The 113850-nt window shown below is 63.0% G+C and carries 107 protein-coding genes and 1 tRNA gene (2 of these 108 running past the window's edge); 58 read left to right on the forward strand and 50 right to left on the reverse strand.

Features of this window, described 5'->3' with window-relative positions; translation table 11 throughout:
• A protein-coding gene (locus V3587_RS04525; RefSeq protein WP_003940096.1) for a TetR/AcrR family transcriptional regulator crosses the window boundary here: on the forward strand, positions 1-123 show its 3' portion. Its footprint begins 525 nt before the window's first position; only the last 123 of its 648 coding nucleotides appear in the window; its start codon lies beyond the left edge, outside the window; it ends in the stop codon at positions 121-123.
• Between the two features lie 4 nt (positions 124-127).
• Here V3587_RS04525 and V3587_RS04530 read toward each other — a convergent pair whose 3' ends face one another.
• Positions 128-850 carry a MerR family transcriptional regulator gene (locus V3587_RS04530; protein WP_283376166.1) on the reverse strand — a complete coding sequence of 241 codons (723 nt, stop codon included), beginning with the start codon at positions 848-850 and terminating at the stop codon, positions 128-130.
• Between the two features lie 108 nt (positions 851-958).
• Between V3587_RS04530 and V3587_RS04535 the strand changes: the two genes are divergently transcribed.
• Positions 959-2182: an erythromycin esterase family protein gene (locus tag V3587_RS04535; protein WP_283376167.1), complete on the forward strand. Its 1224-nt coding sequence runs from the start codon at positions 959-961 to the stop codon at positions 2180-2182.
• A 5-nt stretch (positions 2183-2187) separates the two neighbouring features.
• Here V3587_RS04535 and V3587_RS04540 read toward each other — a convergent pair whose 3' ends face one another.
• Positions 2188-3297, reverse strand: coding sequence for a serine hydrolase domain-containing protein (locus V3587_RS04540; protein WP_283376168.1), 1110 nt, complete (start codon positions 3295-3297; stop codon positions 2188-2190).
• A 250-nt stretch (positions 3298-3547) separates the two neighbouring features.
• Here V3587_RS04540 and V3587_RS04545 point away from each other — a divergent pair, with 250 nt between their 5' ends.
• The 4 genes from V3587_RS04545 to V3587_RS04560 all read left to right on the forward strand — a co-directional run bounded on the left by V3587_RS04545 (position 3548) and on the right by V3587_RS04560 (position 7436).
• Positions 3548-4081, forward strand: a complete 534-nt coding sequence (locus V3587_RS04545) for an NlpC/P60 family protein (RefSeq protein WP_020970417.1) — start codon at positions 3548-3550, stop codon at positions 4079-4081.
• Positions 4082-4146: 65 nt separating this feature from the next.
• Complete coding sequence (locus V3587_RS04550) at positions 4147-4833, forward strand: response regulator transcription factor (RefSeq protein WP_003940586.1); 687 nt, start codon at positions 4147-4149, stop codon at positions 4831-4833.
• On the forward strand, positions 4830-5825 hold the full coding sequence (locus tag V3587_RS04555; RefSeq protein ID WP_007727705.1) for a HAMP domain-containing sensor histidine kinase: 996 nt from the start codon (positions 4830-4832) through the stop codon (positions 5823-5825). The genes V3587_RS04550 and V3587_RS04555 overlap by 4 nt, the downstream gene beginning before the upstream one ends.
• 108 nt (positions 5826-5933) lie before the next feature.
• Positions 5934-7436: a DUF4153 domain-containing protein gene (locus V3587_RS04560; protein ID WP_306665674.1), complete on the forward strand. Its 1503-nt coding sequence runs from the start codon at positions 5934-5936 to the stop codon at positions 7434-7436.
• Positions 7437-7509: 73 nt separating this feature from the next.
• Here V3587_RS04560 and V3587_RS04565 read toward each other — a convergent pair whose 3' ends face one another.
• On the reverse strand, positions 7510-9846 hold the full coding sequence (locus tag V3587_RS04565; RefSeq protein ID WP_283376169.1) for an arylsulfatase: 2337 nt from the start codon (positions 9844-9846) through the stop codon (positions 7510-7512).
• Positions 9847-10051: 205 nt separating this feature from the next.
• On the opposite strand from V3587_RS04565, the gene V3587_RS04570 reads away from it, so the two are divergent.
• Positions 10052-10720 carry a TetR family transcriptional regulator gene (locus V3587_RS04570; RefSeq protein WP_030534932.1) on the forward strand — a complete coding sequence of 223 codons (669 nt, stop codon included), beginning with the start codon at positions 10052-10054 and terminating at the stop codon, positions 10718-10720.
• A gap of 35 nt (positions 10721-10755) precedes the next feature.
• Entirely contained in the window at positions 10756-11673 is a 918-nt protein-coding gene (locus tag V3587_RS04575; RefSeq protein ID WP_064444230.1) for a TauD/TfdA dioxygenase family protein, read from the forward strand.
• A gap of 1 nt (position 11674) precedes the next feature.
• Here the strand turns inward: V3587_RS04575 and V3587_RS04580 are convergent, their stop codons facing one another.
• Both V3587_RS04580 and V3587_RS04585 read right to left on the reverse strand, forming a co-directional pair.
• The gene (locus V3587_RS04580; RefSeq protein WP_161120155.1) at positions 11675-12637 is read right to left on the reverse strand and encodes a formylglycine-generating enzyme family protein; all 963 of its coding nucleotides are present in this window, start codon (positions 12635-12637) and stop codon (positions 11675-11677) included.
• A gap of 49 nt (positions 12638-12686) precedes the next feature.
• Positions 12687-12762, reverse strand: a tRNA-Arg gene (locus V3587_RS04585).
• A gap of 242 nt (positions 12763-13004) precedes the next feature.
• Here V3587_RS04585 and V3587_RS04590 point away from each other — a divergent pair.
• On the forward strand, positions 13005-14384 hold the full coding sequence (locus V3587_RS04590; RefSeq protein WP_217017718.1) for an LLM class flavin-dependent oxidoreductase: 1380 nt from the start codon (positions 13005-13007) through the stop codon (positions 14382-14384).
• Between the two features lie 9 nt (positions 14385-14393).
• Here the strand turns inward: V3587_RS04590 and V3587_RS04595 are convergent, their stop codons facing one another.
• From V3587_RS04595 to V3587_RS04615, 5 genes are all read right to left on the reverse strand, one after another.
• A complete protein-coding gene (locus V3587_RS04595; protein ID WP_003940366.1) occupies positions 14394-15392 on the reverse strand; it encodes a winged helix-turn-helix transcriptional regulator in 999 nt (332 codons plus the stop codon).
• Between the two features lie 81 nt (positions 15393-15473).
• On the reverse strand, positions 15474-16340 hold the full coding sequence (locus V3587_RS04600) for an acyl-CoA thioesterase (RefSeq protein WP_058037859.1): 867 nt from the start codon (positions 16338-16340) through the stop codon (positions 15474-15476).
• The gene (locus V3587_RS04605; RefSeq protein ID WP_042451087.1) at positions 16337-17161 is read right to left on the reverse strand and encodes a DUF1295 domain-containing protein; all 825 of its coding nucleotides are present in this window, start codon (positions 17159-17161) and stop codon (positions 16337-16339) included. Before V3587_RS04605 ends, V3587_RS04600 begins: the two co-directional genes overlap by 4 nt.
• Complete coding sequence (locus V3587_RS04610) at positions 17158-18081, reverse strand: SDR family NAD(P)-dependent oxidoreductase (RefSeq protein ID WP_058037860.1); 924 nt, start codon at positions 18079-18081, stop codon at positions 17158-17160. The genes V3587_RS04605 and V3587_RS04610 overlap by 4 nt, the downstream gene beginning before the upstream one ends.
• Positions 18078-19289: an acetyl-CoA C-acyltransferase gene (locus V3587_RS04615; protein WP_030534917.1), complete on the reverse strand. Its 1212-nt coding sequence runs from the start codon at positions 19287-19289 to the stop codon at positions 18078-18080. Before V3587_RS04615 ends, V3587_RS04610 begins: the two co-directional genes overlap by 4 nt.
• A gap of 123 nt (positions 19290-19412) precedes the next feature.
• On the opposite strand from V3587_RS04615, the gene V3587_RS04620 reads away from it, so the two are divergent.
• The 3 genes from V3587_RS04620 to V3587_RS04630 are packed head-to-tail and all read left to right on the forward strand — an operon-like array spanning position 19413 to position 22939.
• Complete coding sequence (locus V3587_RS04620; RefSeq protein WP_283376170.1) at positions 19413-20645, forward strand: acetyl-CoA acetyltransferase; 1233 nt, start codon at positions 19413-19415, stop codon at positions 20643-20645.
• A gap of 48 nt (positions 20646-20693) precedes the next feature.
• Positions 20694-22211 (forward strand): carotenoid oxygenase family protein, encoded by a 1518-nt coding sequence (locus V3587_RS04625; protein WP_214925572.1) that lies wholly within the window; start codon positions 20694-20696, stop codon positions 22209-22211.
• Positions 22212-22216: 5 nt separating this feature from the next.
• The gene (locus V3587_RS04630) at positions 22217-22939 is read left to right on the forward strand and encodes a hypothetical protein (RefSeq protein WP_249342790.1); all 723 of its coding nucleotides are present in this window, start codon (positions 22217-22219) and stop codon (positions 22937-22939) included.
• 74 nt (positions 22940-23013) lie between these two features.
• On the opposite strand, the gene V3587_RS04635 is transcribed toward V3587_RS04630, so the two are convergent.
• The 4 genes from V3587_RS04635 to V3587_RS04650 are packed head-to-tail and all read right to left on the reverse strand — an operon-like array spanning position 23014 to position 27060.
• On the reverse strand, positions 23014-24657 hold the full coding sequence (locus tag V3587_RS04635) for a long-chain-fatty-acid--CoA ligase (protein ID WP_082920612.1): 1644 nt from the start codon (positions 24655-24657) through the stop codon (positions 23014-23016).
• Positions 24654-25709 carry an NAD(P)H-dependent amine dehydrogenase family protein gene (locus tag V3587_RS04640; RefSeq protein ID WP_214925567.1) on the reverse strand — a complete coding sequence of 352 codons (1056 nt, stop codon included), beginning with the start codon at positions 25707-25709 and terminating at the stop codon, positions 24654-24656. The genes V3587_RS04635 and V3587_RS04640 overlap by 4 nt, the downstream gene beginning before the upstream one ends.
• Entirely contained in the window at positions 25706-26476 is a 771-nt protein-coding gene (locus tag V3587_RS04645) for an SDR family oxidoreductase (protein WP_283376171.1), read from the reverse strand. Before V3587_RS04645 ends, V3587_RS04640 begins: the two co-directional genes overlap by 4 nt.
• Complete coding sequence (locus V3587_RS04650) at positions 26473-27060, reverse strand: nuclear transport factor 2 family protein (protein ID WP_042921371.1); 588 nt, start codon at positions 27058-27060, stop codon at positions 26473-26475. The genes V3587_RS04645 and V3587_RS04650 overlap by 4 nt, the downstream gene beginning before the upstream one ends.
• 114 nt (positions 27061-27174) lie before the next feature.
• On the opposite strand from V3587_RS04650, the gene V3587_RS04655 reads away from it, so the two are divergent.
• The 9 genes from V3587_RS04655 to V3587_RS04695 all read left to right on the forward strand — a co-directional run bounded on the left by V3587_RS04655 (position 27175) and on the right by V3587_RS04695 (position 35999).
• Positions 27175-27978, forward strand: coding sequence for an ABC transporter ATP-binding protein (locus tag V3587_RS04655; RefSeq protein ID WP_021345217.1), 804 nt, complete (start codon positions 27175-27177; stop codon positions 27976-27978).
• Positions 27975-28688 carry an ABC transporter ATP-binding protein gene (locus tag V3587_RS04660; protein ID WP_003939931.1) on the forward strand — a complete coding sequence of 238 codons (714 nt, stop codon included), beginning with the start codon at positions 27975-27977 and terminating at the stop codon, positions 28686-28688. Before V3587_RS04655 ends, V3587_RS04660 begins: the two co-directional genes overlap by 4 nt.
• A gap of 3 nt (positions 28689-28691) precedes the next feature.
• Positions 28692-29588, forward strand: a complete 897-nt coding sequence (locus V3587_RS04665; RefSeq protein ID WP_003940241.1) for a branched-chain amino acid ABC transporter permease — start codon at positions 28692-28694, stop codon at positions 29586-29588.
• Positions 29585-30673 (forward strand): branched-chain amino acid ABC transporter permease, encoded by a 1089-nt coding sequence (locus V3587_RS04670; protein ID WP_021345215.1) that lies wholly within the window; start codon positions 29585-29587, stop codon positions 30671-30673. Before V3587_RS04665 ends, V3587_RS04670 begins: the two co-directional genes overlap by 4 nt.
• Positions 30674-30731: 58 nt before the next feature.
• Positions 30732-32015, forward strand: coding sequence for an ABC transporter substrate-binding protein (locus V3587_RS04675; RefSeq protein ID WP_003939841.1), 1284 nt, complete (start codon positions 30732-30734; stop codon positions 32013-32015).
• Positions 32016-32028: 13 nt separating this feature from the next.
• Positions 32029-33750 (forward strand): class I adenylate-forming enzyme family protein, encoded by a 1722-nt coding sequence (locus tag V3587_RS04680; RefSeq protein WP_030534908.1) that lies wholly within the window; start codon positions 32029-32031, stop codon positions 33748-33750.
• On the forward strand, positions 33747-34148 hold the full coding sequence (locus V3587_RS04685) for a nuclear transport factor 2 family protein (RefSeq protein ID WP_021345212.1): 402 nt from the start codon (positions 33747-33749) through the stop codon (positions 34146-34148). The genes V3587_RS04680 and V3587_RS04685 overlap by 4 nt, the downstream gene beginning before the upstream one ends.
• Positions 34129-35133, forward strand: coding sequence for an LLM class F420-dependent oxidoreductase (locus tag V3587_RS04690; RefSeq protein ID WP_228232790.1), 1005 nt, complete (start codon positions 34129-34131; stop codon positions 35131-35133). Before V3587_RS04685 ends, V3587_RS04690 begins: the two co-directional genes overlap by 20 nt.
• 65 nt (positions 35134-35198) lie before the next feature.
• Positions 35199-35999 (forward strand): crotonase/enoyl-CoA hydratase family protein, encoded by an 801-nt coding sequence (locus V3587_RS04695; protein WP_283376172.1) that lies wholly within the window; start codon positions 35199-35201, stop codon positions 35997-35999.
• A 46-nt stretch (positions 36000-36045) separates the two neighbouring features.
• Here the strand turns inward: V3587_RS04695 and V3587_RS04700 are convergent, their stop codons facing one another.
• Both V3587_RS04700 and V3587_RS04705 read right to left on the reverse strand, forming a co-directional pair.
• Positions 36046-37347, reverse strand: coding sequence for an MFS transporter (locus V3587_RS04700; RefSeq protein WP_007727683.1), 1302 nt, complete (start codon positions 37345-37347; stop codon positions 36046-36048).
• A gap of 267 nt (positions 37348-37614) precedes the next feature.
• Positions 37615-38802: an ROK family transcriptional regulator gene (locus V3587_RS04705; RefSeq protein WP_003946405.1), complete on the reverse strand. Its 1188-nt coding sequence runs from the start codon at positions 38800-38802 to the stop codon at positions 37615-37617.
• Between the two features lie 194 nt (positions 38803-38996).
• On the opposite strand from V3587_RS04705, the gene V3587_RS04710 reads away from it, so the two are divergent.
• From V3587_RS04710 to xylB, 3 genes are all read left to right on the forward strand, one after another.
• A complete protein-coding gene (locus tag V3587_RS04710) occupies positions 38997-39227 on the forward strand; it encodes a DUF3263 domain-containing protein (RefSeq protein WP_030534904.1) in 231 nt (76 codons plus the stop codon).
• 69 nt (positions 39228-39296) lie between these two features.
• Entirely contained in the window at positions 39297-39614 is a 318-nt protein-coding gene (locus tag V3587_RS04715) for a WhiB family transcriptional regulator (protein WP_003946343.1), read from the forward strand.
• 24 nt (positions 39615-39638) lie between these two features.
• Positions 39639-41036, forward strand: a complete 1398-nt coding sequence (gene xylB, locus V3587_RS04720; RefSeq protein WP_047272588.1) for a xylulokinase — start codon at positions 39639-39641, stop codon at positions 41034-41036.
• A gap of 7 nt (positions 41037-41043) precedes the next feature.
• Here the strand turns inward: xylB and V3587_RS04725 are convergent, their stop codons facing one another.
• Positions 41044-41760, reverse strand: coding sequence for an HAD family hydrolase (locus V3587_RS04725; RefSeq protein WP_007727677.1), 717 nt, complete (start codon positions 41758-41760; stop codon positions 41044-41046).
• 142 nt (positions 41761-41902) lie between these two features.
• Here V3587_RS04725 and cycA point away from each other — a divergent pair, with 142 nt between their 5' ends.
• The 7 genes from cycA (at position 41903) to V3587_RS04760 (ending at position 50110) form a co-directional block, all read left to right on the forward strand.
• Complete coding sequence (gene cycA, locus V3587_RS04730) at positions 41903-43366, forward strand: D-serine/D-alanine/glycine transporter (RefSeq protein WP_003946351.1); 1464 nt, start codon at positions 41903-41905, stop codon at positions 43364-43366.
• 122 nt (positions 43367-43488) lie between these two features.
• Entirely contained in the window at positions 43489-44259 is a 771-nt protein-coding gene (locus V3587_RS04735) for a M23 family metallopeptidase (RefSeq protein WP_003946431.1), read from the forward strand.
• A gap of 126 nt (positions 44260-44385) precedes the next feature.
• Entirely contained in the window at positions 44386-45891 is a 1506-nt protein-coding gene (locus tag V3587_RS04740) for a glutamate-cysteine ligase family protein (RefSeq protein WP_050654664.1), read from the forward strand.
• Between the two features lie 141 nt (positions 45892-46032).
• Entirely contained in the window at positions 46033-46926 is an 894-nt protein-coding gene (locus tag V3587_RS04745) for a universal stress protein (RefSeq protein ID WP_007727672.1), read from the forward strand.
• Positions 46927-47102: 176 nt separating this feature from the next.
• Entirely contained in the window at positions 47103-48143 is a 1041-nt protein-coding gene (locus V3587_RS04750) for an LLM class F420-dependent oxidoreductase (RefSeq protein WP_007727670.1), read from the forward strand.
• Between the two features lie 358 nt (positions 48144-48501).
• Positions 48502-49395, forward strand: a complete 894-nt coding sequence (locus V3587_RS04755) for a universal stress protein (protein ID WP_003946389.1) — start codon at positions 48502-48504, stop codon at positions 49393-49395.
• 76 nt (positions 49396-49471) lie between these two features.
• On the forward strand, positions 49472-50110 hold the full coding sequence (locus tag V3587_RS04760; protein WP_003946380.1) for a response regulator: 639 nt from the start codon (positions 49472-49474) through the stop codon (positions 50108-50110).
• Positions 50111-50113: 3 nt separating this feature from the next.
• Here V3587_RS04760 and V3587_RS04765 read toward each other — a convergent pair whose 3' ends face one another.
• The 5 genes from V3587_RS04765 to V3587_RS04785 form a co-directional block, all read right to left on the reverse strand.
• On the reverse strand, positions 50114-51805 hold the full coding sequence (locus V3587_RS04765) for a sensor histidine kinase (RefSeq protein WP_042921348.1): 1692 nt from the start codon (positions 51803-51805) through the stop codon (positions 50114-50116).
• 27 nt (positions 51806-51832) lie between these two features.
• The gene (locus V3587_RS04770) at positions 51833-52528 is read right to left on the reverse strand and encodes a hypothetical protein (RefSeq protein WP_065351258.1); all 696 of its coding nucleotides are present in this window, start codon (positions 52526-52528) and stop codon (positions 51833-51835) included.
• A 19-nt stretch (positions 52529-52547) separates the two neighbouring features.
• Positions 52548-52880: a cupin domain-containing protein gene (locus V3587_RS04775; RefSeq protein WP_003946336.1), complete on the reverse strand. Its 333-nt coding sequence runs from the start codon at positions 52878-52880 to the stop codon at positions 52548-52550.
• A gap of 84 nt (positions 52881-52964) precedes the next feature.
• Positions 52965-53456 carry a dihydrofolate reductase gene (locus tag V3587_RS04780; protein WP_065351257.1) on the reverse strand — a complete coding sequence of 164 codons (492 nt, stop codon included), beginning with the start codon at positions 53454-53456 and terminating at the stop codon, positions 52965-52967.
• A gap of 2 nt (positions 53457-53458) precedes the next feature.
• Positions 53459-54259: a thymidylate synthase gene (locus V3587_RS04785; RefSeq protein ID WP_003946427.1), complete on the reverse strand. Its 801-nt coding sequence runs from the start codon at positions 54257-54259 to the stop codon at positions 53459-53461.
• A gap of 33 nt (positions 54260-54292) precedes the next feature.
• Here V3587_RS04785 and cobF point away from each other — a divergent pair, with 33 nt between their 5' ends.
• The 4 genes from cobF to V3587_RS04805 all read left to right on the forward strand — a co-directional run bounded on the left by cobF (position 54293) and on the right by V3587_RS04805 (position 58402).
• The gene (gene cobF / locus V3587_RS04790) at positions 54293-55033 is read left to right on the forward strand and encodes a precorrin-6A synthase (deacetylating) (protein ID WP_042921340.1); all 741 of its coding nucleotides are present in this window, start codon (positions 54293-54295) and stop codon (positions 55031-55033) included.
• Positions 55034-55109: 76 nt separating this feature from the next.
• Complete coding sequence (locus tag V3587_RS04795) at positions 55110-56276, forward strand: GGDEF domain-containing protein (protein WP_223304416.1); 1167 nt, start codon at positions 55110-55112, stop codon at positions 56274-56276.
• Positions 56277-56319: 43 nt separating this feature from the next.
• Complete coding sequence (locus V3587_RS04800; RefSeq protein WP_283376173.1) at positions 56320-57495, forward strand: GGDEF domain-containing protein; 1176 nt, start codon at positions 56320-56322, stop codon at positions 57493-57495.
• 40 nt (positions 57496-57535) lie between these two features.
• Positions 57536-58402 carry an Fpg/Nei family DNA glycosylase gene (locus V3587_RS04805; RefSeq protein ID WP_007727653.1) on the forward strand — a complete coding sequence of 289 codons (867 nt, stop codon included), beginning with the start codon at positions 57536-57538 and terminating at the stop codon, positions 58400-58402.
• Here the strand turns inward: V3587_RS04805 and V3587_RS04810 are convergent.
• On the reverse strand, positions 58395-59270 hold the full coding sequence (locus V3587_RS04810; RefSeq protein ID WP_007727651.1) for a LysR family transcriptional regulator: 876 nt from the start codon (positions 59268-59270) through the stop codon (positions 58395-58397). The genes V3587_RS04805 and V3587_RS04810 overlap by 8 nt on opposite strands.
• A 72-nt stretch (positions 59271-59342) precedes the next feature.
• On the opposite strand from V3587_RS04810, the gene V3587_RS04815 reads away from it, so the two are divergent.
• The gene (locus V3587_RS04815; protein ID WP_042921334.1) at positions 59343-60575 is read left to right on the forward strand and encodes an MFS transporter; all 1233 of its coding nucleotides are present in this window, start codon (positions 59343-59345) and stop codon (positions 60573-60575) included.
• Between the two features lie 30 nt (positions 60576-60605).
• Here V3587_RS04815 and V3587_RS04820 read toward each other — a convergent pair whose 3' ends face one another.
• The 6 genes from V3587_RS04820 to V3587_RS04845 form a co-directional block, all read right to left on the reverse strand.
• Positions 60606-61385 carry a DUF427 domain-containing protein gene (locus tag V3587_RS04820; RefSeq protein ID WP_050655572.1) on the reverse strand — a complete coding sequence of 260 codons (780 nt, stop codon included), beginning with the start codon at positions 61383-61385 and terminating at the stop codon, positions 60606-60608.
• 57 nt (positions 61386-61442) lie between these two features.
• Positions 61443-61919 carry a nitroreductase/quinone reductase family protein gene (locus V3587_RS04825; RefSeq protein WP_003946395.1) on the reverse strand — a complete coding sequence of 159 codons (477 nt, stop codon included), beginning with the start codon at positions 61917-61919 and terminating at the stop codon, positions 61443-61445.
• Positions 61920-62118: 199 nt separating this feature from the next.
• Positions 62119-63912 (reverse strand): DEAD/DEAH box helicase family protein, encoded by a 1794-nt coding sequence (locus V3587_RS04830; protein ID WP_283376174.1) that lies wholly within the window; start codon positions 63910-63912, stop codon positions 62119-62121.
• A complete protein-coding gene (locus V3587_RS04835; protein ID WP_283376175.1) occupies positions 63912-64772 on the reverse strand; it encodes an SDR family oxidoreductase in 861 nt (286 codons plus the stop codon). The genes V3587_RS04830 and V3587_RS04835 overlap by 1 nt, the downstream gene beginning before the upstream one ends.
• A 59-nt stretch (positions 64773-64831) precedes the next feature.
• A complete protein-coding gene (locus V3587_RS04840; protein WP_007727643.1) occupies positions 64832-65734 on the reverse strand; it encodes a dihydrodipicolinate synthase family protein in 903 nt (300 codons plus the stop codon).
• Positions 65735-65767: 33 nt separating this feature from the next.
• On the reverse strand, positions 65768-66553 hold the full coding sequence (locus V3587_RS04845) for an aldolase (RefSeq protein WP_007727641.1): 786 nt from the start codon (positions 66551-66553) through the stop codon (positions 65768-65770).
• Positions 66554-66719: 166 nt separating this feature from the next.
• Between V3587_RS04845 and V3587_RS04850 the strand changes: the two genes are divergently transcribed.
• On the forward strand, positions 66720-67310 hold the full coding sequence (locus tag V3587_RS04850) for a helix-turn-helix domain-containing protein (RefSeq protein WP_003946400.1): 591 nt from the start codon (positions 66720-66722) through the stop codon (positions 67308-67310).
• Entirely contained in the window at positions 67307-67732 is a 426-nt protein-coding gene (locus V3587_RS04855; RefSeq protein ID WP_003946354.1) for a hypothetical protein, read from the forward strand. The genes V3587_RS04850 and V3587_RS04855 overlap by 4 nt, the downstream gene beginning before the upstream one ends.
• A 7-nt stretch (positions 67733-67739) precedes the next feature.
• On the opposite strand, the gene V3587_RS04860 is transcribed toward V3587_RS04855, so the two are convergent.
• Genes V3587_RS04860 through V3587_RS04870 form a run of 3 tightly spaced genes read right to left on the reverse strand, consistent with a single transcriptional unit; the run spans position 67740 to position 72177 of the window.
• Positions 67740-69212 (reverse strand): carboxylesterase/lipase family protein, encoded by a 1473-nt coding sequence (locus V3587_RS04860; protein WP_099698252.1) that lies wholly within the window; start codon positions 69210-69212, stop codon positions 67740-67742.
• Positions 69209-70738, reverse strand: a complete 1530-nt coding sequence (locus V3587_RS04865) for a carboxylesterase/lipase family protein (RefSeq protein WP_003946388.1) — start codon at positions 70736-70738, stop codon at positions 69209-69211. Before V3587_RS04865 ends, V3587_RS04860 begins: the two co-directional genes overlap by 4 nt.
• Before the next feature lie 29 nt (positions 70739-70767).
• Positions 70768-72177, reverse strand: a complete 1410-nt coding sequence (locus tag V3587_RS04870) for a dihydrolipoyl dehydrogenase family protein (RefSeq protein WP_099698260.1) — start codon at positions 72175-72177, stop codon at positions 70768-70770.
• Between the two features lie 82 nt (positions 72178-72259).
• Between V3587_RS04870 and V3587_RS04875 the strand changes: the two genes are divergently transcribed.
• Together V3587_RS04875 and V3587_RS04880 are read left to right on the forward strand one after the other, a co-directional pair.
• Positions 72260-73012, forward strand: coding sequence for an SDR family oxidoreductase (locus V3587_RS04875; protein ID WP_208690366.1), 753 nt, complete (start codon positions 72260-72262; stop codon positions 73010-73012).
• A complete protein-coding gene (locus V3587_RS04880; protein WP_003946361.1) occupies positions 73012-74334 on the forward strand; it encodes an NAD(P)/FAD-dependent oxidoreductase in 1323 nt (440 codons plus the stop codon). The genes V3587_RS04875 and V3587_RS04880 overlap by 1 nt, the downstream gene beginning before the upstream one ends.
• Positions 74335-74337: 3 nt before the next feature.
• On the opposite strand, the gene V3587_RS04885 is transcribed toward V3587_RS04880, so the two are convergent.
• Complete coding sequence (locus V3587_RS04885; protein WP_019744765.1) at positions 74338-74841, reverse strand: COG4315 family predicted lipoprotein; 504 nt, start codon at positions 74839-74841, stop codon at positions 74338-74340.
• 125 nt (positions 74842-74966) lie between these two features.
• On the opposite strand from V3587_RS04885, the gene V3587_RS04890 reads away from it, so the two are divergent.
• Genes V3587_RS04890 through V3587_RS04900 form a run of 3 tightly spaced genes read left to right on the forward strand, consistent with a single transcriptional unit; the run spans position 74967 to position 77074 of the window.
• On the forward strand, positions 74967-75443 hold the full coding sequence (locus V3587_RS04890) for a MarR family winged helix-turn-helix transcriptional regulator (RefSeq protein ID WP_042449048.1): 477 nt from the start codon (positions 74967-74969) through the stop codon (positions 75441-75443).
• Between the two features lie 37 nt (positions 75444-75480).
• Positions 75481-76296 (forward strand): ABC transporter ATP-binding protein, encoded by an 816-nt coding sequence (locus V3587_RS04895; protein ID WP_411742218.1) that lies wholly within the window; start codon positions 75481-75483, stop codon positions 76294-76296.
• Entirely contained in the window at positions 76256-77074 is an 819-nt protein-coding gene (locus tag V3587_RS04900) for an ABC transporter permease (protein ID WP_007727621.1), read from the forward strand. Before V3587_RS04895 ends, V3587_RS04900 begins: the two co-directional genes overlap by 41 nt.
• Positions 77075-77100: 26 nt before the next feature.
• On the opposite strand, the gene V3587_RS04905 is transcribed toward V3587_RS04900, so the two are convergent.
• Positions 77101-77544: a helix-turn-helix domain-containing protein gene (locus V3587_RS04905; protein WP_003946341.1), complete on the reverse strand. Its 444-nt coding sequence runs from the start codon at positions 77542-77544 to the stop codon at positions 77101-77103.
• Positions 77545-78095: 551 nt separating this feature from the next.
• The gene (locus V3587_RS04910) at positions 78096-78254 is read right to left on the reverse strand and encodes a hypothetical protein (protein WP_155277906.1); all 159 of its coding nucleotides are present in this window, start codon (positions 78252-78254) and stop codon (positions 78096-78098) included.
• 210 nt (positions 78255-78464) lie between these two features.
• Between V3587_RS04910 and V3587_RS04915 the strand changes: the two genes are divergently transcribed.
• Positions 78465-79277: an FAD:protein FMN transferase gene (locus tag V3587_RS04915; RefSeq protein ID WP_007727618.1), complete on the forward strand. Its 813-nt coding sequence runs from the start codon at positions 78465-78467 to the stop codon at positions 79275-79277.
• A 1-nt stretch (position 79278) separates the two neighbouring features.
• Here the strand turns inward: V3587_RS04915 and pgi are convergent, their stop codons facing one another.
• On the reverse strand, positions 79279-80934 hold the full coding sequence (gene pgi / locus V3587_RS04920; RefSeq protein WP_118603670.1) for a glucose-6-phosphate isomerase: 1656 nt from the start codon (positions 80932-80934) through the stop codon (positions 79279-79281).
• Positions 80935-81026: 92 nt separating this feature from the next.
• On the opposite strand from pgi, the gene V3587_RS04925 reads away from it, so the two are divergent.
• Positions 81027-82481 carry an NAD-dependent succinate-semialdehyde dehydrogenase gene (locus V3587_RS04925; RefSeq protein ID WP_007727613.1) on the forward strand — a complete coding sequence of 485 codons (1455 nt, stop codon included), beginning with the start codon at positions 81027-81029 and terminating at the stop codon, positions 82479-82481.
• 74 nt (positions 82482-82555) lie between these two features.
• On the opposite strand, the gene V3587_RS04930 is transcribed toward V3587_RS04925, so the two are convergent.
• Positions 82556-82882 carry a chorismate mutase gene (locus V3587_RS04930; protein ID WP_003946362.1) on the reverse strand — a complete coding sequence of 109 codons (327 nt, stop codon included), beginning with the start codon at positions 82880-82882 and terminating at the stop codon, positions 82556-82558.
• A gap of 316 nt (positions 82883-83198) precedes the next feature.
• On the opposite strand from V3587_RS04930, the gene pcrA reads away from it, so the two are divergent.
• On the forward strand, positions 83199-85691 hold the full coding sequence (gene pcrA / locus V3587_RS04935) for a DNA helicase PcrA (RefSeq protein ID WP_283376177.1): 2493 nt from the start codon (positions 83199-83201) through the stop codon (positions 85689-85691).
• 78 nt (positions 85692-85769) lie between these two features.
• Here the strand turns inward: pcrA and V3587_RS04940 are convergent, their stop codons facing one another.
• Positions 85770-86792 carry a M23 family metallopeptidase gene (locus V3587_RS04940; protein WP_064111766.1) on the reverse strand — a complete coding sequence of 341 codons (1023 nt, stop codon included), beginning with the start codon at positions 86790-86792 and terminating at the stop codon, positions 85770-85772.
• Positions 86793-87024: 232 nt separating this feature from the next.
• Between V3587_RS04940 and V3587_RS04945 the strand changes: the two genes are divergently transcribed.
• The 3 genes from V3587_RS04945 (at position 87025) to sucD (ending at position 91133) form a co-directional block, all read left to right on the forward strand.
• Complete coding sequence (locus V3587_RS04945; protein ID WP_283376178.1) at positions 87025-88866, forward strand: hypothetical protein; 1842 nt, start codon at positions 87025-87027, stop codon at positions 88864-88866.
• A gap of 179 nt (positions 88867-89045) precedes the next feature.
• On the forward strand, positions 89046-90215 hold the full coding sequence (sucC, locus tag V3587_RS04950; RefSeq protein ID WP_003946426.1) for an ADP-forming succinate--CoA ligase subunit beta: 1170 nt from the start codon (positions 89046-89048) through the stop codon (positions 90213-90215).
• A 15-nt stretch (positions 90216-90230) separates the two neighbouring features.
• The gene (gene sucD / locus V3587_RS04955) at positions 90231-91133 is read left to right on the forward strand and encodes a succinate--CoA ligase subunit alpha (protein WP_003946432.1); all 903 of its coding nucleotides are present in this window, start codon (positions 90231-90233) and stop codon (positions 91131-91133) included.
• Between the two features lie 42 nt (positions 91134-91175).
• On the opposite strand, the gene V3587_RS04960 is transcribed toward sucD, so the two are convergent.
• Positions 91176-91811 carry an IMPACT family protein gene (locus V3587_RS04960; RefSeq protein WP_058037877.1) on the reverse strand — a complete coding sequence of 212 codons (636 nt, stop codon included), beginning with the start codon at positions 91809-91811 and terminating at the stop codon, positions 91176-91178.
• A gap of 86 nt (positions 91812-91897) precedes the next feature.
• Here V3587_RS04960 and V3587_RS04965 point away from each other — a divergent pair, with 86 nt between their 5' ends.
• The 4 genes from V3587_RS04965 to purH all read left to right on the forward strand — a co-directional run bounded on the left by V3587_RS04965 (position 91898) and on the right by purH (position 96873).
• Positions 91898-92941: a DUF5336 domain-containing protein gene (locus V3587_RS04965; RefSeq protein WP_064074026.1), complete on the forward strand. Its 1044-nt coding sequence runs from the start codon at positions 91898-91900 to the stop codon at positions 92939-92941.
• Between the two features lie 121 nt (positions 92942-93062).
• Entirely contained in the window at positions 93063-94595 is a 1533-nt protein-coding gene (locus tag V3587_RS04970) for a cell division protein PerM (protein WP_064074027.1), read from the forward strand.
• 6 nt (positions 94596-94601) lie between these two features.
• The gene (gene purN / locus V3587_RS04975) at positions 94602-95321 is read left to right on the forward strand and encodes a phosphoribosylglycinamide formyltransferase (RefSeq protein WP_030534875.1); all 720 of its coding nucleotides are present in this window, start codon (positions 94602-94604) and stop codon (positions 95319-95321) included.
• Positions 95314-96873, forward strand: coding sequence for a bifunctional phosphoribosylaminoimidazolecarboxamide formyltransferase/IMP cyclohydrolase (purH, locus tag V3587_RS04980; RefSeq protein ID WP_003946407.1), 1560 nt, complete (start codon positions 95314-95316; stop codon positions 96871-96873). Before purN ends, purH begins: the two co-directional genes overlap by 8 nt.
• A 76-nt stretch (positions 96874-96949) precedes the next feature.
• On the opposite strand, the gene V3587_RS04985 is transcribed toward purH, so the two are convergent.
• From V3587_RS04985 to V3587_RS04995, 3 genes are all read right to left on the reverse strand, one after another.
• A complete protein-coding gene (locus V3587_RS04985; RefSeq protein ID WP_003946391.1) occupies positions 96950-97171 on the reverse strand; it encodes a hypothetical protein in 222 nt (73 codons plus the stop codon).
• A 450-nt stretch (positions 97172-97621) separates the two neighbouring features.
• A complete protein-coding gene (locus tag V3587_RS04990) occupies positions 97622-98590 on the reverse strand; it encodes an alpha/beta hydrolase family protein (RefSeq protein ID WP_003946348.1) in 969 nt (322 codons plus the stop codon).
• A 27-nt stretch (positions 98591-98617) separates the two neighbouring features.
• Positions 98618-99190, reverse strand: coding sequence for a DUF4126 domain-containing protein (locus V3587_RS04995; protein ID WP_007727593.1), 573 nt, complete (start codon positions 99188-99190; stop codon positions 98618-98620).
• Between the two features lie 85 nt (positions 99191-99275).
• On the opposite strand from V3587_RS04995, the gene V3587_RS05000 reads away from it, so the two are divergent.
• From V3587_RS05000 to V3587_RS05010, 3 genes are read left to right on the forward strand one after another with little or no spacing between them, the layout of a single operon-like run.
• Entirely contained in the window at positions 99276-99692 is a 417-nt protein-coding gene (locus V3587_RS05000; RefSeq protein WP_064111779.1) for a VOC family protein, read from the forward strand.
• A gap of 54 nt (positions 99693-99746) precedes the next feature.
• A complete protein-coding gene (locus V3587_RS05005) occupies positions 99747-101123 on the forward strand; it encodes an ATP-binding protein (RefSeq protein WP_102999408.1) in 1377 nt (458 codons plus the stop codon).
• A gap of 9 nt (positions 101124-101132) precedes the next feature.
• Complete coding sequence (locus V3587_RS05010; RefSeq protein ID WP_204855495.1) at positions 101133-103070, forward strand: VWA domain-containing protein; 1938 nt, start codon at positions 101133-101135, stop codon at positions 103068-103070.
• A gap of 9 nt (positions 103071-103079) precedes the next feature.
• On the opposite strand, the gene V3587_RS05015 is transcribed toward V3587_RS05010, so the two are convergent.
• Together V3587_RS05015 and V3587_RS05020 are read right to left on the reverse strand one after the other, a co-directional pair.
• Positions 103080-104105 carry an agmatine deiminase family protein gene (locus tag V3587_RS05015; protein WP_047272567.1) on the reverse strand — a complete coding sequence of 342 codons (1026 nt, stop codon included), beginning with the start codon at positions 104103-104105 and terminating at the stop codon, positions 103080-103082.
• Complete coding sequence (locus V3587_RS05020) at positions 104102-105049, reverse strand: nitrilase-related carbon-nitrogen hydrolase (protein WP_283376179.1); 948 nt, start codon at positions 105047-105049, stop codon at positions 104102-104104. Before V3587_RS05020 ends, V3587_RS05015 begins: the two co-directional genes overlap by 4 nt.
• Positions 105050-105198: 149 nt before the next feature.
• On the opposite strand from V3587_RS05020, the gene V3587_RS05025 reads away from it, so the two are divergent.
• The gene (locus tag V3587_RS05025) at positions 105199-105816 is read left to right on the forward strand and encodes a TetR/AcrR family transcriptional regulator C-terminal domain-containing protein (RefSeq protein WP_064111788.1); all 618 of its coding nucleotides are present in this window, start codon (positions 105199-105201) and stop codon (positions 105814-105816) included.
• Here V3587_RS05025 and V3587_RS05030 read toward each other — a convergent pair.
• The 3 genes from V3587_RS05030 to V3587_RS05040 all read right to left on the reverse strand — a co-directional run bounded on the left by V3587_RS05030 (position 105813) and on the right by V3587_RS05040 (position 109756).
• Positions 105813-107339: an APC family permease gene (locus V3587_RS05030; RefSeq protein ID WP_007727566.1), complete on the reverse strand. Its 1527-nt coding sequence runs from the start codon at positions 107337-107339 to the stop codon at positions 105813-105815. The genes V3587_RS05025 and V3587_RS05030 overlap by 4 nt on opposite strands.
• Positions 107336-108235 carry a universal stress protein gene (locus tag V3587_RS05035; RefSeq protein ID WP_007727555.1) on the reverse strand — a complete coding sequence of 300 codons (900 nt, stop codon included), beginning with the start codon at positions 108233-108235 and terminating at the stop codon, positions 107336-107338. The genes V3587_RS05030 and V3587_RS05035 overlap by 4 nt, the downstream gene beginning before the upstream one ends.
• 90 nt (positions 108236-108325) lie before the next feature.
• Complete coding sequence (locus V3587_RS05040; protein ID WP_003946421.1) at positions 108326-109756, reverse strand: gamma-aminobutyraldehyde dehydrogenase; 1431 nt, start codon at positions 109754-109756, stop codon at positions 108326-108328.
• Between the two features lie 169 nt (positions 109757-109925).
• On the opposite strand from V3587_RS05040, the gene V3587_RS05045 reads away from it, so the two are divergent.
• Entirely contained in the window at positions 109926-111443 is a 1518-nt protein-coding gene (locus V3587_RS05045; protein ID WP_054188811.1) for a PucR family transcriptional regulator, read from the forward strand.
• Positions 111444-111479: 36 nt separating this feature from the next.
• On the opposite strand, the gene V3587_RS05050 is transcribed toward V3587_RS05045, so the two are convergent.
• The 3 genes from V3587_RS05050 to V3587_RS05060 all read right to left on the reverse strand — a co-directional run.
• On the reverse strand, positions 111480-112841 hold the full coding sequence (locus V3587_RS05050; protein ID WP_283376180.1) for a flavin monoamine oxidase family protein: 1362 nt from the start codon (positions 112839-112841) through the stop codon (positions 111480-111482).
• Positions 112842-112995: 154 nt separating this feature from the next.
• Positions 112996-113460, reverse strand: coding sequence for a hypothetical protein (locus tag V3587_RS05055; protein ID WP_007727550.1), 465 nt, complete (start codon positions 113458-113460; stop codon positions 112996-112998).
• Between the two features lie 19 nt (positions 113461-113479).
• Positions 113480-113850, reverse strand: partial view of an AEC family transporter gene (locus V3587_RS05060; protein ID WP_007727548.1) — the end only. Its footprint extends 568 nt past the window's final position; the window shows 371 of its 939 coding nt (coding positions 569-939); the start codon falls outside the window, past its right edge; it ends in the stop codon at positions 113480-113482.

Raw genomic sequence — 113850 nt, forward strand, 5'->3', positions numbered from 1 at the left:
GTATCGATCTGGACTTCGCTGCACGGACAGGTGATGTTGCGGGCCGATCTCCCGGAATTCCCGTGGCCGTCGACCGACACCGTCGGTGAGATGGTGAGGAGCCTTGCGCGGCTTGTGAACTGACGCCTCAACCGTTTGCTGATCGGCAACCAGGCGAGGTCTGATCCAGCATCGTGAGATAGGCATCGAGCTGAGCTGCGCCGGCGAGAAGGTTGCGACTGCGTGTGGCCAGCCGGTCTTGCCAGGATTCGAGGAACGCTGACAATGCGTCTGCTCCGCCGGCCTCGCGCAGCGAATCGAGAAACTGGGCGACTTGCGACAGTCGGTAGCCGCCGCGCCGCAGCTGCCGCGCGATCTCGGCGTCGCGCACACACTCCGAACCGTATTCGCGATAACCCGTTGCCTGTTCGCGCTCGGGGCGCAGGATGCCGTGCTCTTCCCATGTGCGCAGTGTCGCCGGGTGAACGCCGAGACGGCGCGCCAGCTCACCCACCGTCAGCGCTGGACCGTGGACCAGTGCCGGTGCCATGGTGGACAGAGTCCCCAGCGCTGTGGCTACCTCGGTGCGAGTTCCTCGCTCGGCGAGCAGTGTCACGTGTGCACTGTCGATCAGGCGATAGGCGGACTCGGTGTCGCCCTGGTTGGTCGCACGCATGATTTCCGTGGCCCGCTGGTGGCCGTGACCGCCGCGCAATGCGAGGAAAGTTCGCAGGGCCTGCGCGTGCACTGGGGTGTATCGCCGGTAGTCGTAGGTGCTGCGCTCGGTCGGAGGGAGGATGCCGGCATCGTCGTAGTTGCGGATCGCCTGTGCGGACAACCCGTGTTCACGGGCAAGGTCGATGGGCCGCACTGATCACCTCCGATTGAGGCTTTTCACGGTATACCCCAGGTAATTGCCAGTGAAAGTTTCACTCGAATCTTCAACGATACTGTCGAAGGCAGTCCACCTTCGAAAGGGATGATCATGTCCACTGCCCCAGCGCTGAGTGAGTTCGGCCGCCAACTCGAAGACGCGGCAAGTCTTGGTCGTGCGGTCGACGAACTGCTCGCCACGCTAACCGAGGTGCCGACTCTGCTCGCCCTCGGCGAGCCGACCCACGGAGTCAAGGTATTTCCGTTGCTGCGAAACGAACTTCTCGGCCAACTGGTCGAACGAGGATATCGGTCGATCGTGCTCGAAACAGATGTCTTTGCGGCTTTGCTCGTGAACGACTACGTGAACGGGGGAGAGGCGGACATCGAGAAGGTGCTCGCCACAGGCTTCAGCCACGGATTCGGTGCGGTACCGGGTAACCGCGAACTCGTCGAGTGGCTACGGGAGTACAACCACGGCCGCGCTCCGGCCGACCGAGTTCGCTTCTACGGCTTCGACGCTCCGGTGGAGTACTCCGGTGCACCGAGCCCACGTGGCGCGCTGTCTGCAGCAGGTGACTTCCTGCCCGCTGCGATGCGGCCGCACTCGTTCGACGGCATCGACCTTCTGCTCGGGCAGGACACCGACTGGACCAACCCGGCGGCGATGTTCGAACCGGCTGCGTCCGTCGGCAACTCCGATCAGGCTCGTGCCCTGCGCATCATTGCGGACGACCTCGCCAGCGTCCTGCGGCGCGCCGCACCTGTGCTGCGGCCCGCCGACCCGGGCGGATACGACCTGGCCCTCGCACACGCACGCACCGCTGTAGGTCTTCTGCGCTACCACGCCGCGATGGCGAGTTCCGCTCCTGATCGCATCGGCACTCTGCTCAGTCTCCGTGCCGAGATGATGGCCGAGAACCTGCTGGCCGTCGTCGCCCAGGAGCAGCGACGCGGGCCGATCCTGCTCTTCGCACACAATGCCCATCTCCTGCGAGTGCCGTCCGACATGCCCGTCAACGGCGACGTGGTCAGCTGGGGGAGCGCCGGCTCACTTGTCGGACTTGTCCTCGGGGAGCGCTACGTATTCGTGGCAACCGACGCCAACCCCGACAGTGATCCGGGCACTCTGCAGGGAGCGTTGGCCGATGCGACCAGTCGGCGTGCCCTGTTTCCGACCCCCGCGCTTCGCGCAGCACTTGACCTGTCCGTCACCGCGGGAGAGGCGATCCTGCCAGGGCATCTGCCGCTGAAACCTTCGGAGTTGGACGGCGCCGACGCGGTCATCTTCGTCGCGGACACTGATGGAAAACGTCATCAATACTGGTAACAGCGTCAGGGGCAGAGTGCGTGCGAGAGTATCGCGACGGTGTCCGGCTGGTCCTTCGGCGTCGACGTCAGCGTCACAGTGAACGCGCGGTCCGGCGTCGCGCCGGACAGTGTGTAGTACCCGTAGATCCCGCCACTGTGGCCGGTATAGGTGACGCCGCAGGGAAGTTCGGTGGCGCCGACGCCCATCCCGTACCCGAGTCCCTCGGCTTCGGTGGCGGCGACCTGAGGGGTGGTCATCTCGGCAAGCTGCTCGGCCGGCACCACCTGCCCGTCGAGTAGTGCACGCCAGAAGGTGTTCAGGTCTGTGCCCGTCGAGACCATCGCTCCGGCAGACCAGGGGATCGACGGTTCCGTGCGGGAAACGTCGGTCAGGCCACCGTCGAGATCCTGATAGCCCGTCAGGTGATCGCCCCTGATGTCGAGCTCACCGGCCGGCGGGAGGTACGTGTCTTCCAAGTCCAGCGGATCGAGTATCCGAGACCGGAGTTCATCGGCGTAGCTGCGGCCGCTCACGGATTCGACGAGCATTCCGAGAACGATGTAGTTGGTGTTGGTGTAGACGAACGACGTTCCGGGGACGAATTGCGCCGGTTTGCCGAGGGCGATGGCGACCGCGGCGGACGGCGTCAGCGTTCGGTTCTCGTTAGCTGCAATCCATTCGTCGGCGCCGGGTTCTCCGGCGAACTCGGGAAGGCCGCTGCGATGTTGCAGCAGTTGCCGCACGGTGATCGCGCTACCGTCGATGCCACTGCCGTCCATGTCACTGCTTTGCAGTAGGCCCGGGAGATACTGCTCGATCGGTGCGTCGAGGTCGACCTTGCCCTCGGCGACCAACTGCAGAACGAGCGAAGCTGTGAATGTCTTTGTCACACTTCCGATCCGGACGCGATCATTCTTGCCGATCGAATCGCCGTTGGTCCGGTTGGGCACGCCGCTGGTCATGACAGCCGTCGTGGTGCCGTCGTCGAGTGTTGCGATCGACCCGACGACACCCGACCTGGTGAGTCCGTCGAGATCCGATTGAATCTCCACTGCGCGCTGGAGCGTCGAGCAACCGACGAGTGCCGTGGTGGCTCCGATGATGACCGCGGCGACGAGCAGGTATGGGCGCATGAGTCGAATCTATGGACCTTGTCGTGCCGCGGGATCCAGGAAATCCCCCATCATTCCCTGATCTTCTGCCAGCCCGGGACGTAAGGCCCGTTTGTTCAAAACCGACAAATCGGATCAATCATTCCTGTCCGAACACCACGTCCACGCCGTTAACATCCGAACGAAGTGTTTGTTTTCACGTGTCTTACCAGTTCACGGCTATCGAGGTGCGCTGCCGCGCGCCGAAACGACTCCCACGAAGGACGGATGCATGAAGAAGTCGACACTCCGAACGGGAACGGTCGCGGCTTTGCTGACCGGAAGTGTCCTGTTGCTCTCCGCTGCCCCTGCCTCAGCCGACCCGGGAAGCCTCGGTAGCGGTGGCAGTAGCGGGAGTTCCGGAAGCTTGGGAAGCACGGGCAGCATCAGCAGCGGATCAGCCGCCCTTCCGATTCCGAGTCCGGCAGGGCTGATCGCGCTGGCAGCGGCGAGCACTCAGACCGGAAAGCCCTACCAGTGGGGCGGCGTCGGGCCGAACTCGTGGGACTGCTCCGGGCTGGTGCAATGGGCGTTTCGGCAGGCCGGCGTGAATCTGCCACGGACCAGCCAACAGCAGGCCAACGTCGGACAGCCGGTTCCCCGGTGGGCCCTCGCCCCCGGCGACGTCATCACCTTCTACCCCGGTGCGACGCACGTCGGCATCTACGCTGGGTTCGGAATGGTGTTCAACGCCTACGGAGTTGGTGTTCCGACCGGACTGACGCCCCTGGCGGATCTGCCGATCAACAACATCCGCAGGTTCTAGAACCTGCACAGAATCTTCACAAGTCCTCCCAGGTTCATCCACGAGGGCCGAATACAGTCAGTTCCATGAGTCAGCGAAGAGTGCTCGTGGTCGACGACGAGGTCAGCATCTGCGAGTCCATCGCGGCGAGGCTGCGTGCCGAGGGCTACGACGTCGAGCTGGCGTTCGACGGTCCCAGCGCGGTGGCCCGCTGCGAGCAGATGGATGCCGACCTGGTGGTACTCGACGTGATGATGCCGGGATTCGACGGACTCGAAGTCTGCCGCCGCATCCAGGCCGTGCGCCCGGTGCCTGTGCTGATGCTGACCGCTCGCGCCGATGAAACGGACATGCTGATCGGTCTCGGCGTCGGGGCCGACGACTATCTGAGCAAGCCGTTCAGCATGCGTGTGCTCGTCGCCCGGGTGCAGGCTCTGCTTCGGCGTGCGGATCGCGCGGAGCACGCTGCTCGCCCGGTGGCCGACCTCCTCGAGTTCGGTGACGTCGTGATCGACCTGACCGAACGTCGAGTGCGCCGTGATGCGCAAGAAGTTCACCTGACTCGCACCGAATTCGATCTCATCGCCTATCTGGCGGAGCGGCCGCGAGCCGCGATCCCGCGGGAGTCGCTGCTCGAGGAGATCTGGGGCTGGGGTGAGGGAGCGGGCAGTCGGACCGTCGACAGCCACGTCAAGGCGCTGCGACGCAAGCTCGGACCTTCCGTGATCCGGACCGTTCACGGGGTCGGGTACGCCTGGGACGTGCCGCGATGAGCGTCGTCGACCGTCTTTTTGCACGGTGGCCGCGGCCGCTGGACCCGATGCGGTCCTTCAAGGTGAAGGTCGGCCTCCTGGTTGTCGCAGCACTGGTGTTCGCCGCGGGTGGTTTCTGGCTGACGTCGCAACAACCGTTTCGTTTTGCTCTACTGACGGCGTTGGTTGTCGCTCTCGGCGTTACGCAGGTGCTCGCACACGGGATGACGTCACCGCTTCGCGAGATGACGGCCGCGGCGAAGGCGATGGCGCGCGGCGACTATTCGCGGCGAGTACGAGCGACTTCCAGAGACGAAGTAGGCGAACTCGCCCATGCGTTCAATCGGATGGCCGAGGACCTCGGGGCCGACGACCGGTACCGCCGCGAGTTGATCGGCAACGTCTCCCATGAACTGCGCACGCCCATCACCGCTTTGCAAGCCATGCTCGAGAACGTCGTCGACGGTGTCGAAGAACCGGATCCGGCGATGATGAAATCGGCGCTGCGGCAAACGGAACGACTGGGCGCGCTGGTAGCCGACCTTCTCGATCTCTCGAAACTCGAGGGTGGCGCAATGCCGTTGAAACGCCGCCGTTTCGAGGTCGAGCCGTTCTTACGCGAGCTGTCGAGTGTGAGTGCGGGCGACATCGAGATAGACGTCAAGCCTCCACAATTGTCCGTGGTCGCCGATCCGGATCGCCTCCACCAGGTGGTGACCAACCTGGTGGACAATGCGGTTCAGCACGGGAACGTCGACACCAAAGTTGTCATCCGAGTACGTACCGGCAGCGCGGGGGAGTTGGTGCTCGACGTCCACGACGACGGCCCCGGCATCGAACCACAGGCCCGTGAGCGAGTGTTCGACCGCTTCATCCGCGGCGGCTCGACCGACGGAGGCACCGGACTCGGCCTCGCGATCGCGAAGTGGGCGGTCGAATTACATGACGGCAGGATTGCCGTCGTCGATGCCCCGTCGGGTTGTTGCATTCGAGTAGTGCTGCCGCAGAACTGAATCAAAGTCCCTGACGAGATCGAGAGATCTCGCGATGGCGCATGTCTTCATCGGCATTCGTCTGTACTTCCGACCCTGAAAAATTGAACCAGACACATAGGAGATCACATGAGCGCTCCGATAGTAATTCCACCGAAACCGCCGATGCCGGCCGTAAAACCCAAGCGTTCCAGCCGGTTCTGGCGTCCCGATCGCACTTCGATGGCCACCCGCTCGATGCTCCTCGGCGCGGCCGCAGTAGGGGTGCTTGCGGCCCTGATCCTCGACCCAGGGTTCGCGAGTATCGCGTACTTGATCGTGGGTGCCGGTGTGGTGATCGTCTTCGGGATTCTGACGCCGCCGCGGATGACCGTGACGCAGTGGGTCGCCGCCATCGGGATGCTCGCACTGCTGGGTGTTGCCGCCGTTCGCGGTGCGGAGTGGTTGGTGTTCCTCTGCGTCGTGGTTGCATGGGTTCTGTTCACGTGGACTCTGATCGGCGGGCGGACGTGGACCGGGATACTTCTGGGAACGCTTGCTCCCTGGCGGGCACCGCACCGGACGGTCAACTTCGTTCGTCGTCGGAAGCTCGCTACCCGCTCTGCTCCGCGGGTGCCGGCGGCGCGAGTTGTCGTCGTGGGCGCAGTGTCGATTCTTCTCCTGTTGATTTTCGGATCTTTGTTCGTGAGTGCGGATCCGGAGTTCGCGAAGATCTTCGGCGGCTTCGCTCCGGCCATCTCGGTGTCGAACCCGGGGGCACGGATCTTTGCCGGCGTCGTGATGGCGTTCGGCACGCTGGTTGCGGTGTATCTGCGCCGCAGAACGCCGACGGTGGACGCGTTTGCACCTGCGCCGGCGACGCCGTTGCCGATGTGGGAGTGGGCGGTCCCGCTCGGAGTACTCAACGTGCTGTTCCTCGGTTTTGTCGCAGTACAGACGAAGACGCTGTTCGGGGGAGACGAGCACGTACAGGTGACCGATGGACTGACCTATGCGGACTATGCGCGTGAGGGTTTCTGGCAGCTCATGGCGGTTACCGTGCTGACGCTGCTCGTCATCGCCGTCGCAGTGCGGTACATCGACCGCCGCGACGCTGGATCGAGGCGTCTTGCCCGCGGACTGCTGGGTGCCCTGTGTGTCTTCAGCCTGGTGATCGTGGCGTCCGCTGTGCACCGGATGTGGTTGTACGAGAATCAGTACGGTTTCACGGTGCTCCGGGTCAGCGTCTTCGCGACAGAGCTGCTTCTTGGCTTCGTGTTCGTGTTGTTGCTCGTCGCAGGTATTCGGATGTCCGGGAAGTGGCTGCCCACAGCTGTTCTCGCCACTTCGGCCGTCGCGCTGCTGGCCTTCGCGGTGTTCAACCCCGACGCGTACATCGCGCAAAAGAACGTGGAACGGTTCGAGGGCGGCAAGAGCATCGATGTTTCCTACTTACACGGACTCTCCGTCGACGCGGTACCTGCCTTGGATCGTCTACCGGAACCGCAGCGTTCATGTGCCTTGAGCAGATATCGATTCGGAGTGCCGGGCACCACTGCGCCCTGGGAGTTCAACGCAGCGCGTGAGAAGGCCCGCGACATCCTGGAAGGTCGCCCGGTGGGGCCGTGCCTGCAGATGTACACGGTCGGATAGACGCAGGGCGATTGTGCAGCCGCGCGGCAGATGGCCTGCGCGGCTGCACAATCGGCGAGCGTCGCCTGGTCGATCAGTGCACGGCGAGTGAGATTTTCTCCCGTTCCTCTGCGGACACCACCTCTCGGGTGGATCGTAAGTCGACGGTCACGCTGTGGAGTTTGCCGCCGTAGCGGAACGTGCCCTTGTCCGCGAACTCTTCCGCGACCGGGCTTCCCCGGTTGATGCCGACGTCGAGCTGTTCGTTCATGCTGAAGATCGCCCGAGTGGTCTTCTCGATCCGGCCTTCGGAGACCACCTCGTCGTCGACGCTCAGGGTTGCGGTTCCACCCTTGCCGATTCCGCCGCCGTCGTACTCGAAGTGGACGGACACCTCGCGTGCATTGGGTGCCAGCGGGTTGCGCCCACGCACGAAGGTCCGACCACCGCCGCTGAAGTTGTAGCAGTAGACGGGGACGGAATCGAGTATGTACAAAGCGAATCCGCCGAACCGGCCACCGAGGCTGACCAGCATGCCGTCGGCGACGCTACCCAGACTCGCGGTCAGCGTGTATGAGCGGTTGAAGAACGTCGGCGCGGCTTTCTCGACCAGACCGTTCATGTGTGGGTACAGAGTGAGGGTCTTGCGGCCCATCATCGGATGCGGGGGTCGTGATTCCGCGGTGGCGTGGCGACCGACCGTTCTGTCGTCCAGCGGCAGCACCTGATATTTGGCCGCCTCGACGAGGAACTTTTCCTTGAGCCGGGCCAGGATCTCGGGATGCTCGTCTGCGAGATCGCGGGCCTGCGACCAGTCGACCGAGGTGTCGTACAGCTCCCAACGGTCCTCGCTCATCGGTGTGAGCTCGAGGCCGTGAGTGGCCATCAGCCAGGGTGCGCGGTGGGCCGTGACTGCGGTCCAACCGTGATCGTAGATTCCGCGGTTGCCGAAGATCTCGAAATACTGTGTGGTGTGGCGCTCTTCGGCGTCGGGCTCGGCGAAGGTGTAGTTCATCGCCACGCCTTCCATCGGTTTCTGGGTCACCCCGTCGACGCTGGACGGTGCCGGAATACCGGCAGCTTCCAGGATCGTCGGCGTGATGTCGACGCAGTGATGCCATTGCTCCCTGATGCCTGGCTTGTCGATCCCCTTGGGCCAGTGGGCGATCAGGCCGTTCCGGGTACCGCCGTAATGGGACGCAACCTGCTTGGCCCACTGGTACGGGGTGTCGAGAGCCAGAGCCCACGACGCCGGATAGTGCGGGTAGCTGGTTTCGGTCCCCAATTCGTCGTAGCGCGCCAGTACGTCGGATGTCGCACTCTTGTAACCGTTGAGGCCGGCGAGGTAGTTGAACGAGCCCTCCATTCCGCCTTCCGCGGAAGCGCCGTTGTCACCCATCATGTAGAGCACCAGAGTGTTGTCGAGTACACCCATGTCCTGCAACCGGTCGACGAGCCTGCCTACCTCGTCGTCGGTGTGCTCGAGAAATGCCGCGTACAACTCCATCAGACGGGCCGAGACCTTCTTCTGGTCGTCGTCGAGTTCGTCCCAGTGTGGGAGCCCCGGAGCCCACGGGGCCAATTCGGTGTCAGGAGCGACGACGCCCAGTTCCTTCTGCTTTTGGAGGGTGATCTGGCGTTGGCGATCCCACCCGTGATCGAATTCGCCGACGTACTTGTCCAGGTAGCGGTCCGGGACCTGGAGTGGAGCGTGGCACGCGCCGAAGGGGAGGTAGCAGAACCACGGCTTGTCGGGGTCCATCGTGTTGACGCCCTCGACCCATTCGATCGCGTGGTCGACGAGATCTTCGGACAGGTGGTAACCCTCCTGTGGTGTCTTGGGTAAGTCGACCATCGTGAAGCCCTCGTAGAGAACCGGGGTGAACTGGTCGGACTCGGCACCGAGGAAACCGTAGAACTTGTCGAAACCCTCACGGACTGGCCAACGATCGAACGGCCCGGCAGCGGTGGTCTCCCACGTCGGGGTCTGGTGCATCTTGCCGAAAGCACCTGTCGCATAGCCGTTTCCCTGTAGGACGCGTGCGACCGTGGCGGCAGAGGCGGGGCGGGTCCCGTTGTATCCCGGTGCCGCGTTGGCCATTTCGGAGATGACACCCATACCGACACTGTGGTGGTTGCGCCCGGTCAGTGTGGCGGCACGCGTCGGCGAGCACAGAGCCGTGGTGTGGAATCGGCTGTATTTCACGCCGGTTTCGGCCAAACGCTCGGCGGTGGGGGTGCGGCACGGGCCACCGAACGCGGAGGGTGCGCCGAATCCGACGTCGTCGATCATGATCAGCAGCACGTTCGGGGCCCCGGCCGGCGGGCGAAGCGGTTCCGGGCGGGTGTACGGGGGATTCTGATCGGGGTAGTACACGGCGGCCGCGACGTTCGGCGTCTCGGGAATGATCGGAATGGAATGGCGATTCACCAGCAGGCTCCTTGGCGTGTGCAAAACCGGGCGGATTAAGCAGTCGTCTTAATCTGGAGCGTATCGATCGGAATTCAGTTGGCGGCGTATGTCTCGTTGACTGGGACAACTACCCCCGTGAGTGGTTAAGGAGTCCCTGCACTCCCTAACCGCGCACAGGGGATGGGGCTTGCGGAATTAAGACAGTGACTTATATGGTCGGTGTATGCCCGCCTCGTTGGATGCCAAGAACGCCATGATCGCCGTCGCCGAGCGGATGTTCGCCGAGCAAGGTATTCACGAAGTGTCCATGCGGGACGTGGCGACTGCGGCCGGGCAGCGCAACAACTCTGCAGTTCAGTATCACTTCGGTGGGCGAGACGGTCTGGTGCTGGCCGTATTCCGGCATCGGATGGATCAGATCAACGCAGCGCGACTGACGTATCTCGACGACATCGACGCCAGTGGGCGGACCGACTTGGTCCGTGCTTTGGTCGAAGCCTTTCTGTACCCGCTGGCAGATTTTCTGGCGACGGTCGACGGTTCCAACTATGCGAGGTTCATTGCCCGAATCTCACCGTCGGTGGATACGCAGAGTGCTGAGTTCCGCGAGGTCAGCGAGGGGATCAACGAAGTTGTCGTCAGGTTGACGCGGGCGTTGCCGCATCTATCTCGCCGCGTCGCGGTCGAACGGATCGATCTGACGTTCAACATGAGCGTCTCCGCTCTGGCAATCTTCGAGCAGCGCCGCGAAGACGAAAACCCGGTTGTGCAGGCAGATTTCGATACGACAGTGGATCATCTGGTCGATCTCGCGGTAGGAGCACTGACCGCGCCCCAAAGCGCACACAAACGCACACGAGCAAAGCGGGTGCACGCGTCGACTGACGTGTGACCCCGCGACACGACACGACAGGACGGAGTCATTCGATGGCTACCCTTACATCCTCACGAACAGTCCAAATCGGCAATCACACAATCGAATTCGGACCACGCGGAATGAGGCGAAACCCGGAAGGCGTTGAATCGAGGCCGTACGAGCGGTTCACTCTGACACCCGTCACACCATTCATCGGTGCCGAGATCAGCGATATCGACTTGCGTGACCCGTCGGAGGAACAGATCGAGGACGTGCGTCGGGCCCTCCTCGAATGGAAGGTCGTGTTCTTCCGTGACCAGCCGATTTCGAGCGTGAATCATCGTGACTTCGCTGCCCATTGGGGCGAACTCGAGGTCCATCCACTTCTCCCGCAGGGAGAGGTTCCGGCAGTCGTCAGATTCGAACGCGGAGAGGACAGTCCAGGAACCGAGAACATCTGGCACGTCGACGTCACCTGGACGAAGACGCCGCCGCTCGGTTCAGTACTTCGGGCGATCGACGTACCGCCTGCCGGTGGTGACACGCTCTGGGCTGATATGGGTAACGCCTTCGACTGCCTCCCCGACGAGATCAAGGAATTGATCGACGGCAAGGACGCCATCCACGATTTCGTGCCGTCCTTCGGACGCGGCATGAGCCCGGAGAAGTTGGAACAGATGAAGGAGCAGTACCCGCCGGTTCTGCACCCGATGGTGCGTAAGCATCCGGAGACCGGGCGGAAGACGCTGTTCGTCAACAGCCTTTTCACCACCCACATTCCGGATATGGATTCTGTCGAAGGCAACGATCTGCTCAATTTGCTGTTCGCGCAGGTCAAGGTCCCGGACTTTCAGTGCCGCTTCAAGTGGGCGCCGAATTCCATTGCCTTCTGGGACAACCGGGCTACCCAGCACTACGCAGCGAGTGATTACTTCCCTCATCGCCGCGTCATGGAGCGGGTGGCAATCCTCGGAGACGTGCCCTTCTGATTTACGTCTGCGGAATGCGGATGATGCACCGGAAGCCGACGTGGCAGGTCGAGGACTCCTCGGATTCGCCCTGCCGCGCGGCAGGGCGGTAGCGCAGGCAGTAGTTCGGTGCACACAGATGTGAGCCGCCCTTGATCACCCGTCGTGCGTAGGGTTCGCCCGCCAACGCCTCCGTGGCGAACTCCGCTCGGGGATTACGAGGAATGCAGCACGACGAGGCCGGCGCGACGTTCTTGGAACTGTGGGCGTGGTCGGACGTGTAGTGATCGGCCGTCCATTCCCACACGTTCCCGGCCATGTCGAACAGTCCGTAGCCGTTGGGCCGGAACTTTCCGACCGGAGCGGTGCGCTCGTAACCGTCCTCGAGCAGGTTCTCCCAGGGGAACTGGCCCTGCCATACGTTGCCACCGGGCCGCCCGCCCGGAGAGTCGTGATCGCCCCACACGTAGGCCTGGCGATCGAGTCCGCCGCGGGCGGCAAACTCCCACTCGGCCTCGGTCGGGAGTTCCTTGCCGGCCCACGCGGCGTAGGCCTGGGCGTCGAAGTACGACACGTGGGTGACGGGGTGCCGTTCACGTCCCCCGACGTTGCTGTGGGCGCCCTCGGGATGGCGCCAGTCGGCGCCGGGAGTGAACGACCACCACTGGGTGTAGTCGTCAAGTGAAACCGGGCCGGGTGGCGAAGTGAAGACCAACGATCCCGGGACGAGGAGGGCTGGATCGGCGTCGGGATAGTCGGCGGCATCCGGGGCGATTTCAGCAGTGGTGACGTGGCCGGTTGCCTTCACGAAGCGTCGGAACTCGGCGACCGTCACCGCCGTCGTGTCCATCCAGAATCCGTCGACGGTGACCTGGTGAACTGGGCGTTCTTCCGGATAGAAATCTTCGGAGCCCATCCAGTACGTCCCACCCGGGATCAAAGACATGTTCTTCGGGGGAGTAGCCGTGGAGTGAGGCGTCGTCATGAATTCAAGAATGGCACGTTGGTCGCGCCGATGTGGGGAGAGTCCCACCTGGTGCCCTCGGCAGGATTCGAACCTGCGACCCTTCCTTTAGGAGAGGAATGCTCTATCCCCTGAGCTACGAGGGCGGGGAGCGTACCGACAAGCGCTGAAAACCCTGTGCTGCCGGGGTTTTCGCTTCCCGATACTGCTGTTGCGTCCGCTCGACCTGTCGGCACGAAGCCTCGGGCGTCACAGCTGCGCTAGTCAGTGTAGCGGCCCGCCGACGAGGTCGCGAAGTCGACGGTATCGCCGGGTGCAAGCAGGAGCCGAACCGATCGCACTGATCGCAATGGTGTTCACCGCGGAGCAGGCACGGCATCGTGCGGGAATGCCCCGCAGAATCCGATTCAACGCCTTTGCCATGAACTGCGTCGCCCACCAATCACCAGGTCTGTGGCGCCACCCGGAGGACCAGTCGTCCAGGTACACGGATCTGAGGTACTGGACGGAATTGGCGAAGCTCCTCGAGCGTGGACGATTCGACGGGCTGTTCCTGGCCGACGTGTTGGGAACGTACGACGTGTACGGCGGCAATCACGACGCAGCGCTGCGGCAGGGCGCGCAGGTACCGGTCTCGGACCCGCTACTGCTGGCGTCGGCGATGGCTGCCGTGACCGAGCACTTGGGCTTCGGGATCACCGCAGGTACAGCTTTCGAGCATCCCTACCCGTTCGCTCGGCGCTTGAGCACCCTCGACCACCTGACGAACGGGCGAATCGGGTGGAACGTGGTCACCGGATACCTCCCCTCGGCCGCACGGAACATGGGCGAGGACGACCAACTCCAGCACGACGATCGCTACGACCACGCGGACGAGTACCTCGAAGTTCTCTACAAGTTGTGGGAAACGTCGTGGGAAGACGACGCGGTGGTGCGTGACAGAACCACCGGGGTCTACACAGACCCCGCCAAGGTTCATCCGATCGAGCACGAAGGCAAGCACTTCACCGTTCCGGGCATCCACATCTCCGAACCTTCTCCGCAGCGGACGCCGGTCATCTTCCAGGCCGGCGCGTCGCCTCGCGGGGTTCGGTTCGCCGCCGAGAATGCCGAAGCAATTTTTGTCGGTGCACCGACAAAGGCGATTCTCAAAGACACCGTTGCCCGAATCCGAAACGAACTGACGAAGGTCGGGCGAGATCCGTACTCGGCCCGCATCTACACACTGTTGACGATCATCACCGACCGAACCCCTGAGTTGGCCCAGGCGAAGCTCGAGGACTACCGCAGCTACGCGAGTAGTGAAGGCGCGCTCGTTTTCACCTCGGGGTGGATGGGAATCGACCTCTCCGGATACCGAGCGGACGAACCGATCGGGAACGTCGAGAGCAATGCCATTCAATCCGCGGTCGCATCGTTTCGCCAGGCCGACGAGAAAGGTGGCGAATGGACGGTGGGGGACATCGCGGAGTGGGCGGGCATCGGCGGGCTCGGCCCGATCGTTGTCGGTTCCGGCGCGGAGGTCGCCGACGAATTGCAGGAGTGGGTGTCCGAGACCGACGTCGACGGTTTCAATCTCGCGTACGCGGTGACTCCCGGAACCTTCGAAGACATTGTGGAGCATGTGATTCCGGAGCTGACCAAACGAGGTGCCTACCAGAGCGACTACGACGAGGGAACGCTGCGCAACAAACTGTTCGGGCGAGGGGACAGGCTGCCGCTCGAACACCGAGGCCGGAGCTTCGACCGGATCCGCACTGCCGGCTGAGCGGGGACCTCAGGACCAGCCGGACCCGGGTACGTGAACCGAGGTGGTGAGGTCGACGGCCTCGATGTCCGAAGACCTCAACTCTTCACCGCACACACTGCAACCCAAGCGTGCTTCGAACCGTTTACCGCAGGCCTTGTGATGGAGAACGATGTCCGGGCCGTCCGCGGATCTGAACCAACGCTGACCCCAGGAGATCATGCACATCACCACGGGGAAATACGCCGTGCCCTTGGCGGTGAGTCGATACTCCGACCACTGTGGGCGATCCGGAAGCGGACGCGTTTCCATCACACCGATCTCGGTGAGGTGCTTCAAGCGATCCGCGACTATCGCCGGTGGTGCACCGGTGATCTCGGCGAACTCTCCGTAGCGGCGAGCGCCTCGGAAAGCTGCACCGATGATCGCCGCTGACCAGCGATTGCCGACAAGTTCCATCGTGTGAGCCAGAATTTCCGGACGGCGTTCGGACTTGGTGGAGCGTCGTCGCGATGTTGCTTCCGGGACACTGCGTGAGAAGTCCCCACTCGGACCCATTTGGGAGTCCAGGGATCGTACGTCCACGTCCTCGCCGCACTCCTTGCAGCGCAGGATCGGGGTGAAGTCGTTTCCGCAGGTGCTGTGCCGCAGTGGTGGAAGCGGCTGGGTTTCGTTGGGCGCCCACTGCTTCTCCCACGACCACATGGTGATGAGGACGGGCCAGATCGACTGCCCTTTGCGGGTGACCGAGTATTCGTGTCTGGGCGGGTTCTGCTGATACTCACGACGCTCGAGCATTCCGCCGGCCGTCAGGACCGCCAACCGTGAGGACAATACGGAGTTGGAGATTCCCCCGAGGGCGAGCCAGTCGTTGTATCGCCGCGACCCCAACAGGGCGAATCGCAGAATCCAGAGGTTCCACTCGTCCCCCAACAACCCGAGCGTGACGGCCAGTGCGTTCGGGCCGCCGGCAGGCAACTCGGTGACGCCCGCCGACGCGGTGGGTGTCGAAGATCCGGCTGCATTCACTCGTACCACCCCGAAATCATAGGCCGCGCACCCTGCGGCACCGCGAGACCGTACCGAATGGTCTGCAGAAAGAGTCGGGAATCACTCGGTGCGGGCAATGAGTAACGCTTCCTGAGTGATCTGGCAGATCTGGAGTCCGGATCGATCGAAGACCGCCGCATTCACTACTGCTCTGCCGGTGTGAGCTGTGGGGGTCGAGTGCTCGAAGAGCAGCCACTCGTCCGCCCGCACAGGGCGTTGAAACCACATCGTGTGATCGAGGGACACACCAGTCCAGTCCGTGTCGAGCGAGTGCTCCTGCCCGATGTCGTAGCCGTGCGGAGTCAGCGCGGTTGCCATCAGCATCAGATCACTGGCATAGGCGAGAGCAGCCACGTGAATCAGTGGATCGTCGCTCAGCCGCTGAGCCGAACGCATCCAGATGTTGCGCGGAGGCGCCGCCGAATGCGTCGTGGGGGACTGCGAATCGATGGGGGACACACGAATCTCGATGGCGGAGAACTCCTCCCACACCTCTCCCAACCCACCGTCTGCCTCGGCCAACTCCTGCAACGTCACGCACTCAGCGGGCGGGAGTGCGGCGGGTACTGCGCGACTGTGAGTGATGCCCTCGTCGATCGAGGAGGCAGAGACCGTCGAACGGCAGACGAGTCGTCCGTCCTGGTGGACGTCGACGCCTCTGGTGGACAGGCGTTTTCCGTCCCGAAGGCGATCTACCGAGAACTCGGTCGCGCGATTCGTCGACCCCGGGCGAAGGAAGTGGGTGTGGACGGAACTGATCGCTTTGCCGTCGGTAACCGTGTGCCCGGCTGCGAGAATCGACTGGGCTACCAGTTGGCCGCCGAACAGCTGAGGCAGCCGAACACCGTCGTTCGACCCTTGCCACCGGTCCGGGCCGGTCGATTCCAGATCGAAGACGTCGGCGAGACCACTCGTGGGGGCGCTCACGACGCGTGGTTTCGTGCCGGACGGGGTGGACGAGGTAAGAATCCGCTGGTCCGGGCGACGTAGTCGTCGTAGGCCTGCCCCTTGCTCTTGCGCATGCCGCGTTCGAGAAGGGCCTTACCGCTGTAGCTCACCAGCAGTTTGATCATGACGATCGGAGAGACGATCGTGATCAGCGCCAATGGATCACCAAGCGCGAGGATGAACAGTCCGACCCAGACGCATGCATCACCGAAGTAGTTGGGATGGCGGGTCCAGGCCCAGAGCCCACGGTCCATCACCTTCCCGGCATTGGCCGGATCAGCTTTGAAGCGGGAAAGTTGGTAGTCTCCAACCGATTCGAAGACGAAGCCGACGGTCCAGACCGCGATGCCGATCGCGCCGAGGACTCCGAGGGCGCGAAACTCGTACATCGCGAACTGGACGGGCAGCGACACCACGAGAATGAGAACGCCCTGGAGGCCGTAGATTTTGCGAATCAGGAACGGAACCAGCGGTCCCTGTTGATGTTTGAGCAGGGCAGTATAGCGCTTGTCCTGCCCGTGCCCACGGTTTCGGAAGCCGATGTACAGGCCGAGTCGCATTCCCCACACCACGGTCAGAGCCAGCACGACGAGGCGACGCAGATCGTTGCCGTCCGACCCGATGGACGTCAGGTACGAGACGACGGCGACGACGGCGAAGCCAGGCCCCCAGCAGATGTCGATGATCGAGTGATTGTTCATCCGGATGGCGACGGCCATCACGACTGCGATGAAGACGAGGACGGCGAGTGCGCTCACACCGAAGTTCAGTGCAAGGTCGCCCAGTGGGATGTCGGTCATGCGCGCGCTTTCTGATTGTGGTGGTCGAGCAGTTCGGAAGCGAAGTCCGCGAAGGCTTCCTGTGCGCTCGGATAGGTGTGAGGAGCGCCGAGTCGGCTGGTCACGAGTAGCGCGTCGAGCGCTTTGGCATCGAGTTCTGTGGTGGTGGGCAAGAATTCGGTCGAGCCCTCGACGGCGTCGGCCGAACGCACCCCGTTGCCTGCCGTGACGATCACCTGCCCGTTGGTCGTGGACTCGGGATCGACGAGGGCGGTGACCACCGGGGCTACCAGGTCGGCCCCCATGATGTCGATGAATCGTGGATCCATTCCGGATTCGGTCATCTGCGTAGTGGCATAGGGCAGTACGACATTGGTGAACACATTGCGACTCGCACCTTCGCCGGCTGCGGTGCGTCCCAATGCGATGACGGCACCCTTGCTGGCGGCGTAGGCGGACACGGTGGGTTCTCCGTGCAGTCCTGCGGTCGAGGCAATCATCACGATGCGCCCGAATCCGGCTTCGCGCATCACTCGGGAGGCTTCGGCGGCGACCAGTGCGGTTCCGACGACGTTTGTCGTGATGACGGTGCTGAGGTTCTCGGCGGTGGTGCGATGAAGCATCTGTGGACCGCTGACCGCGGCGCTGGTGATGCAGAAGTCGAGTCGTCCGAACCGAGTGAGAGCGTCGTCCACCAACTTTCGGCCGACCTCGGGGTCGGTGACGTCGTCGTGGTTGGCGACGGCCTGTCCACCGGTTTCGAGGATTTCGTCGACAACCTGATCTGCAGGCCCTCGGCCGCTCCCGTCGAGTGTGCGATTCCGATTGTTGACGATCACCGTGACCCCTCGGCTCGCGAGATGCAGTGCGACGGCACGGCCGAGGCCCTTACCCCCTCCCGTGACGACGGCAACGCGGCCGGAGAGTGAACTGACGGTCATGAGGCGATCCGTTCGACGAGCACCGCGACTCCGACACCGGCGGCGCCGCTGACCGCGGCCACACCGTAGCGTCCGTCGCTCCGTACCAGTTCGTCGACACATGCGCCGACGAGAATTGCTCCGGTGGCGCCGAATGCATGGCCCATCGCCATCGTGCCTCCGTTGGGGTTCATGCGGTCCGGCCCGGCGTCAAGATCGCGGCGGAACCGTAGGCATAGTGCGGAGAACGCCTCTGCGAACTCGAACACGTCGATGTCCTGTGGACGAAGCCCGGCTCGCGCGATGACTGCCTCCACGGCGCTCTGGCCCGCAGTGAGCATGAGGACCGGATTCACCGAAGTCGAGGCGGATCCGATGATCCGTGCGCGAGGGGTCAAGCCGGCTCTCGCCGCGGCTTTCTCGGATCCGAGGAGTAGGAGCGCTGCGCCGTCGGCCATGGCGGGAGAGGATCCGACGGTGTGCAGGTGTTCGATCTTGCCGACCTCAGGGTAGGCGGCGAGCGCGAGTGCATCCTGACCGGCGGCGCCGAGCCCTTCGAAGGCCGGAGGCAGCGCGGCGAGTCCCTCTGCCGTCGTCTCTGCCCTGACCAGTTCGTCGTGCGCGATTCCGGCTTCACCATTTCTGCCGGGGACAGGCACAACGGACCGCTCGAATGCGCCGTTGCGCCAGGCCTCGGCAGCCTTGTGCTGGGTTTCGACGCCGTACGCATCCAACTCGTCGCGGGAGTACCCCTCGATCGTGGCATTCAAGTCGGCGGCAACACCCATATGGATGGAACCGATCTGCGCGATAGTTGCCGGATCGGTCCACAGCGGTCCTCGATCACTGAACATCGGAGTCCGGGAGACGCTTTCGACGCCACCGGCCACGACGAGGGACACGTCGTCGCCGCGAATGCGGGCCGCGCTCTGGCCGACTGCGTCGACGCCGGATGCGCAGAATCGGTTGAGGGTTGCGCCGGGGACGGAGTCGCCCCAACCGGCAAGGAGTGCGGCAGTTCTCGCGATGTTCGCGCCCTGCTCGTCCACCTGCGATGCGCAACCGAGAACGACGTCGTCGATCTGTTCTGCGGCGAGGTTCGTTCGACCCTGCAAAGCCTTGGCCAGGTGGACGACAAGATCGACTGGGCTGTGTTCGTGGAGGGCGCCTCGCGCCGATGCTCGACCGCGCGGCGTTCGCACGTAGTCGAGGACAAAAGCATCAGTCATTTTCAACCCTTCAATTAGTAGAGTTACTCTGCTAGTTGTAGTACGGTTGCGGTGAAATTACAACCGCCGTTGCGCGGGTATCTCGGTGACGTCACCGAGGCCGGATCGGCAAGGGGAGAGGTCATGACTGTTTCGAACATTTGGATTCTCGGCGGGTACCAATCCGACTTCGCACGGAACTTCACCCGTGAGGAACTCGATTTCGCGAACCTTGCCGAAGAGGTGGTGAACCACACCCTGGACGCGGCGAAGGTTCCTGCCACCGACATAGAGGTGATCCACGTCGGTAATGCCTTCGGGCAATTGTTTGCCGGCCAAGGTCAGCTGGGCGCGATGCCCGCCACCGTGCATCCAGACCTGTGGGGTGTGCCCTCGTCTCGGCACGAGGCGGCGTGCGCATCGGGCAGTATCGCTGTACTTGCAGCGATGGCAGACCTGCGCGCCGGCAACTACGACGTGGCTCTGGTGATGGGTATCGAACTGGAGAAGACGGTTCCGGGTGATGACGCGGCTGGCCATCTGGGCGCTGCAGCCTGGGTCGGACACGAAGGTCAGGAAGCAAAATTCATGTGGCCGTACATGTTCGACCGTGTGTCGAAGGAGTACGGGCGGCGTTACGGGATCGACGAATCTCACCTTCGCGCGATCTCGCAGATCAACTTCGCAAACGCGAAGAACAACCCCAACGCGCAGACACGCGGTTGGGTGGTGCCCGATCTACTCGGAAATGCGGGTGGTGACGACACCACCAATCCCGTTGTGGAAGGTGGTGTTCGACGATTCGATTGCAGTCAGGTGACCGACGGTGGCGCCGGGGTTGTGCTGGTGACGGACAAGTACCTCCGAGAGCATCCTGATGCCGCGGCGACTCCGCTGGCCCAGATCGCGGGCTGGGGTCACCGGACAGTTGGTTTAGGTCTCGAGCAGAAGCTGGCCCGCGACGCCGATAATCCCTACGTGATGCCACACGTTCGGGATGCGGTGATGGGTGCCTTCTCCCGGGCCGGAGTCGACCTGGCCGGGATAGACGGGATCGAAACACATGATTGTTTCACGGCGAGTGAGTATCTCGCGATCGACCACATCGGTCTGACCGCGCCCGGCGAGTCGTGGAAAGCCATCGAGAGTGGTGACATCGCCATGGGCGGCAAGCTACCGATCAACCCCAGCGGCGGTCTGATCGGCGGTGGTCATCCGGTGGGTGCCAGTGGTGTTCGAATGCTTCTCGACGCGGCCCATCAGGTGACGGGAACGGCCGGCGGTTTCCAAGTCGAGGGTGCGAGCCGCTTTGCGACGCTCAACTTCGGTGGAAGTACGGCCACCACCGTCAGTTTTGTCGTCGACGCAGTTTCCTGAAAGTGCAGCCCAACCCAGCCTTTCCCCATCAGTCGAAAAGAGAATTCCATGGACGTCGAAATCGTAGGCAAGTTGTTGTCCACCCTTCCCGCCGATGACGATCACCCGTATCGCACCGGCCCGTGGCAACCCCAGACCACCGAGTTCAAAGCGGACAACCTCGAAGTCGTATTCGGTGAGGTTCCGAAAGACCTCGACGGTGTCTACCTGCGTAACACCGAGAATCCGCTCCATCCCTCGATGAAGGCGTATCACCCCTTCGACGGTGACGGCATGATTCACATCGTGGGCTTTCGCGACGGAGAGTCGTTCTACCGCAACCGATTCGTACGTACCGACGGCTTGGCGGCCGAGCAGGATGCCGGCGCTGCGTTGTGGGCCGGGCTTGCCGAGTCTCCCAAACTCAGTCGCCCCGAGGGCGGCAAGGGTGCGCGCACCCGGATGAAGGACGCGTCCAGCACCGACGTCGTCGTTCACCGGGGGACTGCTCTCACCAGCTTCTACCAGTGCGGAGATCTGTATCGTCTCGATCCGATGTCGGCGGAGACACTCGGAAAGGAAAGCTGGAACGGCAAGTTCCCCTTCGAATGGGGTGTGTCCGCGCATCCGAAGGTGGACGACAAGACCGGAGAAATGCTGTTCTTCAACTACAGCAAGGAAGCGCCGTACATGCACTACGGCGTCGTGGACTCGGCCAACGAGTTGGTCCACTACGTCGACGTCCCACTTCCCGGTCCGCGCTTGCCCCACGACATGGCCTTCACGGAGAACTACGCGATCCTCAACGACTGCCCCTTGTTCTGGGATCCGGTTCTGCTGGAGAAGGGCGCGCACGTCGCGAAATTCCATCCCGATATCCCGCTGCGTCTCGGAGTCATCCCACGCCGCGGAAATACCTCTGACATCAAGTGGTTCGAGGCCGATCCGACCTACGTCCTGCACTTCGTGAACGCCTACGAAGAGGGCGACGAGATTGTTCTGGACGGTTTCTACCAGGGTGATCCGGAGCCGTCGGACAACGGTATGGGCAATCAGTGGGAACGCGCCTTCCGTTTCCTCGCTCTCGATCGTATGCAGACCCGGCTTCACCGCTGGCGTTTGAACCTGGTCACCGGAGCCACGCGTGAAGAGCAACTCAGTGACTCGATCACCGAATTCGGCATGATGAACGGGAATTTCGCGGGTGAGAAGTACCGATACGCCTATGCGGCTTCTGGTAAGCCGTCGTGGTTCCTGTTCGACGGCTTGGTCAAACACGACCTGCTGACGGGGAACGAGGAACGATTCTCCTTCGGTGACGGCGTGTATGGAAGCGAGACCTCGATGGCACCACGCGTGGGTGGTACCGCCGAAGACGACGGCTATCTCATCACGTTGACCACTGACATGAACGAGGACGCGTCCTTCTGCTTGATCTTCGACGCTGCCCGCGTCGGAGACGGACCATTGTGCAAACTTCGCCTTCCCGAACGGATTTCGAGTGGCACCCACTCGACGTGGGCGCCGGGTGCCGAGCTCCGACGCTGGCAGAGTGCCGACACCGCCGCCGAAGCGGTCGGACTGTGACGGGCATGCACGACGCGGGCACGTGGGAGACCCTGCGGCAGGTGGTGATCGGTGCACGAGACCTGGACAAGACCGGTCAACAACTACGTGAAGCGTTGAATCTGGCACCAGGATTCACAGATCCACTGCTCGAAGACATCGGTTTGGCCGACGAGACCTTGGCCGTCGGGCCGCAGGCATTTCTCGAGATCGTCGCACCGCTCGACGAGACGGTCTCGCTGGCGAGATGGATCCGCAAGGGCGGAGGGGAGGGCGGCTATGCACTCTCGATCCAGGTTTCGAACATCGAGCCCTATCTGGAACGTGCAGCTGCGGCCGATGTTCGGACGGTGGCAGATCTCGAGGCCTACGGTCACCGGATCGTCCAACTTCATCCCGGTGATCTCGGACTGCTCGTAGAACTCGACGAGATTCCCGACGCCGACGAGTGGTTCTGGGATGAGACGGAGAATGAGGTTTCCCTCGATCCCTGGGTCGACGACATCCTCGGCGTCGACGTGTCCTCGCCCGATCCGGCGAGGACGGCGACGCTGTGGGCCGAAGTGTTCGGAAAGAAACCGGTCTCGGCGCAACCACTCTCGATCAGGCTGGGATCACGCGTCGTGTCGTTCGTTCCGGGGGAGCGGTCGATGCTCACTGCAATCGATCTGGCGGCGTCGAGCGGCGCGTCTGCCGTCGAGCCCGGGCTGAGTGTCGGCGGCGTGGAATTCCGGATTCACCCACGCTGAGCGTGCTTCACATCGAATGACAGAAATCGGGGCCGATCGCTCGAAGCGACCGGCCCCGAATTCGTGTCATGGACTCAAGCGAAGTCCTGTCGCAAACGAGTCTTGAGCAGCTTCCCGCTAGCGTTGCGTGGCAGCTCCTCGATGAACCGAACCGCACTGGGGCACTTGAAGTGAGCCAGTCGTTCGCGTGACCACTCGATGATCTCCGCTTCGGTTGCATCCGAATCAGCAGCTCGAACGACCACGGCAAGGGGAGTCTCACCCCACCGATCGGAGTGAACGCCGACTACCGCGACCTCGCGGATGCCGGGGTGGCCGGAGAGAACACTCTCCACCTCGGCCGGATAGACGTTCTCACCGCCGGAGACGATCATGTCCTTGAGGCGGTCGTGGAGGTAGAGATAGCCGTCCTCGTCGAACGATCCGCCGTCTCCGGTGCGAAGCCAGTCGCCGTCCAACATGGTGGCCGCAGTGGCTGCTTCGTTACGCCAGTAACGCTTCATGACGTGAGCGCCGCCGATGACGACCTCTCCGCGGGTACCGACCGGGACGTCTTCGAGCGTCACGGGATCGACTATGCGGATGGGCACTCCGAACATCGGCTGCCCGACGGACTTCAACCGATGCGCGGTCGACTCGTCGGTCGCCCGATGATCTTCCGGGGTCAGCATGGTGACGCCGCCGGTCGACTCGGTGAGACCGTATGCCTGCAGGAAACTACACCCGAAGACCTCGGTCGCGTCTTGCAACAGGGGCAGTGGCATCGGCGCGGCTCCGTAGACCAGGAACTGCAGGGCACTCCAATCTGCCTCGCGCACAGCCGGAAGGGAGGTCAGGACGCTGATCACCGCGGGAACGGCGACCGCATGCGTGACTTTGTACTCCTGCATCAGCGCGACGAGTTCGAGAGGTCCGGCGATGGTCTCGAGCAGTAGAGCGCCACCGCCGAGCGTCGTGACCAGGGCGAGACCCAGTCCGGCCACATGGAAGAACGGAACCGGGCACATAGCCACGGAGTCGGTGTCGAGATCGAGCAGGTGATACATGGTGGCGAGGGCACGGCCGAGGTTGGCGCCGGTGAGTTCGATTCCCTTGGGGTGACCGGTGGTTCCCGACGAGTAGAAGATCAGCGCTGTGTCGTCGGGGCGGCGCGACGACCCCGGATCGTCGTCGCCGACACCGGAAAGCCAGTCGTTCCACGAGATCGAGTTTCCGGAACCGTCCACCGTGACGACGGTCCGGACGCTACCGACCGCCGCGGCGACGTCGGAGAGGCCCTCATCGCCTGCTCCGAGTACGACGACGGTCGGCTCGCTGTTGCTCAGGATGTAGTCGACCTCGCCCGGTGCCAGCCGATTGTTGACGGCCGTCAGGATCGAGCCCATCTTCGAAGATCCGTACAGGACGGAGAGGAAAGACGGTGCATTGGCCCCGATGTACGCCACCCGGTCGCCGGGTCGAACACCATCGCGCAGAAGTGCATTCGCGACACGATTTGTTTCGATGTCGAGTTCGCGGAAACTGGTACGCCCGTCATCGGAGATGACGGCGGTGCTCTCCGGACTGGCAATCGCCCGGCTGCGTAGCAAGTCTTCCAGATTCTGCACGGGGCGACCGTCGGGCAGGAGCGCGTTCACGGAAGGTTCACGGACGGCAGGTTCACGGGTGGCAGGTTCACGGGTGGCAGTCGAACCTACGTCCGTCGGCTGAGTTGTCATGCTGAATGCTCCAATCTGAAGGGGGCAAAGACAGGGGGTTCGAAAATGCCGGCGGGAGCAGCGAGTACATGCTCGACGGCGCGTAGTGCCGGGCCTGCAGTGATGAACTGACCGGCTGTCGTGCGACTGTTCGGATCTTGTGGTTCGACCAGGTTGACGGTCATCACGATCTCGGGTTTGCCGAAGAGGTGGACTTCCCATTGGTCCCGTCCCGCGTATTCGTCGCGATCAGGTTCCATGGTCCAGATGATGGCGAGGGTGAGGAACTGCTTTCCGTCGACCATTGCGTGCCAGCGCCATTCGGTGGTTCCGACGGTTCCCGCGGCGATGCGTCCGGCGGCGACGTCGAGATCCTTACGTGCCGGAACGACCCTGTGATCGGACACGACCTCGTCGTAGGTGACGCCCAGGCGCTCGCACATGAACGCGATGGTCTCGAGGTACAGCGACGCGTACAGCGAGGGCAACGGCCCGGTGCCGTCCAGGTCCTTCGGGGGCGAACCCATTCCCATGACGGTGAACGCGAAGTCGGGGTCAGGCATGCCGCGAGCGTCGAGCACCTCGTCGATCGTAATTCGGTCGAGTTCGATCGATGTTCCCGTCAGCGCCAACGCCAATCGCTCGCCGATGACACCTGGGCTCACGCCGACCCCGTAGAGCGTCGAATCGCCTTCCTTGCATGCTTGGGCGAACATGTGCTCGCGTTCGGTGCCGTGTGCGCGGGGGAAGTGCTGCCCGGCCGTCGTGATCACGTTGATCCCGGCGCGAAGCAGACGGCACAGATCGTCGTCGTGGCGTTCGTACGGAATCTGCAACCGCGGACTGTGGATGAGAACCTGTGGGCGCGAGCGGATGATCTCGTCCACGTCGCGTGTAGCGATCACCCCCGTCGGTGCTCGTCTGGCGATGTCACCGGCGTCTCGACCCGCCTTGGCGTCGCTGTACACGTAGAGGCCGACCAACTCGAGGTCGGGACGATCGATGATTCCGCGTAGCGCTGTCTTGCCGATGGCACCGGTCGCCCACTGGGCAACACGAATCGGATCGCTCATGATCGGGTGGTCAGTTCGCCGGCGAAGAGGAGCTTGCCCAGTCCGCGTTCGTACCGAATCGGGTCGCGGGCCAGGCGCGCACGCGCGTCGATTGCCATGAAATCGGTGTCGCACGTCCACTCGCCGCGTTGCATGGCGGCGAGTCCGGTTGCCGCGATGTCGAGAGGGTTTTCCTTGTGGCCCTGCACATGTGACGCCATGCGGGTGTCGACGCTGCCGACGATCAACGACGTGACGGTGATGCCGTGCGGTTCGAGTTCGGCGCGAGCGATGCCGCCGAGCGACAGAGCAGCCGCCTTGGCCGGTGAATAGCCACCCATGAAGGCGGTCGGAGCGATTGCGGCCACCGACAGGACGTTGACTATCGATCCTCCGCCGCGGGCGGCGAGTACCGGCGAGAAGGCGCGGATCATCGTCAGAGGCCCGAAGTAGTTGACCTCCATCTCGGCTCGCGCAGCCGCTTGGTCGTAGGCCTCGATCAACCGATTCCCGGTGAACAGTCCGGCATTGTTGACGACCACTGTGGTGTCACCGCACTCCCTGGCCGCTGCATCGACGAGTCCTGGATCGGTCACGTCGAGTTCGACGATGTGTGCTCCGGTGGATCGCAGCTCGGCGGGCGCCTCGTCGGGATTTCTCACCCCTGCATAAATTTTGGCGGCACCCATCGACTTCGCCTGTTGGACGAAGGCCAAGCCGAGCCCTCGATTGGCGCCGGTGACGAGGACAGTCGCGCCCTCTATCGGCGTTCCGCGAAACCTTGTCATGAGTGCTCCTGTGTCTGCCGGGTGTAGATGAGGTCGTCGGGAAATTTCTTGCTCTTCTTCAAGGACGTTTCAGGCGCGAGCATCCCGAAGATCCAGCCTTCGGCTGTGGCCATGTCGTGGTTCCAGTCCCACCGCAGGGCGCGGTGGCGGATTCCCCACCTGCCGTCCTCGTAGCCGAAGCGGTCGATCAGGCGCGCCGAGGTGAGTGTGTCGGCTATGCCGTCCGAGTGCTTGATTCGTGCGAAGGCAAGCACGTAGGACTCGACGTGTGCTGTGTCCCCGTCGAGTTCGATCAGGACGTTGGTCATTGCGTGGGTGGTCAGTGACCGTGGGTGAGTGATGGCCCCGGCGATGTGGTCGATGTAGTCGTCGGCGGTGCCGGTGAAGACACCCCCGTGGTCTTCGGTTGCGCCGGGTAGATAACACCGCCTGGCGTCCTCGACGTCGCCGCGATCGGCAGCTCGGAGGAAACGAGCCAGAACCTCGTAGATTTCCTGCTTGGCGACGAGAGCGTCGACCGGGCTGTAGTCCCTGACGTCTGGGCCCCCGCCGCTGTCGACTGCGTGAATGTTGTTGGACCTCACGATGATGTCCCTTCTCGGCTCCGGATCGGGGGCCGCACGTTGACGGAGTGCCTCTGTTTACTGTAGTAATCTCTATCACACTGTTAATTGAAGTGTCACGAGGAGGTGAAACCAATGCTTGGAAACACACCACCCGCACAACCCGCGAATGACCCGGTCGTACTCACGCTCTCCGATGTATCGATCGAATTCGGCGGAGTCACGGCTCTCGACGACGTCGGCTTCGACGTCCACGCCGGCCAGATCTGCGGACTCATCGGGCCGAACGGCGCTGGTAAGACCACGCTGTTCAACTGCATCACAAGGATTTACGAACCGAGTCGCGGTGTCATCACCTGGCAAGGAACCGACCTCTTGGGATTGCGGCCCTATGCATTGGCATCTGCAGGGATCGCTCGGACCTTCCAGAATCTCGCACTGTTCAGCGGCATGAGCGTCTTCGACAACACCATGGTCGGCGGATCGTCTCGGGGCCGCTTCGGACTGGCGAGCGGGGTTCTCGGCTGGCCTCCAGCGCGCGCCCGAGTCCGAGAACTGCGAGAGAAGGCCTGGTACCTGCTCGAACGCCTCGAACTCGTCGACGTCGCGAACGCGCCGGCAGCAGGCCTTCCGTTCGGAACACTCAAGCGCGTCGAACTGGCACGAGCATTGATGTCCGAGCCTTCGCTGCTTCTGCTCGACGAGCCCGCCGGCGGGCTCACACACAGCGAAGTCAAGGAGTTGGGAGAACTGATCGTCTCGCTCCGCGACGACTTCGGCTTCGGAGCGCTTCTGGTCGAACACCACATGGGATTGGTGCTGGGTATCTCCGATCACGTTGTCGCACTGAACTTCGGCCACAAGATCGCTGAAGGTACTCCGGCGGAGATCCAGCAGAACGACGCCGTGATCAATGCCTATCTGGGGCGAGCGGCATGAGCCTGCTGAGCGTCGACGATCTGCATGCCGGTTACGGGCGAGGCAATGTACTGCACGGGGTGTCGCTCGACGTGGAACCCGGCGGGGTGGCTGTTGTTCTCGGCGCGAACGGTGCCGGCAAGACCACCATGATGCGTGCGCTTGCCGGATTGATTCCGCACCAGGGAACGATCACCTTCAACGGTTCGCCGCTCGGATCCAAACCTGAACGCGCCGTGGCCGCCGGCGTCAGCCTTGTCCCACAGGGCCGTGGAACTCTCGGTCAACTGTCGGTACGTGACAACCTGCTCGTCGGCGCTGCGCTTCGCAACGACAAGGCGGAGATCGAGGCCGACATCGAGCGGTGGTGTGAGACATTTCCGGTGCTCGCGAGGAGGTCCACACAGTTGGCAGGTTCGCTGTCAGGCGGTGAACAGCAGATGCTCGCGGTCGCGCGGGCATTGATGAGCCGTCCCACCCTGCTTTTGTGCGACGAACCGAGCCTGGGTCTGGCGCCCATCGTCATCGCCGAATTGTTCGACACACTCGGTGCTATCAACCGGAGCGACGGAACTGCACTGCTGATCGTGGAACAGAATGCCGATCTCGCGATGAAACTCGCGTCGAAGGTCTTCCTGCTCGACGTAGGCACCATCGTCGCTGCCGGCACGCCCGAGGAATTTCGTTCCGACGACGTCGTGCGCAGCGCCTATCTCGGGTACCAGGAGTAAACGGTGACACTCTTTCTCGAACGACTCATCTCCGGATTGACCAACGGATCGATCTACGCAATTCTCGCGCTGGCACTCGTGGTGGTGTTCCGTGCCACCGGCACGATCAACTTCGCTCAGGGCGAGTTGGCCCTGTTCACAACCTTCGTGGCGTGGTGGCTCACAACGATGTCCTGGCCGATCTGGGCCGCGATCGGAGCGGCTCTCGCTCTCGGCTTCCTGCTCGGGGCGTTGATGGAGCGTCTGCTCATCCGGCCGGTTCAACGTAGAAGTGACATGGCAGTGCTGATAGTGGCACTGGGATTGTTCACCGGGCTCAACTCGTTGGCCGGAATGTTGTGGGGGAGCGAAACGAAGATCATGCCGAGCCCGTTTCCCAACGGTCCCACCGACTACATCTCGGTGGGCGGCGCGCGCGTGTACGGCGACGCACTGGGCGTACTGGTTGCGCTCGTTGTCCTACTTGTGTTGATGTCCTTGCTCTTTCGCAAGACGAGAGTCGGTCTGCACATGCGTGCCGTCGCGGACAATGCCGAATCTGCCACTCTCGCCGGAGTTCCGACCAGCCGGATACTCGCAATCGGCTGGGGTGTTGCGGCAGCGATCGGCGCACTGGCCGGTGTCCTGGTCACTCCGCTCTCGCCGCAACAACTCGGCCTCACGACCATGTTCCCGATCTTCATCGCAGCATCTGCGGCAGCGCTGTTCGGCGGTCTGGACAGTCTTGTCGGCGCAGTTGTGGGTGGGTTGACGATCGGTGTTCTGGAATCGATGCTCAGCGGCTACATTTCGGTCATCGGCGGTTCGCTGCAGCAGACATCCGCGCTACTGATCATCGTGGTGATCCTCTTCGTCAGACCCAATGGACTGTTCGGTACCAAGAAACTGGAGCGGGTATGACGACGCTTGCCGAGAGAAATGAACCCGCGGTCGCCGAAAAGGCAGTCAGGCGACCGCGCGTGGTGGTTGCCGGATCGACGTCGTACCGGATACTCCAACTGGTTCTGCTGGTGGCTGCCGTCTGTGCCCTGCTCCTCGTGTCGCAGAGCGCGCCGTTTCGCGTAGGGCAGTTCACGAGTGTCTTCATCATCGCGATTGCCATCGCCGGACTGAATATCGTCAGCGGGTACACCGGACTTCTGTCGATCGGCCATTCTGCCTTCTTCGGCCTCGGCGCGTACACGACCGGCGTTCTGATCGTCGATCGCGGATACTCGCCGTTGACCACAATCCCGATGGCAGTCGTATTGTGTTTCGTACTAGGACTTCTCGTCGGGCTTCCCTCCTTGCGGATCAAAGGGCTGTATCTGGCTCTCGTTACCCTCGCCGTCGCTGTGGCGTTTCCCGAAGTGATCCGCAAGACCGGGGATCTCACCGGTGGCGCGGCCGGCATGGTCGTTCGTGCGAATCTTCTGGTCCCGCCGAAATGGACGGGTTTGACCCGCGCGGACACCTATCTCTGGATCTTCTGGGTTTCGGTAGTGACGCTGGCAGTGGTCATGCTCCTGATCCGCAATCTCGTCAAGAGTCGATTCGGTCTGGCAATGGTTGCGGTGCGCGACAACGAGATTGCGGCGAGTGCGAACGGCATCAACGTCGCGCGGGTCAAGATTCTCGCTTTCGGACTTTCCGGTGCGATCACCGGTCTGGCAGGTTCGCTGTTCACGATGTACATCGGCGCGCTCTCACCCGAGTCCTTTTCGTTGATGAAGTCGATCGAGTTCATCACCGGACTGGTGTTGGGCGGAATCGCAACGCAATTCGGCCCGATCGTCGGGGCGACGGCAGTGGTGTTCCTGCCGTACTACACCGGAAGCGTCACCGACGGCCCCGTGTCGGGAGTGGTGTTCGGCGCGGTGCTGATCGCGATCGTGTTCTTGATGCCGGACGGAATCGTCGGCCGGATCAACAGCGTTCTCCGACGGTTTGTCCTCGTGGTTCCCGCAGACCATCCCAAGTATCGCGAAGGTGAACCCCGCACCTGAGCGCCGTCTCCCTCGCCCACTCTCGTTTCTCTCAACTCACAGCAAGGAACTGGACGATATGAAAAGGCAGACCACGATTCCCGCAGTCATCGCCGCTGCGGCACTACTCCTTTCGGCCTGCGGAGGTAACTCCGACGCAGAGAGCAACACGTCGACCTCGGCCGGAGCAGTATCGGTCGACGACTGCAGCGATCCCAGTGGTGCCGCGGCGCCGATCACCGACAAACTCACGGTGGGGTGGAGTGGGCCGACGTCCGGCCCGCTCGCCGACGCGGTCGGCAACGTGATCGAAGGAATGCGAGCACGGTTCGAGGTCGAGAACGCGGCCGGCGGCGTCGGCGGCGTCAAGCTCGACGTCGTGGTCAAGGACGATGCCTTCTCCCCGGAGCGCGCCAAAGCCAATGTCGGAGAGTTCATTCAGAAGGACAAGGTCGACGTTCTGGGCACGTTCGGAGCAGGCCAGTTGAACGCGATTGCGGACGACCAGACCACTGCCTGTGTTCCGCTGCTCTTCGCGCAGGCAGGCATGCCCGAGTTCCGGGTGATCGAAGACTTTCCGTGGACCACGGAGTATCTTCCGGATCCGGGCGTCGAGATGGAGGTAGTGGTCGAAAGCCTGAAGAAGAAGTATCCGAGCGGCGCCAAGGTTGCCTTGGCCACGAACCAGACCGAGTCCGGACAAGGGATCGCCAACGGCTTCAAGTCCGCGATCGAAGGAACGAACTTCGAGATCGCAGCCGAAGAGGCGCTGACCGACCCCAAGACGGCGGCATCGACCCTCAAGGCCAGTGGCGCCGAGGTATTGGTGGTGGCCGGTGTCACCACCGATTGCCTCGCGATCACTCAGGCGATCGGACGTGTCGGATGGAAGCCCGACACCGTGATTCAACCGTCGAACTGCGTCGACGGTGCGACGCTGTATGCGCCCGCCGGTGATGCTGCCGACGGGCAGCAGGTGATGGTGTGGCTCAAGGATCCCAACAACGCCCTCTACAAGGACGACGCGGCGGTACGTGACTACCTGGCCGGTGCGGCTGCTCACGGTGCCGATTCCCCGACCAACAGCTACACCGTGAACGGCTGGGCCATCGGTGACCTGTTGGTGGACAACTTCACTCGGGCCTCTGAGTCGTCTGACGGACTCTCACGCGCCAGCATCATGAGTGCCGCACGAACGCAGGACTACCACCCGCCGATGTTCATCGACGGAATCAAATTCACGATGACCGCGGACCATGCATTGGGAATCCTGGCATTCCAGCCGTTCGAGTGGAACGCCGCTACCCAGGCGTTCGAGAAGCAGGGCGACGTGATCGACATTTCCGGCCGTTACGAGAACTGAAACGAGTACGCGAATGAACAAGGCACACAGGGGATTGCATCCTCGCGTCAAGGTGGACGAATACACCTCGAAAGGGTGGTGGTCCGACGAGACGATCGATCAGGTGTTCCGGGCGCAGGTGCGGGTACGCGGTGACGAACTTGCCGTGGTTGATCCGGCGAACCGGAGCGAGTTGTCCGGCGGAGATCCGCGACGCCTCAGTTGGAACCAACTGGAGAGCGAAGTCATCGCGCTCGCTGCCGGCTTCTCCGAGGTGGGTTTGGGCCGGGGAGATGTTCTGGGCGTGCAGATGCCCAATACCGTCGAATTGGTCGAGGTCTACCTTGCAGCGTGGTCTCTGGGGATCGTGGTCTCACCCTTGCCCATGCAGTACCGCGAACGTGAAGTGGAAGGAATGGCAAACCAGGCGGCGTTTGCAGCATTTGTCACCGTACCCAGTTTTGGTGACAGACTCCCTGCTACGGAGATCGCTGCAATCAGATCCCGGATTCCCTCTCTGAGATCGGTGTTCGCCTACGCTCCCGCATCCGAGCTTCCGGCCCAGTTGCCCGCCGGTGTCGTGGGGCTGAGTCCTCGGGCGGCCACCGAAACACAGCGCAGTGAATTGGATGTACGAATCACCGAAGATCCCAACGACCCCAACGATGCGATGACGATCTGTTGGACCTCCGGGACCGAAAGCGAACCGAAGGGTGTCCCACGTTCGCACTACGAGTGGCTGGCCATCTGCTGGGCCACGATCGACGCTCCCGACATCGGAGTCGGCGACGTCTTGTTGAACCCGTTCCCGATGGTCAACATGGCCGGAATCAACGGAATGTTCCTGCCGTGGCTCCGCACGGGATGTGTACTGGTACAGCATCACCCGTTCGACCTTCGAGTATTCCTCGGGCAGATCGAGGCCGAGCGCGTGACGTACACGGTAGCGCCGCCTGCGCTGTTGTGGATGCTGCTCGCCGACGAGTCGATGCTCGCGGCGGTCGACCTGTCGAGCTTGACTCGGATCGGTTCGGGTTCGGTGCCACTGCAACCTCCGATGGTGCGGGGATGGCAGGAGCGATATGGAATCGGAGTCATCAACTTCTTCGGGTCCAACGAAGGCATCAGTCTGCTCTCCTCGCCTGCGGACATGCCGGATCCGGACGACCGCGCACGGTACTTCCCTCGTTTCGGTGTCGAGAACTTCCGCTGGAGCACCAGAATCTCGGACTGGATGGACGTTCGCTTGGTCGACGTGGTCACCGGCGAGGACATCACGGAAGTCGGGCACCCGGGTGAGTTGCGAATCAGCGGACCGACGGTCTTTGCCGGCTATCTCGGCGATCGGCCGTCTCCGTTCGACGAGCGCGGATTCCTCTGCACCGGAGACATCTTCGAGATTGCCGGTGATCACGGGCAGTTTCTCCGCTACCTGGACCGGGGGAAGGACCTCGTGATCCGCGGCGGAATGAACATCGCCCCAGCCGAACTGGAGGGATTGATCGCCGAGCATCCGGCCGTTGCGGACGTGGCCGTCATCGGCGACCCCGACGAAGTACTCGGTGAGCGCGTCGCAGCAGTGGTCACGCTGCGGCCCGAGACGGAACTCGAGCTGGACGCTCTGGTCGCGTTCCTGAAGGACAAGCGCATCGCGTCGTACAAACTTCCCGAGCGGCTGGAGATTCGGAAAGAACTGCCGCGCAATTCGACCGGAAAGATCCTCAAGCGTGAGCTTCGACAGAAGAGTGTGGCATGAGTGTGATGAACGACAGTGACAAGCTTGCGTTGGCGCGTGAGATGTTCCAGGCGTGGGACGTCATGGACTGGACACGCGTCGTCGACCTGTTCGCCGAAGACGGTGTGCTCCACAGCGTCATGCAGGAACCTCTTGTCGGCAAGGAGGCCGTTGCGGGCCGAATTGCGTTACTGGCAAGCAAGTGTGAACGGATCACACTGAAGATCGAGTCTCTCGGCGTGATCGACGGAAGGGTATTTGTGCAGCGAGTGGACGACTTCCACTTCGACGGTACCCATGGCGTCGTTCCTGTTGTCGGAATCCTCAGCATGGCAGACGGACGGATCACCGAGTGGCTCGAGTACTACGACCGTCCGACACTGTTGGAGGGAATGGGTCTTGTCTCCGACTTCGAGTAGAGGTTTGCCGACCATCGACATCTCCCTGGGGTTGTGGCAGGACCGTCCGCCGCGGGAGGTGACCACTACCGCGCGCCTCGCCGACAAACTGGGGTTCGGCCGAGTGTGGGTGGGGGAGATGGCGACGTACGACGCCTTTGCGCTGGCGACGTCGGTCGGCGTCGGCTTCGAGTACTCCGAACTGGTGGTCGGCCCACTCGCGGTGACGGTTCGTGATCCGGCGATGATCGCGATCGGGGCGGCGTCGGTGGCCGATCTCACCGGGCGCCACGTGTCGATCGCCTTGGGTACGTCCAGCACTGTCGTGGTCGAAAAATGGCATGGACGAAGCAGGTCCGGGGCAGCTCGGGCGCTCGCGGAGTCCGCCCGCGGTGTACGAGCGCTGATGGACGGTGAACGGGGCGAAGTCGCCGGAACGGTGATGCGGACCAGCGGATATCGGCTGCGACTTCAGCCGCCAGGTGGGCGGCTGATCGTTGCGGCATTCGGGGACAAGGCGCTTCGGGCCGCGGTGGAGTTGGGCGACGAACTGGTGCTCAATCTGGTCAGCCCGGAGCAAGCGGGGCGCCTGATCACACGGTGCAAGGAAATCGCTGCCGAGTTGGAAACCGGCATGCCTTTCGTGTCGGTGTGGGCACCGGCTGCCGTCGCCGAGAATGGACCGTCACAGGTGTCGATCGATCAACTTCGACGCGGGCTCGTACCGTATCTGGCTGCTCCGGGGTACTCGGACATGTTCGTCCGCGCGGGCTTCGCTGATGTGATCGAGGCAGCCAGGGCCGGGGCCGCGCCGCGCGAGCTCTTGAGCCAGGTCTCGGACGCGATGGTGGCAACGGTGGGAATCGTCGGGACTCCGGCCGATGCCCGCGAGCAACTCGAGGCGTACCGAGCGGCGGGAGTGGACTCCGTCGTGGCCGTGCCTTCATCCACTGATTCGGATCCTGCCGGCAAAGTGACCATGGAACTTCTTGCGGAGATGGCATGACGGACCCCCGACGAACTTACTCTCAGGTAAGTTCGTCGGGGGTATGTCTAACCGAAGGAGTAGCCGTGAGTGATCGCGTTCGTGTCGAGGTAGTGCAGTCGGTGGCGTACGTGATGCTCAGCCGACCGGAGAAACTCAACGGTCTCGATCTGGACATGCTCGACGCCCTGGTGGACGCCGCTCGAACTATCGAAGCTGATCGTTCGATCCGGGGCGTGATTCTTCAAGGCGCGGGTGACGCGTTCTCGGCCGGGTTGGACTTCGCCTCTGCGGGTAAGCAACCGAGGCGCATGGCGAAGGCCTTCGCGAAATTTCCCGGTCAGAAGACCAACCTCTTTCAACGCGCGTGCTGGGTGTGGCGCGAATTGCCCGTGCCGGTCATCGCGGTCGTTCACGGGCACTGCTTCGGTGGGGGACTGCAATTGGCGCTCGCCGCAGACTTTCGATTCACCACCCCCGATTGCACGTTCTCGGTGATGGAGGCGAAGTGGGGATTGATCCCCGACATGACCGGAACGGTCACGATGCGCGAACTCGCGGCAATGGACGTCGTGAAACGCCTCGCCATGACTGCTGAACTGTTCGACGGAAATCAGGCTCTCGAGTGGGGGTTCGTGAGCGGAGTCAGCGACAATCCGATCAAGCCGGCGCAGGAACTGCTGTCGCAGATCGCGGTTCGCTCGCCGGACGCCGTCGCAGCGACGAAGACGTTGCTGCACAAGACCTGGAACCGCTCGCCTCGCGGCGCGTTCTGGATCGAATCGCGGATCCAACTGGCGCTGATGCGAGGCAAGAACCACAAGATCGTGCGCACAGCGAATGCTGCGAAGAAGTTGCCGGAGTTCGCCTTTCGAAAGTTCGGCTGACAAACTCCGGCATCGCGACGCCGTTGGGCGTCCACATTCAGGTCGATTACACCATCAGGTCTCGTCCTGATCGATCCTTGATGAGCATCGTGGCGACGAACGAGACCGCGGCCAGCAGGGCGAGGTAGATCGAGATGGCAAGGGTGCCACCGGTCTTGCCGAGGAGCCACTGTGCGACGGTGGGAGCAAAGGCGCCGCCGAAGATGGTGCCTACCGCGTAGGAGATCGACGCACCGCTGTAACGGATCGAAGCCGGGAACAGTTCGGCGAACAACGCGGGTTGAGGTCCGTACGACAGCCCGAGTCCGACCGAGAACAGGATCATCGCCACGTAGATCCAGCCGAGATTCCCGGTGTCGATGAGGAGGAAGAACGGCACCGCGAAGAGGACCATTGCGAGGTTGCCCACGTTCATCACCGTGGTGCGGCCGCGTCGATCCGACCAGTAGGCGCCGATCATGGTGAAAACGCCCCACGTGACGGCACTTGCGAGCGTGGCAATCAGTAGTTCGGTCTTACCCAGGCCATAGGTCTTGGTTGCGTACGCGACGATGAATCCGCCGATCACCATGTAGCCGTTGCCGTTTGTGCCGATGAAGGACAGCGCCGCGAGTACGACCTGCTTCGGGTGTTTCTTGAACAGAGTTCGGATAGGCGTGTTGCTCTCGGTGCGGCGTTCCTTGAGTTCGGCGAATACGGGTGACTCGCTGACCTTGCTTCGAATGTAGAAGCCGACGCCGATCAACACGACGCTGAGCAGGAACGGCACCCGCCATCCCCAGGTGGTGAACTGTTCGTCCGTGAGGGTGAACGTGCACAGTGCCAAAACGCCGGTGGCGAGCAACATTCCGAGCGGTACTCCCATCTGTACGAACGCTCCGAAGAATCCTCGACGCTTGGTGGGTGCGTGTTCGACGGCAAGAAGAGCGGCCCCGCCCCATTCGCCGCCCGTCGAGAATCCTTGGACGACGCGAAGCAGGATCAACAGGATCGGTGCCCAGATTCCGATCGATGCATACGTCGGCAGCACGCCGATGAGAACCGTCGCGGCACCCATCATCGCCAACGTCGCGACCAGGACACGTTTGCGGCCGAGCCTGTCGCCGAGATAGCCGGCCACGATGGCACCGAGAGGACGGAAGACAAAGCTGATGCCGACCGTGACGTAGGAGACGATCTGGCCTGCCGAGCCCATCGGCTTGAAGAACAGGTCGGCAAAGATCAGGGCTGCAGCTTGGGCGTAGATGAAGAAGTCGTACCACTCGACGGTGGTGCCGACCATCGACGCCATCGCGGCGCGGTCGTATTCCTTCGCGGCGGGCTTGGTGCCAGTTCTGGTTGTGGTCATCGAGTTACTTTCTGCCAGTCACGTGGTTCACCGACACGGTGAAACTGCGAAGTCGGAACAGGGGAGAAACGCTGTTCGATCTGCGACGTTGCCGGTGTGCTCGGTGCATGCTTTTGGCTGACTCGGAGCGTTCCTGCGCGATCTCATCGTCGATATCGACAACCGAATGATCGGTAGGTAATGAATTATGCAGAAGTGTGAGCGTCAACACAAGCGATGCCGGAAAAGTCTGATTGTTTGATGCGGAGCGTGCGAGAAGTCAGCGACTCACGTGTGGAGTGACGCCGCGATCCGCAGATCGATTTCCCTGGCGCTGAGCAGATGGTCGAGGACGAGAACCGCACAACCGAGGATGCCGGATTGTGCGCCGTGGCTGACCGAAGCGATCTGAAGCTTTCGGGTGGCAAGCGCCGTTGCGTTGCCGTAGACGGACTCCCGAAGCCCGGCGAGGAAGAGTTCGTCCGCCTCGGCCATGTCGCCGCCGATGATCAGGACCTCGGGATTGAGGAGATTGACCGCGCCGGAAATGACGTCGCCGATCAGTCGGCCGCTGCTTCTGATGAGCCGGCGGGCTTCGCTGTCGCCGTCCAGGGCGAGGCGGACGACATCACGCACGTGACCGACGCTTCGGCCCTGATCTCGGAGGGCGTGCACGAGAGCCCAACCGCTGGCGACAGTTTCGACGCAGCCGACGTCGCCGCAGCGACACTTCATGCCCCGCGCTGCAGCGGTTTTGGTATGCCCGATCTCGCCGGACGCTCCGAGTGAACCGCGTTGGAGGACTCCGCCCATGACGATTCCTGCGCCGAGGCCGGTTGACGCCTTGATCATCAGGAGGTTGGGCGCACTCTCGCGTCGCTCGCTCAATTCGGCCAGAGCCATCACGTTGGCATCGTTGTCCGCGAACAGCGGAGCCGTGGTCACCGATGCCAGATAGGGGGCAAGCGCGACTCCGTCCCACCCCGCCATCATCGGAGAGTCGAGGCTTGCTCCCGCGGCGACGTCGACCGTTCCGGGAATGCTCAGTCCGATTCCGATGACCTCGGTAGACGCGCGGTGGACCTGGGCCAGTAGTGACGAAAGATGCTCGGCAATTTCGGGCATCAGTTCGTCGGGGCCGACCCCGACCGACTTGTCGATGTCTTCTGCCGCGAGGATCGTGCCCGCCAGGTCGGTGACGGCAAGTTGTGCCCGCGATCGACCGATTGCCACGACGAGAACCACGCCGGACGAGTTCGCGAACGTGAGAGTGGACGGCGGCCGACCGCCTGTCGACGGGCCCTCGTCGTCATCGGCAATCAAACCAAGCGATTGAAGTGCTGCAACCCTGGCCGATACCGCCGTCCTGGACAGGCCGGTGAGCTTCCCGATCTCGCTGCGCGTGGTTGCGGAACCGCTGCGTATCAGCGTGAATACCTCTCCCGCAGTAGCCGGAGTCGTGGACGGTCGGGTCATTGTCCTATTCAAGCATTCCTCGTCGGTAACTTCAGCGTGCGAAAGTTCGCATACTTTGTCCACAAAAAGACGTAAGTAGGTCTTGTGAAAAAGCAGAAGTAGGCATAGTCTGTGTCTTGACTCACTGCCACGGGCGTCCGAGGAGACGAGTCGCAGTTTCTGTGAAGCAGGGCGCACAAACAGGGGAGAACCTGATGAGCCGCACCGATACACAAGAGATCGTCGAGTTCGCACGTAAGTGGCAGCAGTTCGACGGTGGACCTGACGAAGAGATCTTTGTAACCTTCGGCCTCGCCCCGGACGAGTATTTCCGCAGGCTGCAGGCAATTCTCGACGACGGCGTCGTAGCGCTGACTCCGCCGGTCACCGGCGAACTCGCAACGGTCTGTGCACATCGACTCGGCCAATCGGTCAGGCGTCGATAAGTCCGACCCGGCGTCAGCCCAGAGTCACCCGAATCCGTGTCACCCGAGTAAGGAATTGAGGTCGCCATCATGCACAAGCACCTTCCGATGCCGTACCCGACCGCCGAAGTGTGGGACTGGCAGCTGCAGGGAGCGTGCCGCGGGCACGATTCCGCGGTGTACTTCCATCCGGACGGCGAGCGTGGACACGCCCGCGAGAACCGTGAACGCAACGCCAAGAAGGTCTGCGCGACGTGCCCTGTACTCCAGCAGTGCCGCGAACACGCACTCTCCGTCCACGAGCCGTACGGCATCTGGGGTGGAATGACGGAGACCGAGCGCGCAGAATATGTGCGATCGCTGCGTAAGCGCAGCAACCGGATGCCCGCGGTCGCCAACGCGAGCTGACGGTCCTTCGGAAAGGACGCCAGTGTGACCCTCGTAGCCGGTATCGATTCGTCTACCCAGTCGTGCAAAGTCATTGTCCGTGATGCCGATTCGGGAGAGCTGGTACGAGAAGGGCGGGCGGCGCACCCCGTCGGTACCGAGATAGATCCGGCATGCTGGCTCGAGGCGATGGACAGTGCAATCGCCGCGGCGGGTGGGCTCGGCGACGTCGCAGCCGTATCGGTCGGAGCTCAACAGCACGGCATGGTGTGTCTGGACAGTGGCGGCGAGGTTGTCAGACCGGCGTTGCTGTGGAACGACACTCGGTCGGCGAAGGCTGCGACCGATCTGGTCGAAGAGTTCGGCGGACCCAAGGCGTGGGCCGACGCAGTTGGTGTAGTTCCGGTCGCCGCGGTCACGGCAAGCAAGCTTCGATGGCTGGCAGATCACGAACCCGGCAATGCCGATCGCACTGCCGCGGTGTGTCTTCCGCATGACTGGTTGTCCTGGAAGTTGGGTGGGTCCGGCTCGATCGAGGAGCTTGTTACCGACGCGGGCGACGCCAGTGGAACCGGCTATTATGCTGCCTCGACGCGCGAATATCGTAAAGATTTGCTGGCGTTGGCATTTCGCGGTCGAACCCCGCATGTTCCCCGAGTTGCATCGCCGAACGAAAAGATCGGAAGTACACGTTCCGGAGGTATTGTCGGGCCTGGCACCGGTGACAATGCCGCAGCCGCACTGGGTTTGGGAGCAGTTCCCGGTGACGTGATCATCTCGATCGGAACATCCGGCGTCGTCTCGGCTGTATCGGCCACCCCCACGCACGATCCCGGCGGGAACGTGGCAGGATTCGCGGACGCAACCGGCCTGCACTTGCCGCTGGTGTGCACTCTCAACGGCGCGCGCATTCTTGATGCGACGGCGTCCATTCTCGGTGTCGATCACGCCGAACTGTCGCGGTTGGCGTCGACGGCGCCCCTCGGAAACGACGGGCTGGTCATGATTCCGTACTTCGAGGGTGAACGGACGCCCAACCGCCCTGACGCCACGGGGGCCATGCACGGATTCCGGCTGCAGAACTCGACGCCTGCGCACTTTGCACGAGCCGCAATCGAAGGGCTCCTGTGCGGCTTGGCCGACGGCGTCGACGACCTGGTTCGTCAAGGCGTCGAGGTGAAGCGAGTTCTCCTCGTGGGAGGCGGAGCGAAGTCGCGCGCTCTCTGTGAGATCGCGCCGGCAATTCTCGGAGTGCCGGTCGTGATCCCTGCTCCGGGTGAGTACGTCGCCGAAGGGGCATGCAGGCAAGCAGCATGGGCACTGTCCGGGGACACGCAGCCGCCGGTGTGGCCGAAACCGGAAGAGCGACGATTCGACGCCGAACCAGCTCCCCACGTGCGCGAGCGCTACGCGTCGTTGCGCGAACTCACCGAAGGTGTCTGAGCGCTCCCTACAGAAGCCCGAACTTCCGCACTGCGTCGAGTAGCGCGTGCGGGCGTTCGGTCGTCGGCAGGGGATCGACGAGTGCGAACTGGCAACCGACGTCACGGGCAGCGCCGTCGGCGATGTCGCTGTCACCGACCATCAGAGTCTGCGCCGCATCCACATCGAGTTGTGCGAGGGCGTACTCGAAGATCGCCGGTTCGGGCTTGACTGCACCCACCTCGAACGAGAGAACGAACTCGTCGACCCAGACGTCCCAGCCGCGGTCGGCGAACGCCGGACGGATGTCGAAGGCGATGTTGCTCAAGACGGCAGTGCGTATGCCCTTCTCCGACAGTGACTTCAGGACCTCGCCGGTATCCGGGTACGGCGACCACTGATCCGGATCGACCAGCAGGGCGTAGAAAGCTTCGGCCCGAACCGGATCGGGCACCCCGGACTTACTCAACACGTCGAGGTAAGCCTGACGATGCAACTTCGGATCCCGGTCGCGGTTCTCCCACGCGTAGATCCCCGCTTCGTCCATCTCCACGGTTCTGCCCACCGGCGCGGTCATCCGACGCATCAGCTCGGCTTGAGCGTGCACGTCGAGCGGATCGCCTTGGTGATCGACGAGGTGCTCGGTCCAATCGTCGCTCTCCTCCAAACGGAAGAGGGTTCCGGAGAAATCGAACAGCGTCGCGGCGATATGTCCGTCTTGATGGGCCGTGCTGTCAGTGTTCACCTCGACAGGTTATCGGCGTCCGCTTTCCGATGCGTGATGTGAGCCAGTGCACGCGTACTTTGAGAGAGCACATTTTCCGAGGTTCCCCCGACGGGCACGATTTCGATGCCCCGGATGAACCGTATGACGAGGGGGATCCTCCGTGTCCGACCACGCGAATACACCAGACCTGACGAAGCCGTCCGGCGAAGACCCCCACCTCTCACGTCAGCTGTCCAACCGGCATATCCAGCTGATCGCCATCGGTGGTGCCATCGGCACCGGACTGTTCATGGGATCGGGCAAGACGATCTCGCTCGCCGGGCCCTCCGTGATCTTCGTGTACATGATCATCGGATTCATGCTCTTCTTCGTCATGCGGGCGATGGGGGAGCTGCTGCTCTCGAACATGGCGTACAAGTCGTTCTCCGACTTCGCCGCGGATCTGCTGGGCCCCTGGGCGGGATTCTTCACCGGCTGGACCTACTGGTTCTGCTGGATCGTCACCGGCATCGCGGACGTCATCGCGATTTCCGGGTACTTCAAGTACTGGTGGCCAGGGCTCGCGGCGTGGATTCCTGCTTTGCTGACGATCGCGGCGCTGTTGCTCCTCAATCTCCCGACCGTTCGCGCTTTCGGTGAAACCGAGTTCTGGTTCGCGCTGATCAAGATCATCGCCATCGTCAGCCTGATCGTCGTCGGCATCGTCATGGTCGTCTCCGGGTTCACGGCGCCGAACGGTGCCACCTCGGGTATCGACAATCTCTGGAACGACGGCGGGATGTTCCCGACCGGATTCATGGGCTTCGTCGCCGGCTTCCAGATCGCCGTGTTCGCCTTCGTGGGTATCGAGCTCGTCGGTACGACGGCAGCCGAGGCGAAGGACCCGGAGAAGAACCTGCCGAAGGCCATCAACTCCATCCCCATTCGTGTCCTGCTGTTCTACGTCGTTGCACTGACCGTGATCATCGCGGTGACTCCGTGGCGTGAAATCAGCGCAGACAAGAGTCCGTTCGTCGCCATGTTCACACTCGCCGGCCTCGGCATCGCTGCTTCTGTCATCAACTTCGTCGTGCTGACCTCCGCTGCATCTTCGGCCAACTCGGGTATCTACTCCACCTCGCGCATGGTGTTCGGCCTTGCGCAGGAAGGCGACGCACCGAGGGCCCTCGGCAAGCTGAACTCACGCAAGGTCCCCGCGAACGCCCTGATGTTCTCGTGCATCTTCCTGCTGGCTTCGTTGATCCTGCTGTTCTCGGGCGATTCCGTGATCGAGGCCTTCACCGTCGTCACGACCATTTCGGCGCTGCTGTTCATGTTCGTATGGACGATCATCCTGGCGAGCTACATGGTGTACCGGAAGCGTCGTCCGCACCTGCACGAGGCGTCGAAGTTCAAGATGCCCGGCGGCATCGTGATGTGCTGGGTCGTGCTCGCGTTCTTCGTCTTCATTCTCTGGGCACTGACAACCAAGGACGACACCCTGCAGGCACTTCTCGTCACGCCGATCTGGTTCGTGGTTCTGGGCATCGCGTGGGCGATCATCCGGCGTCGACCCGCTCACCGGGCACGATACGACGCATTCAAGTCAGAACTGGACGCCAGCCGACAGAACGGCGACAAATAGTTTTGGTCAAGATCGGGTAACGGTGGCGGCCGCCTTGATCAAACTGTTACATTCTTCGGCAGACAGAGGAGCGGGCTTCATCAGAAGGACGCTGCACGCCGACGACTGACGGAGTACACACTGTGGGAAACCACCACCGCACGGGCAATGACGATGTTGTCTTCGAGATCGATCCCGAGGCAGCAAGCGGCCGCCACCGCACCCCGTCGGCTGGCCCTGGTGCCGGTGTCAAGGCAGGTGTCGTAGCTGCGGCTACCGGTGCGCTCCTCGTCGGTGCAGGCCAGATGGGTGCAGGAACCGCTGCTGCGGCGCCGGCAACACAGACCATCGCCGGCATCGAAATCCCGCAGGGTCTGCTTCCCGAGGGCGTTGTCGTTCCGGCTGAATTGGCGGCACTTCCGGCTCTCGACATCCCCGAGCTTCCCGATTTTGCTGCCGACCTCAACACGCAGGCACAGCAGTTCCTCGCTGGGATCAACCCCGGCACCTCAGCTCGTACCGTGCAGCCGGTGTCCGGAACGCTGACCTCCACCTTCGGTTCGCGCTGGGGAGCACACCACGGTGGCCTCGACATCGCGGCTCCGATCGGTACGCCGATTCTGGCTGCAGCCGACGGCCAGGTCATCGACGCCGGCCCGGCGTCAGGTTTCGGCCTCTGGGTCCGCGTCCAGCACGACGACGGCACGGTCACCACGTACGGCCACGTCAACGACTACCAGGTCAACGTCGGCCAGCGCGTCAACGCCGGCCAGCAGATCGCCACCGTGGGTAACCGTGGCCAGTCCACCGGCCCGCACCTGCACTTCGAGGTTGCCGAGAACGGCGCAAAGGTCGATCCCGCAGCGTGGCTGCAGGCTCGCGGCGTAGCTGTCACCTGGGTCGACAACTCGTAGAAGAAACTTTCGGAGAACTGCGGTGGCGTCGGGAAATTCTTCCTGGTGCCACCGCAGTTCTCGTTTGTCGGTGACACCGGACGGATAGCCTTCAGTGACGTTGATCGTCGAAGGGGGGAATGCGCAATGGGTGCAGAGGTCACGGCGCGAGAATTCACCAGAGCCGACCGTAGGCTCTTTCGTAAGAAGGTGCGCTCGTGCGTCGACGCCATGAAGCAGATGCTCGACGGTGGTGACTTCCGAGACGCCGTCGACAAGCCCGCTCCGCTGTTGGGCATGGAGATCGAGTTCAACCTCGTGACCGGCGACATGACGCCCGCGATGTCCAACCGTGAAGTGCTCGAATCCATCGACGACTCTGCGGTTTTCCAAACCGAGCTCGGACAGTTCAACGTCGAGATGAACGTCGAGCCCGGCCCACTCACCGGTGATGCGACTTTCGAATTGGAGAAGAAACTGCGGGCGTCCCTCGACGTCGCAGACGCGCGAATCCACGCGCACGACGCCGAGATGGTGATGATCGGGATGCTGCCGACCCTGCAGCTCGAGCATCTCGATCGTGAGTGGATCACCGCCAACCCGCGCTACGAATTGCTCAACGAGCAAATTTTTGCCGCGCGAGGAGAGGACATCGAACTCGACGTCGAAGGTGTCGCGCTACCCGGCGGCGACGTGGAAATCCTTCGGGCCGACACCAATTCGGTGGTGCCGGAGGCGGCATGTACGTCCATGCAGTTGCACCTGCGCGTCGCGCCGGAAGAATTCGCAGCGCACTGGAATGCCGCGCAGTGTCTGGCCGGAGTACAGGTGGCGCTTGCGGCCAATTCTCCTTTCCTGGCAGGGAAGGCGCTTTGGCACGAATCACGCATTCCGATCTTCGAACAGGCAACGGACACCCGAACTTTCGAGCTCAAGAACCAAGGTGTGCGACCGCGAGTGTGGTTCGGTGAGCGGTGGATCCATTCGGTTCTCGACCTGTTCGAGGAGAATTCACGGTACTTCCCGGCGCTGCTCCCTGATGTCTCGGACACCGATCCGCTGGAAGTGCTCGCGGCGGGCGGGGTTCCGGAGTTGAGCGAGCTTCAGATGCACAACGGCACGGTCTATCGCTGGAATCGGCCCGTCTACGACTGCTCGGATGGCAAGCCGCACTTGCGTATCGAGAATCGGGTGCTGCCGGCCGGGCCGACCGTCGTCGACATCATGGCCAATGCGGCCTTCTACTACGGAACCGTTCGCGCATTGGTGAATGCGGAACGGCCACTGTGGTCGCACATGTCGTTCCATGCGGCAGAAGAGAACCTGCACATCGGCGCCAAGTACGGACTCGACGCCACCCTGTACTGGCCGGAGATCGGTTGGGTCGGTGCCGACGAGTTGGTCCTGCGAAGGCTGCTGCCGTTGGCGGACGAGGGTTTGGCCGACTTCGGATTGTCCGCCGCGGCCCGCGATCGGTACCTCGGCGTGATCGAAGGGCGGTGCATGAATCGGCAGACCGGTGCCGCCTGGCAACGCGAGCAAGTGGCGCACGCGGAGGCCTCGGGCGCGGACCGCTCGACTGCGCTCACCGGAATGCTCCGCGGTTACGTGGAGAACATGCGGACGGGAGATCCTGTTCACACCTGGTCCTGATTGCTCTGCTAATTCTCCTATCCGTCAACAGTTTCGGGGACCTAAGTCCCCGAAATGAAGAGGGGGCGACCCCAAAAAAGCCGGACAAGTGGGATGGTTAGAGTGAAAGTGGCTCGGTTACTTCTTCAGGAAGGTGGGCACATGAGTTCACGCGAACATAACAGTGTTGTTGTCGGAGTCGAGGGTTCGGACACTGCGTCCACAGCGCTCCGCGAGGCCGCGAAAATCGCCGCCCAGCGCGAATTGCGACTCGACATCATCCACGCTCTCGACTTCGCGCCTTACGGTTTCGGCGGACCGTACGTCGACGCGGGTGGGGTGTACGAATGGGTCGAAGAGGCCGGAAAAGCGATCTTGGCGGAGGCGGAACAGTTCGCCCGTGAGATCGATCCGAAACTCGAAGTTCACACCGAAATCGCCATCGGCAGCGCAACTCAGTGGCTGATCGAGAGTTCGGCACAAGCCAGGCGGGTAGTCGTCGGAGCGTCGGCGTCAGGCAAGGCGGCGACAGCAGTCCTCGGCAATACCGCGGTCGGTGTGGCCAGTCACGGCAAGTGTCCGGTCATCGTCGTCCGAGACCGCGATGGTGCGGTGCCCTCGGAAGGACCCGTAGTGGTCGGCGTCGACGGCAGCGCATTGAGCGCCCAGGCCGTCGGTGCGGCTTTCGAGGAAGCGTCGTTCCGCGGAGTCGAGTTGGTGGCGTTGCACGTGTGGAGTGACCTCGGCAGTGCGGCATTCGAAGACCCGAGGGCCGCTGCGCTTGCCCCGCAGTCTCTCGAAGAGGAAGAGCACGCGGTACTCAGCGAGAGCTTGGCCGGATGGTCCGAGCAATACCCGGACGTGAAGGTCCGGCGCGAGGTATACCTCGACAACCCACGCGGACGGCTGTTGGACTGGTCGGCAAAAGCGCAGCTCGTCGTAGTCGGAAGCCGTGGTCGCGGTGGATTCCGCGGCATGTTGCTCGGCTCGACCAGCAACACCCTGATCGCTTCGGCCAAGTGCCCCGTCATGGTGGTTCGCCCCGAAGAATCCTGACCCTCGACAGGCTCTCCCACTACCCCGTTCATTTCGGTCATCGAATATGAACGGGGTAGTCACATGAATGCGGACTCAGGTTCCGTAGTGTTCGATGTGAGTAAGTGTTCGATGGGAGTACCACTGCTCGTGTGCGCGTCGCACACGGCAGCAATCGTCAGGATTGGGGTTACAACGTGCGTATCGGTATGGGTTTGAACTACAGCGGCGGGTTCGCCGAAACCGTCGAAGAGGTCGGTGACCTGGAGAAGGCGGGCCTCGACATCGCCTTCGTCCCGGAGGCGTATTCCTTCGACGCCGTCAGCCAGCTCGGTTACCTGGCGGCCAAGACGTCGACCATCGAACTCGCTTCGGGAATCTTTCAGATCTACACCCGTACGCCCTCGTTGACCGCCATGACGGCGGCGGGCCTGGACTTCGTCTCCAACGGTCGCTTCGTGATGGGACTGGGCGCTTCCGGACCGCAGGTGATCGAGGGGTTCCACGGCGTCAAGTACGACGCTCCGCTGGGACGCACACGTGAGGTCGTCGAGATCTGCCGTCAGGTATGGCGCCGCGAGAAGGTCGAGTACCAGGGCAAGTACTACCAGGTTCCCCTCCCCGCCGAGAAGGGCACCGGACTCGGAAAGCCGCTCAAGCTGATCAATCATCCTGTGCGTGAGCGCATCCCGATCCTGATCGCTTCGCTCGGACCCAAGAACGTCGAGCTGACGGCGGAAATCGCCGAAGGCTGGGAACCTATCTTCTTCCATCCGGAGAAGGCAGCAAGCGTGTGGGGTGAGCCGATCGCCAAGGGCAAGGCCAAGCGCGATCCGAGCCTCGGTGAGCTTCAGGTGTACGCGTCGCCGGCACTGGCCATCGGTGACGACGTCGACCACATGCTCGACTGGGTACGCCCGAGCCTTGCGCTCTACATCGGTGGCATGGGCGCCAAGGGCAAGAACTTCTACAACGATCTCGCGGTGCGCTACGGCTACGAAGAGGCCGCCGAGAAGATCCAGGATCTCTACCTCGCGGGCAAGAAGGACGAAGCCGCAGCAGCAGTGCCGGACGAACTGGTTCGCGCAGTGTCGTTGATCGGTCCCGAGAGCTACGTCAAGGAACGCGTCGCAGCCTTCGCCGAAGCCGGTGTCACGACGCTCAACGTCACGCCGTTGGCGGCCGACCGCAACGGCCGAGTGCAGCTGATCGAGAAGTTCCGCAAGATTTGTGACTGACCCTGCTGTGCGCCTTTATTAACCGCCGGCGGTTAACAAAGGCGCACAGCAGAGCAGGTGGTTCGGGATCTCCTGCGTACGAAACCCGATTTTGGGCGCTTGTTGACAGGACTTTTTTCACTTCTGACCGGTCGGGTTCTTCACCTAACGTGGATCGAGTAGCCAGGGTTTGCGTGCGAATCCGGCACCGGTGGCCTCGTTGACGCCCGAAAGGGATGTTGGCGGGGCCGTTGCCGCAGTCCACCCGAACACCCAATGTCCGATTCGGGACTCGCGTCGGCTGATGAATCCTTTTTGCCGTCATTGGGCAATAGTGTGAGGGCGAAGAGATTCTGTGGTCGATTGTGGAGGGACGAACATGAGTGCAACCAAACCCGTCGTCGTAGCGGTAGACGGTTCGGAATCGGCGTCGTCGGCTGTCGTCTGGGCGGCGAGGACCGCGGTGGCGCTCGGTCGACCGCTCCACATCGCGACGGTGGTGCACATCCCAGCCTTCTACTACTCCGAGCCTTACCTCGCCGAGAGCTTCAAGGACGAACTGCGGCGCACTGCCACCGCTCGTCTGGACAGCGCACAGATTCTCGCGCGGCAAAGCATCGACGACGACCTCGAGATCGTCACCGAACTACTCGACGGCAGCGTCTCCGATCGCCTGATCGAATTGTCCAAGGGCGCGTACATCATTGCGCTCGGCCCTCGCGGGCACGGCGAATTCACCGGATTGGTCGTCGGTTCTGCGACGGTCTCGGTTGTCTCGCACGGCGAATCTCCGGTTGCAGTTGTCCGAGGACGGACGCTCGACGGTCGACCGCCGACCGAGGGCCCCGTCGTCGTCGGTGTCGATGGATCCGAAAGCAGCATCGAGGCAGTCGAGCACGCTTTCGAGCAGGCCTCCGCGCGGGGCGCCACCTTGATCGCCGTCAACGTGTGGAGCGACGTGAGTGTGCAGCCCTCGTTGGGCGCCACCCCCGACGACCCACTGTGGAGCAGCATCCAGACGGGTGAGGAAGTTGTCCTCGCGGAGCAATTGGCCGGATTCACCGAGCGTTACCCGGACGTCGTCGTCGAAAGAGTCGTCGCGCGTGACCGTCCGGTCCGAGTCCTGAGCGAATATGCGGAGACGGCGCAGTTGATAGTCGTCGGCAGTCGCGGGCGCGGCGGATTCGCAGGAATGCTCCTCGGATCGACCAGTCGAGCGCTCCTGCACACCGCGGATTGCCCGGTTCTCATCGTCCGGCACGTCAACAAGTGAAGAGAATGCATTCCATGAGTTCTGAGTCCACCGTCTCCGGTACCGTTCGACGTGAGATGTCTTTTGGAGGGGTTCGATGACAACGCGGATATTCCTGGTGGACGATCACGAGATCGTCAGACGCGGATTGTTCGACCTACTCGGTGGGGTCGAGGACTTCGTGGTGGTGGGCGAGGCGGCGTCCGTGGGGGAAGCGCTGGCCGCGGTACCGCAGAGCAACGCCGACGTCGCTGTTCTGGACGTACGCCTGCCTGACGGCAACGGCGTCGAACTGTGCCGAGAACTCCGCTCGATGCTTCCCGACCTCCGCTGCCTGATGCTCACGTCGTACGCCGACGACGAGGCGTTGCTCGACGCGATCATGGCGGGCGCCTCGGGATTCGTCCTCAAGCAGATTCTCGGAACCGATCTGGTCGCTGCAGTCCGCACAGTCGGGCGCGGCGGTTCACTGCTCGACAGTCGTGCAACCGAGGCGCTGATGCAGCGGATCCGCAGCGACCGTACAGCTGATCCGTTGGCCGAACTTTCCGATCAGGAGCGAGCAGTCTTCGACCTCATCGGAGAGGGGCTCACCAACCGGGAGATCGGCGCGCGATTGTTCCTCGCGGAGAAGACGGTCAAGAACTACGTGACGCGTCTGCTCTCGAAGCTGGGCATGCAGCGTCGTACTCAGGCTGCGGTGCTGGCGACCGAAATCCGTAGCGGCAGTCGCTAGGATCTAACGACCGGATTTCGGTCGATTCGAGTTGGTGCGACCGAGCGGTACTCGCCAGAGCAGGCGTGCACCGCTCGGATCGTGATTGACGATCGTGCACGTACCGCCGCAATGTTCGGCGCGGCGCTCCAGATTGTGCAGTCCGCTCTTGTGGAAGTCGGAGGGGAGTCCGACGCCGTCGTCCTCGATCGTGATCGCAAATTCGACGTCCGCGGTGACAGCGATGGTGATGTGGCGTGCGTGTGCATGCCGAAGGACGTTGCTCAACCCCTCACGCAGCACGGCTTCGGCGTGCTGGTGGATCCCGGGATTCACCAGAGTGTCGATGGCGCCGGAGAATTGGACGCTCGGGGTCACCGCGGACTGTGCGGTGGCGTCGCCGATGACATCGAGGAGGCGCCGGCGCAGGCTCGACGAATCGGTGGCTGTGGGAGTCTGCAGATCGAAGATGGTTGTCCGGATCTCGCGGACTGTCTTGTCGAGCTGTTCGAGAGATCGTTTGACAATCGCGCGCGCCGACTCCGGGAGGGTCTCGTCCGGAAGCGTGCTCTGCAGGCTCATTCCGCTCGCGAACAGTCGCTGGATGACGTTGTCGTGCAGGTCTCGTGCGATGCGGTCGCGGTCGGCGAGAACGGACAACAGGCGTTGCGCCTTTTGTTTCTCGTCGAACTCGATTGCAACGGAGCCGAGTTCGGCCATCGACTCGATCCGGGTCAGTTCGTCGTGATCCCAGTGCGTGTTGGTGGAATTCGACGCCACGATGACCGCGCCGACTACACCCGAGGCGACGCACATCGGTGCCACGACCGCACTCCCGGCCGACGGCACCAGTTCGGTGAGTGCGCCTAAAGTGGTGAGTACCTGTAGCTTTCGAGTGCTCCGCACCACGTCGAACGGATAAGTGGTCGCCGGGATTCTGACTCCACGTGACGTGGTCCGGGCGCTGGCCGCGGCGTGAACCTGTGCGTAGCCGTTCTCGCAGATCACCACGATCACGTCGTCGACGCCGGTCAGGTCCCGAACGCGACTGGCAAGAAGTTGCAGGCCGTCCTCGAGCGAGTCACCGGCCAGCAACCGCGAGCGGATGGCAGATGTTGCGGTGAGCCATCTTTCACGAGTTCGTGACTGCTCGAACAGTCGGGCGTTTTCCACAGCGATACCGGCTGCGATGGCGAGGGCTTCGAGAATGACCTCGTCTTCCTGGGTGAACTCGGCCTGTCCCCGTTTCTCGGTCAGGTAGATGCTTCCGAACACCTTTCCCCGCATCATGATCGGCGCTCCGAGGAAGCTCTCCATCGGTGGATGATTTGCGGGGAATCCCACCGATTCGGGATGGTCGCCGAGATGGGCCACACGCAAAGTCTGCGGGTGATTCATCAGAACACCCAGCACGCCATGACCTTCGGGGAAATGTCCCATGGTCGCGCGTTGGGACCCGGAGATTCCCTCGTACACGAATTCCGAGAGCCCGCCCCCCGGCGCCGCGACCCCCAGGGCGCCGTAGCGGCAATCCAGAACCGTTGTCGCAGAGGTGATGATCCGTTGAAGCGTCAGGTCGAGGTCCAGGCCGGAGCCGACCACCAGGACCGCCTCGAGCAGGCGGTGGAGTGTCGGTATGTCGGCATTGGAATCGCCCAGGCGGTCGAGCAACTCGCCGAACGTACGTGCCGGACTGTGACCCGAAGCTTCGACCATGGTCGAAGCATATCGCCTCACCGAACGTCAGCTCTCCTGGCGGCGACCTTCCCACCACGACGACCAGTGATGCTTGATCTCGTCGAACTCGTCATCGCTCAGGTCGTAGGTGGTCAGCAGGATGGACATGCCTCCGTCGGGCCGCTGCGCCGTCACCGACTGGGTGGCGACAGACAGCAGGCCAGGGCCGAGATCCTCGACTGTCAACCCGAATTGGTGGTCGGTGACGTAGTCGACTACGCCTTCGAAATAGTCGCCGGGAGCGATTGTCACCGCGTACCGACTTCCCGCTTCCAATTCGATTTCGGTGAACCCGAGGACGCTTGCCACGTTCTCACCGGGGAGCAGAAGGCCGTCGAGATAAATGGTTTTACGCTCGGCCAGTCCGTGGTGCTCCACTGCGAATCTGAGCAGCTGGAGGAATGTCGTCCAGCCCTCGGTGATGTCGTCGTACCAGTCGTCGTCGGCAGATTTGGCCGGCCGATCGATGCGGACGACCGTCTTGCCGTCCTGTTCGCGAAGTGAGAAACGGTCGCCGTTTCCGAGTTTCAGCGTCAACGCTTCGGGGTCGGCCTCAGCGGTGGAGTAGATCTGGGTGATTTCGTCGTCGAGTCCGTCGTACTCCCAGCCGAACCAACGTCGAATCAGCGACGGGTCGCGCAGCGCGGGCCAGAGTACGGACGGGGCTGCGACGACGGACACTTCGATCACGGTTTCGCTCACGCGGAAGACGCTACCGATTTCAGCCCTTCATGGCGACGGTCAGTAGAAATGCAACGTCTTCGAGCGCTTCGACGCTGTGCCGGTCGGCCGGGACGGTCAGGAAATCACCCGTGGATCCTTTCCACTGGTCGCTCCCACACACAAGATTCAGCTTCCCGCTCAGGACCAACAATGTGGCTTCGCCCGGACTGTCGTGTTCGGCGAGGCTCTTGCCGGCGCTCAGCGCGATCACCGTCTGTCGCAGGCTGCGCTGGTGGCCACCGTAGACGGTTTGTGAACTGCGACCGCTGGTCGCCGAGCCCGCCAGTTTCAACTGTTGGCGAGCGAGAGCGGTCAGTGACTTCTTGTCCATCGAAGACCTCTCGGAAGCGGTGAATGTCCTTCTTGGAGTATGACCGACTCACTCGCGAGGTGCCTCGTTATCGGCGGAAGTCGGTCAGCGCGTGTACTCCAACCAGCGGAAGCGCAGGCCGCTCTTCTCCGAGGTCTGCCAGGGCTCGTCGGATTTCAGGTTCCATTCGGGGCCGATCTCGGGAGCAAAAGCATCACCGGCGACGTCGAGGTCGATCTCGGTCACCAGTAGATGCGTTGCGAATGGCAGTGCAGCCGAATAAATTTGCCCGCCACCGACGACGAAGACGTCACCGTCCGGCAACGCCAGGGCGTCGTCCAGCCTGTGGACTACCTCGGCGCCTTCGGCGTGCCATTGCGGATCGCGTGTGACGACGATGTTCCGACGCCCGCTGAACGGACGGAACTTCGATGGAATGGAGTCCCAGGTGCGCCGCCCCATGATTACCGGATGGCCCATGGTGACGCGTTTGAAGTAAGCCATGTCCTCGGACACGCGCCACGGGATCGAGTTGTCGGCGCCGATGACGCCGCCGTGGGCCTGCGCCCAGATGAGGGTGACTGTGCGATCGGTCATCGTCAGACCGCTACCGGGGCTTTGATCGCGGGGTGGTGCTGATAGTCGACGATCTCCACGTCCTCGAAGGTGTAGTCGAAGATGGAGTCGCGCTTGTTCAGCTTCAGGGTCGGCAACGGCAGCGGTTCGCGGCCGAGCTGCTCGGTCACCTGGTCGACGTGATTGTCGTAGATGTGGCAGTCGCCGCCGGTCCAGACGAACTCGCCGACGTCGAGTCCGGCCTGCTGGGCCATCATGTGGGTGAGCAGCGCGTAGCTGGCGATGTTGAACGGAACGCCGAGGAACATGTCGGCGCTGCGCTGGTACAGCTGGCAGGAGAGCTTGCCGTCGGCGACGTAGAACTGGAAGAAAGCGTGGCACGGCGCCAGGGCCATCTGCGGAATGTCGGCGACGTTCCACGCCGAAACGATGATCCGCCGCGAATCGGGGTTGGAGCGCAGAGTCTCGACGGTCTGCGTGATCTGGTCGATGTGCTCGCCCGAAGGGGTGGGCCAGCTACGCCACTGGACGCCGTAGACGGGGCCGAGTTCACCGTTCTCGTCGGCCCACTCGTCCCAGATGGAGACGCCGTGCTCGTGCAGCCACGCCACGTTGGAGTCGCCGCGCAGGAACCACAGGAGTTCGTTGACTATCGACTTGAGGTGGACCTTCTTGGTGGTGACGAGCGGAAAGCCGTCGGCAAGATCGAAACGCATCTGGTGACCGAAGATGCTGCGGGTGCCGGTTCCGGTTCGATCGGATTTGGCGGTACCCGTCTCCATGACGAGCCGGAGGAGGTCTTCGTAAGCAGTGGAGACAGTCACGGGAATCAGTCTACGGCAATATAGCCTCGGCACATGCGCGAACTCTTGGTGATCGGTATCGGTGCTGGTGATCCCGACCAGGTGACGGTTCAGGCGATCAAGGCCATGAACAGGGCCGATACCTTCTTCATCATCGGAAAGGGTGACGAGAAGCAGGCCCTGGTCGACTTGCGCACCGGCATTCTCGACGAGCACGTTCACCTCGACTACAAGGTGGTCGAGATCACGGACCCGCCGCGGGACCGAACCCCGACCGACTACGAGGGCGTCGTCGAGGACTGGCACGAGCGTCGGGCCGCGAAATTCGAAGCGGAATTCGCGGCCGAACCTGGCGTCGGCGCGATTCTCGTCTGGGGTGATCCCTCCCTCTACGACAGCACTCTGCGGATCGTCGAGCGCGTGCTCGCTCGCGGGAGAGTTTCGTTCGACTACTCCGTCATCCCGGGAATCACCAGCGTGCAGTCGCTGGCTGCACAACACCGGATCGTCCTGAACCGAATCGGCGAACCCATCCACATCACGACCGGCCGCAAACTGGCCGAGGGATTGCCCGACGGCGTGGACAATGCCGTCGTGATGCTCGACGCGCATTGCACCTTCACTCAGGTAAGCGAAAACGACGCCGAGATCTGGTGGGGCGCGTACCTCGGGACCCCGGACGAGGAGTTGATTTCCGGCAAACTGCGTGACGTCGAAGATCAGATCGTCGCTCGCCGGGCGGAGTTGCGTGAGAAGCACGGTTGGATCATGGATACGTACCTCGTTCGGCGCTGACAACCGACCCTGAATTTGCCGCCTCGATCCTGCACTCTTGATCCCGAACGACGGTCTGCGCACCTATGATCTGCGCATGACATCGTTCGGGCAGGACCGACTGCAGTCGATTCTGCCCGCGCCGCGTGGCCGTGAAAAATCAGCTGTGAAGTCGGCTTTCGACCTTCTGGTTCAGTGGTATCGGCGTCCTGATCAATTCGACAGTTTCAATCGATACCTCGCCACGAAGGGCCTGGAGCTAGCTGTCCGATTGCTGGTCATCGGCTCGCTGACGACGGTCATCATTGCGATGACTCTGCTGCGCTTCAGCGACGCTGGCGTGCACAACCACGTCACCAGCGTCGTCAACGCCGTTATCATCGCCGTCACGATTGCGGTGATCGTGCTCTTCTGCCTTCTGCCCGAAATCACGCGTCGGTGGTCGTACTTCTTTGTCGCCTACTGCGAGGTCGGCGTATTCGTCGGTGTGTTCTTGAACAACGACCCTTTCATCGGGTTGATCCAGTGTGTGCTCTTCGTACTGATCGGTGGTTACATCGCGTACTTTCACAACGCGAGACTCCAGGCGGTTCACATCGCGCTGTCCATCGTGGTTCTGGCAGTGGTCGGCCGAAAGGTTGCGGTCTACGCGGATCCTGCGTTGGCCACCGCACTGTGTCTGATCATCGCCACCGGGATCGTGGTCATCCCGTTCGCCTGCCAGTTCGTCCTCTCACTTCTCGGCTCCGACGCGGACAGTTCGGACGTGGATCCGTTGACAGGGCTTCTGAATCGGCGCGGGCTGCAGCGAGCTGTTGTCGAAATGGGGGCGACGGGGCATGCGTCGAGCAAGTCGTCGTATGTCGTCGCGATTGTCGATGTCGATTCGTTCAAGAGCGTCAACGACTCACAGGGGCACGAAGAAGGCGATCTCGTACTTCGCCAGATTGCTGATCGACTGCGGTGGTGCGGCGGCGAGAAGGCGCTCTTCGCCAGATTCGGTGGGGACGAGTTCGTGTTGGTAGACACGATAGACGTCGGCGCAGCGCCTGCGTTCGAAGACAATCTGCGAAGGCACTTGCGAATCGACGATCGTGATCCGGTAGTGACCACCAGCGTCGGAGTCGCGATCACCTCTGCCGAATGGTCGTCGATTATTTCCGACGAGGAGTTGACGGAACTGTTTCGAGTAGCCGATGCCTCGATGTACCGCGCGAAGGCCGCCGGCGGCGATCAGGTTGTGATGTGGGACGGCAAACAGTGAAAATTGTCTGATTGCGGGGAGTTGACTGGATTACCCTGACACTATGGAATCTGCCGAGAGTGTTGAGCGTTCGGACGCCGTGGCGTCTCGACGACCGCTCTCGGGTCCCGCGTTCCGGCTGATCTCTTCTCAACTTGTCGATTGGTATCGGCGTCCGGACCAATTCGACACCTTCAATCGCTATCTCGCGGACAAAGGGTTGACCGTCGCCTCGCGGTTTCTCGTCGTCTGCTCGTTGGTACTGGTCACCGTGATCATGTTCCTCACTCGCTTCAGTCCACAGGGCCCGACCACTGCGCACGCGCGCTCCGCGAACGCAGTCATCATGGTCATAACCGTGATGATGGCCGTCGCCCTCTCGACGAGGCGAAATCTCTCCCGTTCCTGGTCTTACGCCTTTGTGCTCTACTCGGAAGTGGGAATAGCGGCCGCAATGCTGCTGTACTCCAATCCACTTGCAGCACTGGCACACGCCGTGATGTTCTCGGTGATCGGCGGATACATCGCGTTCTTCCACAATGCTCGAATACAGAGCCTTCACATGTTGTGGGTACTCGTCGTGGTCATCGGCATCGTGACACGTACGGCGGTGGTCGAAAACGATGTGGATGCTCCGGTTCTGGTCGCGTTGGTAGTACTGGTCGGCGCGGCAATCTACGTGATTCCCTTTGCCTGTCAGTTCATTTTCTCCATCCTCGGCACCGACGCGTTGAACTCGCAATTGGACCCACTGACCGGACTGCTCAACAGGAGGGGACTGGCCGACGAAGTGCGACTGTTGCTGGAGCGGTCGTACACGCACTCGGCGCTCTTGGTAGTCGCCGCCGTCGACATCAATCGATTCAAGGCCATCAACGACGAGTACGGACATACCGTCGGTGACGCCGTGATCGAAAAAGTCGGATCGAGACTGGTCGAATGCGCCGGCCCGGCGGCCTTGATCGCACGGATAGGCGGCGACGAGTTCGTCATCGTCGATTCGGTCGATCAACGCTCGTTCCATCGACTCGAACATGAGCTACTCCGTTCGACGATCACCTCGCCCGATCATCCCGAGGTGGCGATGAGCGTCGGAATCGCGAAGATCGCAGGGCCTTTCGAATCAGCGGATGATGCGCTGGTCACCTACCCGACTCTGCTGCGGCGAGCGGATCGGGCGATGTACTCCGCGAAGGCACGCGGTGGGCATTCGGTGGTGCTGCAGACGGAAACGGACTGAGCGCGCTGTGAGTGTCCGTGGTCGGCGTTAGTCTGTTGCCATGCCTGAACTACCCGAGGTGGAAGCGCTGGCAGGGTTCCTTCGTCAGCACGCGGTCGGCGCAGTGGTGGGACGCGTCGACATCGCTGCATTGAGTGTGCTCAAGACCTTCGATCCGCCGATCACCGCTCTGCAGGGGCGTGACGTCACGGGCGCCGCCCGCTTCGGGAAGCATCTGGCTCTGGATTGCGACGGGTTGTGGTTGGTCACGCATCTCTCCCGTGCCGGCTGGATGCGCTGGCTGGACAATCCATCGGCGACGCCGCCGAAGCCGGGGAAGGGGCCGTTGGCGCTGCGCGTTCATTTCTTCACACCCGAAGGGTTGACGCCGGCATTCGATCTCACCGAAGCCGGCACCAAGAAACGCCTCGCCGTCTGGGTCGTGAACGATCCGCAGGAGGTTCCGGGCATCGCCCGGTTGGGGCCGGACGCGATGGCCGTGACCGAAGCCGAGTTCGCACAGATTCTGGGCGGAACGTCGGCGCGGATCAAGAACTCGATAGTCGAGCAGTCGTTGATCGCCGGTATCGGGAACGCCTACTCGGACGAGATCCTCCACACCGCGAAACTCTCGCCTTTCGCGACCTCGTCGCGGCTGACGCCGGATCAGATTTCGACGTTGTATGCCGTGATGCGATCTACGCTGGCCGACGCGATCGAGCGTTCGGAAGGTCAGGACGCGGCCCGGCTCAAAGGTGAGAAACGCTCGGGGATGCGAGTGCATGCTCGTACCGGACTTCCGTGCCCGGTGTGCGGTGACGTCGTACGCGAAGTGTCGTTCGCGGAGCGCTCTTTTCAATACTGCGCGACGTGCCAGACCGGCGGTAAACCGTTGGCGGACAGGCGAATGTCGAAACTGCTCAAGTAGCGAACTGCGCTGCGAGTAGTTCGACGAACTCGCGGGCGAGCGCCGACGAATGGGTGGGTTCGGTGATTGCGTGGACGATCCGATGCGGCGCATCGGTGATCGGAATACAGACCAATTCGGGGTGCAGGGCGCTCATGGACTGGGGGAGCAAACCTACGCCCAGGCCGTTGGCGGTCAGTGAACAGATCAGGTCTACCGAGTTGGCTTCAAGTGTTTTTCCCCGAGGGACCTGTGATTCGGCGAAGGCTTGGTCGGTTTGGACACGGGCCTCGCTGCCGGAGGCGAAGTCCACGAGAGTGTGATCGCGTAGGTCTTCGAGCCTGATCGACGAAGCCTGGGCGAAGGGATGGTCAGGAGCAACGAACGCTGCGGTGGGTTCACTCCACAGCGGTGCGGCGGCAAAGCTCTTGGGTAGGCGACCTGCGGCCAATCCGACAATGCCGACGTCGATTGCACCGGACCGGACTCCCTCGATAACTACTTCACTGCCGTACGGTCGCGCGGTGATGTTGATTGCAGGGTGGCGCCGTGTCAGATCTGCCAGCGCGCGTCCGACGTCGACGCGCCCCGCCGAGGTGATGGTGCCGACCGTCAACCGCACTTGCTCGTTGCTCCGTGCCGAGACATCACTGACGAGTCTCGACACGGCGCCGAGTACCTCGCGGGAGCGGGCGACAAAAACCTCGCCTGCAGCAGTCAGGCCGACGTTTCGGCTGTTCCGGTTGAACAATTCGACTCCCAGTTCCTTTTCGAGGTCTCTGATCTGGGCACTCAAGGCGGACTGGGAAACGTGCAACCGCGACGCTGCTCGGCTGAAGTGTCTGTCTTCCGCGACTGCCAGGGCGTAGCGGATGTGACGTAGTTCCATTGCACCAATCTATCGTTTCTGGAGATAGATCATGCATATCTATCTATTGGACGCGCTTCGGTGTAGGCGGTCATGCTTGACGACATGATTTCAAGCGACGCGCGTCCGAGGCTCGGACTACCGATAGTGCTGCTGATGGCTGCGGCGACGGGCCTGTGCGCGGGCGGTAACTATTTCAACCAGCCACTCCTCGATTCCATCGCAGATCACCTGAATGTGTCGGCCTCCGCAGCGGCCGCGACGGTGACCATCGCGCAGGTCGCGTATGCACTCGGATTGATACTTCTGGTTCCGGTGGGCGACATGGTGGACCGACGCAAGCTGACGGTAGGGCTCATGCTGCTGGCGGCGACCGGTCAAGCGGTCAGCGGATTTGCGCCCAACTTTGCCACGCTGGCAGTGGGAATCGCTGTCGCTGGAGTCTTTTCGGTCGCCGCCCAGGTGCTCATTCCGTTTGCCGCCTCACTGGCCGAACCTGAGAGGTCCGGTCAGGTGGTCGGCACGATCATGAGCGGACTGCTGATCGGAATCCTGCTGGCGCGCAGCGTTGCCGGCGTCCTCTCCGGACTGGGAGGTTGGTCGACGGTATACAAGGTTGCGGCGGTGCTGATGGTGGTGATGGCCGTGGCATTGTGGCGATCTCTGCCTTCCGATTCCGCAGATCGCCCGAAGGCAAGCTACCGCGCAACGCTCGCTTCGGTAGGGAAGTTGGCTGCGACCTTGCCGCGCCTGAGAACCCGATCGGCCATGGGCGGACTGGCTTTTGCTGCTGTCAGCACCGTCTTCACGACGATGGCCTTTCTTCTGTCCGGCGAATTCGGCTACAGCGACACTCAAATCGGCTTGGTCGGACTACTCGGTGTGGCGGGAGCTTTGATGGCGACGGTGGCGGGCAGACTGGCCGATCGGGGATTGGGTCAGCTGGCGACCGGCGGCGCCATCGCGATTCTCTTGGTGTCGTGGCTTCCCTTTGTCGCCGGTGCCACCCACGTGGTGTGGTTTCTCGTTGCCATCGTCCTTGCCGACCTCGCGCTGCAGGGAGTGCACGTCAGCAACCAGAACGTGATCTACGCCCTTGTCCCCGAAGCGCGTTCGCGTGTGAATTCCGTGTACATGACCACCTACTTCGTCGGTGCTGCCGTGGGCTCGGCGGTGGGGTCAGTGGTGTGGAAGTCGTACGGCTGGAACGGAGTATGCATCGCCGGGTTGGTCTTCTCCGTTGCAACGGCGATGGTGTGGGTGCATGATCGCCGACTGGAGACGGCTGAACTGCGAATCCCGGAATCCCCTGTTGCAGTGGGGTAGGCACCCACACCTTCTCGGCTCCAGCACCTTTCAGATTTCGGCACCGTCCACCAGGATCTTGCCGACGCGTTCGGGATAGAACGACACGTGGTCGTCGATCCCGGACGCTTCGGCGGTAGTGAACGGATAGAACCACGCCAGATCCTCGATCGGAGCGAGTTCGGTTGTGCCGGTGAACGACAGATACGACGCAGTGCCCTTGTAGGGGCAGGCCGTGGTGGTCGGGGACGGCGCAAAGTACTCGCTGTGAACGTCGATTCTCGGAATGTAGTACCGCGTGGGCAGTCCGGTTTCGAAGAGCAGTCTGGGTCGTCTCGTCTCGGCGACCAGTACGTCGCCGACAAAAACCCGGACGTGGCGGGACGAGGGGAGTGCGTCGATACGTACGTATGGATCGCGGGCGTGGACAAAGACCTGTTGATCCTCCTCGTACCAGGCGTCCATGCGATCCCAATAGAATGCGACGTACTCACTCAGATCCAGGGAACCGTCGAACTGTTCAGGGTAGGTCCAGACGGCGTCCTCGGCCCGGCGATCCCCGATCTCGATCGTCCAGTAGGTGGCGTCACCTTTCCATGGGCAATGGGTGGTCGTCGACGTCGGGACGAGGAATTCGGTACGAACGTCCGCGAGGGGGATGTAGTACATCGGCAGGCGGCCGCGTTCGAAAAGGTATACCGAACGAGTGGTGTCTGCGACGGCGTGACCAGCGAAGAAGGCTCGAATTCGGCGGGGGTTCGGCTCCAGTGCGATCCGCCCGTTGGAAGCTGTGATCTGTGTGTCTTCTGCGTGAGTCAGTGCTGTGGACATTCGCGAATGCTCCTGAGATCGGCAGGGTGGTCCTTCCCATCCTGCGCCCGGCAGCAGTTATTTGACAGGTTGGAGTCGAAATACGCGGATCTGGCGCCCGAATGCTCGATCGGCGTAGGTTTCGTACGGCGGCCACGTGGTGGTCGCGAGCTCCCACAGCTTCTTACGCGTGGCGCCCTCCGCCAGACTCGCACCGACCGGTATTTCGACGCCCTTCACTGTCACGATTGCGGTGGGGTTTGCCATCAAATTGAGTGTCCATGCTGGATGCGTATCCTGCCCCCAGTTCGAACCGACGACGACAAACGCATCGCCGTCGGGTGCGTACAGGAGTGGCGTGGTTCGAGAACGGCCGGTCTTACGGCCCGTCGTGGTGAGCAGTAGCTGAGTCACGGTGTTCTCTCCGACCAGCGAGAGCTTGCCTCCCGACACTCTCTGCACTGCTCGATCGAGCGGAACCAGATCCTTGCCGAGATCCGAGAACCATTGTGTATGGCCGACATTGCGCATCAATGACCGGTAGATATTGCGCATCGGACCCCTCGCATTCTCGGCACTGTTTCGAGGCTGGTGCACCTCGACTCGAAAGAGTCTGCCACGTCTGGTCACAGATACCTGAGTCCCAAGGTCCCGAAAGGAATGAAGCGGTCAGCCGAATTCGGTTTTGGTGGAGTAGAATTGGGGCATACCGCCGAAACCGTTCGTTTGTGCGCGTTGGACGGTCGTTGGAAGATCAACCCTCCGAGGTCAAGACATCAGGCTCTAGCCACTCGACGCCGAGCAGTTCGGACAGCGACCGCAGACCGGATCGATCACCACCTTTCAGACCTGTGACCGAATTGAGATTGCGCAACATGACCGTGGCGACGTCCTCTTCCTTGGTGCCCACGCCGAAGGGTATGACCCACGGGCACGTCTGGTAGTCGCGATGCGACCGACCGAACGTCTGTTCTGCCGCGATCCCTGAGTATCGCGGTTGATGAAAGATTCCCGTCCGTGGCAACGGGGACGCGTGAGTGCCGTCCGGGAGTGCTTCGTTGGCATGGAGCGAGATCGAGGTCGTGACATTGAAGACGATGACCGGTGCGTCCCCGCGTTGAAACCGCAGACGTTGACCCTCCTTGTCCGGCACCGCGCCGAACAGTTTTGCCACCGAGATCCCGGCGTCTTCGATCATCTCGACCAGTGGATCACCTGCCGTGGAGACGAATTCGACGGCCACCAACACCTGCTTGCCTCCCTTGACCTGCGCCTGCGCCCACTGGGCCGTCGACTCGGCGCGGATCATGCCCGCTTTCTGTCGGTAGCGCAGAACCAGCGCACGGCCGCGCGCGATGTTGCGACTCTTGCGGGCCAATCCCATTTCGTAGGCGTACTCGGCCCACTCCGTCTCGTACTCGGCGCGCTGGGCATGGGTGAGGTCGATCGGCATACCGTCGAGCGGAACGGGTCCCCACGGAGTCGGTCGATGAATCATCAAGGGCGGTTTGCTGTTCGACATCCACCCACGCACGGTCTCGAGCGCGCGAGATTGCAGCGCAGGTGATTCCTTCGCCTCTGCGCTCCACGTCCACTTCCCGTAGGACTTGTCCAGCGGAAGGCCGGACTCGACCAGCCTGGCGCCCAGGTCGGACCAGTACTCCGAAGGTTCTGAATGCAGCTGCGCGAAAAGCGGTGCCAGGTAACGCTGATCGGCCGGCGTGTGTCCCGGTGTTGCTGTCACGGACAGGACGAACGGCGCTTGCTCGTGAGCATTCGAAAAGCGCGCGACCTTCTCGAATGCGGCCGTGCGCTGTGTGTCGTTGCTGTACAGCTGGGCCTCGTCGGCAATCACCACACCGAACGTGTACTTGGGGCGGCCGTTTCGCGCGATCAGCTTCTTCAATTGGTCAGGCGACATGATCAACCAGCGGAATCCACCGTCGCCCACCGAGGCGATGGAATAGCGCCAATGCGGAATGGTGATCTGTGCGGGTCGATCGACGAGGACGAGGATGTTGGTTTCGCCGCGCTCCTCGGCAATCGTCTTGGCAGACATCACTGCGATCAGCGTCTTACCCAGGCCTGCATTGTCTGCCAACAGAAATCCGCGTTTGCCGGCGCGAGCGGCATCGACGACGGCTGCAGCCCCCGAAACCTGCTCGGGCCGAGGAATTTTGGGTACAGCAACGGGACGTTCACCGGTGCTGTCATTGATGTCGTCCTCTACCCACTGCTGATAAGAGAAGGGGAGTGCCTTGAATGGAGCGAGTTCTACGGGCAACTCCGTACCGACCCACGCGTAGCTCTTCCATTTCTTGACGAATTGCGCACCAGGCGCCGGCGTCCGAAAGGGAACGTCGAGGAGCCAGACTCTCTCACCAGGGCCGGCAGTCGGCACATCCGGGATCGTCGCGCGTGAGCTCTTCTTTGCGACAGTCTTCTTCGGGGCGGTCTTTCTGGTCGTGTTCCTCTTGGGTGCAGCCTTCTTCGGTGCAGCCTTCTTTGCGGCAGTCTTGCGTGCCGTGGTTGCTTTGCGTGGTGGCATCAGGCGGTTTCTGCTGTGAGGAATTCACGCAGCGTGAGCGCAGGCCGGCCGACAAGGTCCTCCACGGTGCCCGTGATCAGCGCCAATTCACCCTGCGCGATTGCGGTGTACGTCGACACCCATGCGTCGAGTTCCCAAGCGGGTGCGTTGTACGACGCCCGCGATTCGTAAGCTTCCTCGAGCGTTTCCTCGACGTACGTGGTTCGCTTGCCGGTGACTTCGGTGATGATGCTCGCGGCCTCGGAGAGCGTCAGTGCCTCCCGTCCGGTCAGGTTGTACGTCTGTCCGACATGAGAATCCAGATCCTGCAGAACCGACACAGCGACGGCAGCAATGTCGGAGCGCGCTACCGCGCCGACGAGACCGTCCCCTGCGGGTCCGCGGATCACACCGTCTTCACCGGCGAGAGCGGGTAGGAAATCGAGGTAGAAGCTGTCGCGCAGGAAGGTGAATGCGAGCCCGGAAGCGCGGATATGTTCTTCGGTGACCCAGTGATCGCGAGCGAGCGTGAACGTCGCGTCCGGAGCAGCGCCGAGGAAAGACGTGTACACGATGTGCCTGACCCCGGCCTCCGCTGCGGCGTCGATGAAGGTGCGGTGCTGATCCAGACGATCTGCGCTTTCGGCCGCCGAGACCATGAAGAGGGTGTCGATTCCGGCCAGAGCCGCGAGAGCGCGCTTCTGATCCCCGTACGTGGTCTCGGCCGAATCGGCACCGGGGAGCTGCGGTAATCGGTTGACCGACCGTGCGATCAGCCGCTGCGGGACACCGGCGTCGCCCAACGACCGGGCCACCAGTCCGCCGATATGACCGGTCGCGCCGGTGACGGCGATCCTCGCAGACCGTGAATCTACGGACATGGTGCCCCTCCTTCGGTCGGTGTGCATCCCATCTTGCCGGAACCCACTCCCACGTCAGGTCACGACGCGACGATTACACCGCGAGCCACCGACAGAGCGTCGGACAAAGCTGTCCTGGTGTTGTCGTCGAGGGACAGCAGGGGCCGGCGGGGAAGGCCGGCGTCGATGCCGAGAGATTCCAACCCGGCTTTGACCGTCGACGGCAGTCCGCGACTGACGAGGACCTTCAGTAGCGGCTCGATCTGTTCGAACACAGCGGCGGCACCCGACCGATCACCGGATTCGAGTAGACGCCAGAAGTGCACCACCTGTTCGGGGGCCAGACACGGGGCTGCCGTGCACCATCCGCTTGCACCGGCAGAGAAAGATTGCAGTGCAAGAGGATTGCTGCCGTTGAAGAAGGGGATCGTGCCACCGCTCAGTTCGTTGATGCGGTTCATCCGGGTGATGTCGCCGGTGGATTCCTTGATCATCGTGACGCCGTCGACGGTGGAGACGAGATCGACGAGAAATTCCGGCGACATGTCGATCCCGGTGGTGGCCGGATTGTTGTAGATCATCGTGGGAATGTCGACGGAATCGGCCACCGCGGTGACGTGTTCACGAATCTCCTGCTCACCCAGATGCCAGTACGACGTGGGGAGGATCATCATTGCGTCGGCTCCGGCGTCTGCCGCGATCGATGCTCGGCGGAGTGCTCCCGCCGTCGTCAGATCCGACACTCCGACGACGGTGGGGACTCGGCGGTCGACGTAGTCGACAGTCTCCCGAGCGACCGTCTCCCACTCTGCATCGTCGAGATAGGCGCTCTCGCCGGTACTGCCGAGTGGGGCTATCGCGTCGACACCACTGCTGATCATGCTGTCGAGGAGCGTGTGTAGCGGCTTGGGGTCGAATGCTCCGGTGTCCCGGTCGAACGGGGTGATGGGATAGGCGACGATTCCCTTGATGGTGCTGCTCATGAGGCTCTCAGTTCTGTTGGTGGGAAACAAAAGTCAGTTGGTCAGTGTGTCGGGATGATTGCGGAGAGCGCGACGGGCGTAGTAGGCGAAGTTCGCCTCGCTGCGCCGAGGAGTCAGTGTCCAATCGTGTGCCTCCTTCGCCAGGCGAGGCGGTAGCGGCTTGATGTCTCCGGCAGCCATCGCCAGCAACTGCAGTCTGGCCGCTCGCTCGATCAGATGCCCGAGAGAGCATGCCTCTTCGACCGTGTTGCCGACGACGAGTTGGCCGTGGTGGGCGAGCAGAATTGCCCGCTTGTCGCCGAGTGCAGCCGAAATGATCTCGCCCTCCTCGTTTCCCACGGGAACCCCGGGCCAGTCGGCGAGAAATGCGCAGTCGTCGTAGAGCGGCGCGATGTCCATTTGGGAGACGACGAGGGGAATCTCGAGCATCGACAGCGCCGTCGCATGTAGCGGGTGTGTGTGGACGATGCAGTTGACGTCGGGTCGTGCGCGGTAGATCCAACTGTGGAACCTGTTGGCGGGGTTCGGCATGCCCTCCCCGTCGAGGACTTCGAGATCCTCGTTGACGAGCAGGAGGTTGTCCTCGGTGATCTCGTCGAACCCGAGGCCGAGTCGCTGTGTGACAAACGTTCCTGGCTGCCCACCGCGGGCGGAGATCTGTCCGGCAAGGCCGGAGTCGTGGCCGGCGTCCGACAGTGCCCGGCAGGTCAGTGCGATCTTCTGTCGAAGAGTCCAACTACCTGTCGTTACTTCGGTGAGCATCTTCGTCTCGGCGGTGGCCATGAGTTCCTGCTTGCTCGCACGCATCGTGTCGGTCATGGGGTGTGCCTTTCTCGGGACCCGGAAATCAATGACATTCAGTCACCTATAAGACACAAAGTGTCATATAGGACGGAAATGCGCAACCCTCGATTCCTGCATCGCTGATCGCCGCAGGTCAATGTATTGGTAGGGTGATGACACAAAGTCGCGTGAGGGGAACCGAATGGCAGCGTTTTTGCGAACACATCGGCGTCGCGCCGGTCTGACGCTCGAGGGCCTGGCCGAGCAGACCGGTCTGACGAAGAGCTATCTCTCCAAGGTCGAGCGGGGTATCAGTACCCCGTCGATCGCGGTGGCACTCAAGATTGCGCGTGTGCTCGACGCCGATGTGGGGCAACTGTTCTCGGACAGTATGGAGGGAAATGCCATGACGATCGTGCGCGCGAAGGACCGCGTGATCGACCCGGCCAACTCCGTGCAGTCTTCCGTCTACGATCCGATCGCGCCCTCACTGGTCGGAAAGGCCATGCAGCCGTTCGTGGTTCATCCGGCCTCGGTGATGGGTCCCAAGTTCATGGACCACACGGGAGAGGAGTTCGTGTTCGTGCATTCCGGATCCGTAGAATTCGAAATCCCCGGGCAGACGATGCACCTCGACGCCGGCGACAGCTTGTACTTCGACGCGAATACGCCGCACCGGATGCGGTCGGTGTCGGCGGATCGTGCGGTGGTGCTGGTTGTCGTCTACGACAAGCCTTCGGCTGGATCACCCAGCGGTGACTCGCTGGAAACGCACTGCGGGGTGGGCAGATGACGCTGGGGATCGACACGACACTGACGCTTCTCGCGGCCGGTTTGATCTTCCTTCTCTCCCTGTGCCTGGGAATCTGGAAATACCGACAGATGGCCACTTCGGACAATCACCTCGCCCATCCGTATGTCGACATCGCACACCGCGCTGCCCTGATGTACTCGTTTGCGACGCTGCTGATCGCGGTGTTCGTCGAACTCAGTGCGTGGCCGACGTGGATCAACCTGACCAGTGCCGCAGTGGTCGTGTTCTTCTTTCTCGCAGCGATATTCAGCTACATCGCTCACGGTGCGATGAAGGACACCGACAATCAGTTCGAGTCCGCCGGTCCGCCCCTGCACCTCGGGATGTTTCTGCTGATCCTCGGTGAGGTGGGCGGATTTGCCGTCCTACTCGCAGGTTTCGTGAAAGGTCAGTTCTTCTGATCGGGCTTCAGCGCCTGTGCTCGTAGCCGATCCAAGCCCGTCGACGCTCACCCATCGGGTCGTTCTCCACTCGGGACGTCTCGTCGAAGATCATTGTTTGCCGCTCCGGTACGGAGTAGGCGGGCCAATCCCGGTCCGGCACTCCGTGGCGGGCGAAATGGATCCAGTGGCGCTGCATGGTGGAGGTCACCGCAGTCAGTCCGCGGCGCCCACCGACCGCGGTCAAGGCCGCGGTGAGTGCATCCGAACGCCCGAAGACCGCAAGCAATTCGGTGGCGTGGGTAGCGCCCATGCCGACGAGTCTGAGCAGGCGAGGCGCAAAATCGTAGCGGTAACTGTAGGTAGGAGCTACCTGGCAATGACCCTGTGCGCAGAGTATCGCGGGCTCCCAGAACGTGATGTCGCCGCCGAGATCTGCGGCAGCAAACCGGTGCGGATACGTGGGATACGCCGCGAGCGCACGTGCTTTCACTTCAGGGGTGGTGTGGGAGAACATCTTCTCGATCCGAACCGGGTCGGTAGGCAAGATATCGAGAACGCGCGGGAAGATTCTTCCCTCGTGGAGATTCGAACCGACGAGCAGCGGAACGGGGTGGGCGCGTCCGGCGGCGAACACGTCGAGCGGGTGTTCGGGAAGGACGTCGTCACCCACCACGGGGGCAAATGCCCGCGTTCCGGGTTCTTCGTCCGCGCCGCGGCGCGCAAGTTCTTCGCCGGCAGCGACCAGGTCCTTCACCGAAGCGGAGCGCAGCCACGATCCCGGATCGGTATCCGGAGCCTGTGCGATCTCGAGGAACTCGCGTGCCCAACGGTGCGCTCGCTCTTTTCCGTATGCCGAAGCAGCCGGCGGGCTTTGAGCGATGGCCCGGGCGAACAGCCCTCGTGCCGCCGGCGTTGCCATCAGAGTGGTGACCGCGTTGGCGCCGGACGATTCACCGAAGACGGTGACGGCGTTCGGGTCGCCGCCGAAAGCGGCGATGTTGCGTTGGACCCACGTCATCGCGGCGATCTGATCGCGCAATCCGAGGTTCGTCTCGAATGATCTTTCCGCAGTGGAATATTCACTGAAATCGAGGTAGCCCAACGCGCCGAGACGATATTGGATCGAGACGTAGACGATGTCGCCACGTTCGACCAGGCTCGTTCCGCGGTACATGGGCGTCGACGGATTCCCGCCGTTGTACGCGCCGCCGTGAATGAAAACCATGACCGGTCGCAACGAATCCGACGGTACCTGCGGAGCCACGACATTGACGAAGAGTGAGTTCTCGTCGAAATTGCTCTTGCGCTGCGGAGACGGAGAGCCGAATGCTTCCGCCGGGCGGACACCATTCCAAGCCTCGACCGGCTGCGGTGCGCGAAATCTCCGAGGACCGGTCGGGGCCGTTGCGTAGGGGATTGCTCGCCAGGTGCGCAGTCCTCGATCGAGGCGCCCGCGTACGACCCCGGAATCGAGAGTGATCTCGAGGGGGCTCGTCACGGTAGGGAGATGTCGGTGCCGTGGCTACGGTAACCGCTGTATCCCGCCCAGGCCAAGCGTTGTTCACGTCTGGGATCGTTCTCGACGCGGACGATCTCGTCGAAGATCATGGTCCGACGCTCCTGCCCCTCGTAGCGCGGCCACGATCCGCGCGGCGAGCCGTGCTCGGCGAAGTGAAGCCAGTGTCCCTGAACAGATTCGGTGACTGCGCGCAGTCCGCGTCGACCGCCGGGAAGGGTGAGGCCGCGCCCGACAAGGGTGTCACCGATGCCGAAGACTGCAAACATCTCGAATCCGTGTGTGGCGTCGAGGCCGAGCCAGCGCATCATCGTCGGCGCGAAGTCGAATCGGTAGGCGTACGTCGGCGCCGATTGTGCGTGCGCTTGCATCAACTCCACGGACGGGTGCCAGAACGTGACGTCTCCGCCGACGTCGATCGCGGACTGCTCGTCCGGGTAGCCGGGATAGGTCGCGAGGATGCGCTTCCCGGCCTCGGGATCGGTGAGGGCAAACATGGTGTCGATGCGCGACGGGTTGGTCGGAAGTGCGTCGAGCACCTTCGGGAACAGCGTCCCCTCCCGTCTGTTGGTGCCGATGATCATCGGCACCTGGTGTGCCGATCCTTCTTTGAATGCGTCCAAGGGGGAGCGCGGCAGGAAGTCGCCGTCGACGACCGGTCCGAAGGGATGTAGTCCAGGTGTGTTCGCGAGTACCTCGGCGCCCAGTCTGCTTCCGGCTCTGCCCAATTCGACGGCTGTCGCCGAGGTCAGGGCCTTCGCGGGTGGTAGGCCGGAATTGAGGATCTCGACGAAACGCGCGCCCCAGGCATGCGATCGCTGCGTGCTCGAGACCAGATCCGGAGCCGAACTCTCGGCGATAGCGCCGGCAAAGAGTCCCTTGGCGGCCGGAGTCGCCATCAGGGTGGTGACGGCGGTGGCTCCGGCGGATTCACCGAAAATCGTGACTTTTTCAGGATCCCCACCGAAGGCGGCGATGTTGCGTTGCACCCACTGCAGGGCCGCGACCTGATCGCGCAGTCCGAGGTTGGAGTCGAATACGCGCTCGGATGTGGAGAACGGGGTGAAATCGAGGTAGCCCAGAGCGCCGAGCCGGTAGTTGATCGAGACGTAGACGACGTCGCCGCGTTCGACGAGGGACACGCCCGAGTACAAGCCGGTGGCCGAGGTCCCGATGGTGTTTGCCCCACCGTGGATAAAAACCATGACGGGACGCGGAGTATTGCCGGTGTTCGCGGGGGCGAGCACGTTGAGCGTCAGGCAGTCCTCGCTGCTCGGCTGGTACTTCCCGGGCGCGAGCAACAGCCCCTTCTTGTGTTGGACAGACGCGTCGCCGAACCTGGTCGCGTCGCGTTCTCCGGTCCACGGCGTGACCGGCTGGGGTCGCGTCAGACGCAGTGTTCCGACCGGCGGCCGGGCGTAGGGAATTCCGCGCCAGGCACGAAGTTTTCCCACCCGGCGGCCGCGCAGGGTGCCGTCGGCCGTGGTCACAAGTATGTCGGACGCCATGTCGCGACTATACGTACTTCGGGAGCGCGTCAGCGGCGAGCCTCCAGCAATCGAAGCCAGACTTCACTGACCGTCGGATACGAGGGCACCGCATGCCAGAGAGTTTCCAGTGGTACGGCGCCGACGACCGCGATTGTCGCCGCATGCACCAGCTCGGATACTTCGGGCCCGGCGAAGGTAGCGCCGAGGATCACGTCGGTGGCCTTGTCGATCACCAACTTCGCGCGCCCCGAGTAGTCGTCGCGCAGCAGCGAAGATCCCGCGACGGCGAGTTCGATCTCCACGACTTCGACGTCGTAGCCGTCGTCGCGAGCTTTCTTCTCGGTGCGTCCCACCCAGGCGATTTCGGGTGAGGTGAACACCACCTGGGGGACCTGTCCGTTGTCCGCCGACGCCGTGTACCGAGGTCCACTGAGCCCGCGACTCTCGGCCCGCGCGGCGATGACGTCTCCGCAGACTCTCGCCTGATACTTGCCCATGTGGGTGAGGGGAGAACGACCGTTGATGTCGCCGACTGCGTAGAGCCATTCACCTTGGGCGCAGAGGTGATCGTCGGTCGTGACGTACTTGCCGTCCTCGAGGCCGATGACGGACAAGCCGAGATCGGCTGATGTCGGGCCGCGGCCCGCCGCGACGATGACCTCGTCGACTTCGATCACGCCGGACGATGTCTCGATGCTGACGGGTCCACCGTGGATGTGACCTTCGCCGGTGTCCTTGGCATCGGGGCGTGACACCGAATTGACGGCAGAGCTCAGTCGAACGTCCACACCGCGGGCGCCGAGTGCTTCGGCCACCATCGTTCCGGCAAACGGTTCTGCTGATTTCAACAGAGCATCGCCCCTCACGAGCAACGTCACGTGAGCGCCGAACGACGACAACCACGTTGCGCACTCCGTTGCGACCACTCCGCCGCCGATGACCGCCACTCGCGACGGAACCTCGTGCATGTTGGTGGCGTCGCGCGAGGTCCACGGGAGTGCCTCGCGCAATCCCGGTGTCTTCGGGACGGTGGCGGTCGTTCCCGTGGCGAGTACGACGGCCTGGCGGGCACGGAGCTTACGGGTCCCGTCGACGGTCACTGCTCGCTCGCCGTCGATGACCCCGTGGCCTTTAATCACGGTGATGCCCGCGGAGGTTGCCCAGTCGACCTGGGACGAGTCGTCGTGGTTGTGGGTGAACGAGTCGCGCCGTTTCAGAACGGCATCGACGTCCAGCGGTCCGGCCGGGATCCCGGGCAAGGCGTCGGCCGCCTCGAGGACCTGCCCCGGGCGCAGTAGTGCCTTGCTGGGCATACAGGCCCAATACGAGCATTCACCGCCGACCAGTTCGTGTTCCACGATTGCGGCGGTGCGATTACTTCCGGCGATGGCGTATGCGGCGGCGTTCTCGCCGGCGGGTCCACCGCCGATCACGATGACATCGAATTCGTCGGTCATTGCTCCACGGTATGCCGGATCGGTCCGAGTTCGCTCGGTTACCGCCGGGTACGAGAACTCGATGATGGTTACAGTTGCACCCATGACGCGGCAGAAGATTTTGATCACCGGTGCCAGTTCGGGTCTGGGTGAGGAGATGGCCAGGAGATTCGCCGCGGTCGGTCGCGACCTCGCGTTGTGTGCCCGGCGGACGGATCGTCTCGACACGCTGCGTGGGGAGCTGGTGGCGCAGTACCCGTCGATCAGCGTCGCAGTGCGCGAACTCGATGTGACCGAACACGATTCCGTCGTCCGGGTTTTCGGTGAGCTACGCGACGAGCTGGGTGGTCTGGATCGGGTGATCGTGAACGCCGGGCTCGGCAAGGGCGCCAAGATCGGAACCGGAAAAGCGCACGCGAATCTTGCAACAGCGCAGACGAATTTTGTCGGCGCGCTGTCGCAGTGTGAAGCTGCGCTCGAGATCTTCCGCGCGCAGGACTCCGGACACCTGGTTCTCGTGTCCTCGATAAGCGCGGATCGGGGGCTACCCGGGCCAAAAGCGGCCTATTCGGCGAGCAAGGCGGGAGTAGCGGCGCTGGGTGAGGCGCTCAGTATCGAGTTGGCGCGCACACCTATTCGGGTCACCACGCTGCTGCCGGGCTTCATCAAGACCGACATGTCCGCCGGCGCCGGCGACGACGCTGCGCTCATGGCCAGTCTGGACGAAGGCGTCAGTGCCATGGTCGACGCTATCGAGAAGGAAACCACCCGAGCGGCGCTACCCGGCCTCAAGTGGCAAGGGATAGATGCGGCCCTACGATTCCTGCCCAACTCCGTGACAGCGAGGTTTGTCTGATGAGCATCCACATCTCGAACGGTAAGCCCCGGGTAGTGATCGTCGGTGGCGGCTTCGGTGGACTGTATGCAGCGAGACGACTCAAGAAGGCTGACGTCGAGGTGGTTCTGATCGACCGAGGGACCAGCCACGTCTTCCAGCCCCTGCTCTACCAGTGCGCCACGGGTCTGCTCTCCGAAGGGCAGATCGCAAGTCCGCTGCGACATCTGCTCGAGGACAACAAGAACACGAACGTCGTTCTGGGCGAGGCCAAGTCGGTGGACGCCGACGCCGGGATACTGACTGCCAGTCGCTTCGACGGGTCGACCTTCGAATTGCCGTACGACTACCTGATCGTGGCGGCTGGAATGCGCCAGTCCTACCACGGCCAGGACGAGTTCATCAAATGGGCGCCCGGCATGAAAACCCTCGACGACGCTTTGGCGATCAGGCGCAGTCTCATTGCTGCGTTCGAGATGGCCGAATCGCTCCCGACTGCGGAAGAACGTCGACCGTGGCTGACATTCGCCGTGGCGGGCGGCGGACCCACCGGCGTCGAATTAGCCGGACAGATCCGCGAATTGGCGATGCACGCGCTCACCAACGAGTTCCGGTCCATCGACCCTGACGAGGCAAGGGTACTGCTCTTCCACGGCGACGATCGGGTGCTCCCTTCGTTCAGTCGCAAGCTCTCGGCCGCCGCCAAACGTACTCTCGACGGGATCGGCGTCGAGACTCACCTCGGCGTGCACGTCACCGACGTGTGCGAGACCAGCATCGAGACGACGGACAAGAAGACAAAAGAGAAGCGGCAGTACGAGACCCGCACGATTTTGTGGACCGCGGGCGTCGAAGCGGTGCCGTTCGCCGAGGCACTGGCCACGGCGCTGGGTGTGAAGCAGGTCGGCGGTGGCCGCATCGAGGTGGAAGCCGATCTGACCGTTCCCGGCCACCCGAACGTCTACGTGGTGGGCGACCTCATGTCCCGGGACAAACTTGCCGGGGTGGCCGAGGTTGCGATGCAGGGTGGTCGGCACGCCGGTGCCCGGATCGCGGCAACCGTCGAAAACGGCGTGCCCAGCCGAAAACCATTCAAGTACCGCGATCTTGGAACCGCGGCCTACATTTCGCGACGCCACGCGTTGCTTCAGGCAGGGCCGGTCCAGTTGTCCGGGTTCATCGGGTGGGTGTCCTGGGGAATCATCCACATCGCATTCCTCGCCGGTTTCCGCAACCGCGCCAGCACGGTGCTCAACTGGGGCGCAACCTTGGCGTCGAAAACGCGTCGGGAACGGGCAATCACGTACGGCGACCCCGAAACCGCTCGGCAGCCGTACAACTGAGGGCTACTCGGTCTTGAACACAGGGTTGCCGGCGGCGTCGATCATCCACCACAGGCTGCCGACGCTCTGTCCGAGCATGTCGCCGGGAACCTTGTCGTCGAGGTACCGATAGACGGGCTTGCCGTTGACGGTGATCTGGAAAGATCCTTCAGGCCCGTCGACAGTGTCGATGACGGCGTCGATTCCTTCGACGATGGGTGAATCGGTCACCGAGGTGACCGCCGGCCAGTAACGCAGGCACGCTTCGTCGCACGACCCGGCTTGTGAGTTCTCCTCGTCCGGGTTGTAGACGTAGACGGTCATGCCTTCGCCGTCGACGGCGATCGTCCCGAGTGGGGAGTCGGCGGTCTTCAGCAGGGGTGCATCAGCGGCGGCGGGTGGCGACAGCGACGTCGCAATGGCAGTGACGTTGTCTGCGCTGTCCCCGGAATCGAGGGCGTCGGGCGAGCAACCGGTGAGGATCAGGGCGCTACTCGCAACCGTCGCGAACAACCACTGTCTGCGCATGACGTCTCCGTTCTGGGCGGGAGTGCTCGGGACAAAGCAATCGGGGATACCCGTTGCGGACGAGCTGAAAACGCCGGGCGTCCGGATTCCTCGACAATAGCTCTGTTACAGAGCTATTGTGAGGTATGGATGAAATCGGAGCAGATCACAGGCTTTCGGATGACGTCCTGGAGACGCTCGGACAATTGCGCCGGGGCACGAGGAAGGCGTCGGGGCGGCCGTTTGCGGAACGACCGCTCGCCGGCGCCCAGATCGAACTCGTCAGGCTGCTACGGCGCAACCCGGGTCTGTCGGTGGCCGAGGCCGCCGGGCGATTGGGTGTCGCGGCAAACACGGTGTCCACCTTGGTGCGGCAGCTCGTCGACGAGGGAGTGATCGAACGCGTTGCCGACGAGGCCGACCGCCGCGTCGCGCGATTGGTGCTCGCGGACGAGGCGCGCGCCCGCGTCGAGGTGTGGCGTGATCGCCGGAGTGTGATTGTCGGTCAGGCATTGTCGACTCTGACCGCAGAGGACAGGGCAAGTATCGAGGCTGCTCTACCGGCCCTGTCTCGATTGGCGAGCGCTCTGGCAGCAGCCGGATCGGAAGGCGGGGGGCAGTGAGATGCTGACGCAGTGGTGGAGGAGCCGAGCAGTACACATGCCTGACCCTGACGCACCCGCGGTCGAGATCGACTCGGTCACATACAAGTTCGGCGGTCATCGGGCGGTGGACAACCTGAGTCTGGTCGTCAACGCGGGGGAATGCTTCGGCCTGCTCGGTCCCAACGGTGCAGGAAAGACGACGACGATCAGGTTGCTCAACACGTTACTTCCTCTGCAAGAGGGTGACATTCGAATTCTCGGTCGCTCCGTTCGCAGCGAAGTGATGACCATTCGGCGCTACCTCGGGTACGTGCCACAACAGCTCTCGATCGAAAGCGCATTGACCGCACGCGAGAACGTGACCTGGTTCGCGCGACTGTACGACGTTCCGCGGTCCGAACGACGCGAGCGCGTCGACCAAGCGCTCGAGATGGTGGATCTGCTCGATTCAGGTGAGCGTCTCGCGTCGAGCTTCTCCGGCGGTATGGTGCGACGGCTCGAACTTGCGCAGGCACTGGTGAACCGACCGTCGCTGCTGGTGCTCGACGAACCGACGGTGGGGTTGGATCCCATTGCCCGCGAATCCGTCTGGAAGCGAGTGGCGGAGATGCAGAAGCGATACGGCATGACCGTCCTGCTCACGACGCACTACATGGAAGAAGCCGAGGAGTTGTGTGATCGTGTTGCGTTGATGCATCACGGTGAACTTCGTGCAGTGGGCGAGCCGAGCGCGTTGGCCGCCGAACTGGGGCCGGAGGCCACTCTCGAAGACGTATTCCGTCACTACACCGGCGACGACCTCACCGGCGGCAAGTCAGGAGGTCTCCACGATGTCCGCAGTGCCCGTCGCACAGCGCGCCGCTTGGGCTGATCCCACTACCAACAGTCTTGCTCGATTGCTCTCGAGAATTTACACATTCTGCCTCGTGGAAGTTCAGAAGTTGCGGCACGACCGATCTGAATTGGTCACGCGCGCAATCCAGCCGATCCTCTGGTTGGTGATCTTCGGTCAGACGTTCAGTCATATCCGAGCGATCCCGACTGGCGACGTACCGTATCTCGACTTTCTCGCGCCGGGCATCATTGCGCAGTCCGCGCTTTTTGTTGCGATCTTCTACGGAATCCAGATCATCTGGGAGCGTGACGCGGGAGTCCTCACCAAACTCATGGTGACGCCGACGCCACGAGCCGCGCTGGTCACCGGAAAGGCATTTGCAGCCGGTATCCGTGCGGTCGCCCAGGCCGTGGTCGTAGTCGTTGTAGCGGCGCTGCTGGGCGTGAGCATGACGTGGAACCCGATCAAGCTGCTCGGCGTCGTGGCTGTCGTTGTCCTCGGCTCGGCGTTCTTCGCCTGTCTGTCGGTTGCGATCGCGGGGATCGTGCTCAAACGAGATCGATTGATGGGCATCGGCCAGGCGATCACCATGCCGTTGTTCTTCGCGTCCAACGCTCTGTACCCGGTCGAACTCATGCCGACGTGGGTTCAGTGGCTCAGTCGCATCAATCCGCTGAGTTACGAGGTGTCAGCGCTGCGCGGTCTGCTGATCGGAATGCCGACCGACTACCTCGTCGACTTCGGCGTGCTGATCGGGGCCGCGCTGCTCGGAATCATCACAGCTTCGGCACTATTGGGCCGCTTGACTCGCTGATCTGACTCGCTGAACTTCGCTCCGGACTAGTCGCGAGTGAACGGTGGGGTGTAGGTGCTGCAATCCGGAGGGACGGCCGGGAGTCCTTCGGACGAGCGAAGTTTCTCCGCAATCGATGAGAGCAAGTCCTGCGATTCAGGGGAGAGATCGACCGCTTTTATGGCCAGAGAACGTAATTCGCTGTCGTGGAACTCCTCGACAACCGAACGGTCTTCTTCCGGAATCAGTTCGGGATCTTGGCGAGGTGTCGGGCCGAAGAAGTACTCTGCTGCTACGCCGAAGTAATCGGCCAATGCCAAAACGACTTGCTCCGATGGATTCGTGCGCACACCGCTCCGGAGTTGCGAGAGGTACGGTGTCGAAATCTTGCATCCACGTTGCGAAAGGGCTTCCACAACTTGTGCGTTGGTGAGTCTCGGTGCTGTGGCCGGGTACAAGGCGTTCAAACGGTCCTTGAATGAATCGGTCACAATTCCTCCCTCGAGCGTGACCCAGCGTCACAGCTACTTCGCAGTTTTCACATAGTAGACGACACGGTTATTCTGGACTCTGGTCGAAAGTCCTTTCACCTGCGGATATTTGGCGCAGAAAAATTCCAAAGACTTTGTAAAGTATGTGATTTTCGCCGCGTACTGACCGTTCGTTTTGCCAAGGTGTACGGCGGTAGCGTATAAGCCGAACGGTGGTGGTTACGCCATTGTGCTGCAGGTTCTTTCAGCCGGTCCTATCCATTTTGTGTCGATGCATTCCTGCTCGGTCTGTAACGTGCGAAGCGCTGCCGCCGGGCACCGGGCGTCGTCGTGCCGGCGGTTGGCGCGCCGCGTGTTCGGGACTTCTTCTCGGTGCTCTGCTCGACGCTCGCGCGCAGTGGTGGGCCCGTATTTTGCTGCACTCGAGAGTGAGCGCTCAGGTGTGTCCACCTGCGAAAGTGACGCGCATTGAAGCGGCCGATTGGTATGTCATCGACGTTGGAACACAGTGCTTCTCGTCGGTCCCCATTTTTCATGCGGTGACATAAGGTTCATGCGGTGACATCAGCGCCGCCCGGGCGTGTTGCTGCGGCGGACCGGGCTCGAAGCGCAGCCGGTCGGCCGGACATGTCGAGCGTCGACTCTGCGTCTTTCGGATCGGAATTGCCCGCTGCGCCAGTAGTAGTCGACGTCGTCGCAGTCAGGTGCATGTCAGAACCATGTGGAGGATTACACGTCTTGCACACGGAGGGCGACAGTCCGGGCGGCAATTCTGTCGCACAGATCTACCATCCAGTCCCCGCCGTGCGCTGCTCAACCTGCGGCATGTGTGCCTCGGCCTCGGAAGCGCTTTATGGCACGGGGGTTGCTGACCGGCGCATACTGGTTACAACACAGTGTGTTCGAAGGGCAGGACTGACATGGTCAGTGTCGAGAAGTGGGCGATGTGGGATTCCGCCGTGGAGGTGGACGTCACCGAGGGCGCTGCGCTGCCTACTGCGCACGCGTTGATCGCAGCTGCCATCGACGAAACCGAAGCGGTCTGCGACCTTCGCCGGGGAGACGCCGAGATTCACGCCGTCAACCTCGCTCAGGGAACTCCGGTCAAAGTGACACGACGTATGTCGGCTCTGCTGCGGTCGGCGCTGTGGGCTGCCCGTATGACCGGCGGTGCAGTCAATCCGCTTGCCGACAACTACTCCGAGGACGAATCCATCCCTCCGGTGCACCCGACCCCGACGTTCGAGGACGTACAGCTCGACGGAGACGTGGTGTACGCGCCCTGGGGTGCGTCGTTCGACATCACCGGAGTTGCCAAGGCCGACACCGTCGATCGCGCCGCGCAGATCGTCGCCGCCGAATTACAATGCGGCGTTGCTGTGCGGATCGGCGACGTGATCGCCACGGCCGGCCATGCACCGGCTGGTGGCTGGCAGATTCCGGTGCCGGACAGCGAAGAAGTCGAACTGATCAACGGAACCGCGATGGCGACGGCGCGGGCGCTGGAGCTGCCCTCCTGGGAGCCGAACCAGGAGCGGCCCTCCACGGAATGGGCACAGGTCTCGGTGATTGCTGACGACGCGGTGTGGGCGTACGCCGCGAGCGAAGCTGCGTTGATCCGGGGGATAAGCGCCATCAAATGGGTTGAACAGCAAGAGCTTCGGGCTCGGCTCGTCGACCGATCCGGACGCGTGTACACAACGGAAAGTTGGTTCGGCCCGGCGGCCGCGTGAGTCAGGCCCGTCCGCGCTCTCTGCGGTACCACTGCACCAGAGCATCTGTGGATGTGTCGCCGAGGTCGCCGGGTGTTGCTTCGGAAGAGAGCGCAGGCCCCAGTTCCATGGCTTGTGTCTTGCCGAGTTCGACGCCCCACTGATCGAACGGATTGACACCCCAGACAGCACCTTCGACAAATACCTGGTGCTCGTAAAGTGCGATCAGCTGACCGACGACCGAGGGGGTCAGCTCCTTCGCCAAGATAGTGCTCGACGGTCGGTTGCCTGGCATCACCTTGTGTGGCACCAGCTCCGGAGCAGTGCCCTCTGACGCGATTTCTTCGGCAGTCTTGCCGAACGCGAGAACCTTTGTCTGAGCGAAGAAGTTACTCATGAGCAGATCGTGCATTGATCCCGTGCCGTCCGCAGTAGGCAGATCGTCGGTGGATTCCGCGAACCCGATGAAATCGGCAGGCACCAGCCAGGTGCCCTGATGCAGGAGTTGGTAGAAGGCGTGTTGGCCGTTGGTTCCGGGCTCGCCCCAGAAGATCTCACCGGTGGACGTGGTCACCGGTGAGCCGTCGGCGCGAACCGATTTGCCGTTGGATTCCATGGTCAGCTGCTGCAGGTAGGCGGGAAAGCGCAGCAAGTCGTTGGAGTAGGGCAGCACTGCGCGGGACTGTGCGCCGAAGAAGTTGGAATACCAGAGCCCGATGAGGCCGAGGAGGACCGGCGCGTTCTGCTCGAGCGGTTGGTTTCGGAAGTGCGTGTCGATCTGGTGGAAACCGTCGAGGAACTCCGCAAAGCGAACGGGTCCGACGGCACACATGACCGACAAGCCGATCGCCGAGTCGACGGAGTAGCGCCCGCCGACCCAATCCCAGAACCCGAACATGTTCGCGGTGTCGATGCCGAACTCCGCCACACGGTCACCGTGGGTGGAGACTGCGACGAAATGCTTGGCTACGGCCGAGACGTCTTCGCTGCCCAGACCGGCGAACAGCCAACGCTTTGCCGCTGTCGCGTTGGTGAGGGTCTCGAGGGTGGAGAACGTCTTGGATGCGACGATGAAGAGCGTCGTCTCCGGATCGAGGTCGTCGAGCTGCCCGACAAGGTCGACAGGGTCGATGTTGGAGACGAACCGGACGCTGATTCCGGCGTCGGCGTAATGCCGTAGTGCGCGGTAGACCATCACCGGCCCGAGGTCGGAACCGCCGATGCCGATGTTGACGATGGTGCGGATGCGCTTGCCGGTAGCTCCGGTCCACTCGCCGCTGCGCACACGATCGGCAAAAGCGCCCATCGCGTCCAGAACTTCGTGAACGTCCGCGACGACGTCTTGACCGTCGACGGTCAGAGCAGAATCCTTGGGCAGACGCAGCGCTGTGTGCAGTACGGCGCGGTCTTCGGAAGTGTTGATGTGATCGCCCGCGAACATCGCGTCGCGTCGTGCCTCGACGCCGGCCTCGCGGGCCAGGTCGACGAGCAGCGCGAGAGTCTCGCGGCTGACGCGATGCTTGCTGTAGTCGATGTGAAGATCACCGGCGTCGATCGTCAGCTCTCGCCCGCGGGCTGGATCGTCCTGGAAGAGTTCTCGCAGGTGAACGCCTTCGATGTCGGCGTAATGAGCGCGCAGTTTCTGCCAGGCTGAGGTTCCGGTGATGTCAGTGCTCACGATCATCGACTTTAGTGGCACAAGCTGGAAACTTCCGCGTGAGTCTCGCTCGCGGGCAGACGGACGCGGCTCCGACGAGCATCATGGAACCCATGGACACATTCGAATTCATTCGATCAGTTCCCACCCAGTTGTTCGTCGGCGGTCGGTTCGTGCCCGCGGAGAACAACGCGACCTTCCCGGTGGCGGATCCGGCGACCGGGAAATCGTTGACCGATGTCGCCGATGCGAGCCCCGCGGACGCGCTGCGCGCTCTCGACGAAGCCGTCGCCGTCTCGTCGAAGTGGGCGAGCACACCTGCGCGCGAGCGTGGTGAAATCCTGCGAGCCGTCTTCGAGAAGATCACCGAGCGAGCCGAGGACGTGGCGCTGCTGATGACCCTCGAAATGGGCAAGGCACTCGCCGAAAGTCGCGCCGAGGTGAAGTACGGGGCGGAGTTCTTCCGGTGGTTCAGCGAGGAGGCCGTTCGCATCGGCGGGCGCTACACGCCGGCGCCGGCGGGCAACGGCCGGATCCTTGTCACCAAGGCGCCGGTCGGACCGTGTCTGGCCATCACTCCCTGGAATTTCCCGTTGGCGATGGGTACCCGCAAGATCGGCCCGGCGTTGGCCGCCGGCTGCACGATCATCGTCAAGCCCGCCTCGGAGACCCCGTTGACGATGTTGTTGCTTGCTCAGCTCATGGCCGAAGCCGGGTTGCCCGACGGAGTCCTCTCGGTGTTGCCGACATCGAAATCCGGTGAAGTGACCGGCCCTCTCATCGACGACCCTCGACTGCGCAAGCTCACCTTCACCGGGTCCACCGGCGTCGGCAAGATGCTGGTGGAGAAGTCCGCGAAGCGATTGCTCCGCACGTCGATGGAATTGGGTGGCAACGCACCCTTCGTGGTGTTCGACGACGCGGACGTCGACAAGGCAGTCGAGGGCGCGGTACTGGCGAAGCTTCGCAACGGTGGCGAAGCATGCACCGCCGCCAACCGGTTCCACGTCGCCAACGCCGTGCGTGAAGAGTTCACGACCAAGCTGACCGAGAAGATGGCGACTTTCACGATGGGACCCGGTACCGACCCGGAGACGAAGCTCGGGCCGCTGATCAACCAGAACCAACTCGACACGGTCGCGGAGTTGGTTGCAGATGCGGTGGATGCCGGGGCGAAGGTGCGACTGGGCGGCGAAGCGCCGGGTGGTGAAGGGTACTTCTATCCAGCCACGGTGTTGGCAGACGTTCCGGCCAGCGCGCGGATTCTGAAAGAAGAGGTGTTCGGACCCGTCGCCGCGATCACCGGCTTCGACACCGAAGCCGAGGGAATCGCAGCCGCCAACGACACCGAGTTCGGACTGGCCGCGTACATCTTCACGAGGGATCTCGACCGTGCGCTTCGGGTTTCCGACGCACTGGAATCAGGAATGATCGGCGTCAACCGCGGAGTGATCTCGGACGCGGCAGCGCCGTTCGGTGGCGTGAAGGAATCCGGATTCGGCCGCGAGGGCGGGACCGAGGGGATCGAGGAATACCTGAACACGAAGTACATCGCGCTCGAGAGCTGATACACACGCGAACGGCCACATCGGGACTGCCAGAGGCATCCGATGTGGCCGTTCGCAAGTGATCTGGGTGTGCGCTAGTGGCCCAGGCGTCCGCGGCCCAGGCGCAGGAGCAGCATCGCGAGAGTGTGGCCTTCCTGGCCCAGCTCGTTGAATCGTTCTAGGACCTTCATCTCGCGGCTGTGCACCAGACGCGGACCACCCGATGCCATCCGGGTACGGCCGATGATCTGGGAGACCTCGGAGCGGCGTTTGATGGCCGCGAGGATCTCGGCGTCGAGACGGTCGATTTCTTTCCGTAGTTCGTCGATCTCCGCCTCACTCTGGGGGATCTCGACGTCTGTCGGAGCAGTTTTTACAGTATCGACAGTATTTCCATGGGGGGCTGCAGCCTGGGTGCTCATTGCTATTCGTCTCCTCTTCCTACTGCGTGGATCGTGGTCTCGGCTCGGGTCGTTACCGATCCAGGCACACTGACGAAAATGCCCCGGATCCGATTCGGACCAGGGGCGGGTGAGCTGTTCAGATCACGTGCACCGAGGTCCGGGGCACGTAAAGTAACGCCACAGCGGGCCGACGGGGTCGGCCGTGTTGTCGCGAACGGAAATGCTGAACATAGCGTCCAGTTTGCCATGCTCGACACAGGTAATCCAAGTGCCTCTACCAGCAGGTGGACGCACTGACGACCGTGTCGGTGGACGCCGGTAGCGTGGACAGGCGATGAACACGTACCCAGCACTCGGTGAGCACGACGGACATTCCCAGCACGACGGGGGCGGCGCGCGGGGACACGACGCGGGTTCGGACGCCCTCCTCGAGGGTCTCAACCCGCAACAGCGCGAGGCCGTGGTCCATGCCGGTTCGTCGTTGCTGATAGTCGCGGGCGCCGGCTCGGGCAAGACTGCAGTGCTGACGCGTCGCATCGCCTATCTGTTGGCCGAACGGGGTGTCACCCCCGGTCAGATCCTGGCCATCACGTTCACCAACAAGGCTGCGGCCGAGATGCGCGAGCGTGTGGCAGCTCTTGTCGGACCGCGTGCCAACGCCATGTGGGTATCGACGTTCCACTCCAGTTGCGTGCGGATCCTGCGAGCACAGGCGGCGCTCCTGCCCGGTTTGAACTCGAATTTCTCGATCTACGATTCCGACGATTCGCGTCGACTGCTGACGATGATCTCGAAGGACCTCGAGCTCGACACCAAACGATTCTCCGCGCGCCTTCTCGCCACTCACATCTCCAACCTGAAGAACGAACTCGTCGGACCGGAAGAGGCGGTTGTCGCAGCCGATCAGGATCCGGCCGAACTTCCGCGACTGATCGCCAAGGTCTACGGCCACTACCAACAGCGGCTGCGTGCGGCGAACGCACTCGACTTCGACGATCTCATCGGTGAGACCGTCGCGCTTCTTCAGGCGTTTCCACAGATCGCCGAGTACTACCGCCGCCGCTTCCGTCACGTGCTCGTCGACGAGTACCAGGACACCAACCACGCGCAATACATGCTTGTGCGTGAACTGGTCGGTGGAGCCGGCGAGTCCGACCACGCCGTTGCCCCGGCCGAACTGTGCGTCGTCGGTGACGCCGATCAGTCGATCTACGCATTCCGCGGAGCCACTATCCGCAACATCGAAGAGTTCGAACGCGACTACCCGGATGCTCGGACCATCCTTCTCGAACAGAACTACCGTTCGACGCAGAACATTCTGTCTGCGGCCAACTCCGTGATTTCCAAGAACACCGGTCGACGAGAAAAGCGTCTGTGGACCGATTCGGGTGAAGGCGAACTGATCGTCGGCTACGTTGCAGACAACGAGCACGACGAAGCATCGTTTGTCGCCTCGGAGATCGATCGGCTGGTGGACCAGGGCGAGACCAAGTTCGCCGACATCGCGGTGTTCTACCGGACCAACAACTCCTCGCGCGCGCTCGAGGAGATCTTCATTCGACTCGGAGTGCCGTACAAGGTGGTCGGCGGCGTTCGCTTCTACGAGCGCAAGGAAGTTCGGGACATCGTCGCGTATCTGCGCGTCCTCGCCAACGAGGACGACACCGTGAGCCTGCGACGCATTCTCAACACGCCCCGACGCGGTATCGGTGATCGAGCCGAAGCCTGCGTCGCCGTGCACTCCGAGCATCGCAACATCAGCTTCGCCGCCGCTCTCCGTGACGGCGCGGAAGGCAAAGTGGCGCTGCTCAATACGCGGTCACAGAAGGCCATCGCGTCGTTCCTCGAGATGATGGACGGGCTGCGGGCCCTGCTACCGACAGCGGCCGCCGACGAGGACGAACCGTTCGAGCTCGGTGACATCGGTGAGGTTGCCGAGGCGGTGCTCGAGCGCACCGGCTACCGCGCCGAGCTTGCGGCGAGCAGCGATCCGCAGGATGGCGCGCGACTCGACAACTTGAACGAACTCGTCAGCGTGGCAAGGGAATTCAGTTCCGACGCGCGAAACGCGGCCGGGCTGATCGATCCGGACGACGAGGAAACCGCAGCAATGCGTGAAGGTGAACCCGATCCGGGTTCGCTTGCCGCCTTCCTCGAACGGGTATCGCTTGTCGCCGACGCCGATCAACTGCCGGACTCCGACGACGGCGTCGTGACCATGATGACGCTTCACACCGCCAAGGGCCTCGAGTTCCCGGTCGTCTTCGTCACCGGTTGGGAGGACGGGCAGTTCCCGCACATGCGCGCCCTCGGCGATCCGGCGGAGCTGTCCGAAGAGCGTCGACTTGCTTACGTCGGCATCACCCGTGCCAGGCAGCGCCTGTACCTGACGCGCGCGATCATGCGTTCGGCGTGGGGGCAACCGATCCAGAACCCGGCGTCGCGGTTCATCCAGGAGATCCCGGAGGACCTGATCAACTGGCGCCGTGAGGATCCGGGCACCGGTGGCGGATTCGGAAGCGGCAGGCCGGGTTACGGCAGCGGAAGCCGCTACGGCAGCCAGGGCGGCCAGGGATACGGCGGCGGGCAGAACTACGGGGGAGGGTCCGGCAAGGCCGCGTCGACTCCCAGTTTCGGTGCCGCGCGTGGCCGCAACAACGTTCTGGTCCTCGCCACGGGTGACCGCGTCAGTCACGACAAGTACGGTCTGGGCACCGTGTTGGAAACCAAGGGCACTGGCCCCACCGCGACGGTCACCATCGACTTCGGTAGCGCGGGCAAGGTGCGGTTGATGCTCATCGGCGGTGTGCCGATGGTCAAGCTGTAGAAGACAGGCAAAAACTTCCGGCCCGTACCTGGAAAGGTACGGGCCGGAAGTTTTTCATCAGAAGCGTTGGGCTTGCGATCAGTCCTGCTCGACGCCGAGGCTGATGCCGCGTGAGGCGAGCCAGGGGAGGGGATCGATCTTGTTCTCGCCGGCGAGATGAACCTCGAAGTGAAGGTGCGGGCCGGTGGAGAAGCCGCGGTTGCCGACAGTGGCGATCTGGTCGCCGGCCATGACCTGCTGACCGACCGTGACGGTGGACGTGTCGATGTGGCCGTAGACGGTGATCGTTCCGTCTGCGTGCTGTAGGCGTACCCACATGCCGAACCCGGAAGCCGGACCTGAATCGATGACCTTGCCGTCGGCGACGGCGACGATGGGCGTCCCGATCGGGGCGGCGATGTCGACGCCGGCGTGCAGGGTGCCCCAGCGGGTGCCGAAATTGGACGTGAACGTGCCAACTGCCGGCAGGACGAACAGCGGGCGACGGGCAGCGGCTTCGCGTGCTGCGCGCTCGTCACTGAAACGCTGGCCCTTGGCAAGCAGGTTGCTGAACTGGGAGAGGTCGGTCGGCGCTGCGACGTTGAGGACCTGCGGAGCGTCGGCCTCGGTGGTGGCTGCCGTGGAGGTGGCCGGAGCGAACTGAGCGGCCTGCGGTTCTGCGGTGGTACCGATCGCGGAGGACTCGTTGGCGAGTGCAACTTCCGAGTGGTCGGCGGCAGAAGAGGAACCGTCGTTGACAACTGCCTGGCCCGCGGCGACAACCGCGCCGGCTGCAACTGCCAGAACGGCGGCGCGGCCCTTGAGAGCGGAGGGAGGGGTGGGGAGTCGGTGAGCACCGCTGCGGCGAACCGGAGATTCGACATCGACTGTCGGTGCGGAGGAAGCGTAAGTGGGGGTGCTGATCACGTCGGACTCGACGAACTGGTGAGAGTCGGAATCTGACGACGTGGAGGATGAATTTCGAGTGAACATATCGGTAGAGATCTCAGAACTTTTGGTCTCGGTGTAACGCCTGGCCGAGTGCGTTGGATAAGTGGTCGTGACCTCGTCTGGAGCTGAGTTCGAGAACCTACTAGCGGTGAACTGGCTGCGGTGATGCATATGCCGGTTCTCTCCTCGAGTTCGTGATCAGCCCGTGACTTAGACCGACTGACGGTAACGAAATGATTGCGATGGGCGCAAGCCGTAGCGGAAACCTGTCCGATTATGTGACGTGCCTCACAGCTTGACCTGGGAATATGTCGATCCGGGCAAAACGGACGAATCATCTCGTTTCGTGATCACGCGTGTCACAACCGGATCACCGGTCCATTCAGGCACTACCGTCGATCGAGTGTCCACAACACCTGGAACTACGTCGCAGGCGCGTTTCGACGACCCCGGAGTGAAGTCCGGGGCGCCACTCGCGGCGGTAATCGGACTGCTCGGTGCCGTCGGAGTGGCAGCCAGTCCCGTCGTCGGAGTCGGGAGTGGCCGCGGGGTCGACACGACGGGGGCTCTTGCTTCCGCCGCTCTCTTCGCTGCCGTCTGCACGATCGTCGTGCCGCTGGTTGCGGTGCTCACCTCGGGGCGCAGGCCCGCCTTCGCAGGTGGACTCCTGGCAGGTATCGGCGCGGTGTCCCTCGGCGCGGCGATCCTCGACGTTCAGTTGTTCGTCGACGCAATCGATGCAAACCGCTTGGACCTTTTCCGTCCGATTTCGGCGGGTTCGATCGATGCGGGTCCGGGCGCTTATCTCGCGCTCGCGGGCCACGGACTTCTTGTGGTGTCCGGTGTCCTCGGCTTCATGGTCGTCCATCGTGAATCGGAGCGGGACGGATACGGCAGCGCTCGCGCCGCGGAATTCGACGGGCGATCGGTTGGCGGGCGGATCGGTGGGTGGCCGACAGCGCTGCTGATTCTGGCCGCGGTGGTGTTCGTGCTCTCCCTGTTCGGTCCTTCCTTCAGTTCGCAGGATCCGATCTTTCTGGTCAAACCGCTCGTCGACTCGGCGGCGGCCACCGCCGTCGGTACGGGATTGGTCGGCGTCGCGGTACTCGTTGCGGTCGCGGCGGCATTGACGTCCATCTCGCTACCGGTGGGCTGCGGCGCCCTGATCGGTGTCGGTCTCGGCGCACTCGCAGTCAGTGGAACCAGGGTGATGGCTGGGTTCGCGGCCGGCGATCGGATCGGCGTCGGTTCGGGATCGGTGGTCGGGGCGCTGGCCGCCGTGGTCATCGCCGTGATCGGAGTTTCAGCTCCCTACCTCGCATCCAGGCGTGAAAGAGATGCGATTCCCGCTGAAAGTGTGGTTCGCGCACCCGGGAAGACGACAAAGGGTGCGCTGAAAGCGGCGATGGTGGCTCAGTCCCGGGCGGCGCAAGCGCGGGTGAACAGACTTCACCGCGTTGCCGGTATCGGCGCAGTTGTCACCGCAGCAGTGGCGGCCCTGGGGGTGGCACTTCCGGTCCTGTCGTTGCCGGAGAACATCCCCGAACCGTCCATGCTCTCGTCTCGAGTTGTCCTGCTCGCGGCTGCTGTACTGCTGGTCGCCGGTCTGGGCTTGTTCGCCCCGGGCCGCGCCGCGGTGGTGCGGCCGGCCGTCGGCGTGTTGTGGACCACGGTCGTGATGGGAGTCGCCGCTGTCATGCAGTCGGCTGTCATCGCCACGGACGTACCGGGCGTCGGGTTGGGGGCCGGTGCCTTCGTGCTCTGCGGCGCGGCTTTCCTCGCTGCGGCGACGGGACTGCTCGTCTGGCTGGCGGGAAGCGCCGAGCGTGAGGATGTCGACACGTCGGTAGGTGGCGGTTCGCGAGGGCTGGTGCTTATCGTCGGTGGGATCGGCGCCGTCGCTGTCCTGATCGGAACCGCGCTTCCCCTCTATCAGGGCGACGCCTATACGGCGGCCTCAGTTCTGGAGTGGCCGTGGGGAATTGACGTCTGGGGTCAACTGCTCGTCGGCGTCACCGTCGTGATCGCCGCTGTGATCGCAGCGTCCGCGCGGCCGTCGCGGGGCGCGGCATTGCTGATCGGATCTGCCGTGGCAGCTCTGGTGTACGTCGGTGAGTGGCCACTCACGTCATCGCGCATATCGGACGCAACCGTGGGGGTGGGTGCGATCACAGCGGCCACGGGCATAGTGTTGCTTCTCGTTGCAGCGTTCTCGAGCGCAAGAATCAGTGAGACTGATGCTTGACAAATTCGGTGTGGCCACCTTGCCGAATCGGTGAGGCGTGCCTCATCGGGCAATTGCGCGTGACTTGGGCCACATAGCATCAATGCGGGCGCAAACCGAACGCGGCAACTGGTTAAAGTCCAGAACAGACCCGCTCCTACCCCTCGAGCGGGTGACAACGCAGACGAGACGGTGAGCAGATGGATCTCTTCGAATACCAGGCGAAGGAACTCTTCGCCAAGCACGGAGTGCCGACTTCGGCTGGACGTGTTACAGACACAGTCGCCGGCGCACGCGAGATTGCCGAAGAAATCGGTAAGCCCGTGATGGTGAAGGCACAGGTCAAGGTAGGCGGCCGCGGCAAGGCCGGTGGCGTCAAGTACTCGCCCGACGTGGATGCCGCAGTGGCAAACGCCGAGGCAATCCTGGGCCTGGACATCAAGGGCCATGTCGTCAAGAAGCTGCTGGTCGCAGAGGCAAGTGACATTGCCGAGGAGTACTACATCTCCTTCCTGCTCGACCGCACCAACCGCACCTACCTGGCCATGTGCTCGGTAGAGGGTGGCGTCGAGATCGAGGTCACCGCCGAGGAGAACCCCGACGCTCTCGCCAAGATCCCCGTCGACGCAGTCAAGGGCGTCGACCTCGCGTTCGCGCGCAGCATCGCCGAGGCAGGAAAGCTGCCCGCAGAGGTGCTCGACGCAGCGGCCGTGACGATCCAGAAGCTGTGGGAGGTCTTCATCGGCGAAGACGCACTCCTCGTCGAGGTCAACCCCCTCGTTCGTACGCCTGACGATCAGATCCTCGCCCTCGACGGCAAGGTCACCCTCGACGAGAACGCAGCGTTCCGTCAGCCCGGCCACGAGGCATTCGAGGATCGCGACGCTACCGATCCCCTCGAGCTCAAGGCCAAGGAAAACGACCTCAACTACGTCAAGCTCGACGGTGAGGTCGGAATCATCGGCAACGGCGCAGGCCTGGTCATGTCCACGCTGGACGTCGTCGCATACGCCGGCGAGAACCACGGTGGCGTCAAGCCCGCCAACTTCCTCGACATCGGCGGCGGAGCTTCCGCTGCAGTCATGGCTGCCGGCCTGGATGTCATCCTCAACGATGCACAGGTCAAGAGCGTGTTCGTCAACGTCTTCGGCGGCATCACCGCGTGTGACGCAGTTGCCAACGGCATCGTCGGCGCACTGAAGACCCTGGGTGACGAGGCCAACAAGCCGCTCGTCGTTCGCCTGGACGGAAACAACGTCGAAGAGGGTCGTCGCATCCTCGCCGAGGCCAACCACCCGCTGGTCACGGTCGTCGCAACCATGGACGAGGCCGCCGACAAGGCCGCCGAACTCGCTCACGCAGCGAAGTAAGGGACTCACAGAACAATGGCAATCTTCCTCACCAAGGATTCAAAGGTCATCGTCCAGGGCATCACCGGCGGCGAGGGCACCAAGCACACCGCTCTGATGCTCAAGGCCGGCACCCAGGTCGTCGGCGGCGTCAACGCTCGCAAGGCCGGCACCACGGTCTCGCACGTTGCAGCTGACGGTTCCCCTGTCGAGCTCCCCGTCTTCGCGACGGTCGAAGAGGCAATCAAGGAGACCGGCGCAGACGTCTCCATCGCATTCGTTCCCCCGGCCTTCTCGAAGGACGCCATCGTCGAGGCCATCGACGCGGAGATCCCGCTCCTCGTGGTCATCACCGAGGGCATCCCGGTTCAGGACTCCGCTTACGCTTGGGCGTACAACGAGTCCAAGGGCAAGAAGACGCGCATCATCGGACCGAACTGCCCCGGCATCATCACCCCGGGTGAGGCCCTCGTCGGCATCACGCCCGCCAACATTGCAGGCACCGGCCCCATCGGCCTGGTCTCCAAGTCGGGCACCCTGACCTACCAGATGATGTACGAACTCCGTGACTTCGGCTTCTCCACCGCCATCGGCATCGGCGGCGACCCGGTCATCGGAACCACCCACATCGACGCCATCGAGGCGTTCGAGAAGGATCCCGAGACCAAGGTCATCGTGATGATCGGTGAAATCGGTGGCGACGCGGAAGAGCGTGCAGCCGATTACATCAAGGCCAACGTCACCAAGCCGGTCGTCGGCTACGTGGCAGGCTTCACCGCTCCCGAAGGCAAGACCATGGGCCACGCCGGCGCCATCGTCTCCGGTTCCTCGGGAACTGCTCAGGCAAAGCAGGAAGCTCTCGAAGCTGCAGGCGTGAAGGTCGGCAAGACGCCGTCCGCCACCGCTGCTCTCGCTCGCGAGATTCTTCAGTCCCTGTAAGGGGCTTCGCACCCGTGCGTGGTTAGGGAGTCTCCGGACTCCTTAACCACGCACAGTGGTATCGACCCACATCGACCCGGCAGGTTCCAACTGCCCCGCACCGGATGTGATGGATGCGACGATCGAATCGAGATCGTCGGCGTCACCGGCGGCGAGCGTCATCACCGCCTTCGATCCATACGTAGTTCCGAGCACCGAGACGCCCCGCGCTCTCAGCTCCGCTTCCACCCGACCGGCCTCTGAGTGCCGGATCGCCAAAGTGCGCAGGATCTTTCTCTCCCTGGCCACAAGCTCGGCCGAATCGAGAGCCACCGAGACCGCTCCCGAATATGCGCGGACCAATCCACCGGCGCCGAGCTTGATTCCGCCGAAATAGCGCGTGACGACAACAATCACATCGACCAGATCTCGAGACTTGAGAACTTGAAGCATCGGCACCCCGGCAGTGCCGCCCGGTTCACCGTCGTCGTGTGCACGTTCGACGCGTGAGTTCGCCTCGTATCCGATCACGAAAGCCGAACAATGATGGCGCGCATCGGGATACAGCGATTTCTGCTCCGCGACGAACTCCGTGGCGGCTTCGGCGTCGTCTACTCGGTGAAGCGCGGCGATGAATCGTGAGTGCTTCACCTCGGTTTCGACGACGTGGTCGGCGCCGGGCGCGAGGGTGAAGGGCATCTGCCCATTGTCTCCTGTCGGTGTTAGCGTGCGAAGTCGAGACACATACGCTGGTAACCATCGAAGACCGTCTACGAGGAGAAGTCATGACGTTCACGCCGCAAGGGCCCAGCTTCGGGCCACCGAATCAGCCGGCAGCGGGCGGTGGAACCAAGAATCTCGGATTCATCCTGCTCATCGCCGTCGCGGCACTCGGCCTGATCAATTTCCTGCTCGGTTTTGCGCCCTTCACGTCGATCAGTGGAAGCAGCAGCGGCATCGGTAGCGGCCTGGATACCAGTTCGAGTTTCTTCGAATCGAGCATCTACGGCCTCGGATTCGTTTTCGCCGGCGGTGTGGTTGCAGGCGTCTCGCTGCTCCCGAAGCAGTCGTATGCAGGCATTGCCGCAGCGCTCACCCTCACGGGTTTCTTCGCTTTGGTGTTCGCCGCGTTCTCCGTCGGTACCAGCGACTACGTCGACATCAGCCTCGGTTGGGGCCTGATCATCGTGCTGATCCTCTCGTTCGTGCAGACCGTCGTCGCAGTCGCCGCGTTGTTGTTCGAGATCGGAATCCTGAAGGCGCCCGCGCCCCGACCGGTAGCTCAGCAGTACGGTCAGCAGCAGCCTTACGGCCAGGCGCCGGGGCAGGCGCCAGGTCAGCCACAGGGATACGGACAGGCTCAGTACGGCCAGCCTCAGCAGGCTCAGCAGCCGGGCCAGTACCAGCAGAATCCGCAGTACGGGCAGGCGCAGCAGCAGGGATACGGGGGAGCGCACGCCGCCCCCGTCGACCCGACCGCTTCGCAGCCGCCTTACGGCCAGACTGCGTCTCCCTACGGGCAGAACCCGGTGCAAAATCCCGGACAGACCGACTCGTCGGCCGCGACGACGTCGTCTTACTATCCGCTGACCTCTCAGCCCGGTGGCCAGCCGAACCCGAGTTACTCGTCGGATCAGTTCACCGCTCCACGCGGTTACGGCCAGCCGTACAACCAGCAGCAGACTGGCTCGACCGAGCAGCCGACGGGCTTCGAGCCGCCTACCTTCGAAGCGCCGACGCCGTCTGCGGAACCTGACCAGGGCAGCAGCGATTCCGCGGCCGAGACCAAGGTCTTCGGCTCGCAGAACCCCGACGAGCGTCAGCAGTAGTACTTCTTCGTTTCACGAACATGAATGTGGCCTCCGACCCGCTGCGGGTGGAGGCCACATTCCGTGAGCCCGACGGCGCGCCTGAGTGCGCGGCGCACTGTCGAGTGAAACCCTCGAGGGGATGAGTTCTTTGATTGATGGCACCCGGTCCCGTCCCACGTCCTCACGACCCGGACGTGGTCGTACTGGCAGCGGCCGCGTCGGCGGCGGTCGCCCGGGACCGAACCCGGACCTGGCGCGCAAGCTGCTGACCGTCGCCTTCCGACCGTCGGGCCTGACGCTGCTGCTGATCGCGGCTGTCGTCGTGGTCACTTTGGTATCGGCGAGCAGCGACCTGACCGGAACCTTCGGCGCCATTGCCACCACCTGGTTGGTCATCCACCAGGTGCCGGCGACTATCAGCGGCGTCCAACTCGGTGTACTGCCATTGCTTCCGACGGCCGTCATGATGTGGGTGGTCGCACGCCGATGCGCGTCGACTGCGGTGCACACCGACTCCCGTGACGACACCCTCCGCCTGGTGGGGGCGGCGGTAGCCGGGCCGTTGACTATCACGGCAATCGCTCTCGCCGTTGTCGCCGACGCCTCCGCGGCAATTCCGCTGTCGAGCCCCAACACGTTGGCCGCTTTCGGCTGGGTCGCCGGGATTCACCTGATCGCCGCGTCCGTCGGTGTTGCTGCTGCGCACTGGGATCGCGTCGTCGCCGAGATTCCGCCGTGGGCATCTGCCGCTGTTCGTCCGGCCGCGGCCGCGTCGGCAGCGCTGCTGGCTGCGGGCGCCGTGGCCGTCGTGGTGTCGCTACTCGTGTCGTGGTCGACGGTCGGTGACCTACTCGCACGCGGCAACGGGTTTGTCGGCGTACTGGGATTGACGGTGTTGTCGCTGCTCTACCTGCCGAACCTCGTGGTCGGTGCAGCCGCGGTGATGACGGGATCGACGGCCGATTTCGGAAACGTCTCCATCAGCGTGTTCGGCAACATCGGTGGAGATCTGCCACCCTTGCCCCTTCTCGGAGCGGTTCCGGAAGGCGTCGCCGGCGGAATCTGGCCGGTGCTGTTGATCGTTCCGGCTGCGGTGGGTGTGATGCTCGGCCGTGATTGCGCTCGACGCATCGCCGGGCAGGACAGTGTGCTCGCAGTGCTGACGGCAGCTGCCGGTGCCGGCGTCGTCATGGCTCTGCTTGCCCTTGCTGCGGGGGGAGACCTCGGGCAGTTCGGCACCGTCGAGGTCCTGTGGTGGGGCTTCGGTCTTCTGACTTTTGCGTGGCTGGGATTGTTCGGAACCGTCTCGGCGCTGTTCGCGATGTGGTTCTCACACCGCGGACACATGAAGGACGAGGTTGCGCCGCCGACGGCTGAACCGGCTCGAGAATCCGAGCCCGAACTTGCGATCACGGCCGCGGCCACAACGGATGGCGAGGACGACGAAAACGCCGACGAAGTGCTCGCCCAGGAATCTGCGGTGGTAGTGACCAAGGTCGTCGAAGCCGAAATTGTCGAAGAATCAGGCGAACCCGTGCAGGTAGTGACAGAGGAAACCGTCGAGATCGAAGTAGTCGACGCGGAGGTTGTCGCGGCACCCGAGGCGGACCCCACAGCCGGGGCCGAGCCGGAGACCGACCTGCCCTCGAAGCCGCAGGAGTCCAGCGACTAGGCTGTCATGCGGCCGATACTCCGGCCGCATCATCTTCCAGTTCTCAGGAGTAGTGCGCTGACTGCCTCGGCCGACAATCCGCAGCCGACAATGCCCGACAGGGTCCAATTTCGCGACTCTGTCGCGCGGGTAGTCGTACTCGCTTCCGGCGCGGGAACCCTGCTGACTTCGCTGATCGACGCTTCGCATGCCGAGGGATACCCCGCCGAGATCGTTGCCGTCGGTGTAGATCGTGACTGCCTCGCCGCCGAGCACGCTGCGGATTCGAAGATCCCGTCCTTCAAGGTCTCGATCAAGACCTACGAAAATCGTGCCGCCTGGGACGAGGCGCTGACAGCAGCAGTGGCCGAGTACGAACCCGATCTCGTGGTCAGTGCAGGCTTCATGAAAATCCTCGGCCCCAGCTTTCTCGAGCGTTTCGGCGGCCGAATCATCAACACTCATCCCGCGTTGCTGCCTGCCTTTCCCGGCGCGCACGCGGTTCCCGACGCTCTGGCGTACGGCGTGAAGGTCACCGGTTCCACGGTGCATCTCGTCGACGGCGGAGTTGATACCGGGCCGATCTTGGCGCAGGAAGCTGTGCCGGTGCATGACGACGACACCGAGTCTTCGTTGCATGAACGCATCAAAATTGTGGAGCGACGGTTGTTGGCGGACGTCATCGCCGCTGTTGCTACGCGCGGAGTGGTTTCCGATGGACGAAAGGCCGTGATCCCCAGTGAGTGAACGCAAGGCTGTGCGCCGTGCACTTGTCAGCGTCTACGACAAGAGTGGTCTGATCGAGCTGGCCACGGGCCTGCACGAGGCCGGTGTCGAGTTGGTCTCGACCGGTTCGACCGCGTCGAAGATCGCCGACGCCGGAATCCCCGTGACCCCGGTCGAGGCTCTGACCGGATTCCCGGAATGCCTCGAAGGCCGTGTGAAGACGCTGCATCCGCGCGTCCACGCCGGCGTTCTCGCCGATACCCGCAAGCCGGATCACCTCGCTCAGCTCGAGGAACTCGGCATCGCGACCTTCGAATTGGTCGTCGTGAACCTGTACCCCTTCACCGAGACGGTTGCCTCGGGCGCTAGCCCGGACGAGTGCGTCGAGCAGATCGACATCGGCGGCCCGTCGATGGTGCGTGCTGCAGCCAAGAACCATCCGTCGGTTGCCGTCGTGGTCGATCCGGCTCGTTACGCCGACGTCCTGACTGCCGTTGCCGGTGGCGGATTCACCTTGCGTGAGCGCACTGTGCTTGCGGCGCAGGCGTTCCAGCACACTGCGTCGTACGACGTCGCTGTTGCGAGCTGGATGACGAGCACGATCGCCGCTGACGAAGACGGTTCGCTGTTCCCGGCCTGGGTCGGTGCTACCTGGAACCGCAGCGCTGTTCTTCGCTACGGCGAGAACCCGCACCAGGACGCCGCGCTGTACGAGAACCCGGCTGCGCCTGCAGGTTTGGCTCAGGCGGAGCAGTTGCACGGCAAGGAGATGTCGTACAACAACTACACGGACTCCGACGCAGCGTGGCGCGCAGCGTACGACTTCACTGATCCGGCCGTCGCAATCATCAAGCACGCCAACCCGTGTGGCATCGCCATCGGCACCGACATCGCCGACGCCCACCGCAAGGCGCATGCATGCGATCCGGTCAGTGCTTTCGGTGGTGTGATCGCTGCCAACCGCGAGGTCACCGTCGAACTGGCCGAGCAGATCGCCGACATCTTCACCGAGGTCGTCATCGCGCCCTCGTACGAAGACGGAGCTGTCGAGGTTCTGCAGCGTAAGAAGAACATTCGTGTTCTGAAGGCAGCCGCTCCGACCGCTACCGGAATCGAACTGCGTCCGATCTCCGGCGGTACCTTGCTCCAGCAGCGCGACGTCCTGGACGCCGACGGCGACAACCCGGCCAATTGGACCCTCGCCAACGGTGAGGCTGCCGATGCCGAGACTCTCGCTGACCTCGAATTTGCTTGGCGCGCCAGCCGTTCGGTGAAGTCCAACGCGATCCTGCTGGCCTCCGGCGGTGCCTCTGTCGGCGTCGGCATGGGCCAGGTCAACCGCGTCGACGCAGCGCATCTGGCTGTTCAGCGAGCCGGTGACCGCGTCGTAGGTTCGGTTGCAGCTTCGGACGCGTTCTTCCCGTTCCCTGACGGTCTGCAGGTGCTGCTCAACGCCGGCGTCAAGGCTGTTGTGCAGCCGGGTGGTTCGGTTCGCGACAACGAAGTGATTGCCGCAGCCAAGGAAGCCGGTGTCACTCTCTATCTGACCGGTGCGCGCCACTTCGCGCACTGACTCCTGCCTCGGTAGCGGGCCTCGACTCCTCAACGGGAGTTCGGGGCCCGTTCTGCATTCAGGCCGCCCGGGTCTTTCAGGCGGCGCTGCTGTGGGTGCCCTGGAGTTCGCGGGGTGAGCCGGTGATGACGACGCGTGAGGCTCCGCGACTGCGGATCTCGCTGATCAATGCGCCGAGGGTAGCTTCGTGGGCCGCATCGGAGTGTGAAAGATCCAGGGTGACGGCGTATCCGGTGAGGTCACCGGGCAGATCGACATACGGCGGCGCGATGGACAGTTGGTTGACTCGAAGTTTCATGTGGTGCTCCTGCGTGTGAAAGGTAAAAGAAAAGGCACCCGAGGCGTTTGCCCTGGGTGCCGAGAACGAATCCGGTGAAACTGGGGATCATTCTCGGGGTACACCGCGCTTGTTGCCCATGTGCTTGGCCGACATTGCGGCCGAAAAAATGTGCTTGTCTGCGGTGCAGCTGCGCCACGAAGGTACGGATACGACGTGCGGGTGTAGCGACATGATGTCCGTTCCTTTCTGTGTGGCGTTGCTGGTTAATGGATGACCGTACAGCACGGATCGAGGGTTCGCACCAATAAAAAGCGCCGCGAACGTAAACTCCGGGTGACTTCTGTCCCCAGGTTCGCTGGATTGAAAGAGTCTTCATTGCAGGTCAGGCGTAGAAAGCAGAATTCCCTCCGCGATGGTTCGCGGAGGGAACTTTCTACCTGAAAAAGAGGACGTTCGGTCTGTACGTGATCAGGAGAACGAACGGACCCACGCTGTGAAGGGCTCCGAGAACTCTGCCGAGTACGGAAGCGGCGCGACGTAGTCGGCACCGGTGGACTGTTCGTCGCCGATGTCCTTGAGTACGAAGTTGGCGTTGCGCATCCGCACGGAAGTCAGCGCTGTATGTGAGAGCGCGGCGTCGAGTGCCGCGACATCGGCGGGAATGACTTGGATGTCCTTGTCCGAGCAGCTCGTGAGAACGGGCATGCCCGCCGGTAGCGCCGCCACGAGCGCAACCGGGTCCAATGCGTCTTCCTCGGCGAGTGCCTTGGCATTGGCGTGTACGAGTCCCGCATTCTGCAGCGGCTCGGGCAGGTCATCCGGAACAGTGCCCTCGGATCGCAGCGACTCGACGGCATCGGCGAGCGCGACGCGCAGTTCGTCAGCCAGTTCGACCGGCAACTGACCGGCGCCGACGACGGCGTCGAGCTGGCGGTGAATCTGCGTCGTGAGTAGATCGAGAAGTCTGACGCTCAGTGGCTCGAGCAGTGCGAGGGCACTGACTCTGGCGCCCTCCTTCGCGGTGGCGAGAGCCAGTGCGACTACGGCGCCGTCGCTGTGTCCGACCACGAACAAGCGCTCGGGATCGACACCGGGTTGCCCGGCGAGGTAGTCCAGTCCGTCGGAGGCGGCGTCGACAAAAGTGTTGAAGCCGAGATCGGCGATGTCCTCGATGTCGTAGTCACCGAGGGCGGTTTCGCCACTGCCGAGCTTGTCGTAACGCAGACTTGAAATCCCTTGTTTTTCAAGAAGATCCGCGATGAACCGCAGAGTTCCGATGTCGCCTTCGAGGAGGGCGCTGTCGCCGTTGCGATCGGTGGGGCCGCTGCCGGCCAGAATCAGCGCGGCCGGGGCAGGGGCGTCGGGTGAGGCGGCCAGGCGAAGACTCCCGTACAGGGTGACGTCGCCGGATTGGAACGAGATCTCGGTGTCGGACATGACGACTTGTCTACCAGGTCGGTGCGGTCAGGCGGTGCGCAGACTCCGGACACGACGCCAGCCACGCCAGCTGAACCACAAGAGCGCGGCGAGCAGGGGAATGATCAGGAGCGGCAAGATCATCGCGATCAAGGAGGTGAAGAAAGTCAGCACATCCTCGATGACGGAAACGACGGGATTTGCCAGCCCACCGGTAGTGGCCGTACTGACCGCGCGAGTGCCGGTCTGCGCGGCGCTGAACGTCAACGCCGTCGGCGCTCCGACGATGATGCCCGCCAACGCGGCCATCGCAGGGTCGAGATGGCTGAAGGCCGCCCAGGCCGCGATCACTCCGGCGATCGGTCCGGTGACGTTCCCGATCACCGAGAGTGCGTTGTCCACGAACGGAATGAGGTCGGCACCCAGTTCGACCACCGCGGCGATTGCCAATGCGACCAGCGCGCCGGTCGATCCGATCCACCGCATCGACTCGCCGACGGTGATCCCGAACAGTTCGAAGTGGACGGCAGCGCTGAGCATCAGCAGCGGCAGGAAGGTTCGCATTCCGGACGCTGCGGCGAGTCCGAGGCCGAGCATGGCCGGCAACACCCAGGTATCCATGGGTGGAGTTTAGGTCTACTGTGCGCCTTTATTAACCGCCGGCGGTTAATAAAGGCGCACAGCAAAGTCTCGGAAAGGACCTTTCATGGCGACAAACCCGCAGCCGATGTTCTTCCTCAACCTGCCCGTCAAGGACCTCGGCAAGGCCACCACCTTCTACGAGGGCCTCGGATACTCCAAGAACACGCAGTTCTCCGACGAGAATGCGTCGTCGATGGTTATCAGTGACACCATCGTCGTGATGCTGTTGGCCGAGCCCTTCTTCAAGACCTTCACCACCAAGGGCATCGCCGACACCTCGACGTCGACGGAGGCGCTGCTCGGTCTCTCGGCCGAGACCCGTGAGGCCGTCGACACCCTCGTCGACAAGGCGCTCGAGACCGGCGGTTCCGAAGGTAACGCGACGCAGGATCACGGCTTCATGTACAGCCGCAGCTTCCAGGATCCCGACGGCCACATCTGGGAAATCATCTGGATGAATCCCGAGAACATCGAAGGCTGAGCGACCGAACTTCCTCGGCGAGAGGCGAAACCCCGCAAACACTCGTAGCGTGGAGTGGTGACTGTCGCAAAAACCCTCGGAGAGCTACGCGCCTCCGGACACGTACAGCGAAGTGTCAAGGAAGAACTACGAGAGAATCTTCTCGCCGCGTTGCGGGACGGCCGTGACCCCTGGCCCGGGATAGTCGGGTTCGAGGACACGGTCGCCCCGCAACTCGAGCGGGCGCTGATCGCCGGCCACGACGTGGTTCTGCTCGGCGAACGAGGTCAGGGAAAGACGAGGCTGCTTCGCACTCTCGGGCTCCTGCTCGACGAGTGGACGCCCGTCATCGAAGGCTCGGAACTGGGGGAGCACCCGTACGAGCCGATCACCCCGGCTTCGATACGTCGAGCCAAGGAACTGGGCGACGACCTCCCGATCGCCTGGCGCCACCGCAGCGAGCGGTACTCCGAGAAGTTGGCGACGCCGGATACCTCGGTCGCCGACCTGATCGGCGACGTCGATCCGGTCAAGGTTGCCGAAGGCCGGAGCCTCGGCGATCCGGAGACCATTCACTTCGGCCTCGTGCCTCGCGCGCATCGCGGAATCGTGGCTATCAACGAGCTTCCCGACCTCGCCGAACGCATCCAGGTCTCTTTGCTCAACGTGATGGAAGAGCGGGACATCCAGGTCCGCGGGTACACGCTTCGGCTTCCGTTGGACGTTCTTCTGGTCGCGAGCGCCAACCCCGAGGACTACACCAACCGCGGGCGCATCATCACACCACTCAAGGACCGCTTCGGCGCCGAGATCCGTACTCACTACCCCGTCGAGTTGGCGGGCGAGATCGCGGTGATCGAGCAGGAGGCGCACCTGGCCGCGGAGGTGCCCGACTACCTTCTCGAAATTCTTGCCAGATTCACTCGCCTGCTCCGCGAATCCACCTCGGTGGACCAGCGATCGGGTGTGTCGGCACGCTTTGCCGTCGCCGGCGCGGAAACCGTCAGTGCCGCCGCGGTACGACGGGCAGCGGTGCTCGGCGAAGCCGATCCTGTTGCACGGCCCGTCGATCTCGAGTCCGTGGTCGAGGTTCTTCGCGGCAAGGTCGAGTTCGAATCCGGTGAAGAGGGACGGGAACTGGAGGTGCTCGAGCACCTGCTGCGTCGCGCGACGGCCGATACGGTTCGGGTACGTCTCGGCGGGATCGACCTGGGGATGCTGGTTGCTGCGGTGGAGATGGGCAACACGATCGTCACCGGTGAATCTGTCACGGCCAAGGCATTTCTCGACGAGCTTCCGGACCTCGAGGTCCTCGACGAAGTAGCCGAACGTCTCGGTGCGCAATCCGACGGCGAGCGTGCCGCCGGTGCCGAACTTGCCCTCGAAGGGCTTTACCTCGCGCGCCGGATCTCCAAAGATCAAGGCCCGGGCGGCCGCTCGGTGTATTCGTAAGGGGCAGTGATGATCCACAATCCGCGGTACGGGCCTTACGACGGTGGTCCCGATCCGCTCGCGCCTCCCGTGGATCTGCGCGAGGCCCTGGCAGCAATCGGCGACGACGTGTTGTCGGGCACGTCGCCGCGCCATGCCCTCCGAGAGCTCCTGCGCCGAGGCAACCGGGACATGCGCGGGCTCGACGACCTTGCCGCCCAGGCGAACCGGCGTCGACGCGAGTTGCTGCGCCGCAACAATCTCGACGGAACTCTCGACGAGGTTCGCAAGCTTCTCGACAAGGCGGTGCTCGAAGAGCGCAAAGAACTGGCACGTGCTCTCGACGACGACGCACGATTCAACGAAATGCGGATCGAGGAGTTACCGCCGTCGACAGCTCAGGCCGTGCAAGATCTGGCCGACTACAACTGGCGCAGCGAACAGGCGCGCGCGGATTACGAGAAGATTCGTGATCTGCTCGGGCGAGAGGTCCTCGATCAACGCTTCTCGGGAATGAAGCAGGCACTCGAGGGCGCCACCGACGAGGATCGTGAGCAGATACGCCAGATGCTGGCTGATCTGAATCACTTGCTCGACGCGCACTCTCGGGGCGTCGACACTGCGGAGCAGTTCGCGGACTTCATAGACAAGCACGGGCAGTATTTCCCGGACAACCCGCGCAACGTCGACGAACTTCTGGATTCTTTGGCGCAGCGCGCGGCGGCTGCACAACGATTGCGGAACTCGCTCTCGCAGGAGCAGCGTGACGAGTTGGATGCGTTGGCGCAGCAGGCGTTCGGTGATCCGAGCCTGATGAGTGAGCTGAGTCAACTCGACCAGTTCCTTCAGGCGGCTCGGCCGGGTGAGGACTGGGAAGGTTCGCAACAGTTCCGCGGCGACAACGGAATGGGGTTGGGTGAGGGGACCGGTGCCCTGCAGGACATCGCCGAGCTGGAATCCTTGGCGGATCAACTGTCGCAGCAATACGCGGGCGCGGCGCTCGACGACATCGACCCCGAGCTACTCGCGCGGCAACTCGGCGACGAAGCCGCCGCTGATGCTCGCACCCTGGCCGATCTCGAAAAGGCTTTGCAGGAACAGGGTTTCTTCGATCGTTCACCGGATGGTCAATGGCGCTTGTCGCCCAAAGCCATGCGACAGCTCGGGCAGACTGCTCTGCGCGATGTCGCCGGGCAACTGTCGTCGCGAACCGGCCAACGCGATACGCGTCGGGCCGGTGCGATGGGCGAACCGACCGGAGCTTCCCGCGAATGGGAGTTCGGGGACACCGAACCGTGGGACGTCACGAGAACCATCACCAACGCCGTCCTACGTGACCCGGGCCGAATGCCGGTGCGGCTGAGCGTCGTCGATGTCGAGGTGGCCGAAACCGAGCAGCGTAGTCAGGCTGCTGTGGCTCTGTTGGTGGACACGTCGTTCTCGATGGTGATGGAGGATCGCTGGGTGCCGATGAAGCGCACCGCTCTGGCACTCAATCATCTGGTGAGCACGCGGTTTCGCAGCGACGAACTCCAGTTGATCGCCTTCGGACGCCACGCGCACGTACTGAGCCCGTCGGAGCTCGCCGGTTTGGACGGCGCGTGGGACCAGGGAACCAACCTGCACCACGCACTGTTGTTGGCGGCCAGACACCTTCGACGCCATTCCAACGCACAGCCGGTGGTATTGATCGTCACGGACGGTGAGCCGACGGCTCATCTCGAAGCGGACGGAGAAGCCAGGTTCGACTACCCGCCGAGTGCGCGAACCCTCGGTTTGACGGTTCGAGCACTCGACGCGGTGGCCAGGCTGGGCGCCAAGGTCACGTTCTTCCGCCTCGGTGAGGATCCAGGTCTGGCCAGGGTGGTCGACCGGATGGCGCACCGTGTGGGTGGACGCGTCATCGCGCCGGACCTGGACGGCCTCGGCGCCGCGGTCGTGAGTGACTACATGCGAGGTCGCCGCTGATTCCGGCCGTCAGTCTTGTTCAGCGGGCTGGTGCTGGGTGATGCAGTGGATGCCGCCGCCACGTTCGAACAGCGGTCTGGCGTCGACGGTGACGACGGTGCGCCCGGGGTAGGCGGCCGCAAGGATCCGGGCCGCTTCGGCGTCGGCCGGATCGTCGAAGCTGCAGGCAATCACTCCGCGATTGACCACGAGATGGTTGATGTAGCTGTAGTCGACGAATCCCTCGTCGTCGCGCAGGATTTCGGGAGCGGGTACCCGAATGACCTTCCACGGCCGGCCGCCGACGTCCGTCGAGCTTTCGAACAACTCGATGATCGTCTTGCTGACGGCGTAGTCGGGGTGCACCGGATTGCGTTGGTCATGGACGAGTACCACTCCGGGGGAAGAGATGGCAGCGACGATGTCGACGTGTCCGCGCGTTCCGTAGGTCTCCTGATCGCGGGTCAACCCGCGGGGAAGCCAGATCACGTGCTTGGCGCCGATGGTGCGGGCGAGTTCGGCCTCGATGTCGGCCTTCGTCAGGTCGGGGTTTCGTCCCGGATCGAGTTGGACGGTTTCGGTGACCAAGACGGTGCCGAGACCGTCGACTTGAATACCGCCGCCCTCGTTGACGATTGGTGAGTCGATCAACTGGGCACCGGATTGTTCGACGACAAATGCGCCGATCTTCGAGTCCTTGTCCCACTGCGCCCAATCCTGTGCACCCCAGCCGTTGAACACCCAGTCGACTCCGCCGAGACGGCCTTCGTCGGACAGGACGAACGTCGGCCCGATGTCGCGCATCCACGCGTCGTCGAGAGGTGCCTCGACGATGTCGACCTTCTCGGACAGGTACTTTCGTGCTTCTTCGACTTCGGCGGGATCGACGACGACGGTGACCGGCTCGAATTCGGCGACGGCGTGGGCGACGGCCGCCCACGTCGAGCGCGCTTCGTGCTGTTCTTCCGCGGTGTCCCCGAGAGAGTATCCGGCGCTCGGGTACGCCATCCAGGTACGTTCGTGCGGCTCACTTTCCGCGGGCATGCGCCAGGTCATCGGTTGGCTCCTGCAGTGTTCACCGGTGCGGTCAGGGCCGAGTAGGTGTCGGGTCGGCGAGTGGCCAGGAACGGGAACAGCGCAAGCCAGTCTTCACGGTGCTGCAGGTCGAGATCTGCGACCAGGACGGCTGATTCGTCGCGCGGAGCCTGAACGAGGATGCGTCCGTACGGGTCCGAGATGAACGACGAACCGTAGAAGTTGATGAGACCTTCACTGCCGTGGCGATTGGGGACAACCATGAAAGTGCCGTTGGCGACACCGTTTCCGACGATCACTTGCTGCCACAGCGGTTGGGTGTCGAAGTTCGGGTGATCGGGTTCCGAGCCGATCGCCGTCGGGTACACCAGGACCTGGGCACCGGCGAGGGAGTATGCACGTGCGACCTCGGGGAACCACTCGTCCCAGCATGTCGGGAGTCCGAACTTGGCGCCGAGTGCCTCGTGAACGGGGTATGCGTCCTCGGACGGACCGCCGCGAAAGTACGTGTCCTCGTAGTACCCGGCCGTCACCGGAATGTGGAGCTTGCGGGTACGACCGAGAAGTTCACCCCCGGGCGAGACCAGGATCGCGGTGTTGAAGCCCAGGCCGTCCTCGGCGTCGCTGCGCTCGTACAACGACGCGTGAACGAGAACCTGGTTCTCCGCGGCGGCCTTGGTGGCGAAGGCGAAAGTGGGTCCGGTGAGCAGGTCTTCCGCCGCGCGTCCGGGATTGTCGCCGGCCGGGGTGGAGGCGGGGTAGCGGCTGAGCGTCAGCTCCGGAAGAAAGACCACGGAAGCGCCCAGCTTCGCTGCGGACGCAATGCCTTCGCTCAATTCAGCGTGGAGGTCGTCTTGGTCCTCGTGCCAGCGATGTTGGACGAGACCTACACGCAGAGGGGTGGACGTGGACGGCGAAGTCGCGGCCGGTGACTCGGGTGGGGTGAGGGCGGTGATCGTCAGCATGGGGTTTCCTCGGTGCTCGGGTATTCGACGTTCAACGTAAAACGAATGTGATTCGTTAAGTATGGTGGGTGAGTGCTGATTGATCAAGGACTTTCGAGGAATTGTTTTTTGCAGCGCCCCGAACGGTGTGGATCACTACAGGAGGACATATGCCGCGGCCATCGCAACGACTGCTCTCACCGGCGATCATCACCGAGGCAGCGATCGAGTCGGTGGACGAATCCGGCGACTTCACCATGCCGGGACTCGCCGCACGACTGAAGGTTCGACCGTCCTCGCTCTACAACCACGTTTCCGGACGGGCCGAGATCGTCGAACTGATGAGGGCTCAGCTGATGGCGGGAATCGACGTGGAGTCGGCCTCGGGATCCTGGAGCGAGACCGTCTCTGCGCTGGCAGCCGAGTACCGGCGAAGCTACGCAGCACATCCTCGCCTGATTCCGCTCTTCACCGCCCAGACGGTGCAGGCCGGTGTGGCGTTCACCCTGTACAACGCGTTGGCGCAGGCATTCGCCGATGGTGGCTTCGACCCGCCTCAAACGCTGCACGCAATCACGACCGTCGACAGTTTTGTTCTCGGTTCGGCGTTGGATCTGGCGGCGCCGGATGTCCAGTGGGCATCGGGGCCCGAGGCCAACGACGCGATGAAGGCGGCGTTGGCAACATCCGGGAAAAATCCCGAACGTGCCGACGCCGCCTTCGAATTCGGCTTGCGCGTATTGATGGCGGGCCTGATCGCTCAGGCCCCCGAACCTACTGTCTCCTAAGACACGCTGAGGTCGTTCTCGTCGCGCAGAGCCTCCGTGTCGCGGTTGAGGGTTTTGCCCTCGAAGAACTCGGGATTGCGCACTCGCATGACCATCATCAGTACCGCGCCGAGGATGAGGATTCCGAAGCCGAGGAAGAAGACCAGGCCGATTCCGCCGATGGATGCTCCGCTGGCGTTGTCCGGATTCATACTCTCCTGGACCGAAATGACGAACACCGCAAGCAGCATGAGGCCACCGATGAGTGGGAACGCGAGCCGGAAGACGAAGTTTCGTACGCTCTCGAAAAGCGTCTTGCGGAAGTACCACACGCACGCGAATGCGGTGATGCCGTAGTACCAGCAGATCATGATGCCGAGTGCGGCGATCGTGTCGAGCAGAGCACTTTCGGACAGGAACGTGACGACGCTGTAGAACACTGCGGTTACCGCGCCTGCCACGACGGTCGCGTACGACGGCACCAGGAACCGAGGCGAGACCTCGGCGAGCTTCTTGGGGAAAGCTCCGTATGCACCCATGGCGAGCATGGTTCGTGCCGCGGGCAGGAACGTGGTCTGCAGGCTGGCGACTGAAGAGACGAAGACCGCGAGGAACAGAAGCATTCCGCCCCAGTTGCCCAGGACCGGGTCGGCCAGAGCGCCGAAGACGTTCTCGGAGTTGTCGGGATTGCCCAGGCCGAGGCCTTCCTCGCCGACGCCGGCGTACATCATCGCGGCAACGGCGACCAGCAGGTAGGTCAGGAGAATGGTTGCGACACAGAGCAAACCGGCGCGGCCGGGGGTCTTCTTGGGGTTCTTCGACTCCTCGCCCAGCGTGAGACAGGTATCCCAGCCCCAGAACGCGAAGATCGATCCGGTGAGTCCGATGACAAACGCACCGATGGCGAGTCCGCTGAACGGGTTGAACCAACTCAGGTCGAAGGACAAGCCGGCCGGGGCATCGCCGGCGCCGACGTGAACCAGTGCAACGACGGCGAAGACGACCAGCAGCACCATCTGGAAGCCGACGAGTGCGAACTGCACGCGCTCGCTGGTAGTGATTCCCCGACTCGCTATCCACGTGGCCAGGGCGATGAAGACGAGTGTGGTGCCGACATTGACAAATTTGTTGCCCGGCAGATCGGCGATCGACGGATTGTCGACCACCCGCGCGATGAACAGATAGAAGAAGTCGACGGCAATTGCAGCGAGGTTCGAGAGCACGATGATGGTGGCGATCACCATGCCCCAGCCGCACATCCAGCCGACGTACGGTCCGAATGCCTTGGTGGACCACGTGAATGACGCTCCGCAGTCAGGAGTGTCGGAGTTCAGTTCGCGGTACGCGTACGCGGTGAGGAACATCGGGATGAAGCCGGCGATGAAGATGGCGGGCATCTTGAGACCGACCGCAGCGACGATCAATCCGATGCTGGCCGTCAGGGTGTAACCCGGTGCCACGGAGGAGATTCCGAGCACCGCGCCGGAGATCATGCCGATCTTGCCGGTGGCGAGGCCTTTGGAACTCAGTTCGGTGCTGGTCATGACAGTGCCTCCGGCTGGGTGAATTCGTGCTTGGGCACTACGACCATGGGTACGGGCAGTACGCGCAGCATCTTGGCGGCGGTCGAGCCCAGGAACAGTTTGCGGGGCTGTGCGAGTCGACTTGAACCGACCATCACGAGGTCGCCGTCCTGCCAGTCCAGTTGACGCACTGCCGATTCCACGGTAGATCCGTCGGCAATGATGACCTCGATGGGGAACTCCGCGGGGAGCGCGGCTCTTGCGACGTCGAGTGTGTCCTGAGCGTGATTTCGTGCACGCTCCCTGGCCGACTCGGCGGTGTCGCGATGATCGCGCAGATCGTTCTGGGGGTCGAGCGCTACCAGTGAGACCAGTCGCAACGGAACCTGCATCAGTTCGCTGGCGCGCACGGCGGTGTTCAAGACGATGTCGGCGCCGACACGGGTGCCGAGTGCACAGGTGACCTCTCGTATCGCAGTGGCCGCCGAGTGCCGCGTTCCGCGAGGCGCCAGTGCTACCGGGACATGGGCGGAGTGAAGCAGTTCGGTCGAGACCGAACCTATCGCGTGACGGCCGAGCAGACCGTCGCCGGAAGCTCCCACCACGATCGCGAGCGCATTCAGTCGGTCCACTTCGTCGAGCAGGCCCTGGGCGAACGACTCGTGGAAGCTCAGGTGTACTTCCACCTGGATGTCCTCGGGCACCGACGCTTTCGCCTCGGCGAGCCAGTCGTGTGCACGCGCGGCGAGGATGTCGTCGTAGCCGGCTTCCGAGGGAACCTTGGCCGGCAGTGTCCGATCCGGTGGGAGGACCATGCAGATGTCGAGTTGCGCGCCGAGACTGCGCGCGAGCTGGGCCCCGAGGACCAGCCCGTCTTTACCGCTGGGTGTGGCGAGGTATCCGACGATAAGGCGCATGGTGGCTCTTTTCCGGATTGGAGGAATCTGCTGTGCGCCTTTATTAACCGCGGGGGGTTGATAAAGGCGCACAGCAGGAGGGGCGGCGACTCAGTCGTGCGAACTCATGACGTGCTTGAGACGGGTGTAGTCCTCGACTCCGTAGGCCGAGAGATCCTTGCCGTAACCGGAATACTTGAAGCCGCCGTGCGGCATTTCGGCGACGAGCGGGATGTGGCAGTTGATCCACACCGCACCGAAGTCGAGAGCAGCGGAGACGCGTTGCGTGACACCGTGATCCTTGGTCCAGATGCTCGAGGCCAGGCCGAACCGAACGTCGTTGGCAAGCGTGATCGCCTCCTTCTCGTCGGAGAAGCTCTGGACTGTGAGGATAGGACCGAAAGTCTCTTCCTGCACGATGTCGTCCGATTGCGCGACGCCGGTGATGACGGTCGGCTCGAAGAAGAATCCGGTTTCGCCCGAACGCTTTCCGCCGGTAACGATCTTGGCCGACGCCGGCAGGTTCGCGATCTTGTCGCTCACGGCGTTGAAGTGATTGATGTTGTTGAGCGGGCCGTAGAAGGCATCAGGATCGGAAGGCGCTCCGGGGCGCAGCTTCTCGGCGTTCCGGACGAGGGCTTCGACGAGCTGATCGTGGATGGACTCGTGAACGATCACGCGAGTGGCCGCGGTGCAATCCTGGCCGCCGTTGAAGAACGCTGCCTCGGCGATGCCGGTGGCGGTCTTCTCGATGTCGACGTCGCCGAAGACGATCGCCGGCGCTTTGCCGCCCAGTTCGAGGTGCGCGCGCTTGAGTTGCTGTGCTGCGGACACGGCGACAGCGATGCCCGCCCGCACCGAACCGGTGATCGAGACGAGACCGAGGGCCGGGTTCTCCACCAACGTCGCTCCGGTTCCGCCGTTGCCGAGCACGACGTTGAACACGCCGTCCGGCAGGATGCCCTTCGAGAGCTTCGCCAGGACCAGCGTGCTGCCCGGTGTGGTGTCGCTGGGCTTGAGGACGATCGTGTTGCCGGCCGCGAGGGCGGGCCCGATCTTCCACAGCGCCATCATGAACGGGTAGTTCCAGGGCGTGACCTGACCGACGACGCCGATCGGCTCACGACGGACGTAGGAGGTGAAACCCTCCATGTACTCTCCGGCCGCCTTGCCCTCGAGAAGTCGTGCGGCTCCGGCGAAGAACCGCATCTGATCGGCTCCGACCTTGACCTCTTCGTCGGCGATCATCTGGTGGGCCTGGCCGGTGTTGGCGCTTTCGGCTGCGACGATTTCGTCGCTGTGCGCTTCGATGGCGTCGGCGAGCTTGAGGAGTGCAGCCTGCCGCACGCTCGGCGTCGTCTTGCCCCAGGTCTCGAATGCTCTCTGTGCGGCTTCGACGGCGGCGTCGACGTCTTCCTTCGTGGAGACCGGCGTACGCCCGACCACACTCTCGTCCACGGGGTTGATCAGGTCGAGTGTTTCCGTCGCGGCTGAGGCGACGAATTCACCGTTGATGTAGTTCTCGAGTACGACGATCGACATCGGTACCGGTTCCTCTCGAGGTCGAACGAGTTCCGGCCGAGGTGATCAGCACGGAACTCGCACTTTGTGGGGCGTGTGTGAGCAAGTGTGCGCTGACTCACAAGTAAAGGCAGCTGCCAAAAAGGTGAAATCTTTGATCGCCGACGCGCCGAGTTGTACAGTCCAGCCCATGACGATCGCTGTGCGGTGGATGTTGGCGCAGCCGGACCTCGCGCTGGAACTCAAAGGCGGCGCCCAGGGCGTCGGTCGCGAAATCACATTTGCGCACGCCACGGAGTTGCTCGACCCTTTCCGGTGGTTGACCGGCGGCGAATTCATCCTCACCACCGGCATCCGATTGCCGTCCACTCAGCAAAAGCGCGGCCGCTATCTCCGAATGCTCGACGCGGCAGGTGTGGCGGCGGTGGGATTCGGAACCGGGCTCTCGTACCCCGAGGTCCCGGCCGATCTGGTGGCCGTCGCCGACGAGATCGGACTCCCGCTGATCGAGGTGCCGCTGCCGACGCCTTTTGCTGCCGTCGTCAAGCGCGTAATGAGCCGGTTGGCAGAGCAGGAATATGAAGCTGTCCTCCGGGCGTCGCGGGCGCAACCGCGGATGACGCGTGCCGTCATTTCCGGCGGAACGGCTGCGACCGTGCGTGAACTGGCGATCGCGACTTCGGCGACGGTGCTTCTTCTCGACGTCGCCGGAAGAGTTCTCGAGAGCTCACCTCAACTGCCGACGGACGACGTGATCGACGAACTGCGAGCAACTCTCGGGGGCGGTGCCTCCAGTAGCGTGACGCTCGCAAGGTCTGGAGCGTCGATCGCGGTGCAGCAGATCAGCGTCGGGCGAACGCCGTACGGATACCTGGCGGTGATCAGTGCTTCGGCGCTCAGCTACGTCGATCAGATACTGCTCGGTCACGCGAACTCGTTGTTGGCATTGGACTTCGAGAAACCCGCGCGCCTGCGTGCTACTCAGGATCAGTTGAATTCGCACGCCCTCGGGCTGCTGCTCACCGAGGATCGCGACCCGGCGCCGGCGTGGCAACAGATCAGGCAGGCCGCCGACGGCGAGGGAATGATCCGAGGATTGACAGTTCTTACCGACACGTCCGACGTAGCGGGACGCGTCGGAGCCGAGATTGCCGAGTTCATGAACAAGGCGGGGCGGCAGTTGTTCTCGCGGATCAACGACACTCGCGTCACGGTGCTGCTGCGTGGAACCGACGACGTCGAGTTCGCCCGAGAGCTGCTCGGCGGGGTATCGAGGTCGGATCTTCGCGCGCTTCGTGTCGGCTTGAGCGCGCGACGGGTGGTCGCTGCGCTGGCGGTCGCCGTCGAACAGTCCCAGCTGTGTGCGTCGGCGGCGGAAATCGGTGGCGAACCTTTGGAATTCGCGGCGCTGACCGGAAGTGTGCTGCTGTCTTTCGATTCGACGCGTGAAGTGCTCAACACGTTGGCGGAAACGATGATCACACCGATCGAGGACTACGACCGTGACAACGGCACCGAACTGCTGGCGTCGTTGCGGGCATTTCTCGAGGCCAACGGACACTGGGAAGCGGCCGCCATCACGATGGGCGTTCACCGGCACACACTGCGGAGCCGAATGGCGAAGGTGGAGAGCCTGATCGACTGTCGGCTGGAAGTGGCCAGGGTTCGGGCCGAACTACTGCTCTCGATCATTGCCCGGCAATCGTGACTGCCGGGCAATGATCGAGACTTGGCAAAGCGGCCGTCAGGCCTTGCTGCGAGCGATGATGTCGGCTGCGGTTCGCTGACCCATCCGAACGGCACCGTCGACGTGCTGGTACCCCTCGGCCGCAATGTCGGAGCACGAGAAGTGAATCGGGCCGACGGGCGTGCGGGAATCCGCGCCGTAGCGGTGCAGGCCTCCGAGGTCGAAGCTCGCTGCGTACGCACCGCGGGTCCATTCCTCCGAGCCCCAGTCGGATTCGTAGTACACAACCGGCTCTTCGGCCTTCGGGCCGAGATAGCGGGCAAGTGAGGCCAGAATCGTGGCCTTACGCTCCTCGACGGAAAGCTCGAACATCGCGTCGGCCTTCTCGTCGGAGACGAACGCGACCAGGGTGCCGCGATCGTCCTCGTGGTTGGTGTTGTCGTACACCTCCTGCACTACCTCGGACGCGCCGAAGCCGGTGCCGGAGAGGCCGTCTTCGCGCCAGAAAGGCGTCTCGTACACCGCGTGAACCTTGATGACGAGGCCGAGGGACTGGTGCTGGTGCATCTGGTGCTGACGACGCGGCAGCGGGGGATCGTACGAGATTCGGGAGTAGAGGTTGGGCGGTACGGCCAGGATCACTCGGCTTGCCTCGACGCGAACATCGCCGTCCGCCAACACCGTTGCACCGGATTCGTTCCACTTCACCGTTCGCACGGGTGCGTTGAGGAAGACGTCGTCACCGAGGGCCTCCGCCATGTGGATCGATACCTGCTGCATTCCGCCGATCACTCGCTTGTCGAGAATGAAGTCCTCGTCGACAAGGTGGGAGAACGAACCTGCGGAAGCGGCCATGAGTACGGCCTGCAGGGCAGAGAACGAGTGGGCGGGCTTGGTGAGCATGCCACCGGCGATGAAGAGGCCGATGTTGTCACGTGCCTCGGCGTCGTCGGACTGATTGATCAGCCACTGCTTGAAGGAGACTGTGTCGAGATCGCGGGCGAGGGGATGTGCCCACGGTTCCTCGGCGCCGATCTGTGCTGCGAGATCGTCCATCTCGTCGATGAGACGGTCCATCTCCTTCTTCGTGGTGTCGTTCGTGGGGAAGGAATCACCCGTGTACTGCGTCCGCTCACCTGCCGACGAGATGTAGACGGACTCGCCCTCGCGGTAGCGCTCGAAAGTTTTCAGGCCGAGTTCGTCGAGCAAGGAGATCAGCGCGGTCTGGTCGGGGGAGACCCACTGGCCGCCGATTTCCAGAACTGCTCCGTCGATGGTGTCGGTCCACGTGCGGCCGCCGACGCGGTCACGCGCTTCGATCACAGCGACGGTCAAACCGGCCTTGCGCAGCGCGGTTGCAGCTGCCAGGCCAGAGGGGCCGGCACCGACGATTGCAACGTCTCTCTGGAGAGTAGGCACTTGCGAGCTCCTTCATGTTGAGCACCGCTCGAGTCGAAAGCTGCCGACGAGCGAGTGAACGGGTGTCGGTTTTCAGTCTGTCCCGAGGAGACGCACACCACACCTGACGAAACGGCGTGTTCGATCGTCGAACTTGTGCCGTTTAGGCGCGCAGCTAGCCGTTGATGACGTGACGATCGCCGAGCGGTCGGCTCAGCGGGACATCCAAGCTGCCGAACACGGCAACCAGAATGCACATCTTGTCCGCGGCCTCGGGCAGTGCCCCGGTTCGGAGCGTGACGATCACCGTCGTATCGGTCTCTTCGACGGTTGCGTACGCGCCGTAGCACTCCGGAGTGCCGGTCACGAAGTGGACGGCCACCGTGTGATCGTCGACCTCGGACCACGATTCGAACATCGTGGCCGTCGCACCCACGATGTCGGTGCGGCTGTCGAACTCCGTGCCCATCTCGCTGTCGTCGACCTCGTCGGGAACGGGGGTTCCGAGCGACCAGTCGGCGGGACTTGCTTCGTTGGCCGCCATCGGATTCGGTGCGGCAACCGGCCCCGTGGTCTGGGCCCCGACGGAGCATCCGGCCACAGCAAGGCAGGCCAGAACGGCGAGGGTTAGTACACGCATGAATCCACCGTAACCCTGCTCAAGCGAGTAGCGCTGTGACCAGCGCAATTGCCGGAATTGACGCCAAAGTGGTGACAAAGGCACTGTCTCGGGCGAGGACCATTCCGCGCCGATAGCGGCTTGCGTAGATGAAGACGTTCTGCGCCGTCGGCAACGTCGAGACGACCACGATGGCGAACAACTGATGACCGTCGATGTCGAGGAGGAAATGCGCCATCAGATAGGCCAGCACAGGTTGGACCACGATCTTGAGCGTCGACGCCAGCGCGACGTCGCGGCGTGGACTCGAGCCCTTCTCCAGCACCCGCACGCCGTAGAGCGAGAGCCCGAATGCCAACAGCGCACCGGGTACCGACGTCGCGCCGATCAATTCGAAAGGCTGCATCAGCG

Source organism: Rhodococcus sp. IEGM 1306 (genome assembly GCF_036541985.1).
In the GTDB taxonomy this organism is placed as follows: domain Bacteria; phylum Actinomycetota; class Actinomycetes; order Mycobacteriales; family Mycobacteriaceae; genus Rhodococcus_F; species Rhodococcus_F qingshengii.

Excerpts from the sequence above, each read along its gene's own strand:
- V3587_RS04660 (WP_003939931.1), top strand. The coding sequence starts at position 27,975 with ATGAGCCTGCTGAGCGTCGACGATCTGCATGCCGGTTACGGGCGAGGC.
- V3587_RS04780 (WP_065351257.1), bottom strand. The coding sequence starts at position 53,456 with ATGACCGATCGCACAGTCACCCTCATCTGGGCGCAGGCCCACGGCGGC.
- V3587_RS05035 (WP_007727555.1), bottom strand. The coding sequence starts at position 108,235 with ATGCGCCTTATCGTCGGATACCTCGCCACACCCAGCGGTAAAGACGGG.
- V3587_RS04840 (WP_007727643.1), bottom strand. The coding sequence starts at position 65,734 with ATGAGCAGCACCATCAAGGGAATCGTCGCCTATCCCATCACCCCGTTC.
- V3587_RS04620 (WP_283376170.1), top strand. The coding sequence starts at position 19,413 with ATGACTGTTTCGAACATTTGGATTCTCGGCGGGTACCAATCCGACTTC.
- V3587_RS04700 (WP_007727683.1), bottom strand. The coding sequence starts at position 37,347 with ATGACCACAACCAGAACTGGCACCAAGCCCGCCGCGAAGGAATACGAC.
- V3587_RS04990 (WP_003946348.1), bottom strand. The coding sequence starts at position 98,590 with ATGTCCGACACCGAGATCTCGTTCCAATCCGGCGACGTCACCCTGTAC.
- V3587_RS04670 (WP_021345215.1), top strand. The coding sequence starts at position 29,585 with ATGACGACGCTTGCCGAGAGAAATGAACCCGCGGTCGCCGAAAAGGCA.
- V3587_RS04875 (WP_208690366.1), top strand. The coding sequence starts at position 72,260 with ATGACGCGGCAGAAGATTTTGATCACCGGTGCCAGTTCGGGTCTGGGT.
- sucC (WP_003946426.1), top strand. The coding sequence starts at position 89,046 with ATGGATCTCTTCGAATACCAGGCGAAGGAACTCTTCGCCAAGCACGGA.
- V3587_RS04675 (WP_003939841.1), top strand. The coding sequence starts at position 30,732 with ATGAAAAGGCAGACCACGATTCCCGCAGTCATCGCCGCTGCGGCACTA.
- V3587_RS04625 (WP_214925572.1), top strand. The coding sequence starts at position 20,694 with ATGGACGTCGAAATCGTAGGCAAGTTGTTGTCCACCCTTCCCGCCGAT.
- V3587_RS04845 (WP_007727641.1), bottom strand. The coding sequence starts at position 66,553 with ATGACCGACACGATGCGTGCGAGCAAGCAGGAACTCATGGCCACCGCC.
- V3587_RS05025 (WP_064111788.1), top strand. The coding sequence starts at position 105,199 with ATGCCGCGGCCATCGCAACGACTGCTCTCACCGGCGATCATCACCGAG.
- V3587_RS04795 (WP_223304416.1), top strand. The coding sequence starts at position 55,110 with ATGACATCGTTCGGGCAGGACCGACTGCAGTCGATTCTGCCCGCGCCG.
- V3587_RS04930 (WP_003946362.1), bottom strand. The coding sequence starts at position 82,882 with ATGAGCACCCAGGCTGCAGCCCCCCATGGAAATACTGTCGATACTGTA.
- V3587_RS05030 (WP_007727566.1), bottom strand. The coding sequence starts at position 107,339 with ATGACCAGCACCGAACTGAGTTCCAAAGGCCTCGCCACCGGCAAGATC.
- V3587_RS04615 (WP_030534917.1), bottom strand. The coding sequence starts at position 19,289 with ATGACTGATGCTTTTGTCCTCGACTACGTGCGAACGCCGCGCGGTCGA.
- V3587_RS04960 (WP_058037877.1), bottom strand. The coding sequence starts at position 91,811 with ATGCCCTTCACCCTCGCGCCCGGCGCCGACCACGTCGTCGAAACCGAG.
- V3587_RS05010 (WP_204855495.1), top strand. The coding sequence starts at position 101,133 with ATGATCCACAATCCGCGGTACGGGCCTTACGACGGTGGTCCCGATCCG.
- V3587_RS04885 (WP_019744765.1), bottom strand. The coding sequence starts at position 74,841 with ATGCGCAGACAGTGGTTGTTCGCGACGGTTGCGAGTAGCGCCCTGATC.
- V3587_RS04705 (WP_003946405.1), bottom strand. The coding sequence starts at position 38,802 with ATGACCCGACCGTCCACGACTCCGGCTACTGCGGGAGAGGTATTCACG.
- V3587_RS04710 (WP_030534904.1), top strand. The coding sequence starts at position 38,997 with ATGAGCCGCACCGATACACAAGAGATCGTCGAGTTCGCACGTAAGTGG.
- V3587_RS04900 (WP_007727621.1), top strand. The coding sequence starts at position 76,256 with ATGTCCGCAGTGCCCGTCGCACAGCGCGCCGCTTGGGCTGATCCCACT.
- V3587_RS04635 (WP_082920612.1), bottom strand. The coding sequence starts at position 24,657 with ATGACAACTCAGCCGACGGACGTAGGTTCGACTGCCACCCGTGAACCT.
- V3587_RS04590 (WP_217017718.1), top strand. The coding sequence starts at position 13,005 with ATGCCCCGCAGAATCCGATTCAACGCCTTTGCCATGAACTGCGTCGCC.
- V3587_RS04850 (WP_003946400.1), top strand. The coding sequence starts at position 66,720 with ATGGCAGCGTTTTTGCGAACACATCGGCGTCGCGCCGGTCTGACGCTC.
- V3587_RS04820 (WP_050655572.1), bottom strand. The coding sequence starts at position 61,385 with ATGTCCACAGCACTGACTCACGCAGAAGACACACAGATCACAGCTTCC.
- V3587_RS04970 (WP_064074027.1), top strand. The coding sequence starts at position 93,063 with ATGAGTTCTTTGATTGATGGCACCCGGTCCCGTCCCACGTCCTCACGA.
- sucD (WP_003946432.1), top strand. The coding sequence starts at position 90,231 with ATGGCAATCTTCCTCACCAAGGATTCAAAGGTCATCGTCCAGGGCATC.
- V3587_RS04640 (WP_214925567.1), bottom strand. The coding sequence starts at position 25,709 with ATGAGCGATCCGATTCGTGTTGCCCAGTGGGCGACCGGTGCCATCGGC.
- V3587_RS04555 (WP_007727705.1), top strand. The coding sequence starts at position 4,830 with ATGAGCGTCGTCGACCGTCTTTTTGCACGGTGGCCGCGGCCGCTGGAC.
- V3587_RS05000 (WP_064111779.1), top strand. The coding sequence starts at position 99,276 with ATGGCGACAAACCCGCAGCCGATGTTCTTCCTCAACCTGCCCGTCAAG.
- V3587_RS04925 (WP_007727613.1), top strand. The coding sequence starts at position 81,027 with ATGGACACATTCGAATTCATTCGATCAGTTCCCACCCAGTTGTTCGTC.
- V3587_RS04965 (WP_064074026.1), top strand. The coding sequence starts at position 91,898 with ATGACGTTCACGCCGCAAGGGCCCAGCTTCGGGCCACCGAATCAGCCG.
- V3587_RS04985 (WP_003946391.1), bottom strand. The coding sequence starts at position 97,171 with ATGAAACTTCGAGTCAACCAACTGTCCATCGCGCCGCCGTATGTCGAT.
- V3587_RS04685 (WP_021345212.1), top strand. The coding sequence starts at position 33,747 with ATGAGTGTGATGAACGACAGTGACAAGCTTGCGTTGGCGCGTGAGATG.
- V3587_RS04890 (WP_042449048.1), top strand. The coding sequence starts at position 74,967 with ATGGATGAAATCGGAGCAGATCACAGGCTTTCGGATGACGTCCTGGAG.
- V3587_RS04895 (WP_411742218.1), top strand. The coding sequence starts at position 75,481 with ATGCCTGACCCTGACGCACCCGCGGTCGAGATCGACTCGGTCACATAC.
- V3587_RS05040 (WP_003946421.1), bottom strand. The coding sequence starts at position 109,756 with ATGTCGATCGTCGTACTCGAGAACTACATCAACGGTGAATTCGTCGCC.
- V3587_RS04760 (WP_003946380.1), top strand. The coding sequence starts at position 49,472 with ATGACAACGCGGATATTCCTGGTGGACGATCACGAGATCGTCAGACGC.
- purN (WP_030534875.1), top strand. The coding sequence starts at position 94,602 with ATGCGGCCGATACTCCGGCCGCATCATCTTCCAGTTCTCAGGAGTAGT.
- V3587_RS04830 (WP_283376174.1), bottom strand. The coding sequence starts at position 63,912 with ATGCCACCACGCAAAGCAACCACGGCACGCAAGACTGCCGCAAAGAAG.
- V3587_RS04870 (WP_099698260.1), bottom strand. The coding sequence starts at position 72,177 with ATGACCGACGAATTCGATGTCATCGTGATCGGCGGTGGACCCGCCGGC.
- V3587_RS04775 (WP_003946336.1), bottom strand. The coding sequence starts at position 52,880 with ATGGACAAGAAGTCACTGACCGCTCTCGCTCGCCAACAGTTGAAACTG.
- V3587_RS04745 (WP_007727672.1), top strand. The coding sequence starts at position 46,033 with ATGAGTTCACGCGAACATAACAGTGTTGTTGTCGGAGTCGAGGGTTCG.
- V3587_RS04655 (WP_021345217.1), top strand. The coding sequence starts at position 27,175 with ATGCTTGGAAACACACCACCCGCACAACCCGCGAATGACCCGGTCGTA.
- V3587_RS04800 (WP_283376173.1), top strand. The coding sequence starts at position 56,320 with ATGGAATCTGCCGAGAGTGTTGAGCGTTCGGACGCCGTGGCGTCTCGA.
- V3587_RS04865 (WP_003946388.1), bottom strand. The coding sequence starts at position 70,738 with ATGGCGTCCGACATACTTGTGACCACGGCCGACGGCACCCTGCGCGGC.
- V3587_RS04570 (WP_030534932.1), top strand. The coding sequence starts at position 10,052 with ATGCCCGCCTCGTTGGATGCCAAGAACGCCATGATCGCCGTCGCCGAG.
- V3587_RS04550 (WP_003940586.1), top strand. The coding sequence starts at position 4,147 with ATGAGTCAGCGAAGAGTGCTCGTGGTCGACGACGAGGTCAGCATCTGC.
- V3587_RS05045 (WP_054188811.1), top strand. The coding sequence starts at position 109,926 with ATGACGATCGCTGTGCGGTGGATGTTGGCGCAGCCGGACCTCGCGCTG.
- V3587_RS04765 (WP_042921348.1), bottom strand. The coding sequence starts at position 51,805 with ATGGTCGAAGCTTCGGGTCACAGTCCGGCACGTACGTTCGGCGAGTTG.
- V3587_RS04580 (WP_161120155.1), bottom strand. The coding sequence starts at position 12,637 with ATGACGACGCCTCACTCCACGGCTACTCCCCCGAAGAACATGTCTTTG.
- V3587_RS04995 (WP_007727593.1), bottom strand. The coding sequence starts at position 99,190 with ATGGATACCTGGGTGTTGCCGGCCATGCTCGGCCTCGGACTCGCCGCA.
- V3587_RS04610 (WP_058037860.1), bottom strand. The coding sequence starts at position 18,081 with ATGACCGTCAGTTCACTCTCCGGCCGCGTTGCCGTCGTCACGGGAGGG.
- pcrA (WP_283376177.1), top strand. The coding sequence starts at position 83,199 with ATGAACACGTACCCAGCACTCGGTGAGCACGACGGACATTCCCAGCAC.
- V3587_RS04715 (WP_003946343.1), top strand. The coding sequence starts at position 39,297 with ATGCACAAGCACCTTCCGATGCCGTACCCGACCGCCGAAGTGTGGGAC.
- V3587_RS04540 (WP_283376168.1), bottom strand. The coding sequence starts at position 3,297 with ATGCGCCCATACCTGCTCGTCGCCGCGGTCATCATCGGAGCCACCACG.
- V3587_RS04545 (WP_020970417.1), top strand. The coding sequence starts at position 3,548 with ATGAAGAAGTCGACACTCCGAACGGGAACGGTCGCGGCTTTGCTGACC.
- V3587_RS04915 (WP_007727618.1), top strand. The coding sequence starts at position 78,465 with ATGGTCAGTGTCGAGAAGTGGGCGATGTGGGATTCCGCCGTGGAGGTG.
- V3587_RS05015 (WP_047272567.1), bottom strand. The coding sequence starts at position 104,105 with ATGACCTGGCGCATGCCCGCGGAAAGTGAGCCGCACGAACGTACCTGG.
- V3587_RS04740 (WP_050654664.1), top strand. The coding sequence starts at position 44,386 with ATGGGTGCAGAGGTCACGGCGCGAGAATTCACCAGAGCCGACCGTAGG.
- V3587_RS04805 (WP_007727653.1), top strand. The coding sequence starts at position 57,536 with ATGCCTGAACTACCCGAGGTGGAAGCGCTGGCAGGGTTCCTTCGTCAG.
- V3587_RS04835 (WP_283376175.1), bottom strand. The coding sequence starts at position 64,772 with ATGTCCGTAGATTCACGGTCTGCGAGGATCGCCGTCACCGGCGCGACC.
- V3587_RS04810 (WP_007727651.1), bottom strand. The coding sequence starts at position 59,270 with ATGGAACTACGTCACATCCGCTACGCCCTGGCAGTCGCGGAAGACAGA.
- V3587_RS04755 (WP_003946389.1), top strand. The coding sequence starts at position 48,502 with ATGAGTGCAACCAAACCCGTCGTCGTAGCGGTAGACGGTTCGGAATCG.
- V3587_RS04630 (WP_249342790.1), top strand. The coding sequence starts at position 22,217 with ATGCACGACGCGGGCACGTGGGAGACCCTGCGGCAGGTGGTGATCGGT.
- V3587_RS04605 (WP_042451087.1), bottom strand. The coding sequence starts at position 17,161 with ATGACCGACATCCCACTGGGCGACCTTGCACTGAACTTCGGTGTGAGC.
- V3587_RS04535 (WP_283376167.1), top strand. The coding sequence starts at position 959 with ATGATCATGTCCACTGCCCCAGCGCTGAGTGAGTTCGGCCGCCAACTC.
- V3587_RS04855 (WP_003946354.1), top strand. The coding sequence starts at position 67,307 with ATGACGCTGGGGATCGACACGACACTGACGCTTCTCGCGGCCGGTTTG.
- V3587_RS04560 (WP_306665674.1), top strand. The coding sequence starts at position 5,934 with ATGAGCGCTCCGATAGTAATTCCACCGAAACCGCCGATGCCGGCCGTA.
- V3587_RS04940 (WP_064111766.1), bottom strand. The coding sequence starts at position 86,792 with ATGCATCACCGCAGCCAGTTCACCGCTAGTAGGTTCTCGAACTCAGCT.
- V3587_RS05055 (WP_007727550.1), bottom strand. The coding sequence starts at position 113,460 with ATGCGTGTACTAACCCTCGCCGTTCTGGCCTGCCTTGCTGTGGCCGGA.
- V3587_RS04825 (WP_003946395.1), bottom strand. The coding sequence starts at position 61,919 with ATGCGCAATATCTACCGGTCATTGATGCGCAATGTCGGCCATACACAA.
- V3587_RS04645 (WP_283376171.1), bottom strand. The coding sequence starts at position 26,476 with ATGACAAGGTTTCGCGGAACGCCGATAGAGGGCGCGACTGTCCTCGTC.
- cobF (WP_042921340.1), top strand. The coding sequence starts at position 54,293 with ATGCGCGAACTCTTGGTGATCGGTATCGGTGCTGGTGATCCCGACCAG.
- V3587_RS05020 (WP_283376179.1), bottom strand. The coding sequence starts at position 105,049 with ATGCTGACGATCACCGCCCTCACCCCACCCGAGTCACCGGCCGCGACT.
- V3587_RS04680 (WP_030534908.1), top strand. The coding sequence starts at position 32,029 with ATGAACAAGGCACACAGGGGATTGCATCCTCGCGTCAAGGTGGACGAA.
- V3587_RS04575 (WP_064444230.1), top strand. The coding sequence starts at position 10,756 with ATGGCTACCCTTACATCCTCACGAACAGTCCAAATCGGCAATCACACA.
- V3587_RS04880 (WP_003946361.1), top strand. The coding sequence starts at position 73,012 with ATGAGCATCCACATCTCGAACGGTAAGCCCCGGGTAGTGATCGTCGGT.
- V3587_RS04910 (WP_155277906.1), bottom strand. The coding sequence starts at position 78,254 with ATGCACCTGACTGCGACGACGTCGACTACTACTGGCGCAGCGGGCAAT.
- V3587_RS04815 (WP_042921334.1), top strand. The coding sequence starts at position 59,343 with ATGCTTGACGACATGATTTCAAGCGACGCGCGTCCGAGGCTCGGACTA.